The following is a 115343-nucleotide window of genomic DNA, read 5'->3' as shown; positions in this document are numbered from 1 at the left end:
GTTATTTTATCGTAACGCTCATTGAAAGAAGTCTCTGTAATTTCAATAATTAAACGATCCCGAACATTATGAGCTTTTAATAAGTTTTCTGCTATTTCCCATAAAGCTTCATCGCCTGTTCCTATATTTGAAATATTAACGGCTAACATTAAGTTTGGGTTGCAGGCAAGTTCATTAACAGTCATTTCTAAAACAATTTGATCAATTATAAAAATTAATCCTTTATTTTCAGCAATAGGGATTATAGGACCTACGGAAATATAAACACCATTCTTATCAGGTATACGAAGCAGACATTCATAATAATGAATCTTCATAGTATTGCGATCTATTATAGGCTGATAAGCAAATCGCATAGTCTTTTTTGCTAAAGCTTGTCGTAGTAAGTTAAGCTGAAGATTAGATTTTCTTATATTTTCTAAATCATGTTCTGTACTGCTATATTCACGGTAATAATAATTATTATTTTGTGAAAGTAACATATTTAATGTTTTTTCAATTTCTTTAGCATTATTACTTACTTTTGGAAATTTAATACTAGCAATATAACAATTCATATAAATTGCCGGCTTCTGTTCATTAATATAAAGCTGCAAAAATAAATATAATTTTCTAGCAAAATGTTTAATTAAGTCAGAATCAGTAGTATTTAGGATAAATAATATTCTATCTTTCTTTATTTTCTTAAACTTTGAAAAAATATTAAGTTCTTTGCTTACATCTGCAATGATTTGATCTAAATCTTCAATGATAAAATGCTTACCCTGCTCTATAAATTCTATTTCATCATAATTAACTAATCTACAAGCAAAACATACGCCTTTTTCCAATTTATCTATCGCATCTTGTAAATCTTTATAATCCGTTATTAATTCCGACATTGCCATGTGTATCATAAAATTATATACTTAAGAATATTAGGATATTTTTACTGTAAATGAAATAAAAATATGAGCCGCATAGAAAGGATACAAGAAAAATTAAGTGTGTTAAAACCACATTTTCAAGAAATAATAGATGAAAGCTATAAACATGCTAGTCATTATAACGGAATTCATAGCCATATAAAAATAAGAATTTCTGCAGAAACATTACAGGGGAAAAGCCTAATTACCAATCATCGCACTATTAATAACTTACTTGCCGATGAATTTAATAGCGACTTGCATGCTTTATCGATAGAGGTACTATGAAAACAAATAATATTTTAAAAGTAGCCATTGGAGCTAGCAGCGTAGCACAAAAAGCCTTAAATAGTATAACGGACAAAAGCTGTGGCATAATTGAGGATAAAATACTTAAAGGTAATTACGTCACTCGCGAAGAATTTGAAAAATTACAAACTGTAGTAATAAAACTCAAGAAAGAATTAGCAGAGTTAAAGAGCAAATAACTAATTAACTAGTTTCAGAATTTTCTACTTTTGCTTTTAGCTCTTCTATTTCTTCTATAGTTAGCCCTGTTAAATCTGCTATTATATTAACATCTATATCTTTAAGTAAGAAGTTCTTTGCTATTGCTATGCTTCTTTCAGCTTTCCCTTTTTCACACTTTTCTTCTAAAGCTATTTCCTCAGCATCTTCCATTGATTTCACTCTTATATAGGACCCTTATATAGGCATCATATTCTTCGGCGGTAAGGTTATGCATTTCTATTATATTGTATACATCTCTAATACTTTAATACTTTCTTGCTCTTTATATTTACAGGTGGGCTGTTTTCTGTTTCTGCACACTTAAATAAATGTAGCCACTCATCTATAGTGGTTTCAAGCTTATCTTTATCAAAATTTTTAAGCTCTATAAATATATAGGCAAAATCAAATAAATATTGCTTATTTGTTTTAGTTTCAAGCATTTTATGAAGACTTATACAAGGTACTTCATCATCAAACATTTTAGTCTTAATAAGTGAAATAACTATTACCGGTAATAAATCTTTATGCTTTATTCCTTGTGTAAGTTGCTGTATGTAAGAATGAGCAGAATAATATTGCACTCTTTTTAAGTAATCGCTTTTATTTCTTTTTTGCATCTCGATTATATACCAGCTATCGGCTTCATCTTTAACCTTTAAATCAAATATGCTTTTTGTTCCCTTTATCGAGCATAGATACTTGCTCTACAGGTATAAATTCTATTGCTTTAATTCTCAGCCCCTCAGATAGTTCAAGAACTACATTGATAAATTCCTTGAACCTCTCTAAATCGTGAAAGATTTTTTTAAATACACTATCATTAGTGGGATCTAAATATCTTTGTATATTAAGTAATCAGTAAATAATACTAGAATATGTACTTTTAATAGAATAATTATTGCTATTTTTTTAACAAAAATTACATACTTTGATCCGTCCTAATGGATACGATTGCTGACATGCCGGGAACTAGATTAGCATTTGGGGATTCAAAATCTATTAAAACAGGTACACGTTGCACGCTTTTAGTAAAATTACCGGTAGCAGGATCTGGTGGGATTAAGCTAAATTTAGAGCCGGTAGCAGGAGCAATATTACGAATCTTCCCGTAAATTACCTTTTTAGGCAAAGCATCAAATTCAATTTTGACTTTCATACCAGACTTAAATTTCTGAATTTGTGTTTCTTTAAAATTAGCCTGAATATACATAGTATTATCTTGAACTATAGAAAACAACGCCCTACCCGGTACTATGTAATTTCCGACTTCTAAACTACTATTACCGAATATACCGGGTACCATAGCAATAAGTTTAGTATTTTGTAAGTTCCTTAAGGCTACTTTTTTATTTTCTGTTAGCTCTTTAAGTTTGTCCTGTTCTACTGCTTTTTCAAGCTCAAGAAGCTGTAAATGTTGCTTAGATATATCTAAATCTAACTGTGCTTGTTTATAATCCGTTTTGGCTTTTTGATATGCGTTCTTAGAATCATCTAACCTTTTGGAGCTAGCAAATTTTGCCTTATTTAATTCCTGCACTCTCATAAAATCTGTTGCAACAATATCAAAGCTTATTTTATTAAACTTTAATTTTTCAGCTGCTTGCTCTAGGCTAATCTGCCCTATTGAGATTTTTTGCTCTATAATTTCTATATTTTTTATGCAAGCTTCAACAGATGCTTCAAGTGCTGCAAACTTTGCCTTATAATCTCTATCGTCAATTTCACCTATCAGATCGCCTTTATTCACTTTAGTATTATCGGTAACAAATAACTTTGTTAAAACACCGCTAACTTCAGCACTAACATTTGAAATATCTGCATCTATGTAAGCATTATCCGTGGATTGTGTATTTGCCCAAACATAAATTCTACATCCCAAATAAATAAATATGATTAAGGCTATAATAATTACATATTTAGTAAATGGATGATGTTTATATTTGTCGATAGCTTGTTGTAATACACTCGACATAATTAACTTTACCAATACCCTCTATGTTTAAAAAAATAACAAATTGGTACAGAAAGAATATATATCACTGCAATTAACGGCAGTGAATACCATGGATATATGATAAGATTTATAATAATAATAGCAACTAAAATCATTGCAAGCGATAAATATTCAGGTTTAATACTCAAATTTTTTGTTGAGATTGTAGGAAGCCTACTAGCAAGTAGAAAAGCTATAATAGCCAAATATATATTAATTGTTATAGTGTGAGTACGGGTATTGATATTTAATAACGTACCGATTTCAAAATCTATCATTACAGGCGTTAAAGCAAGTAAAGCACCGCATGGGGCAGGTACACCGGTAAAAAAATAGTCAGTTTTTGTATCTTGTTTCGGTTGATAAATACCAACGTTAAAGCGAGCTAAACGTAGTGCCATACACACTATAAATAATAACATTACCGCTGATGAAAATACCTTATACTCATATTGTTGAAAAGACCATAAATATATCAGATAGGCAGGAGCTATACCGAAATTAGCAAAATCGCATAATGAATCAAGCTCTGCACCAAATGGGCTAACTGCATTTAGCATCCTTGCTATTCTACCGTCGATACCGTCAATAATTGCCGCTATTATAATGCAATATACCGCAAGTTCCCATCTGCTATCCAAAGCAAATTTTATAGAACTCATACCGGTTACTAAACCAAGCAACGTAATAAAGTTGGGAATTAATTTTATTAGAGGTACAGGTTTAGTTATTATAGATTTACGAATTTTTAACATTTTTATACTCAAAACGTATTTTATTTATAACGTCATTGCAAGGAAAAAACAGTGTGGTTGCACGGCTGTCAATGTCTCATTCCTGAGAAAGCAGGAATCAAGAAAAAAATAATCTTAATTGGGACAAAATTATATATTTGATAAAATAAACGTATAAAAAAGTTTTTTATACGTTTCACTGGATTTCCGCCTACGCAGGCATGACATAAACAAGCCGTGCCTACAGCTGCTCACAATGACGGTTTTAAAGAGTTATGAGGTTACTTCCTCTCAAACTTAAATTCTGTTGTCTTTTTACGTCCAAAATCAGCAATGATAGTTTCACCGCCTATAGTAGTCTGCCCTTTACTCACTAATAAAGCTGTTTTCAACGGTAGATAAATATCTACTCTGCTACCGAAACGAATTATACCGTATTGCCCGCCCATTTTAACTTCATTACCCTCTTCTAAATCACAAACTATACGCCTTGCTATAAGTCCGGCTATTTGAACAAAAACAATTTTCTGACCTTGAGCAGTTTCCATTAATACTGATTGACGTTCATTATAAATACTAGCTTTATCGAGTGAAGCATTAAAAAATTTTCCTGGATTATAATGAAGTGCTAAAATTTTTCCGTTTGCCGGGATTCTATTAACATGGACATTAAAAATATTTAGAAAAATACTAACTCTAATCATTTCCACATCACCAAGCCCTAATTCCGGGGGCGGCAATGCTTCCTTAATTTCTTGAATTATTCCATCTGCAGGACTTATTACCAGATCATCACTTATAGGCACAAAGCGATCAGGATTACGGAAAAAATAAATACACCAAACAGTAGCAATACATCCAATACCGCCAAGTTTTTCATTAAATGATGCTAATAAAAAACTTACTAATGCAAAGCTAGCAATAAATATATACCCTTCGCGGTGAATAATCTTAAATAAATCATTATATTGTTTCATTTTAATCTCTATGAATCTCCTTATTATTTTTAACTATACCTGCTCTGCTTGATCCTCTTGGTGCTCACTCTCGTTTTTATCTTCGTCTTGAAAGATAGCTTGGGCTTCTTGCGCAGAACCAAGAGCATATACGCATAAATCCGGGAGTGGGACACCATTTTTTTTGGCAAGATCATTTAGCTGTGATATTGCTTTCATAACATCATCAGGAATAGTACCACCTCTTTCTTCAGATAACCATTTTGCTTGAAATTGTAGCGGATGATGCCCTTCTTGAGGCGTACCTATATAAAACTTAAACTTGGCGCTTTGTCCACTAAAATCGCAGTCAAATTCAAACTCTTTATAATGTGCCATAACTTTATGAACTAATAATTATATTAATATTATTATAACAATAAAAATGCAAATCTAAAATAATTTCTTGTCTAATATTTTTTAAGTTTTTTAGCAATATAATGATTTGAATATAGAAATTTATCGCTAGAATCTATAATTATCCCACCTGCTTCCTTAATAAAAAGCTCAAATGCATAATATAATGTAAAATTTAATAATGATAAACATATTAAATCCGCTTTACCTGATGCTACAAGCATAGCACCATAGCAAGGAGAACCAAAAGATCTAATATTCTCTACCTTTATCTCCTCCAAATCATTATGATTTACATCTTCAATAATTGCTAAACAGTTTTTTAAATCGGCATTATCGGAAACTCTAAGCCTTAATCCTTGATAATTAGAGTTTAAATTATTTTTTTCTATCCAAGCTCCCTTACCTTTTTCAGCATAATAAATTTCATTAAGAGCAGGAAAATATATTACTGTAGAAGTAGGAGTTAAAACGTCTTGATTCCTTTTTAAATAAGTTACGGATATCGCAAAAAAAGGTATGCTTCTGGTGAAATTATTTGGGCTATCTATAGGATTAATTAAAAAAACACTCTCATAATTATTATTTAAATCGAATTTATCCTCCAGAAAAAATAAATATTGTGTATGTTTTTGTAATTCTTCACATAATAAAGTTTTTAATTTTAAATAAGATCGCTTACAAAATTCTTCATTTCTTACAGAATTTTTTTGTAGCATTTCGAGTTCTAAAAAATCTCTATGCAAAAACTTAACAGCTTTACGCAGAGCATTAATTAATAAATTAGTTATAGGTTGCATTTGATATTTTTAATTTAAGATATTAGTTTTAGAAATTATGTCGTATGGCTTTAAAAAATCGATACCATTCCTAGCTAAAAGCATTGCCTGAGTGGATGCTGAAAGTTGTCATTGCAAAGGAAAACTGTAAGTTTTGAGCAAGCAATCTCAGGATATTTGATGAGATTGCCACGCAGCTTACAGCTGCTTACAATGACAGGATGGTATCCACATATGGGCAATACCTTCGCTGGGATGACATCCATAGTTCAATAAAACAGCTTACTTCGCTCGCTCGACATATGTCATATCATCAGTTTTAACAACAATTTTTGCTCCTATTTCTAAATAGTGCGGGACCTTAATTTTAATACCGTTTTCTAAAATTGCTGGTTTATAAGAAGCGGTAGCGGTTGCTCCTTTTATTACCGGATCAGTTTCACTAATTTCAAGTATAACAGTTGGAGGAAGCTCAATATTTAAAGGCTTGTCATTATAAAATTCGACTTTAACAATCATATTTTCAGTTAAGAAAGATAATTTTTCTTCTAACATTTCCTTGGGAATACTTATTTGATCAAAATGTTTGGTATCCATTAATACCAAATCATCACCTTCAAAATATAAAAATTGATAATCTTTTTGTTCAAGTCCGGCTTTTTCTAAATAATCGGAAGAACTGAATCTTTCGTTACGCTTTATCCCTGTTTTTAAATTTTTCATCTCAACTTGTACATAAGCTCCACCTTTCCCGGGTTGAGTATGTTCCGGTGTTTTGTTGACAACCCATAAATCATTATTATAAACTAATATGTTACCTGTTCTAATTGAATTTGCTGAAATTTTCATATATCATACATTTAAGACTTAAAATTAAAGTATAAATATATAAATTATTTCCTTTAAAAACAAGAATTTAATCTTATGACCACAATATTAGTAGTAGATGATATAGAACCCAATATTAAGTTACTAACAGCAAAACTTTTAAAAGAGTATTATACGGTTCTTACTGCAAATAGCGGCAAAGAAGCACTAGCAATGCTTAAAAAAGGACAAATTGATATTATACTGCTTGATGTTATGATGCCGGGAATGGATGGATTTGAGGTATGTAAAACGATAAAAACCGATCCGGGAACTACTCATATACCGGTTGTAATGGTAACTGCACTTTCCGATATTGATGATCGAGTTAAAGGTCTTGAAGCAGGAGCTGATGAGTTTTTAACAAAGCCGATTAATGATACTGCTCTATTTGTAAGACTTAAATCGCTATCTAGAATGAAAAGCTTAATTGATGAGTTAAAGCTTCGTAATAGCACTAATGCATTATTAGGCATAACAAATATTGAAATGCATGACACTTTTGCAGATAAAAAAATATTACTAATTAATGATGATGTGGTACAAGCTAAAAATATAAAACAAATGTTACTTAAGATTACCCAAAACGTAAAGGTAATAAGTAATTCTGATGAATTAGATATTATAAATGAATATACCCCTGATTTAGTAATTATCAGTAGTACGCTCGAAAATGACGATCCTTTGAGAATCAGTGTTATTTTAAGAGGTAAAGCAGAAATAAACGGCGTAGTAATAATTTTACAAATTGATGAAGACGGTATGTCTTCGGTTGTGAAAGGTATTGAACTCGGTATTAATGATTATTTCGTTTATCCTATAGAGGAAAGCGAATTGCTTGCTAGAATTAGAACACAATTAAGACGTAAACAATATCAAGATAATTTACGTAATGATCTTGAACAAAGTGTCAATTTAGCAGCTAAAGACAGTCTAACCGGCTTATTTAATCGTCGCTATTTCGATATACATCTTAAACAAATGATTGAGAAAGCTAATAAAGAAAGTATTAAATTATATTTACTTATGTGCGATATCGACAATTTTAAACATGTAAACGATACTTACGGTCATCAAGCAGGTGATAAGGTTTTAACAATTGTATCCCGTATTTTGAAGAATACTCTCAGAGTAACAGACTTAATAGCAAGATTCGGCGGTGAAGAATTTACTATACTCTTAACGAATATAGATATTTCTAAAGCAATTGAAACTGCGGAGAGAGTTAGAGTTAAAATAGAATATATGGATTTTCATATTGAAGATCAAATTGAACCTTTAAAAACAACTATTTCAATCGGAGTTACGAAATATAAAAAAGAAGAATCAATAGAATCTTTCATTGAACGTGCTGACAAAGCTATGTATGAAGCTAAAGCAACGGGTAAAAATAAAGTAGTAAAATTATAATTGATTTTTTAAAGTAAAAAAATAATGAGTAATTCTTCTAAAAAACATCTTGATTTACCATATAGACCAGGAGTCGGCATGATGATATTAAATGCCGATAACCATATATTCGTCGGTAAAAGAATAGATACAAAAATATCTGCATGGCAAATGCCGCAAGGTGGGATAGTTCCTGGCGAAACACCAAGTATTGCAGCAATGCGTGAGATGTTAGAAGAAATAGGTAGCGATAAAGGATATATTATTGCCGAAAGCAAATTCTGGTATAGTTATGATGTACCAAGCTTTTTAATACCTAAACTGTGGAACGGTAATTTTCGTGGACAAAAACAACGCTGGTTTTTAATTAGGTTTACCGGAAATAACGAAGATATTAATATAAATACCTCTAATCCGGAATTTAACCAATGGCGTTGGGCATCACTTGATGAACTCTTATCTATTATAATACCATTTAAACGTAAACTTTATCAAGCCGTCGTAAAAGAATTTGAATTATTAATTCAGTAAAAATTTTATATAGTAAAAGCAGTTGAATTATGTTCAATTTCTTTTACTATACTTAATTTATTTAGAGCCTCTTGATCCTCTATTTGACCTAAACATATATTATGTTGATCACTATCATCATGGTAATCAGAATTTATATGTACCTTAATGTTATTAGCTATGTATCTTGTGCCTAATATACTTAATGTTACTATGCTGTTGTAATATAGATAAATATAGTACTGGTAGAGCAGCACTATTTACCTCTTTATCACCTTCAATTCATTCATTTATAGCACTAAATAATGTATCATTGCCTAAAGTAAATACAACACACTTATTTGTTCCTCTAGACAATAAACTAATATCTTTATCACAACTAGATTCAATCATATAATATGTATTATCATTCTTTGTTAGGTTATAATTATTATCACCGATTATATGTGCAGTAAATGCATTTGCTAGATTAGATATAGTTATATTAGCAATAAAATCTTTTACTTCTCTTACATGAAATAAATTTACTTAGACAGTAATTTGTTGTTTCAGTTTCCCAATTAACCGTATCAATTTGAGCTTCCGGCATTAAAAATCATGAATTTATATCTTCAAACACAAATTTTAGCTCTCTAACCAATCCACATAAAATATACTTTTTATCAGCAATATGTACCAAGATATGATCAGAATACTCATCTAAAAAATATGTAGAGGCATTAGAAAAAGGTTTTAAATGTATAGAATATACCTTATTTCTATCAAGACTTTGGTCATAACTATTTTCACTAGAATCAGCTGGTATTAAATACATGGTATGCATCTTTTCTCACTTAATACTGTCATAGTTTTTTCTATATCAAAGTTAAAATATTGATCTTTATAAGGCTTATCTGCAAGTGTATAATGCCACCACCCAATTTTACATGCTTTAAAATTATGTTTTTACATCTTAGAATGTACGTTTTGCTAAATATTGCTTATCAATTAATTTACTGTCATGAGGTAAAGCTTCATCAAATAAGTCAAAAGAAGTATACATGTCTACCGTATTGTCATCTAAACAGGATTATAACACGCGCGTCTTTCAGCTTTCTCTTAATGACTTCAGGATTATTATTAACTTCCTTCTGAAACTTTATTGTTGATCAATCTACAGTACTAGATCTTTCAGCTATATAACCTAATATAAAACATTTAGACTTATCTATATATGGTTAAAAGCTTTCCTTATTTTTTTGATCAATATTATTTTGCTTCATCTTAAAAAATGTTGTATAGTTTTTTGTGGTCTATATGCATATAACCAGTGAATAACCATCTTTTTGTATCTCAGCTTGTATTGCTTTAAGAGCCTTAACAGTTTCTATAGTTAAAATTGCTTCCGGTGCTTTATAACCATCTACCTTTTTATCAACAAAATTTTCATCTGAATAATAATGCATATTTTGAATAATTGTAGGGTCGATATCTTTCAGATACACGAACCCTTTAGGTAAGAATTTAGCATATATTGGAAGAAAGCTCATAAATATAAAATTAAACTTGTTAAAATCAATTTCATAAAATGTTAGGCTTTGTAAAGATTTCTAATTGATTTGTTATTTTGAGATATTTTTTAAATCAAATCGTTTTAGAGATCTTCACAGACCCTAATATATAAAATAGACCTCGTGCATAATCTCTTTCTAAAGGTAATTTGTATGTTGATCCGGTACTCGAATCCTTACATAGATTTGGCTACGCTCCGGGTCTATGTTCCGTACCACCTTCAAATTCCTCCTTATAAAATAGGTTATGCAAGAAGTCTAATATTTATTATACAAAATTTTATTAAAAACTATAGGACTGTTAACAGTACTATAGTAAACTCAACCCCATTTTGTGACAAGCACGAAGGTAGAGCCTATATATATAATAGACGAGAGGATGAACAACGAAGCACAAAGTTCAAATCAGCTTACTATAGAACTGTCAAAAAGACGGATGAATGGTAGCGAGGGAGGGATTTGAACCCCCGACACACGGATTATGATTCCGTCGCTCTAACCAGCTGAGCTACCCCGCCAGGGGAAAAGTGTTTATATAATTTGTTAAGAAGTATCATTCTAGATAAAAGCGGTTGCATGGCTTGGAAAATGTACTTAGTGTCATACCGTGGTTTGACCACGGTATCCCCAAAAAACAACTTTAAATACTAATAATTTAAATATTTTAAGCTGGATCCCATGATCAAGTCGCGGGATGACAATAAAAAAATTGATCCATGCAACAATTGACTAGTAACTTCTCAAATTTTATCTTAACGTTTAGAGAATTGTGTTTTCTTACGTGCTTTACGTTGTCCGTATTTCTTACGCTCTACTACCCTAGAATCACGTGTTAAAAGACCGCCTTTACGCAAAATAGCATGAAAATCCGGAGCAGATTTATCTAAAGCTTTAGAAATTCCATGTAAAATAGCACCTTTCTGTCCTGAAACTCCTCCACCTCTAACAGTACAAATTACATCATACTGATCAATAGTTTTTGTTAAGACAAAAGGCTGTAAGATAGTTTTTACATAAGTTTCAGAAGGAAAATACTGGACTATTGTTTTTTTATTAACAACTATTTTTCCTTTTCCTACTTTAAGCCATACTCGTGCTATAGCATTTTTTCTTTTACCTGTAGCATAAAACTTACCTAAATTATCTATTTTTTCTTTAGGAGTTTTTAATACTAAAGGTTCTTTAGTTAACTGCTTTTCTACTTTTTCTGTTTTAATTTTTAACTCGGGCATATTCTATTACTTTTTATTTTTTGGATTTTGGCTTGCAAAATCATAAACAGCAGGTTGCTGTGCCATATGAGGATGATCACCATTTACATAAACATGCAAATTACTCATTTGCTTAGCACCTAAAGCATTTCTTGTAATCATTCTTTTTACGGCCATTTTAATAACTCTCTCAGGGTGTTTACCACTTAAGATTTTACCTGCCGTAGTATCTTTGATCCCACCTGGAAATCCTGTATATCTGTAATATATTTTTCCGTCTTTGGGATTTGCTTTTTTACCTGTTAATTTTACATGCTCTGCATTTATTATGATTATATTATCACCACAATCTAAATGAGGTGTAAAGCTAGGCTTATGCTTACCGCGTAACATATTAGCAACTCTGCTAGCGAGTCGTCCTAGTACAATATTTTTTGCGTCTATGACCCACCATTTCTTTTTAATTTCCGATGGCTTTGCCGAGTAAGTTTTCACAATAGTATCTTTTTAATTAGAATTTAAAATTAAAGAATCAAGCAATACACTTAATAGCATTAATACCCACTATCTGTCAAGCTAAATATAATTTATTTACTTCCGAATATTATTTTTCTATCGGTAGAAAAATATAAATTATTATTTGCTCTTAGCCCATAATAACGAATATTTTTTATAATTTTGACAATATGAGGTATCATGTTTAATCTATTATTATCAACATCAAAACTATATAAAACACCGTTAACGGAAATAACATTTAAACTTCGCTTATTGTTATTATCAACTCCAACAAAAGGTACTAAAAAAGCAGCAGATTTTAGTTTCTTAGGATCTTGTCCATTATTTAAATCAGCTACAAACTTTACTTTCCCTGTTTCAGGATTAAAGGCTGCTATTTGTCTAGCATTATTTGTTACAAATAGGCTATTACCGATTAAAGACATTGATTGAATATCCTCAGCATTTACCTGCCAAATCACACTGCCGGTTGCTATATTAAGCTTAATAAGCTTACCAAGACCGGTTGCTATATACAGATTCATATTATCATGAACGGGAGTACATAAAATACTTGATTCGTCCAAATTCGGTATAGCTGTACGATCATTAAGATTTGTAAACTCAAAATTCCATTTTACTTCACCGCTTGTTATATTTAAGGCAAGTATTTGCCCGGAATTATAAGTTACTATTACATTGTCATACTGTACTATCGGCGTCATAAAATAACTAGCCGACAAAACTTCTGCTAGGCTTTCATGTTCCCACACGGTTTTTAAAGTTTCTGCATTTAAAGCAATAGTTTGATTACTGATAGTTTGCACTAAGACAGTATTATCATTGAGTACAATAGGCTTAATTCTAATAATATCCGGAAGTTCTTTTCTAATTATTTCATAACCTGATTTTGCATCTAGCACTACTAACAATCTTGAACCGTATGTTACGTATAATTTTCCGTTATGGTGTAAAATTCCGCCACCTATATAATTATTTTTTTTATGTCTACTTAAATTATAAGACCAAATAATCTTATTTTTCTCTATAGAAAATGCAGAAACATTCGATCTAATATCCAATGCATAAATCATATCGCCTATAAAAACCGGCTCGGTAACCGTTTTGCTTCTAGCAAAACTATACTGTTTGTTCTTAAGCATATTTGCATTAAATGCATATATATTTGCATTAGAATCTAAATATATAGGCTCATGAGTCTGAAGTGCTAATTTAGGAGTCAACTCAACAATATTTTTTACCCTTTTTGGTCCAAGCCCGTTACATGAAATTAAAATAAACGGTAATAACAGAAGTGCTATTTTTTTTGTCATATTTTTCCTTAAGTACGAATTATTATTTATTTAAATTTATAAGCAATGCTTTAGCATGATCTTTTATTAGATCAGATACATTATTTGAAATTAATAAATTTTTTAGATTTTTTTCTGCTTGCGGTTTCATATTATTCTTAATATCCCACATAGCTTTTATAATAGTTGCTGTAGCCCAAAAAGGTTTTTGCTCGTCATCAAAATAGTTTAAATATTTGGTCAATTTCTCTTTATCTTGAATATTTAGATTTTGATCATCAATCACAAGACCACACCATGAAATACGTGCATAAGAAGTAGAAATTTCGGAATATTCTTTATGTTCAATAATTTTATTAAGCAAGTCTTTCGCTTCTGAATATTTTTTTTCTGAAATCTTTATGGCTACTTGTTCTAATGCAGCTATTTCTTTGATTTTAGTATTACTAGTAGTAACTAAACTCTCTAAAGTATTCAAAGCTAATTCTTCATTATCTTTTGTTGTTTCCAAACCAATAGTCTTAACAAGAATATCTCCGTTTTTTTGGTTATTTTTAATTCTTTTATCTTTATTATTATTAATAACAACCATTATAGTAATAGCTATTATAGAAATGATTATTATTATAGGTAAAAGCTTTTTGAAAAAAATTAACCTTTTTTCTTCATTTTGATCACTCAGTACTTCATCCAAAATATCAGTCATATTTTATTATTTTTATTTATTTTTACAGCCAAATTTAATCTTAGCATCTTCTGCCATTTTCTTGGATGCGGCAGTTCTATTAGTTGGAAATTCCCTATCAAGCTTAGCAAGCATATTACATACTTCCTGAATTTTTTTTAGTTCACCTAAAGAAAGTGCTAACTTCAATAACCCATCGGAAGATTTTGCCCCTTTCGGTGACTCTTTATAGCCTTTTAAATAGTTAACTGCTGCCCTGTTATAGTCTTTTTGTTTAAAAAAGCATTCCCCATACCAGAAATAAGCATTACTAATTAGCGAACTGTTAGGATATTTTTGGATAAAATTTTTAAACTTATCTTTTGCTTCAGTAAGTTTATTATCTTTATAAGCAACAAGGGCCAAATCGTAGGCTTGCTTATCAGAAGCTATATCCTTATTAACCGCAATAGGTTTTTTAGGAGCATCATCCAGCATATCTTTAAGCAAAGCTATATCAAAAACATCTTGTTTTTTTGAAGCACCGGCTTCTAAAACTTCAGTATTTTCTTCTTGATTTAAAATATTTGAGTTCTGCGTTAGCATATCAATTTTATGCTGTAAAACCTCAACTTTACCGATTAGCCTTCTGATTTCTTGTTCCTGTTCATCTAGCCTATTTTCAAAATCATTATTTGCTGCATATTTTAAAGGCTTGCTTTTAATAGTTTCGCTTTCTCCGAAAGAAAACATAGAAAATAAAAAAGTAAATAATAAGATAATCAGTTTCATATATTTTTTAAAAATTTATAATTTTTTTATAATACCGAAAATTTTTTAATATTCCACACAATTTTTTATATTTCAATACTACCGTCATATGTAAAAGTTATTGTTATGGTGGTACCTTCATTTATCTTACTTTGCAAATCAAATTTACCGTTCATAAGTTCAACCAACTTTTTAGTAAGCGGCAATCCAAGACCGGTACCTTCATATTTTCTACTAAGCTCACTATCAATTTGACCAAACGCCGATAAAGTTTTTGGGATATCTTTTTCCTCAATACCAATACCGGTATCTATAACTTTTATATACACTAATTCTGCTAACTCATCTTTTTCAAGTGTAATAGTAACACTTCCTCCGGAATTTGTAAATTTCACAGCATTTGATAAAAGATTTAAGAATACTTGTTTTAGCCTTTTTGGATCAGCCTTTATAACCACATGCTCTTTCGGTAATCTACTAATTAAAGCCACTTCGGCTTGATCGGCACGCGGCTTAATAAATATCAGCGAAGAACTAATTAATTTATTTAAATCAAGATCTATACTATCTACTTTTAATTTATCAGCAGAAGCTTTAGAAAGATCTAAAATATCATTAATCATACTAAGCAAATGCTTACCAGCATCATTTATATCTTTAATATAATTTTTACTTTTTTCTGCATCTCTTTCCGACATAAGAATTTCCGAAAAGCCTATTATAGCATTAAGCGGTGTACGCAATTCATGACTAATATTAGCAAAAAACTTTGTATTTGAAGAGCTAGTTTTTTCTACTTTTACTATTTGAGCTTTTAAATTTCTATTTGTTTCAAGCTGCTCCTCAATAATTTTTCTAGCATAGTTAGTATTACTAATAATTATAGTGCAGAATATTATAAAAATAATGATAAAAGTTATAAAAACCTTTTGCTCAAGAGAGGTTATATTTTGCCACTGGTTGGTAATATTAGTGTTAATCTCAAATACTGCATCTACGGGAAAATCTAAATTATTATCTATAACAGGGATATAGCTAGTAACAAAAGAAGCCTCTTCCACTGTTAAATCACTTTCATTTTCTATTACTACCCTTGGTAATAATATATGACTTGTAATACCTTCAAAAGCATCTCGAAGCGGAGCTTTTGAAGTAAAGGATTTTAAAAAAAATTTATCGATTTTTGCGGTCACTATCTCAACCAAACTATCATCTTTATAATTGTCTACACTATACATGTGTAACATATTACTAGTGATGAATTTATTACCTTTGCGATCGTAGAGAGAAATATTAATATTAAGATTGGTGAACCATTGAGCAGTAATCTTTGCAAAATTAATAAAATCTTGATCTTGTAATAGTTTTAAATAATCGAATTTATGTAATTTACTGATTACGTTCTGATGAGTATTCCAAATATTATTAGTGTAAAGTTCTACAATTTTAGTATGTTCCAAAACCACTTGTTTTACTATCATTTCTTTTATCATAAAATAACGATAAAACATCATATTTATGACAATATTAAGAAACAATATAATGAATGACAATCTTACTATATACTTATTATGGTTCATTATAAGACCTAGTAGTTATTTTGAACTCAACTGATGTCATCCCTGTGGAAGGCTTGCTTGCATACCAAATCGTCATTGCGAGTGACTAAAAGGAGCATGGCAATCTCATAAACCATGGTTCCTGAGATTGCGTACGTACAAAACTTACAGTTTTTCCGTAGCTTATGACGAAGAATCTATCCATGCAGCAAAACCGAGAATGATATTATCCTTTCTACTTATCTTCTTGTTTAACTCTCTCTTTTGTTTCCAGCTTCTTATTAAGAATCAACCCTGTAATTACATCATAAGCACGAGCAAATTGATAATCTTTTTTGTATAATTCCGATAATTCATTCTCTTCTTGTTTATTATTTTTGGCTTTTGTTTCTTTTTTATCTTTGTTTTTAGATGAATTATCTTTGTTTTTTTCATTATCATTCTTCAAATAATTTTTTAAAGAACTCTCAGAAAAACGCTTATCTATTTTTTGCACTTCTGGATACTCAACTTTCGCTGGCTCAATTAAAATATCAGGCTCTATCCCTTCTGCTTGAATAGAACGACCACTTGGGGTGTAATATTTAGATATAGTCAGTTTTACGGCAGCCCTAGAATTGATTTGCGTTAAAGCCTGAACTGATCCTTTACCAAAAGACTTAGTGCCAAGTATTATTGCTCTTTTATGATCTTGCAAAGCTCCGGCAACTATTTCCGAGGCAGAGGCAGAATTACCGTTTATTAAAACTATCATAGGTACTTTGGGAGCTTTTAACGAAAACTCATTTGCTTTAGTTTCGCTATTACTTGATGTAGTTCTACCTTTTGTTGTTACAATTACACCAGAATCAATAAAATAATCACTAACGGCAATAGCTTGATCTAGTATACCTCCGGCATTATTACGTAAATCTAGAATTATACCTTTAAGGTCATCTTTACTCTCAGTTTGTAACTTCTTTACTGCTGCCTTCAACTCAGAAATTGTTGACTCATTAAAAGTAGTTATACGTATATATGCAATATTATTTTTTTCTAAATGTGCTTTTATCGGCTTGATTTTTACTATTTCGCGAGTAAGCTCTAGCTCTTGCGGTTTTGCCTCTTCTTCCTTAATTATTAACAATTTAACCTTAGTACCAGGCGTACCACGCATCTCTTTTATAGCTTTATTAGGACCAAGCGTAGAGACTAACTCGTCATTCACGCCTACTATATAATCCCCACCTTTAAGCCCTGCTTTGAAAGCCGGCAAATCGTCAATAGGCGATATTATCTTAATTGCTCCGCTATCATACATTATTTCAACACCGATTCCGCCGAATTCACCTTTTGTAAAAGTAAAAATATCTTCTAAATCCTCATCGGTATAATAGCTTGAATGAGGATCAAGTGAGTTTAACATACCGTTAATTGCTTCATCTATCATTTTTTGCCTATTGGGCACCTGTACATAAGCCTTTTCGATACGTTCAAATACGTCTTGAAATTGCTTATAAGCTTCCTGATTTGATATTTTATTTTCATTTTCTTTTTCTCCTTCTGCAAATGCACAAATAGAATTTATAATAAAAAATAGTGTTATAATTAAACGTAATAACATAATACTCCAAATATGTGTGTTTTTAAGCAAAGTGTCATTGCAAGGAAAATTACGAAGTAATTTGATGAAGCAATCTCCAGGATATTTGACGAAATTGCCGCGTCGCCTACGGCTCCTCGCAATAACGATTAAATATCCAGCTCACTAATAATTTTATCCATTTTAACTAAAGCCTGTTCATAAATAAATTGAAATCTTTTTTCCGGCTTTTTACCCATTAAATCATCTACTATTTTATCGACATTTTGAAAATCTTCTAAAGTTACCTTTAAAAGCGATCTTTTTTCCGGATGCATAGTAGTTTCCTTTAATTGTGCAGGCATCATTTCACCGAGACCTTTAAACCTACCTACTTCAATTTTAGCTTTACTAGCTTTTAATAATTTATCCGTTAACTTAGCTTTTTCCTCTTCATCACCTGCATAATAAGTTTTATTAGACTGCGTTAAACGATAAAGCGGAGGCTTAGCTAGATATAAATGCCCTTCTTCTACCAATTTCGGCATTCGTAAAAAAAAGAAAGTCATTAATAGCGAAGCTATATGAGCACCGTCAACATCTGCATCAGTCATAATAATTATTTTTTCGTAACGCAGATTTTCTTTTTTATAATTCTTTAAACTACCGCAGGCAAGAGCTATTTCTAAATCTTGTATTGCTTGATTATTAACGATTTTCTCAAGCGTAGAACTCGCAACATTTAGAACTTTACCCCATAGCGGTAATACTGCTTGCATTTCTCTATTACGTGCTTGTTTTGCAGAGCCTCCTGCCGAATCACCTTCTACAATAAATAATTCCGTCCCTTCAGGTGAAGTGCGTGTGCAATCGGCAAGTTTACCGGGTAAACGCAATTTTTGAGTGGCATTTTTACGGGAAATATTTTTTTCGTTTTTCTTACTGATTCTAAACTCAGCAATGCTAATTACATGCTCAAGTAAATTAGTAGCTAAAGCTTTATCGCTACTAAGAAAATGGTCAAAATGATCTTTTATTATATTCTCGACCGGTTTACTTACACCGTTTGATACTAATTTTTCCTTAGTTTGTCCTTGAAAAGACGGCTCAGCTATAAAAATAGAAAGTACAACACTTGCGGTTTCTAAAATATCCTCAATAGTTAGATTAGCAACTTTTTTATTCCCTATCATTTCACCATATGCTTTAAGCCCACGTAAAATAGCTAGCTTAAGTCCTTGCTCATGTGCTCCTCCTTGAGGAGTCGGAACAGTATTACAATATGATTGAATAAATGCCGAGCTATCGTTATTTTGCCAACAAATCGCCCATTCAAGTTTTATCCTGTCCGGCGTAGACTCTATATTACCTGCAAAAATTCCTGGAATAACTAAATTATCTAAAGTTATTTTTGAACTTAAATAATCTTTTAAACCGTTTGGGAAACTTATTAATGCCTTTTTAGGTATATCTAACGGTACTTCTACTTCGCATGCCCATTCTATAGTAACACCGCGATATAAATAAGCTTTTGACCTTGCAAGCTCATAAATCTTTTTAGGATTAAAATGTAATTTTTCACTAAAAATTTCCGGATCGGGAGTGAAATTTATTGATGTACCTCTTAGCCTTTTAGATGCTTCTTCACATATTAAATCAGTTAATTTTTCTCCTTTAGAATAACTTTGGCTATATAATTTACCTTGTTTATAAACCTTTATTTCTAAATGTTTAGATAAAGCATTTACTACCGATATTCCAACACCATGCAATCCGCCGGCAGTATGATAAACATTATTTGAGAATTTACCTCCTGAATGAAGAGTAGTTAAAATTACTTCTAAAGCTGATTTGTCAGGAAATTTAGGATGATTATCAATAGGGATACCGCGACCGTTATCAAATATAGTAATACTATGATCATGATGCATTTTTATCGTGATGATACTTGCAAAGCCTGCGACTGCTTCATCCATAGCATTATCCAGCACTTCAGATACTAAATGATGCATAGCATTTGAATCAGTACCCCCGATATACATCCCTGGTCTTTTACGAACAGGCTCAAGCCCCTCTAATACTTCAATATCTTTTGCACTATAGTTATTATCGACTAGCTTATTTTGCTTTTCTTTGTCAAAGCTGAATAAATCACTCATATATTAGAGATTTAATTAATTATTTTCTCTCCTAAATTAAACTATTTAACATAGAAAAGCAATTAAGCTTTAAAGAAATTGTTTGAAAATTCTACATCATTGCGAAGCAAAACTATAAGTTTTGACCAAGCAATCTCAGGATTTTATACAGTCGTTCGCAATGACGATAAAAATAATCTTATCAATTATATCCCTTAGCTTTTATTAACATACAAGCTATGTTGGAGTTTCCTTGAGCTAATGCAATATCTAATGGATATTGGCACTCATCATTTAGAGTAGAAATTTTAATACCTCGTATAACCAAAAATTTTGCTAAATAGTAATTATCGTTATAAATAGCAGCAGTTAGTAATGTCTCACCGCTTCTACCTTTTTCTTGCAATATAGGATAAATTTCAAGTAACGCACGCAACCCAAAAAGATTGTTTCTATCCACTGCTCTAAAAGCATTCTTTACTGCACTACAATAAGATAGATTGGCATAAATATCTTTCTTTTTATTTATATCATTATTATATTTAATAAAACTCTCTACAACTTTTCTTCTTGCAGCACTTGCTATCCATTCTTCTTTCTTTTGGAATAGCTCTATATATGCATACATATCCATCTGCTCTAAAGTCGCCTGCTCTGTTAGTTTACCAAGAACTATATCATCATCAGGTAAAAGTAACATTTGTGTTTCATCTTTAACAAATTTTGTGACCAACTCCGATATTTCATTATTTACGTTATTATTTTGTTTTTGAATCATGACATTTGGAGAACTTACCGGAGACGATTTCTCTTGATTATTTGTAATTTGATTATTATTAATTTGCTTCTCTAAAGGCTGAAGTTGATTCGGTTTCACTACAACAACGGGTATAAGCGACGTATCCCAATTTTGTTTTTTTGGGACATCTGAAACAGCTACAAATGTCTCTTGCGAGTTATTGAGTCCCGCCGAAGAATCGGTTGTAGGGGCTACTTTAGACGGAGTAGTAACGGGTGTATTTGGGCTAGTCGGTGTTATATGCTGTGTAGCAGGTTGATTTGTAGGCATTACTGGAGGTGTAGGTACATTACTAGGTACTACCGGAGTGCCTGCAGGAGGTACTGTTGTCGGCATAGTACTTGATGTAGTATCTTGGGTTACCGGGGGGCTCACCACAGGCAGAGAAACAGCAGGCATATCAGGTATAGAGGGCGGTGCTATCGGTGCTACGCTTTCTTCCTCTTTATTAGCATCAGGAGGGGGATTAAGCGAAATAGGCTTATGCACAGGAGGCAAATTGGTTGATTTATATATTTGCACTGGGCGCTGCAAAGGCACTACATAACTTCCTGCGTGAACCGGAGGCATAGATACTACCGGTCTCGGTACGTTAGGAGTTATAATATTAGAAGCTAAATTTGTATCATTATACTCATTAGAAGCAACTTGTTCTTCATGCACTTCATTACTTGTAACACTAGGTAACGTTGCACTACTAATATCTATAAAAGGTTCAGATGCCTCGGCTTCATTAGATTCCTGAATGTCATGAGAAACTAAATTTACACTACTTTCATGACTGGAATTTGTATGAACGTTATAACTTGTAGCGCTAGGTAATGCTGTATTACCAACATCTATAAACGGCTCAGCTTGTTCATTGTCATTAGGCTCTTGGGAAACTAGCTTTAGTTCTTCTTGATGGGCTGCTTTAGTTTGTTCATTTGCTTGTTTAGAGGATATATCTTTCTTTTTGGGTTTACTAAAAAATTGCTTAAATTTATCAAAAAAAGAAATACCGGCACTAGAGCGAACATTCTTATCTTTAGTATCTACTTCGGCAGCCGGCGGTAATGATGGCGGTAATGACGGAGGTGAAGCATAACTTTGAACTGTCACTAATAATAGATTTATAAAAAATAATATCTTACATAATTTATTTAACATATAATTCCTTATTAAATAATTTATTTGATAGCAGAAGGTTGTTCGATGTCATTCCTGCGGAAGCAGGAATCCAGGGTAAAGCGAGATAAATCGAGCTTTTAATATTAAAAACTTACTGTGTATATACCTTTTAATTGCTGGATTTTTGCTTCCGCAGGAATGACATAAACGAACCATACACCTCCTCCCGCTTTTAGCTAGTAATGACATTCACTCCCCTACCTCTTACTATTCTGTACCAATTTCTTTATCTCAACCTCTACTAACTCTTTAACAAGTACAGGTAAATTTTTATCAAGCCAAACTTTAAGTTCTGGTTTTAACATCCCAACGACTAATTCTTCAAGTGCATTTTTAGATGAGATATTATTATTCAGTTTTTTATCTTTAATAGTATCGGTAAAATTTTTAAAAATATCACCCACCTCTTCAGCAGATTTAGTTGATATTAACTTTTCTTCTTCATCTTGATTTACTATTTCCGTTAGCTCTAATACATCTTTATCTTCGCTATCATTTTCATGAATAGGATTTTTACGCTCGTTTATTACTCCTTTTATCGATTTTAATATGTCTTCTATCGACATATCTTGATTCTTTTTATTTTCCTTACTCACATTAGAAACCTATAAACATTTTCTTTTTAATAGTCTTAAACTCTTCTTCAGGACTAAAATATTTTACTTTAAGTTTTAAACTTTGAGCCGTTAGCTCGCCGGTTAACAATTTCATTTGATATGCCGCAAGTATTGAAGATTTATACGCATCCACACGAGTTATTTTTGCTTCGTATAATTTTTCTTCGGCAGTTAAAACATCTAATATTGTTTTAGATCCGACTATTTCCTCTTGCACAGTACCGTCATATGATATTTGAGCAGCATCCACTCCTTGATTAGCAGCAACAATACGAGATTTTGCTGCTTCAAATCCTTCCCACACACTTACAACTCCTGCTTGGGTCTGTTTTATCGTACTATCAAGCTGAACTGCACTATTTCTTGTTTGATTTTTAGCCGATCTGATTCTTGAATATTGAGCTCCTCCCTCAGGATAAATAGGGACATTTACCGAAAGAGTAGTAGTATAGCTTCTATTATTTATAGCATTTATATCATTTTGTGGATTGTAGTATGTTCTACCGGATTGCAGTTGCACACTTACTTGCGGTAATAATTTCCCTTTTTCTGCCATTTCTAAAGCTTTAGCCACAGTTACATTATGCCTTGCCGAATCAATATCAGGGTTGAGCTTAGCAGCTCTTCCGGTTAACTCATCTAATGAAGCAGGTAACATTTTAGGTAACTCAGGCATAGTTATATTAGTCGGCTCTATTCCAAATACTCTAATAAAATTTGCTTTTTTTCCTTGAAAATCGGCATAAGCAGCTAGTTTATTCGTTTCTGCTGCTGCAAGCCCTGCTCTTGCGGTTGCTATATCTACTTCCGTTGCTTCTCCAAGTCTTAATTTTTCCTCAACGGTGTTAACTTGTTGTATGTTAGTGCGAACTCTACTTTCGGAAATATCATATTTCGCTTTGCTCTCAAAACAATCAAGATACGCAGTTATTAAATTTAATAATATTTTTTGTTCACCAGCATAATATGCACCCCGTGCGGCTTTAAATCCTGCTTGAGCAGCTTTAAGAGCCGCAACGCTAGAACCACCATTAAATAGAGACTGTTGAATTGTTAATGCACCTTGATCACTATCTATTTCCCTTGGAGTAAGATCAAGCCTATCAGCATATTTTTTATTATATTTAGTCTTATTATTTTGTCTATTAATCTGTAATCCAACACTAGGCATAAACCCCGACAAAGCTCGCGGAAACTGCTCAATCGAGTCTAAAAACTTAATTCTAGCAGCTTTCAGCTCCTCATTATTCTTATATCCTTCAGTTAAAGCTTCCTGCAAATCAACTGCTGCAACCAAACTAGTTAGTAATAATGTAACAATAAATGTAGTTAATTTACGCATAAATTTCTTGAATAATTGATAATATGTTAGTTAGATTAGTTTAATCTTTTAAGAATATACCTGTAGCCTAATAAAACAATATAAATCTATTGTAGCAATGTTAGCACGTAATATAACAAAAATTAATCTCAAGGGCAATGATAACTATTTTACATTTTATTTTACGGTTATAAAGCTTTAAGATTAATTAATATTTGATAACAAAATAATAAATTTTATGTCTATAATTGATTTTTCTAGTTTCAGCGGATTAAATAAAGAACAACAAAGACTTTTAATAAAATTAAAAGGTTTTACAAAATCTTTGAAAATGAATGTAAAAGATTTAGAAGATCATTTATTTTATATTTTACAAAATTCTTTAAATGAATTATCTCACACGGAAAATATCGATGTAGCGAAAATAGAAAAACTTTTCAATAGGACAATCCAAGAATCTATATCTGAAGTGCTTGAGACAGCATATCAAGAACAGTTAAAAACACAAGATATCTTTTTATTTGACAGGATTATTGTAGCAAAATGTTTAAATGTTTTAGAATCTTAAAATTTCAGCAAGAATTAGATAAACTTTATCCTGGAGCTTCTAAAAAAATTATAGAATCATTAGACAACATATTAGTCGGGATTATATCGACTCAAATACCGATGCTTAGAATATTTATACAAACAAGCGGAATACTTGAAAAAGTAAATAATCTTATTGACTCTGAAAAAATTATTGCCAAAAATAACAAAATTGCATAATTAATATAAAAGAAATAAGGAAAGAGGCTAAATCTCATGAAAAACTTGAAAACATCTATAAAAAAGCCAAAAAAGTTGCTACAACTTCAGAAACATCAAAAGAACTGCCTCGAAAAATTATTGAAATAGCAAATAAAGGCCCTAATAACCAAGTTTCACTGGAGAATGTTGTAAAAGCTGCTAAAGCTATACCAAAAAGCAGAAATGAAGTAGAAGAAAAAATCACAGAACTCAAAAGTAATATTGAAAGTGCAATTCCACAAGATATAAATATTGACAAATTAAACTCTGTAAAGAATACTATCTCTAGTAATCTAAATGAAGCTAAAACAGAATTATTATAAAGTATTAAATCTGGAAGCTTGTTGTGGCGAAAAGATAGAATCCTTATGTAAAGCAGTAGAAAAAGCTATGAAAATTGCAAGCGACATAAAAAAATAGTAAGAGTAATACCAGGAAGTCAAGAACTCGGGGATGTTATAAGTCTAACAATAAAAACTAACTTATTACCGCATCCGGTCTTAACAATTGCAAAGCTAACTCCTGATATAGCTAACTCAGTTAATACAGTTAATATAGGTAAAGCAGTGGTTACTATACTTTCTAAAACACACAACTTAACTCAACAACAAGGAAGCGCAAAATAGTGTCTAATTCTAATACTCATATTTTAATTACCATAGGTTGCTTAGCATTATTATTAATATTTTTAATATATAAGAAAATAGCAGCACGTAAAAAAAATATATTACCTGTTGAAGGAGGTAATATTGATGATTCGCCAAATGTTGCCCTTAATAGTCAAAAACCAGAAAATAAAAAGCTGACATTACAAGAAAGAATAGAACTATCTTGGAAATTCCTGTATAATATCACGGAAGTTATTTTAAATAAATTCTCTAAAGAAGACATCATTCAAGTGAATAAATGCGGTCAAGTTTTATTTGAAAATAACGTTAGATATGAACATGTAGTCGATCTTGCAATCCCTCAAGTTAAGTCTCATACTCAAACAGTTGAACAAGAACAATCTAAAGGGAAAAAAGCCTTAGGGGTATAACTCTTTTCTTTGAAGCATGTTTAAAATCAATTGTAATAAATGCCTTTTATTAGGTTTGAACTTCATAGTTAGCTTTTTGTTGCCTAGAAATACCTTACATATTCTTAATACAAACCCGTTAACTTGATACTCCCAGAGTGCCTAAAGGTGCCATATTATACGATCTTACCTTTATCCATAACAATAATTCTATCCATATGCTTAATAGTAGGTAATCTGTGGGCTATAGCAATTATCGGTAAACTTTTGATAAATTCATGAATATTTGCAGCTTTGGCGGCATTTTCTATTTCCTAAGGCAAAGCATTCTCTTTTACATATCCGATATTCTTACTTACTGAGCAATGAAAAAGCATGATATCTTGAGGAATTAATGATATCTGCTCCCACACAGGCTGTCAGAGGAAGTATCGTAAAGGCTTTGGTTATCGATTATAATATCGCCAATTTCGGCTTAAAATTTTTCAATAATAATGCAATTAAAGTGGATTTACTGCTACCTGAATGCCCAACAATACCCACTTTCTCACCGGCTTTAATATGCAAATTAAGAGACTGGCATACACTACTCCCCTCTTTATAAGCAAACGATATATCCTTAAATATAATCTCCCCCTTTGAAGATTTTTAATTCAGCAGCATTTTAGTATCTTGTGGGATTTGGATGATTGTAAAGGCGGAGCAAAACGCTGCCATATCTTCTAAAAAGTCTTTAAGTTCCATAGTGGCATGCCACGAATTTTCAGTAACTAAAAAAGTAAGGGACATAATAAAAGCAATATCGCCGATACTAATTTCACCAAGATTACGTTAAATGAATTACATACACAAATACACCTGTTAAATATACCCAATATACTAAACTGAGTATTATGCAAATAATTAAATCATATTTGTAATATTTTATTGTTAGAAGGTTATGTACATTATGGTAATAATACTTTATTTAATGCGCGCTGCTTTGCTGCAAACGAAAAAATAGTAAAGATGTTTATAATACAATCAGCTACTATACTAAGCATCTTGCTTATCTTGTTCCATTTTAGCAAGTTTAGTAAAAAACTGTAAAGCAAGCGGTAAGTCAATAGCCATAAAGGTACTAATGACAACAAATACTTTAATATTAGTAAGATCCAGTGCAATACTGGAAAGCAAGGTAATTAATAACGGTTTGCTTAATTGATACTTGATTGCTTGGTACATTTTATAATAATTCCGTACTCTTCCGACGATAGAACCCGGGAAGGTTATTTTGAAAATAAGTATACAGCAAATTAAAACAGTGATTACATATTTTATTCATCATACCTTGAAAAATATGAGGCATTACTTTAAGTTGCGTAAAGTTATGAGCACGCCAAACACCATCAAGTATAGCTTGTGCTGCTACAAACCATATTATCGGTTTATAAATTTGAGCAAATATAATCTTTTCATTTTGGGTAAATAAATCAAGCAAAAGCTTTACAGCATAATTATATATAATAGGATGAAAGCCGCTTGCAATAGGCCCAAGCATCATAACAAAATACCAATATTTATACGGCTTTATAACAGACCATGAAAAAAACAGGATAAATTTTGATTTCCATAAGTTGAGAAATGTATGTTATTCTTAGATAAAAGCGGCCTTATTACACGTGCCCTTGTTGCATGACTCTTATGTCATTCCCGCGGAAGCGGGAATCCAGTACCTTAAAGCTTTGAAATTTATAAAAAAATCTTGGTCTAAAAGATTTTTTTGGAAAGCTCGATTTGTCTTGCTTTACCCTGAATTCCTGCCTTTGCGGGAATGACATCGATCCTTAAGTTATCACCCATACACGATCAACGGAATGACATTATTGTAGATAAGCTATTAATATATTAGTATCAAAGGTAGCTTTCATTCGTTCTACTCATTACGTAATTTAGTGTGATATTCTAAACTATCTAGATTTTTAGCTTTCCAGAGTCCAAAAGCGTTTTCAAATACTTTATTATTGTAATCATTACTAGCAATGTAACTAGTTAAAGCTTGCCCAATAATTTTATCTCTTGATATTTTTTTCTTGGATAGTTTATCTAGAATTTTAATTTACCAATCAGCTACATAATAGTTCTCACATAATCTCCTTAGGATTTTTTCCTAATTGGGATATCATATCCCTATGATATGTATCATTATCTTATATCATCCTTTAGATTTAAAATCTACAAATATTTCTCATTCTCTTCTTTAACCATAGCTATTAACTGCTCAACCGATAATACTTCTTGGTCAGTAGTTCCAAGCCTTCTAATCGCTACTTGTTTATTTTCTTGCTCTTGTTTACCGATTACTACAATCATCGGTATTTTTTGATTAAAAAACTCACGAATCTTATAGTTAATTTTATCAGGTGAGATATTAAAATCTGTTCTCACCCCGTTATCAATTAAAATTTTCTGCACTTCCAAAGCGTAATCGTTCAAATCACTGGTAATAGTTGCAATAGCAACCTGTACTGGTGCAAGCCAAAGCGGAAACCTACCTGCATATTCTTCAATCAATATACCAATAAAACGCTCAAGTGAGCCAAGAATCGCTCTATGTAGCATTACAGGTCTTTTTTTCTCTCCGCTTGCTGCAACATAGCTAGCGTCTAACCGCTCCGGCAAAACAAAATCCATCTGAAGCGTACCACATTGCCATTGCCGCCCTATCGCATCGGTTAATACAAACTCAAGCTTCGGACCGTAAAATGCCCCCTCACCCGGGTTTAGTGCATAAGTAAACCCTGCTTTTTCTACTGCTTTTTTTAAAGCATTCTCAGCCTTATCCCAAACTTCATCGCTCCCTGCTCTAATTTCAGGACGATCAGAGAATTTTACCTTTATATCAGTAAAGCCGAAATCCTTATAAACTTCAGTCAGTAATTTACAAAAACTAACCGTTTCATCGGTAATTTGTTCTGCAGCACAAAATATATGTGCATCGTCTTGCACTAAACTCCGCACCCTCATTAAACCGTGCAACGCACCGGACGCCTCATTACGATGACACAAACCAAACTCTGACATACGAAGAGGTAAATCACGATAACTCTTGACACCTTGTTTGAAAATCTGCACGTGGCAAGGGCAGTTCATCGGCTTCAAAGCTAATGTCTTGTCGTCTATTTTGAATGTAAACATATCATCACGAAACTTTTCCCAATGTCCTGAAGCCTCCCAAAGGCGTTTATCGACCAAAACAGGAGTCTTAACTTCGGTATAACCGTTTTTACGAATCTTTTTCTTAATATACTGCTCAATGGTATTATATATACTCCAGCCTTTATCATGCCAAAATACCATTCCTTGAGCTTCTTCTTGGAAGTGGAATAAATCAAGCTCACGCCCAAGCTTTCTATGATCACGCTTTTCGGCTTCTTCAAGCATCAAGAGGTAACTATCTAGCTGCGCCTTCGTAGCCCAAGCAGTGCCGTATATACGCTGTAACATCTCATTACGACTATCACCTCGCCAATACGCTCCTGCAACTTTCATCAACTTAAAATGCTTAACAATCCCTGTAGAAGGAGCATGCGGACCTCGGCAGAGATCAATAAAATTACCTTGCCTGTATAAAGTAATTGGCTCACCTGCCGGAATTGAAGCAATAATTTCGGCTTTATAATGCTCTCCTATCGATTTAAAAAACTCTACGGCTTTATCCCTATCCCATAGCTCTCTTGTTATTTTCTCGTTCTTTTGTGAAAGTTCTTGCATTTTAGCTTCTATAACGGCTAAATCATCAGTGGTAAAAGGTTTATCACGAGCAAAATCGTAATAATAACCGTTTTCAATTGCAGGACCAACCGTTACCTGAGTTTCAGGGAATAGTTCTTTTACTGCTTCTGCTGTTAAATGTGCCGCATCATGCCTTATTATCTCAAGACATTCAGGATCTTTCACAGTTAAAATACGAAGCTTGCAATCATTTTCAATTACGATACTTAAGTCTTGAAGCTCACCGTTTATTTCAGCAACCATTGCTGCTTTAGCAAGTGACATTGAAATTGCATTTGCTACTTCATAGGCGGTAATATTTTTTGCAAATTGTTTTATACTCCCATCGGGAAAGGCAATGTTAATCATTCTTTTATAACTTATTTTTTCTTCAAATGTTTTACTTGTAGAGCTTATCTCGTAGCTCTTATGTCATTCCTGCTTTTGCAGGAATGACACTTAGATTACTCTCTTTCTTGATCTATCATAGCCATAGCATTCATAAATTCTAATACTCTTGCATCACTAAGGATCTGATCAATAGCTTTATCGTTAAAGGTTAGTCTGGCGTCTTGACTTTTTACATCAACTACTAAAGATTCACCATCTTTTAATTCAGAATTTTTACTAAAAACTTCTATTGCCCTAAAGCCGTATTGCTTTATTACTGAAGATTGTTTTCCTAGATTTAAAGCCAATTCCTTAGAATCTTCTATTTTATTAAGCACCGGTACAATAGCATTATTAGTATAATGCACAAAATTATTTATCACCGCACTCGGATCCGATAATTTTATTACGCTTTCTAGATTCAGAGGATTATCTATATTAGGCATATCAATATCAATAGCAAAATTAAAATCATCTATTACAAGATTAGTTTTACCAGATAATTTTTTTGCTTCAGGATCAAACTCACCTTTCAAATTAAATTCGGAATTATTTATTTTTGCAAAAACACCCATTACTCTTTCCCCATCTTCTTGAGTAATAGGGCTAGTTAGTTTAAAAATTTTATCTAACTCAGCTCTTTTATTTAAACCATTACTAAAGTAACTTCCTAAAGCTTCAGCTACCGTTTTTTGGTATGTTTCAGAAGGTTCTATAGTAGATTTAATATTTAAAGCAAAATCAAAAATTTTATCTTTTTCTATATTTAATTTATATAAATTACTTTCTACTTTTCCTTTTCTTTCAATATCACAAGCAAATAAAAACGGCTTACCTTTTACTAATTCTCCTAACATCTGCATAAAAATAACAGCATGCATATTCTCATCTTGCTTTTGATCTAGAGCAAAACTTTGAATTAATAATTTCCCAAGAGCTACTAACTCATCACTATATTTTAGTTTTAATTTGGAATTGTAAGAAATAGGTAAATTCAATATATCTAACTTTGTCAAACCATACTCAAAGAAAGCAGTATCAAAGTCATTAACTATTTGATCTCTCAAAAATTCAAAAATTTTATCATATAAATTTCTTCTGTAATTCTCAGAAATAAAAGAAACAGTATTTTTTCCATCTAAAATTAACAAATTCAGGTTACCTGATGTCTTAGTATTAGTAATTACAGAATTACTAATATCACTCTCTGCTAATTTTTCTGCATCTCGAGAACTATAAAGAGTTGATTTATTGTCACTCAAGCTTAATTTCCAATAATCAGGCTCTCTATTAAACAAAGATTTTCTAAACCAAATTGTTATATGATGATCAGGTGAGTAAAAAATATTTTTTTCATCTTGAGCGGTAGTAATTTTTACATTATTTCCGTAAGAATCAATTTTTGTAATATTCAAAAACGGTACATGTCTAATAACTATTTCATCAAAATAAAAATCTATAGGTTTTAACATTACTTTATTTAAAGTAACACTAAATCCATATTTATTAACTTTTACTGCATCATAAGTTATATATTCTCCATATTTATCAAGAATAGAGATAATATTTTCTTTACTTTGATGTTCAAATTTATAGGCAGCATATCCCCACCCTACTAGGATTAGAGCTATAAAGCTTATTATAATAAATCGTATTTTCACCTTGTTTACTGTAAAAAATTATTAAAAATCAGAAATGTTGTTCCTGCGTAGACACCTAATCGTCATTGCGAGCAGCCGTAGGCTGCATAGCAATCTCGTCAAATATCCTGAGATTGCTTCGTCAATTACCTTGTAATTTTCCTTGCAATGACGAAAAACCAAACTTTGTAATAAAACCCTAAACAGTCGAGAATAGCATATATCGCTTAAAAAGTATATTTATTTTTCTTTTAAACGATCAGCTATTAGCTGATATGATTCAAAAACCTTATTTGGTTCTTTTTCGAGTAATTCAAACCCCAATTTTTCATTACTGTTAATATGCCATAATCTACAATTATCCGGACTAATTTCATCAGTTAACATAATGATAGATTCTTCACCGTTAAACACACGCCCAAATTCTAATTTACACTCAACAAGCCGAATCCCGACACCGATAAATAAGCCGCTTAGAAAATCATATATACGCAAAGCCTGCTCTTTTACCGCTTTAATTTCATCCCTAGTTAACCAGCCGAAATTTAATATTTGATACTCATTAACTATCGGATATTTAAATTCACGACTTCGGACCTTAAAATCAATGATAGGTTTATCAAATACATACCCTTCATCCATTCCGAATTCTTTTACAAATCTACTGCACGCTATTGATGATATTATTACTTGTATCGGGAAAACCTCAACATATTGAATTAATTGCTCCCTCATATTTATTTTTTCGATAAAATGATTTTCAATGCCGATCATTTCTAGTTTATCCATTAGAAAGGAAGAAATATTATTATTAAGTACTCCTTTACCTGATATATCAACAGTCTCACCTGTTTCTAAAATAGCCTTATCGGAAAAAGCCATTATAAGTAAAAAATCTTCTTCGGCAGAATATAAAATTTTACTTGAACCTTCATATAATTTTTTTTTCATTTATTTGTCTCAAAATTCATTTTCCTCATCATTGCAAGAAAATTACACAGTAATTGACGAAGCAACCTCAGGAGTTATTATTTCATGAGATTGCCACGTAGCCTACGGCTGCTCGCAATAACGACTCTGGTATCCACACAAGCATATCATTAAAATCCCTGAAGATCATTCGGACCGATAATGGCCGACGTAGTAGTACCACTAAATATTTTATTTGCCGTATTAATAATATCATCAGCTTTTATGCTCATGATAATTTCCATAATCTCTTCAGGAGAAATATATTTATCGAAAACAGAATAATTTTTACCTATTTCTTCTGACTTATAGGTATTTTTTTCTTGAGCCATTTGTAAATTACTACGCAGTTGTATTTTAGCTCTAAGAATCTCTTCTGTACTTACTTGTTCAGTCATTTTTATTATTTCGTTTTTAATCTCTCTATATAATAACTCTAATTTATCATGTGCAGTGGATGCATAAATTGTAAACACTCCACTATCAAAATAAGCACTATTATAACTACCTACTGCATATGCTAAACCTAATGTCTCACGAATACTTTGAAATAAACGCGATGACATACCGCCACCGAATATTATAGAAAGTACATGGGCTTGGTAAAGCTTTTCTAAATTAATATATGATATACCTTCAAACCCTAGCAATAAACTAGTTTGCTCTAACTCCTTATTAATAAAGCCGTGTCCACCTATATATTTTGCCGGAATAAAGCTACTTTTTACTCCTGGCTTCAAAGAAGAAAATAACTGTTCCGCTATAATTACTATTTTATCATGATCAATATTACCGGCAATTGATAAATAGAGATTTTCAGCATTATAATGTTTATCTATAAAATTAAAAAAATGTTCTTTCGTAAAAGTTGCAAGGGTTTTAGCAGTGCCCAAGATTGACTTACCCAACGATTGTTCTCTATAAACTTTATTATAAAATTTTTCATATACTAGGTCATCTGGATTATCCTGATGATGAGCAATTTCCTGCATGATCACCTGATATTCCTTAGCTATTTCCTCATCAGCAAAAATAGAATTTTGAATTATATCGGCAAGTATATTAAGTGCTTTATCACAATTTTCAGACAAGACTCGTGCATAATATACCGTATTCTCATGACCGGTATAGGCATTAAAATGCCCGCCTATAGAGTCAAACTCTTCCGCTATCTGTTTTGCCGTTCTAGTTTTTGTACCTTTAAAAGCCATATGCTCAAGAAAGTGAGATATGCCGTCCTCTTTTGCATTCTCATAACGTGCTCCAACTTTAGCAATTAAATTGATTGCTACCGAATTAACATAAGGCATATTATATGTTAAAATTGTTAAACCGTTTTTTAATTTACTAACATTAAAATTTTCTTTCATAATTTATCTTTTATTTTCTAAATCGTCATTGTGAGGAGACGCATAGCATCGACGTGGCAATCTCAGGAATTTTATATTACTTCATGAGATTGCCACGCTCTTTATAGTCACTCGCAATGACGTTTTTTGATTTAAGCGATGACTCTCTTAACTTCGTAAGCCTTAGAAATCTTGCAAAAGCAAAAATTATTGAATCTACAAAACCGTCAAAACCAAATACAAAATAGCGTCTGATAAAGAACGCTTTAAAAAACCACCATATCATTTCAGTTGTTAAACGAAAATTTGAAAGCTTTTTTCCTTGCTTAACTAAATCTTTTGCTTGCTCGCTAGAATAAAAATTTGCTTTAGTGACCAACTGCTCAATTGAAGTACCCGAATAATGATAAGCAGCTTCATTTAATAGATAAATTTTACCTGCAAAATCAACATCTTTATTAAATATTACCGAATCATGAGTAGTACCATTTACGGTATTTGCAAAGCTTGCAAATTTTTTATTATACAACCGAATACATTTATTAAATGGAGCAAACATTCGTGGCTTTTGGTCATTACGATGCATTATTAACAGTTTTATTTGATAAGCTAAATAATGATGTTGATTATGAGAGGCGAAAATATACTCTATTTCGTCTTGTAACTCTTTAGACAACTCCTCATCGGCATCAATATTAAGAACCCAATCATTTACGCAAAGGCTTTCGGCAAAAGATTTCTGTCCTACATAACCAAGCCACGGTTTTATTACTACCTTTGCTCCTAATTTTTCAGCTATTGCTACCGTATCATCAGTACTTTCGCTATCGACTACTATCACCTCATCAGTAATATTTTTTACGCTATTTATAGCTCGTGCTACCCTTGTGGATTCATTTTTGGTAATAATAAATGCTGAGATTTTTTCAGTTAATGATTTATTCATAATGTGTATACATTCTAAGAATTTTTACAACTTTTTCTTGTTTATAAACTTCATAAACCAACCTATGTTGAATATTAATTCTTCTTGAATAGCAACCACTAAAGTCACCAACGAACTTTTCATATGGGGGATAAATTTTCCAAGGATCAGTACTAACTATGTTTAATAAAACTTCTACTTTATTCTTTAAACCGGCTTGCACTATTTTCTTAGCATCTTTTTGTGCTTGTGTAGTGTAACGAATTATATACATTTATAAAAAATTACCAATTTAATTTATCGCTACACTTTGCTATAGACTCTGCTCGTCCTTCAATTATAGACTTATGCATATTTGGAATAGATAATAAATATAAAGTTTCTTCCATATTACGATAATCTTCTTCTGAAATTATAACTACATTATTTCTTTTACCTTTAACATAAACAGGTTTGTGTACATCAGAAACATAATCTATAAGTTTATAAAGCTTACTTCTTGCTTCGCTTGTATTATATATTTCCATTATTTTTTCCTTATAGTTAGTGAGACTTAATATTAATAACGTACTATAAACAGTACGTTTTGTCAAGATTATATTCCTACTATCACCCTAAACACTAGCTTAACTACATAAGTTAAAAGTAATGTGGATAATAATCCGCCAAGCCATAGGATAATAAACCATTGCCACCCTTTAAGACAAGAGGTTATTTTTTTAAATTTTTTAATATATCGGATAATGAGATGATTTGCCACGGAATATATAATAACAATAGAATGTGTAGCCAAGTATGACAGGTAGGAATATCCCCGCCCCTATCAACAGTAAAGACTGTGACTCCGGTGCTGCTGCTGCAGTTTCAAGCGTAACTTTATAAGGAACGATATATGGCCATATGCTTATCACAAGCCCTAAATATCCTAATAAAAATAACAAGATCGTATAAATAAACGGCTTTACTTCTTTTTTCTGCTTCACGGCTTTAATTAACTTGATAAATATTAAAGCAGTTACAATAGGTACAATAGATAAATAGTAAATATTAGGTACACTAAACCAACGATGATTTATGTGGTTATTTAAGAAAGGAACCCATAAGCTTACAAGCCCCATAAAAAGTGCAACGTAAAATAAAACATATAAAGCAGATTTATAAGCCCAATCTTGTGTTGTCTTTTCTGTTTTTAGAATAAGCCAAGTAGCACCCAAGAGGGCATAACCGAATATTAATGCTATCCCCGTCATAACGGAAAAGGGAGTAAGAAAATCAAAGCTCTCTCCTGCAAATTCTCGTCCTTCTACCTCTATTCCTTGGACAAACGTACCAAGTATTAAACCTTGACAAAAAACAGCAAGCATAGAACCGAAATGAAAAGCGTAGTCCCAAATATAACGATGACCTATATGAGCCTTAAAACGGAATTCAAAAGCTACACCACGAAGTATTAGACCGAGTAACATCAATATAATAGGAATATATAAAGCCGGCATTAATAGCGAATATGCCAACGGGAAAGCCGCAAATAAACCACCGCCACCAAGTACTAACCAAGTTTCATTACCATCCCAAAAAGGAGCAATAGAATTGATCATTTTATGACGGCAATTATCGGTAGGTGCAAACGGAAATAAGATTCCTACTCCTAAATCAAAACCGTCTAATAAAACATATAAACAAATAGCGGTAGCTATAAGCCCCCCCCAAACAAGCGGTAAATCTATATAAGGTGCAAAATTTAACATAAACTTATTATTCTTCTAATAATGGGTTATTCAAACCACTCTCTCCATACATTTCTTTATTATCTATCGCTTCTATACCTTTCTTTATCAAATGTATTATATAATATATACCCGCTCCGAAAATGATCACATACACTACTATAAAAGCAATTAGAGAAATAAATACATATTTGCCGGGTACCGGTGATACCATATCCACGGTTTTTAAAATATTATATACTATATAAGGTTGTCTACCTACCTCAGTTACGAACCAACCAGCAAATACTGCAATAAAACCTGAAGGGGACATTAATATATACCAATATTGAAACCAATGCGTAGTATATAATCTTTTCTTCAAGTAAAGATATAACCCCGCAATACCTGTAAATACCATTAAGCAACCGATTCCTACCATAATACGAAAACTAAAAAATACTACTGCAACCGGCGGACGCTCTTCTTTTGTCCATTCTTTTAATCCTTTCACTTCACCGTCTAAACTATGCGTTAAGATTAAACTACTAGCATAAGGTATTTCTACAGCATATTTTGTTTTTTCTTCTTCCCCGTCAGGAAAGCCGATAAGATTAAAAGCTGCTCCTTTTTCTGTATTCCAAATACCTTCCATAGCCGAGACCTTGACCGGCTGATATTTAAGAGTATTTAAACCATGCAGATCACCAATAACTATTTGAATAGGTGCAACGATTAACGCCATTAACACCGCCATAAAAAGCATAATTTTAGCATGCTCTTTATAACGATTATTTAGTAAATAAAAGCTAGCTACACCACCGATAACAAAAGAAGTAGTTAAATAAGCCGCCGTAATCATATGGAAAAAGCGATATGGGAAAGAAGGGTTAAAGACAATTTCTAGCCAATTTAAAGGATAAAAGAATCCTTCACCTCGCAGTTCAAAACCAGCAGGCGTATGCATCCAACTACTAGCTGCAAGTATCCAAAAAGCTGAGATTACAGTACCAACAGCAACTATTAACGTAGAAATACAATGTACTTTTTTACTGACTTTATTAAAGCCGAATAACATTATACCTAAAAAAGAAGATTCAAGGAAAAAGGCAGTAAATACTTCAAAACCGAGAAGCGGACCGAGGACATTTCCAACCTTATCTGAAAAATTCGACCAGTTAGTACCGAATTGATAAGACATTACAATGCCCGACACTACTCCCATACCAAAAGTAACGGCAAAAATCTTCACCCAAAATTTGTATATTTCTTGATAAACCGGCTTTTTTGTTTTTAACCATAACCCTTCAATTACCGCTAAAAAGCTTGCAAGCCCTATAGTAAAAGCAGGGAATATTATATGAAAACTTATGGTAAAAGCAAATTGAATCCTTGATAATAATCCTTGATCAAATTCCATATTTAGGCTGCTGTTTTAAGATAATAAACTTTGTGACAATAACAATATACTCACCAGTGTAATAACGTATACTTAATACGTGAGTACCACAGTACCTTATATAGCAAATTTTTCAAATTAAACGAGTATACAGTATTTGATTTAATCATACACCTCTGCTATTATTAAATTCTATCTGATTAGTTTTAACAAATTTTCCTTTTTCGGAGTTCCAATTGTAATGAACATTTACTATTCTTACTTCTGTAACATTAATATCACCATTCGGCAATTGCGTTACATCATACCCTTTTCGGATAGAATCTGTAATTAATAAACTTGCTTGACAAATATATTTTACATCAAAGAATGGAGAATTGTCTTCCTTAAACTTTTCTTGTTCTTCTAAAAAATTATTAGATAATTCTTTTTCTTGCATTTCTAACAATGTTAAAGTTATTTTTTGCATTTTGTAGCATTATTTAAGGTAAGAAGCAAGGCTTGTTTATTGTTTTTCCACAGGTTTAATATTTTAAGGTATATTTTTACAAAATAATTAAATTAAAATATGCTCCAAAATAACACACATTTAATATATTATTTTAAAATCGAGGTACATTATCGTGATAAAATACCCTACTTTATCTAAATCAACATTTAGTTTAGGTATTTATTTTTTAAAATTCGATAAAGTTAAAATGACTTTATTGACTGTAATTTGTATTTTACTCGGTATGATTCCAGCGATTGATAGTATATTACTTCAGAAAATCATTGATTTAATAGAATCTTTCAATGATGAGAACACTAATAATCTTTTATTTGCCATGATTTACTGGGCAGTATTTTATGCTCTTTGGTGGGAGAGTATTAATATAGCATATCGTTCATATGATTATTTGTATCTCAAGACTATACCTGTAATAAAAGGGAAAATACTAAATGAACTTTATAATTATACCCAATATCATAGCCATAAATTCTTTCAGGATAATCTAGCAGGACATATTAGCAATCGTATTACCGAAACTGCAAGATCGTTTGAGATGATTATTTCAATATTTGGTGAAAAAATTCTTCGTAAACTCGCTATTATTGTATTTGCATTAATTGCTTTATATTCGGTACATTACGTTTTTGCTACGATATTTATTTTATGGATTATGGTTTTTTTAGGACTTAGTGTTCTTTTCTCGGATAAAATTAATAAATACTCATTAAATTATGCTAGAAGCCAATCTTTTGTTGCCGGTAGTATCGTAGATGCAATTAGCAACATTAATGCGGTTAGAATGTTTACAGCCCATAAATTTGAACGTCAACATCTAGAAACAAGAGTAGAAAATGCCGTAGCCGATGAGCAGACTATGCAATTCTTTATGTTCAAATTGCGTTATGCTCTTGGGACTTCTTGTTCAATAATGATTTTTATAATGATTTATTATTTATCTAAACTTCGTAGCGAATTATCTATAAGCATAGGTGATTGCGTATTAGTGCTAACATTATGTATAAATGTAGCAGACGATATTTGGGATTTAACGCAAGAAGTCGGTGATATATTCGAGCAGATCGGGGCATTTAATCAAGGCTTATCTTTAATGGCACCGCATATTATAACTGATATTGAAAACGCTACTCCATTAGATATCAAAGAAGGGGTTATTGAATTTAGAAATGTTACATTTAATTATCATCATAATAACAATCTATTTTATAATAAATCGGTATTAATACCGAGTAAACAAAAAGTAGGACTAGTTGGCTTTTCAGGTTCAGGGAAAACCACTTTTATTAGTTTACTCACTAGGTTACATGATATAGAAGAAGGAATGATTTTAATAGATAATCAAAATATTAAAAACGTAACTCAAGATTCTTTAAGAAAAGCCATTAGCCTTATACCTCAAGAACCGGTGCTTTTTCATCGTACCATTTTGGACAATATCAGATACGGGAAAAAAGAAGCTACTCTTGAGGAGGTTATAGAAGCAGCAAAAGCTGCACATATTCATGATGTTATCGATAATCTACCGGACGGTTACAATACTATGTGCGGTGAACGGGGGAATAACTTATCAGGCGGCCAGCGTCAAAGAATTATCATAGCAAGAGCTATCTTAAAAAATGCTCCTATTTTAATTCTCGATGAAGCAACAAGTAGCTTAGATAGCGAGACAGAAAGCCTGATTCAAGAGTCAATAGATTATTTAATGCAAAATAAAACCGTGATAGTTATTGCTCACAGATTATCTACTTTACTCAATATGGATAGAATTTTAGTTTTTGAAAAGGGAAGTATAATCGATGACGGTAGCCATGCAGAATTACTAAAAAATAGTAAGCTATATCAAAAATTATGGAACTCTCAAGTTAAAGGGTTAATAGTGTGAGGAGGTATTACCCATGTTTTATATCATTCCTGCTTTCGCAGGAATGATATAATACCAGCCTCAATCTTTAAATTAAATCATTATGAGCCACTATTTCTCCTATTGCTACAACTTGAAGTAGTCTGCAATCTGTCATCGCTTTTATTGCACTCTCAAGTAATTCTATCTTTTCTGTAGTGTTACTATCAATAATATCTTCAATTTTTAAAATGCATAAAGACTCTAGAGACGATATCAATCGAATCCAAACTCATTTGATTTGAAAATTTATATTAGTTCTAATAGGCTTTTAATATACTCATCCTTAGAAATATCTTTTTCAACCGGTAATATTGCTACTTTCCATTGAATAAATGCAGCTAAATCTTTCTTGTCATGGACCATTTGACCGTCAGGATCAAGTATATCCGGATTAGCACCATAAGCAAGCAATTTAGTTACCATGGCTATATTTAGGTATAGGAACATACATATTTCTAAATAATAGCGGTTAACATACTATCAACTAAATCATAATCACCTTGACAAATTGCTTTAACTATAGCAGTGTCAGGAAATCTTGCTATTTTATCTACAGTGCAGTATGCCATATTATACACACTAGAAATATTTGTATTTGGATCTTCAATCAAAGCTTTGCATTCTTTGACAAAATTTTCTCTAAAAAATTCATATCTTTTTATATATATTATTAAATCCCATATCTTATCTTTACTGCTTAATATCTCATGAAATTTATTTCTAATTATATCATCAGTTATCATAGTATTTCCCTTAATGATTCAATTGATAGTATTTTGTATCGTACAGAAAAAAATCATTTTATCAACAAATAGTTGATTTATTAGTAAGCAATCAATAAACTAAAATATTATATTAAATATTGTCATATGCTGTTATAATCACTTTTTTAGCCACTAATATTTAAACAATGAAACTATCTGATTTTGACTTTGATTTACCAAGCAAACTGATCGCACAATATCCATCTAGTGAACGTGATAACTCAGATTTACTAATTGCTGTTACGCCGCCTATTAAAACCAAATTCTACAACATAACAGATTACTTAAAAGAAGGAGACTTATTAGTCTTTAATAATAGTAAGGTAATAAAAGCAAAGTTAAATTTGGGGAAAAATATTACAATAAATTTGAATCAAAAATTATCAGATGATAGTTGGTCAGCTTTTGCTAAACCAGCTCGAAAGCTTCATGTAAATGATGAATTTTATTTTGATAATCATAAGGTAATTATTACCGAAAAACTTGCAATGGGTGAGATTAAAGTAAAATTTGAGCTTAATGATATTTCTGTATTCGAGTTCTTAAATAAATACGGTGAGATGCCGCTACCGGTTTATATTAGGCGTTCGCACTCATTATGTCATCCCGTAGCTACAACCACGGGATCTAAAAAATATTTAAATAATGACTGGATATCGTGGTCAAACCACGGTATGACAAACACTCAACACGACAACGACCGCTATCAAACTGTCTATAGCCAAATAGAAGGTTCAGTTGCAGCACCGACAGCAGGCTTGCATTTTACAAATGATATACTTGATAAGCTTAAGGCAGAAGGCATACAAACTACATTTTTAACATTACATGTGGGAGCTGGAACTTTTTTACCTGTAAAAACTGAAAATATTCATGAACATAAAATGCATACCGAATATTGCTCTATTACTCCTGACACTGCTAAAATCATCAATAAAGCAAAGCAAGAAGGGAAACGTATTATCGCAGTCGGCACTACAACACTTAGAACACTTGAGAGTTCTTGCAATAACGGCATCATAAAAGCAGGTAGCTTTGAAACTGATATTTTCATAACCCCAGGTTTTAAATTTCAAACAGCCGATATGCTACTGACTAATTTCCATTTTCCTAAATCTACTTTATTTATGCTTATATGTGCTTTTGCCGGCTTTAAAGAGATGCATGCATTATATAAATATGCTATAAAAGAAGCAATGCGTTTTTTCAGCTACGGCGATGCAACACTTTTATGCAGAAAATGATAATCACAACCGTCATTGCAAGCGATTAAAAGGAGCGTGGCAATCTAGCAAAAATAACAAAAAAATGCTAAAGGTTAGCATTTTTCACTGGATACCGTGGTCAAATCACAGTATGACGGAGGTGAAATTGATCCACGCAACAAAGCCTTCCTGCTTCTAGCTAGGAACAACATTTTAGAAAAAACCTATAACAAACTAGATAAAAAATACTTTGGATGATTAAATCCTCTACTTCATTAATACGAGATTCAAAACAAACTGCTTTACGAGAAGAATTAAGACAGCTGGTAACAGCACTTAATAAGCCTAAAAGTTTATTCAAATTCTTTAATCAAAATAACTTAAAAAGCGGAATTTATTTATACGGTCCGGTGGGCAGCGGTAAAACTATGCTCATGAATTCTTTTTTTGAAGAATTAACCACACCTAAAATAATAATACATTATCAGAACTTTATGCAGGAAATTCATAAATCTATGCATAAATTACAAACAGCAAATCAGAAAGATATCATCCCTAAAATTGCTAAAAACTATACTAAACAAACTAAAGTGTTATGTATAGATGAGTTTGAAATTAAAGATATTACTGATGCAATGATAATCGGTAGATTATTTAATGAATTAATAAAGCAAAATATTTTTATTTTTATAACTTCTAACACGAGTCCCAATAATCTGTACAAAGACGGATTACAACGAGAATCTTTCTTACCTTTTATAAAGATAATCAATAATACATTTTATGTTAAATATCTAGATAATCACCATGATTATCGATTTGATAAAGCGTTAGGAGTTAAAGAAGCAAGGATAATTTATCCTTTAACTGTAGAAAACCAAAACAAACTTGAAAAAATTATCACGGATATTAGTGATAATAATCTTGCTCCTCAAAATATACAGATTCTAGGTAGAGAAATATCATTTCAAAAAGTGTATAAAAGAATATTAGTAACAGATTATAATGAATTATTTACAAGAGACTTAAGCTATATCGATTATGTTAATATTTGCCAAAATTTCAACGTTATTATAGTGGAGGATGTTCATACTATCGATGCTAACGATACAAATACAGCCGTTAGATTTATCAACTTTATCGATAATGCCTATTTCTATAAAATACTCTTATTTATAAGCCTAGAAGATAACCCAAATAAAATATATCAAGGTTCAGCACGAGCCACAGAATTTAAACGCACTATTTCAAGACTAAATGAAATGAATAGCGAATCTTATTTATTAAACAATGATTTTAAAAATTAACTTTTCAAAAATCTTATCAATTTTCGCTAAAAAGCTTTTTAATTACTAATTAAAATTTATTTATAGATGACCTCTAAGAAATTTAATAAATTCATCAATATATCGTCTTCTAAATGCTCTTCTGATCTACATAAAAAGGATAATAAATCGCATGACATATAATTTTCCATTCTTTTATAAAAACTTCTAGAGGGAGTTGTACCGTGATCAATCTCTACTACTTTGCATTGTGGAGCCACAAAAATAAAGTTAGCAAATCCTGATCCATGCGATCTAACTATTATTTTTGCTTTATTAAAAAGCTGGGCCTGTTCATATGGGGAGAATAGCTCTAGATATATTACTTTAAAACCGAATCTCTCAATTTTCTCTATTAATTCCTCTTCATTAACTATTTTTCAGGTAGAAGCAATTTACGAGAAATATATATTTTATCGTATGCTTTACTATTATCTTTAATAAAAATATTTCCTAAATCTTTTTTTAACCATAAAGGCAAAGGCGTACCTTTTTTACCGGAATAAACGATACAGATGGAACAATTAGTCTAGTAGCTTGAATTATACAGTCACTCGGTATAAAGTATATTTAAATAATTTGATACTATCAATGACTTAATTTGCCATGAATATTTTTAATTATTAATATAGACACGATCATATTCAAGAGCTGATTCTTTTAATATAATTAATCTAGGCAAAATTTGTAGCAGCCAATGATACCAATTTTTAGAACTAGAAGATGAAATTACTGCTAATTTTCTATTAAAATATAAAGGATTTGCAGTATTAATACCTCGTTTTTAATAAACGATGTTGATCACCTAAACTTGTTTGAGTATCTTGTAGAAGATAACCTTCTTGAGTTAAAACTCTACTTTCATTAATTACTGTACCGTTTGGTAACTCTAAAATAAATTGACTAGTATTCTTTTCTTTAAAATAGCTTTTTAATTTCTATGTTAGATTTTAGTGATTCTATGGAAATAAATTAATGTTTATTCTTTAATGCGTAAGCACTACTAATATAGAGAAAGGTAAAAATTATGCATATAGAATATCTCATAAAGAGAAAGAAAGATAATTAAAATTTGCATTGCAAGCTTGGCAGCGACTTACTCTCCCATGCCTTATGACATAGTACCATTAGCGCTATGAGGTTTCACGTTCGAGTTCGGGATGGGATCGTGTGTTTCACTCATGCTATAACCACCAAGCTAGCAATACAAACTTTTAAAAAGAGAGATTTGTATTATAGTTTGCTGTTAATGTTGTTGCATGACTCAAAAAAATTCTTAATATCATACCTTAACTTTTACTATGATACTCAGCAAAATTATTTTGCTGGATATAGTCATGCAATAACATTCTTATTAGTTGATAAAGCTATTTAACCTGATAACTTTGTGAGTAGATATTACTACACTTTTATAACATTAACACTATATGCATATGTAATCTCACAGCAAAGTAAACCAATCGAGCTATTAGTATCGGTTAGCTACACACATTACTGTGCTTCCACACCCGACCTATCAACGTGGTAGTCTTCCACGGCTCTAATGGGGAAGTCTAGTTTTGAGGTGGGTTTCCTGCTTAGATGCATTCAGCAGTTATCCCTTCCGTACTTAGCTACCCAGCTGTGCCGCTGGCACGACAACTGGTCCACCAGGGGTACGTCCACCTCGGTCCTCTCGTACTAAAGGCAGATCCTCTCAAACTTCCTACACCCACGGCAGATAGGGACCGAACTGTCTCACGACGTTCTAAACCCAGCTCACGTACCACTTTAATCGGCGAACAGCCGAACCCTTGGGACCTTCTCCAGCCCCAGGATGTGATGAGCCGACATCGAGGTGCCAAACGATTTCGTCGCTATGGACGCTTGGAAATCATCAGCCTGTTATCCCCGGAGTACCTTTTATTCGTTGAGCGATGGCCCTTCCACTCGGGACCACCGGATCACTATGACCGACTTTCGTCTCTGCTCGTCTTGTCAGACTCGCAGTCAGGCTAGCTTATGCCATTGCACTCTAAAAGTTGATTTCCGACCAACCTGAGCTAACCATCGCGCGCCTCCGTTACTCTTTGGGAGGCGACCGCCCCAGTCAAACTACCTACCATGCATTGTCTCGGATCCTGATTCAAGGACCTCGGTTAGATGTCAAGAACCAAAAGGGTGGTATCTCAAGGGTGACTCCACAAAGGCTGACGCCTTCGCTTCGTAGTCTCCCACCTATCCTGCACATCTGATTCCTAACACCAGTGCAAAGCTATAGTAAAGGTTCACGGGGTCTTTCCGTCTGACCGCGGGAACTCCGCATCTTCACGGAGAATTCAATTTCGCTGAGTCGATACTGGAGACAGTGGGGAAATCGTTACGCCATTCGTGCGGGTCGGAACTTACCCGACAAGGAATTTCGCTACCTTAGGACCGTCATAGTTACGGCCGCCGTTCACTGGGACTTCAATTCAGAGCTTGCACCCCTCCTTTTAATCTTCCAGCACTGGGCAGGCGTCAGACCCTATACGTCGTCTATTGACTTTGCAGAGCCCTGTGTTTTTAATAAACAGTCGCTACCCCCTAGCTTGTGCCACCTGCATATGGTTGCCCATATACAGGTCATCTTTCTTCCGAAGTTACAGATGCAATTTGCCTAGTTCCTTCAGCATCGTTCTCTCAAGCGCCTTGGTATACTCTACCTGTCCACCTGTGTCGGTTTCGGGTACGGTCTATAATGAAGGGGTTATTTCCTGGAAAATATTCACTGCACAATCAATCCAATAAGACTGTACAATTTACTACTTTCGTCACATCCTTCAGGTTCAGGAATATTAACCTGATTTCCATCGATTACGCCTTTCAGCCTCATCTTAGGGGCCGACTAACCTTGCGCAGATTAACTTTACGCAAGAACCCTTGGACTTTCGGCGAGAATGTTTCTCACATTCTTTATCGCTACTTATGTCAGCATTCTCACTTCCGATACCTCCAGCAAACCTTACGGTTCACCTTCGCAGGCTTACGGAACGCTCCGCTACCACTTATGCCAAATGCATAAACCCGCATCTTCGGTACATGACTTGAGCCCCGTTACATTGTTGGCGCAAGAAAACTTATTTAGACTAGTGAGCTATTACGCTTTCTTTAAATGATGGCTGCTTCTAAGCCAACATCCTAGTTGTTTTGGTCTTCTCACATCCTTTAACACTTAGTCATGATTTAGGGACCTTAGATGGCGGTCTGGGCTTTTTCCCTCTCGACTATGGACCTTAGCACCCATAGTCTGTCTGCTATGCTGTACTCATCGACATTCGGAGTTTGATTGAGTTTGGTAAGCCTGTGGGGCCCCCTAGCTCATTCAGTGCTCTACCTTCGATGGTAATCGCTATAACGCTCTACCTAAATAGATTTCGCGGAGAACCAGCTATATCCGAGTTTGATTGGCCTTTCACCCCTAACCACAGCTCATCCCCTACTTTTTCAACAGTAGTGGGTTCGGTCCTTCAGTGGATTTTACTCCACTTTCAACCTGGCCATGGCTAGATCACCCGGTTTCGGGTCTAATACATCTAACTAAACGCCCTATTCAGACTCGCTTTCGCTACGCCTACACCTAACGGCTTAAGCTTGCTAGATAAACTAAGTCGCTGACCCATTATACAAAAGGTACGCCGTCACAAGACATATAAATACGCTTGCTCCGACTGCTTGTAAGCATTTGGTTTCAGGTACTATTTCACTCCCCTTGTCGGGGTACTTTTCACCTTTCCCTCACGGTACTTGTTCACTATCGGTCACTAGAGAGTACTTAGGCTTAGAGGGTGGTCCCCCTATGTTCAAACAGGATTTCACGTGTCCCGCCTTACTCAAGAACTTCAAACTTTTTACCTATACGGGACTATCACCCTCTATGGTCAACCTTTCCATGTTGTTTTAGTTATTTTTTTGAAGCCACTGGCCTGGTCCGCGTTCGCTCGTCACTACTAACGGAGTCTCGGTTGATGTCCTTTCCTCCAGCTACTTAGATATTTCAGTTCGCTGGGTTTGCCTCATATAGCTATGTATTCACTATACAATACCTAATAAATTAGGTAGGTTTCCCTATTCGGAAATCTTCGGATCAAAGCTTATTCGCAACTCCCCGAAGCTTATCGCAGCGTATTACGTCCTTCATCGCCTTCTAGTGCCAAGGCATCCACCAAATGCTCTTATTATATTTACTTACGCTTTTAACTTGAGATTACATGATGCATACAGAATTAATTTCACAATTATTTTCAGTATCTACTCACGATATAAATTTTTATTATCGCGGTGTAATTTAGTTTTTAACTTTATCAACTTTTTAAACAGCTACAAAGTTTTATATTTCAAACTTTGTGTGGTGACTTTATATCTATATTTTTAAAGCTTGTCAAACACTAATTTCAAATAATTTTAATTTTATTTCTTATGAGAGGGTTTAAAGTTATTCTAACCTCTTTTTAAAGTAGGCTTTTTCGGCTTTTTGTTTAGAAAATTTGCAGTCCCTAATTTTGTATCTACCTTACCGCCTAAATCTTCAAACAAAAATCTGCCTTTTTGTAAAACATGATTTACTGCTGTCATGCCTCCTTCTCTTTTTATCAAACCACTTTGAGTTTTAATCAACAATAATTTACTGTCTTTTCTAAAGACTAGATTTTCATCAATTGCAAAATCTTTAGTTATACTTAAATTACCGTTCTTATCAAATTTCCCTAAAATATTTTTCTGTAAATCAGCAAATACGGCATGAGCGTATAATTTTGAAATTTCTTTTATTTGCTTTAAATCGTTTATATGTTCACTGGCAGGTAAACTCCTTAACGTCTCAATTATCATTAAACCTAACTTCTTTTTTATCTTTACCCATAATAATACCCTTATTTTAATACTGTACCTTTTAAAATATTTGTACCACGTAAAAATTCTTCTATATTCAAAGCTTTTTTACTCTCTTGCTGAAGTTTTTTCACTCGTAATATACCGCTCCCACAAGCTATTTCCAGCTTATCGCTAATAACGGTACCGGAAGTAAAGTGATGATCTGCATTTAAATATTCTGCTTCAAGGATTTTAATTATTTTATCATTATAACTAAAATATGCTCCGGGCCAAGGATTCATGCCCCTTATTGTACAATCTATTTTATATGCGGATTCATGCCAATTAATTTTTCCTTCTTCTTTAGTCAATTTATAAGCATACGTAACGCCGTCACTTGACTGTTTTATTGGTACTATATTATCGATATGTGCAAGTGTTTTAATTAATAACTCTGCTCCAAGCTTTGCACATTTGTTATGTAGTTCTTCCAATGTTGTTCTTTCTTCTAAATCAAAATCTTCTTTCATCAATATATCACCTGTATCAAGCCCTGTATCCATACGCATAATACATACACTACTTTTCCGGTCACCCTCTATAATAGTACGCTGCAGAGGAGCCGCTCCTCTGTGACGAGGCAAATTGGATGGATGGATATTAAGACAGCCGTATTTCTTAGCTTTTAATATAGCTTTCGGCACAACAAAACCATATGCAATAACAACTATAATATCAGCATTAACTTTATTAATTAGATTTATTATTTCATCATTACGAAGAGTAGCAGGAGTATAAACAGGAATTTGATGCTCAAATGCTAATTGATGTATTGGAGATTTAGCTAAGTTAAGTCCTCTGCCCTTAGCTTTAGGTGGCTGTGTAAAAACAGCTTTAACTTCATGATGAGTTATAAGTTTTTTAAGAGTGGGAACAGCGAATTCAGGCGTTCCCATAAAGATTACTTTCACACTATATTATTTTTGAGTTTCTTAAGCTTACGAAGTACTACATCTCGTTTTAAATTACTTAAATAATCAATCATAAGCTTACCTTCTAAATGATCATACTCATGCTGGATAACTCTTGCAAGCCAATCATTTGCTTTAAGCTCTTGCGATTTACCATGATAGTCTAAATACCGCACCTTTACAGATTCCGGTCTTGTCACCTCAATACGTTGCTCCGGTAATGAGATACAACCTTCGTTAGCTGTAACTAGCTCTTCTGATTTTTCTATTATTTCAGGATTCACTATAAAAAGCGGATAAAAATCTTTTGGTCTTGCTACCAAATCATGATCTTTTATATCAATTACTAAAATACGTTTCAATACCCCTACTTGTACTGCTGCAAGCCCTGCACCGTCTTTATGATACATAGTTTTAAGCATATCATCCATAAATTTTCGTGTTTGATTGGTCAACTCTAAAACCGGCTGAGATTTCTGCTTTAATCTTTTATCAGGTGCCGTTACTATCGGTAATATTGACATACTTAAATCTTAATATTTCATTTTGATATACCATAAAATCACCAAAATGTAAAGAAAAAAACTGCCTAATCCCGGCAATAGTTGCATAATAAACTCACCTATTTGCAATAATATGTCGAATTAATAAATTTAGTAAAAATAATAGCAAATATCAGATAACATACTAATAATAGGGCTTGCATAAAATTAAGGAGGAATAATAATGCATTGGGGTGATATTGAAGAAATTGCCGAACAACTCGAAGAACATTGTAGCGATCAGTATAATGAAAAAAAAATTTCATTATTAAATCTAGAGAAACTGATTAGAGATTTAAAAGACTTTGAAGATGGAGAGCAAAAAGTCGGAGAAGTTACATTAGAAGAAATTTTAGACAAATGGGAAGAATTACGTGAAGAAATTAGAAAAATCGATTAATAGCTTTTGAGTTATTTTCAGACATTGATAAATTGATTTTATAAAAATACATTATAATCAATAAAAATATAGCAACTGCCTGAAAAAAAACTCTTAAAGTCATTAACTTTGAACTAAATTTCTTATCAAATTTCCCTCCAATAGCCATCGACACTATCCCTATAATAAGAACCGCAACGGTTAAACCAATCGCAATGAATAACCACATCATAATTTATTACTAATATATTACTTTCTACACAAAGATTATATGCTTTTTCTCTTTTAAATCAATTATCTAATATTTGAGATTTAGTTAAAAAATTCACTAATTCTTCGTAAAAAATAATAATTCAAGGAATACAAATATCTAACTTATCAAATTATAGATAATTCAACAATTACTTTAAAAGAAAAAGAGATATTAGACTCTTGCGTTCTTATTAATTTTTGCTCAAAAATATCTAAAAATACAAATAATTTAATTTTTTGCACGCACGAACCTAGAGTATTTTGAGAAACCTCGTCCTAATGCTCACGGTAGGCCAGACTTGTGCCATACAAATTTGCTTAAATTAAGCTTTCTGAGTTACACTATATATATCATCTATCCGTTTAACAAAAGCACCATTTCCTAAAACATTAGCACAAGTGATCACAGGATCAAATAAGATATAAAGAACTGTAATCAGAAACATCATATTAGTATTAAAACCTATAGATATTGTTCAAGTATAGGGAGCATTACAATAATTGCACTACCTGGTATAGCTGCTACTAAAAATTTTGCCAATATAAAATAAAAAGTAAAAATAAAATAATTAAATAAAGTAGGTTCAGCTAATCCATAACTTTTTAGTATAGCATAAGCCAAAATCGGTGTGGCAAAACAATCGCCAACAAGATGAATATTGACTGTTATTGGTACAACGGTACGAGCGAGTGCTTTATTATTTTCTGCTCCTATTATACTAAGTGGCATACTTATAACACTAGACATTGCACTAAATCCACCTATAGACACTGGCATCATATTACTAAGGCTAAATATGAATTCCTGAACTCGACAGTTACTTAAAATAATCAAGAAAGATATAACCAATATCTAATACTTCATCAAACTGTAGTTTTACAATAAAGCCCATTATAAATAAGGAAATTATATAGATAAACAATCGCAATATTTTTGCAACAAATGCTTCTAGCTTACAAGCCAATCCAATTGTAACTTCAGCACACAATTTTGAGGGAATAAAGCCTAAGATAATACTACTAAATACGATTTTATCATTAGAAATAATATTAGGGAAATTAAGCAACCATAAAGGCTTTAAGCTATCATTTTCTATGGGAGAGATCATTGGTCAATCGAATTGATATATGTATATACCTATATAATGACTTATGAAGGTAGAACAAAATTAGACCCACATACTAGTAAAAATATTAAGAAAACTATACGTATTGCATCTTTGGCTAGCATTACAACAGATTAAAAAGTAAGCCAAGAATAATTAAAGGCAGAAATAATCCAATTATAGATTTAATAGATAGACTTATTGAATACAATAACCTTTGTACTTCTAAACTCCTTAGTGGGTTTAACAATATGATAGCTATATAATAGCCATTAAAATAAGTGACATTTTACGCAACATAAAACTTACCTAATAATAATTAGTTAATTTAAATAGATGGATATAATTAAAAGAAAGATAGAGAGATATTGTTACCGACTTAGACCGGTTGTAGTAGAAAAAAAGACTGAAAGTTAATATTTGCATATTCATAAATTCAATATATAGTTGTTATAGAGAGAAAAATTAACATTGCAATACTTTCCTAGAAGTTCTTTGAGGGTATTGTTAACTAAAAGCAGATCAATTAATAAATTAATGTCATTGCGAGAAAAATTACAAAGTAATTTGTACGCCCGCAATCTCAGGAGTTTTATTATTTCATGAGATTGCCACGTAACCTATCGCTGCTTGCAAGGCATTGTTGCGTGAAGCAATTTCACCTCTGTCATCCCATGACTTGACCACGGGGTAACGCAGTGGGTTTTACCGATCCACGCAACAATACTTCCTCGCAATGACGACTTAGGTATCTACGCAAAATGCTTGCGCAAGAATGACATCGAGAGCTTTTTAAGAGCTATGCGGGAATAACAACGCCTTAGCCCTTACACCTCTTCAGATTGCTCTAATCCCTCTTCCTCTAACTCACTATCTTCTTCACTTTCAGAAGTTTCAGCAATTAAAGAGACAGACACGACTTTTTCACCATCATCTAGCTTAAATAGGATTACGCCGCTAGTGTTACGTCCCGTAATACGTACTGACTCAAGTTTACAGCGAATTAACTTACCACTATTGGTAATCAGCATTAACTCATCATCCATTTTAACCGGCATAACACCGACGACTAAACCAGTTTTGTCGTTAATATCCATATTGATTATACCGCTACCGCCACGGTCAGTAATTCTATAGCCATAAGCTGAGCTTCTCTTACCAAAACCGTTCTCAGTTACGGTTAAAATGAATTCTTCGGAATTTACCATTTCCAAAATAGCCGGGGCAGTTAAGCTTACGCCAAGTTCTTCAGGATTAAACTCCTTACCTTTAGCAATCTCTAATCTCTGCTCCCACGGCACGGATAAATAAGCATCTCTATCCTCTTTTGTACTCCTAATACCTTTAAGCACAGTCATAGAAATTACGGAATCCTCTTTGGCAAGCTTCATACCTCGTACCCCATCGGAAGTACGGCTCTTAATAACACGCAGCGATTCAACAGGGAATCTTAAAGCTTTACCGGCTTTGGTAGCAAGTAAAATATGCTCGTCTTCTTTACATAGTTTTACGTCTATTAATTTATCGTCCTCATCAAGCCTAATAGCAATTTTACCGTTCGACTGAAGCTTTTTGAAATCTAATAAATCGCTTCTTCTGATATTACCCTTGGCAGTTGCGAACATAATGTTTAAATTATCCCTCTCATCCTGATTTTCAGGTAGCGGCATAATATTCGTAATATGCTCATTTGCTTTCAACGGTAATATATTAACCATCGGTCTACCCTTACCTTGTGGATTACTTAAAGGCAATTTATACAGTTTTAAACTATAAACCTGACCGATATTTGAGAAAAACAACATAGGAGTATGGGTACTACCGACAAAAACTTGCGTGGTAATATCTTCATCACGCATTGAAAGCCCTGATCTTCCCTTACCGCCACGTTTTTGCGCACGATAGCTACTTAGAGGTACACGCTTGATATACCCGCCAAGCGTTACGGTTACAACCATTTCTTCACGCTGAATTAAATCTTCTATATCTTGATCAAATTCGCCGAATTCAATTGAAGTAAGACGAGGAGTCGCAAATTCTTCTTTAACTTTAATGAGCTCTTCCTTTAAAACTTCAAGTAACCTTGTACGAGAGCCGAGTATATTAAGATATGCAGTGATTTCCGTAGTGAGGTTCTTTAAATCCTCTTCAAGCTTGTTTTTCTCCATAGCGGTCAGGCGTTGCAATCTCATTTCTAAGATTGCCTTAGCTTGCACTTCGGTAAAATTACATGTGCCCTGCTCGTTTAACATTGCTTTATCATCAACCAACTTTACAAGAGGTAGGATATTTAATGCTTCCCACTGACGAGCCATTAATTCTTGTTTAGCTGCATTCGGGTCATTTGAAGCTTTAATAATACGTATTATTTCATCGATATTACTAACGGCAACAGTTAGTGCTAGTAAAATATGAGCTCTATCTCTTGCCTTATTGAGTAAATATATAGTACGATTAGTAATTACTACTTCCCTAAAACTAACGAAAGCTGCAATTACTTCTTTCAAATTCATCACTTTCGGTAGCCCGTCTTTAAGAGCAAGCATAATAACACCGAAGCTAGTTTGTAGCTGCGTACATGCGTATATTTGATTTAAGACTACTTCAGCAACTACGTCTTTCTTTAACTCAATAAAAATCCTTACACCGTTTTTATTCGATTCATCACGTAAATCACTTATACCTTCTATACGCTTTTCCTTAACCATTTCAGCGATTTTCTCAACGAGCCTTGCCTTATTTACCATATACGGTATTTCGGTAATAATAATTGCTTGACGGCTATTACCGATATTCTCAATCTCGGCTCGACCTCGTATAATAATACTACCTCTACCAGTAAGATATGCTGATCTAATACCGCTAATGCCTAAAATCATTGAACCTGTAGGAAAATCCGGTCCTTTAACGACTTCAAGTAAATCTAATATTTCTATATCGTTATTATCTATATATAAACAGCACGCATCGATAACCTCACCAAGATTATGAGGCGGGATATTAGTTGCCATACCGACCGCAATGCCTCCGCTACCGTTCACCAATAAATTGGGGAACATTGCAGGAAGTACGGAAGGCTCTTCTTCAGAACCATCGTAATTAGGGTTAAAGCTGACAGTCTCTTTATCGATATCCTCTACGAGCTTATGCGAAACTTTGGCCATTCGAGATTCGGTATATCTCATTGCTGCCGCTGCATCACCATCCATCGAACCGAAATTACCCTGCCCATCTACAAGCGGTAAACGCAAGGAAAAATCTTGTGCCATACGTACTAACGCGTCGTAAATAGCACTATCGCCGTGTGGATGGTATTTACCCATCACATCACCAACTATTCTAGCGGATTTTCTATAAGGTTTACTACCATGATTACCGGCTTCATACATGGAATAGATAATTCGGCGATGTACCGGCTTTAAGCCGTCCCGAACATCCGGTATAGCTCTACTTACTATAACGCTCATAGCATAATCAAGATAAGATACTTTCATCTCATCTTCGATATTTACCGGTACTAAATTAGAAGAAGATTTATCAGTCACGATGACTTAGCCTTAAATTTAATGAATTATATTTAATAATAGAGACATAATAAATTTCTTGCAAGGATTGCTTGTATTTATAATCGTGGCATTGTTTCTAAGTTACCGGTGTCATTGCTGCGAGGCATTGTTGCGTGGATGCCGATGTCATTCCTACGAAAGCAGGAATCTAGTTTTTTAAGCAAATTATATACTAAATTTTTATATAATTTTCTTTGTTTTATCATTTTTTCTGGATTCCCGCTTTCGTGGAAATGACATAAACGAGCCATACAACAAAGCCTTTAGTCACTTACAATGACAATATCAACCATTTCTAAGCAATAACATAATCGTAAGAGTTAACAAACTTTTTATATATTAGAATTAGTTATCTCATCTACCGTTACCTGTTCTTCTAACCTTTGTTTAAACTTAGATCTTAGTTTTTCTAAATCTTTATTTTTCTTAGAGAACAGTAATATTTTAGATAATAATTTATTATTTTTGTTGAACATGTAGTTGCTCCCGTGATTAAACTTAAATTGCTCAAGTTTTAACCACCGAAGATTTTAACTTCGGGTGATTGGGGCGTTCAAAGAACCGTCATAGAACAGTTATAATAGCTTTTAGGTTTAAAGCTTATACTTTAAACCCTGTAACATAGGCCCCGACCATGAAGCGAGGATTATACCATTTATACTGCTGATAATACCGCTTAGGATAGAGGCTTTGAAACCCCGAAATAATGTCACCACTATTCTTGCAAGAAATTTTAGCCAATTTTTTGAAATATCAATTAGCTATCTATGTCATTCCTGCGTGGATCAGTTTTTTTGTCATTGCGAGGAAAATTACATAGTAATTTGACGCAGCAATCTTGAGAAGAATTCCTGAGATTGCCACGCTCACTAACGTTCACTCGCAATGACGACTTGATATCTACGCAATAAAACCTCCGCGGGAATGACATCAAGCTGGTTTTACCAAACCACTTAACAAAGCTTGTAGTTGATATAATGACAAATTTTAAGAATGTTCCTCTTCTTGCTGTTTGTACCAAAGTTCGGCATAATAGCCTTTGTGCTGTAGCAAGGTTTTATGGTTGCCCCGCTCAACTATATAACCATTATCTAAAACGATAATCTCATCTGCATCGATAATAGTTGAGAGTCTATGGGCAATGATAAGGGTAGTATGGTGAGCCGAGATCCCTTTAAGGCTTGCTTGAATTAGCTTTTCAGTTTTAGTATCAAGCGAACTTGTTGCCTCATCAAAAATATATATTGCTGGATTTTTTAAGATAGTTCTTGCAATTGCAATACGCTGTTTCTCACCACCCGAAAGCTTTAAGCCTCTCTCACCTACCTGCGTCTCATACCCTTCGGGTAACGTGCTAATAAACTCATGAATATGAGCATTTTTTGAGGCTGCTATAACTTCATCGTAGGTCGCCGCATTATTACCGTATGCGATGTTGTAATATATCGTATCGTTAAACAGTACCGTATCTTGCGGAACAATTCCAATAGATTTACGCAGCGATTGTTGCGTGACTTCTCTTATATCCTGACTATCAATAGTAATATTGCCGCTATTAATATCGTAAAACCTAAAAAGCAAGCGTGATATCGTCGATTTCCCTGCACCGCTACTACCGACTACTGCTAAAGTTTTACCGCTCTTGATCGTAAAACTTATATTATGTAAAATCGGACGTTCCTGATTATAAGCAAAGCTAACATTATCGAAACTAACCTCACCTTTTAAGATAATTAGCTCCTTAGCATTCAAAATATCCTCTACTTCTGCCGGTATATCAAGCAGCTTAAACATATCTTCTATACTAACTAGAGCGTTTTTAATTTCTCTATAAGCAAAGCCAAGTATTGAAAGCGGAATTGATAGCTGAAATAGATAAGTATTAACCATTATTAAATCGCCGACGGTCATTTTATTTTGGTTAATAGCATTTGCTGAAAGTATCATAAGGCTAACAAGCCCTAAGGATATTATAACATCCTGCCCGATATTTAAAATCGATAGGCTGTTAGTAGTTTTAGTAGCTGATTTTTCATAAGTTTGTAAAGCCTCATTAAACTTTATCGCCTCATATTCTTCATTACCGAAATATTTAACGGTCTCAAAATTCAGTAAACTATCGATTGCTCTATTATTAGCGGTGTTATCGCTTTGGTTCATTTCCCTTGCAAAAGAAATACGCCAAGTACTGATTAGGCAAGTATAACCAACATAAACTATCATTGTTATTAAAATAGTTACGGCAAACCAAATACCGTAAACATACCATAACATCCCGCTTACCAATATAATTTCTACGCTTGTCGGGAAAATATTAAATAACGAATACCGCAGTACCGCTTCAATACCTTTAGTACCACGCTCTATTGACCTACTTAAGCCCCCTGTTTTTCTAGTAATGTGAAAACGCATACTTAAATTATGCATGTACTTAAAGACATTTAGAGCAACTAAGCGAGTTGCTTGATACCCTACTTTTGAAAAAATGATATTTCGCGATTCACTGAAAATTTGAACAAGTATTTTTGTTCCGCCATATGCAACAATCATCCCGATAATAACTGAAAGAGCAAAGTTTTTATTTAGCCCATCTATTATATGTTTATAAACAATAGGAACGAAAATATTTATTACTCTAGCTATGACTAGACAAATAAGAGAGGTAACAATACGCAGGCGTATATCAAAATCCTTTGACCATAAATACGACAGGAGTAGACAGAATGAATTTTTGTGGGTCTTGTTTTTGGACATTTTGAAGTTTCTGTAGTTTTCAGCATCATTGCAAGCGGGTATTGCTCGCGTGGATACTAAATCGTCATTGCGAACGACCGTAGGGAGCTTGGCAATCTCATGAAATAATAACAAACTCCTTAGATTGCTTCGTCAATTACTTCGTAATTTCCTTGCAATGACGTTTTTATTAATTAAGCTCCGGCAGCAGGTAAAGTCTTCTTTGGCTGATTTTCTAATAGCTTATCTAGCCTCCCCTCTTTTTCAAGCTCAAATAGAGCATCGCAACCGCCAACATGCATATTATCTATAAATATCTGCGGGACGGTTTTTTTCCTACTGGATTTCTTAATAAATTTTTCTTTCTCTTCCTGAGTAAAATTACTTACTTCAATTTCCTCATACGCAACATTTTTCTTATCAAGCAATGCTTTAGCTTTTATACAATAAGGACAACTAGCGAGAGTATAAATAATAATTGTGTGTAATACAACTTTATTCATAATGTTATATTTTTTTGTTAGGTTTTAATATATTATCTTAAACTATAGTTTTTAAAGCAAGTAAAAATGCATGAATAATTTTTCTATTATCTCAGAATATAAACCGGCAGGCGATCAACCAAAAGCAATAGATGAAATTATAGCAGGTTTAAGTAGCAAAAAACGCTCACAAATGTTGCTTGGTATTACGGGATCAGGCAAAACCTTTACTATGGCAAATATTATAGAGAGAACTAATCGTCCTACTCTTATTATGGCTCATAATAAAACTTTAGCTGCCCAAATCTATTCAGAGATGAAATCGATTTTTCCAAAGAATGCCGTTGAATACTTTGTCTCATATTATGATTATTACCAGCCCGAAGCTTATATAGCACGCACCGATACTTTTATAGAAAAAGACTCAGCAATTAACGAACAGATTGATTTAATGCGTCATTCCGCTACAAGATCACTATTAGCGCGTCGTGACGTGATAGTAGTTTCTTCCGTTTCTTGTATTTACGGGCTTGGCTCTCCCGACTTATATTACCAAATGATGGTTAACCTAGAGCCTGGTCAAAGCTACCCTCGTGATCAGCTACTAAACGATTTGATAAATCTACAATATGAGCGTAACGATATTGGATTTGAGCGTGGTTGTTTTAGAGTTAAAGGCGACAACATCGATATTTTCCCCTCACATTACAGCGATAAAGCTTGGCGTTTATCGTTTTTCGGTAATGAACTCGAATATATCCATGAATTTGATCCCCTAACCGGTGAAAAACTTGCTAAGCTCGATAAAGCTATGGTTTTTGGTAATTCACATTTTGTGATGCCTCAAGAAACAGTCAATCATGCCATATCAGGTATTGAAGAAGAATTACAAAAACGCTTAGAGTTTTTAAAGTCACAAAACAAACCACTTGAAACTCAAAGGCTAAATCAACGTACTCAATATGATCTTGAAATGTTGACGGAAACCGGCAGCTGTAAAGGCATTGAAAACTACTCTCGCTTTTTCACAGGACGTAATGCCGGTGAGCCGCCTCCTACATTATTCGAATACCTACCAAAAGATGCATTATTATTTGTTGATGAAAGCCATGTATCCATACCACAAATTAGAGCGATGTATAACGGCGATCGAGCAAGGAAAGAAGTTTTGGTAGAGCATGGGTTTCGTCTACCCTCTGCACTTGATAACAGACCTTTAAAATTTGAAGAATGGAACAAATTTAGACCACAAACTGTGTTTGTATCTGCAACTCCAGGACTGTTCGAGTTAGAAGAAACCGGCGGCACGGTTGTAGAATTGATTATCAGACCTACGGGGCTGCTTGATCCTGAATGTATTATCAAACCCGCTACTAACCAAGTTGAGGATTTAATTAGCGAAATTCAAAACACTATCGCTCAAGGTTTTCGTGTTCTAATCACCACCTTAACTAAAAAAATAGCAGAAGACTTAACCGCCTATTTGCAGGAGCTAAAATATAAAACTTCTCATTTACATTCTAACGTTCATACTCTAGAGCGTATAGAGATTTTACGAGATTTAAGACAAGGTACTATTGATATTTTAGTCGGTGTTAATCTATTAAGGGAGGGGCTTGACCTCCCTGAATGCGGCTTAGTTGCTATACTTGATGCAGACAAAGAGGGGTTTTTGCGGTCGGAAGTATCTCTAATACAAACAATAGGAAGAGCTGCAAGAAATAGCGCGGGTAGAGTTATACTTTATGCCGATAAAATGACTAAATCTATCGATAAAGCCGTTAGTAAAACGTTACGTAGAAGGCAAATTCAGCAGGAATATAATGAAAAACACGGCATAATTCCAAAAACCATCAACCGTGCTATGCACGCTTTAGCAGAATTTGAAAAAATCGATAGTAAGCTTGATAAAAAACAAGCTCATACTTTATTTGATAATCCTACTAAGCTAAAAAGCCATATTGATAAATTAAAGAAAGAAATGCTTAAAGCCGCAAGTAATCTTGAATTTGAGCACGCCGCAAAACTCCGTGATCAGCTAAAAACTCTAGAAGAGGCAGCACTTGAGTTGAGTTAATAGTGTGCGTTTGTGGATACCAAAATCGTCATCGTCATTGCTTGTTATTATTTTCTGAGATTACGCAAGCCTATGGCTGCTCACAATGACGATTCAGTGTCCACACAGGCAATACCATTAACAACACCTAAAACTCCTACGATGATACGGTGATAAGCCGTGTATATTAATAGCTTCGATATGTTCTTTGGTACCATAGCCGGAATTTTTGTGCCATAAATATTGGGGGAATTCAGCACTTAAGTCTAGCATCAAACGATCCCTAGTAACTTTTGCAACAATAGAAGCCGCAGCAATCGATAATGATAAATTATCACCGTTAATTATACTGACAAACCTTTCATCCTTAAACTGCATATTACCGTCAACTAACACTATTTCTGGCTCAAGGCTAAGATTTGCCACAGCAATAGAACAAGCTTTTTTAGTTGCCTCTAATATATTAATATCATCAATTTCGGTATGAGAAATAATAGCAGTTGCCCAAACATAATTACTAGTGATTTGTTCATATAGTAATTCTCTTTTCTTTTTGGAAAGCTTTTTAGAATCTTTAATGCCCGTTATAATATTGGTGTTATCTATTATAACGGCACTTGCTACTACTGGACCTGCAAGCGGTCCTCTACCTGCTTCATCTATACCTGCTACAATACAGTTATGATATTTTTTTTCAAAATGTAATAGATCTACTTCCATAATTGTATTTTTTTAATTTTTGATATATGATAGAGCAGTTTAGAATTACAAAAAAGGAAAAGTGCAAAATTATTTTCAATTATTAGGACTTCCGCAAGAGTATAATATTAATTTAAAGATATTAGAAAAGCAATATTTTGCTATGCAGATAAAATATCATCCCGATAAAGCAACAACTTTGCAGGAAAAGGAACAAAATCTAATTACTGCGGCTGAATTAAATAACGCTTACTCTACTCTTAAAGATGCCTTAAAGCGTGCTGAATATATGCTGCTTTTGCAAAATATAAATTTGAATGACGAAAAAACACGTAGTTTACTTTCGCCGCTAGAATTAAGCATATTCTGGGATGAAATGGAAATAATCGAAAGTACTATCTTATTTAGTGATTTAGAAAAAATAAAAGACAAATATGAATTAATGAAAAAGCTTGAAATTGATTCTTTAAAACAAGCTTTTGAAGAACAAAATCTATCAGACGCAACTATAAAAACTAGCAAGCTTAAATATATTGAGACATTGCTGCATAAACTGCAAAAAAAAATAAAATCATGCAAATAATAGAAATTAGGGAACCGGAGCAAGCTGATTTTAAGCAAGAACGACAAATAGCAGTCGGTATCGATTTTGGCACTACTAACTCATTAATAGCTATTGCAGCTAATAGAAAAGTTAAAGTTATCAAATCTATAGATGATAAAGAATTAATCCCAACTACTATAGATTTTACAAGTAACAATTTTACTATAGGTAATAATAAAGGACTGTGTTCTATTAAAAGACTATTCGGTAAAACATTAAAAGAAATTCTAAATACTCCGGCACTTTTTTCGTTAGTTAAAGATTATCTAGATGTAAATAGTAGTGAGCTTAAGCTAAATTTTGCAAATAAACAACTGAGAGTCTCTGAAATTGCAGCAGAAGTTTTTATTTATCTAAAAAATCAAGCAGAAGAACAATTAAAGACTAAGCTAACTAAAGCAGTAATAACAGTACCTGCACATTTTAACGATGCAGCAAGAGGCGAAGTAATGCTTGCGGCTAAAATAGCAGGTTTTGAAGTATTAAGGCTAATTGCCGAACCTACTGCAGCCGCCTATGCTTACGGCTTAAACAAAAATCAAAAAGGCTGTTATTTAGTATATGACCTAGGCGGCGGCACTTTTGACGTATCTATTCTTAACATACAAGAAGGTATTTTTCAAGTTATAGCAACAAACGGCGATAATATGCTTGGTGGCAACGATATAGATGTAGTAATTACACAATATCTTTGCAATAAATTTGATTTACCTAATTCTATAGATACTTTACAACTTGCAAAAAAAGTAAAAGAAACTTTAACATATAAAGATAGTTTTAATAATGATAATGTATCAATTAATAAACAAACATTAGAGCAATTAATTTTACCATTAGTAGCACGTACTATCAATATAGCTCAAGAGTGTTTAGAACAAGCAGGAAACCCAAATATAGACGGAGTTATTTTAGTAGGGGGTGCAACCCGCATTCCTTTAATAAAAGACGAATTATATAAAGCATTTAAAATAGATATTCTATCAGATATCGATCCTGATAAAGCAGTTGTATGGGGGGCTGCATTACAAGCAGAAAATTTAATAGCACCCCATACAAATTCATTATTGATTGATGTAACACCTTTATCGCTGGGTATGGAATTATATGGCGGTATAGTTGAAAAAATCATCATGCATAATACTCCGATTCCTATTTCAGTAGTAAAAGAATTTACGACTTATGTCGATAATCAAACCGGTATACAATTTCATATATTGCAAGGTGAACGTGAAATGGCTGCCGATTGCCGCAGTTTAGCCCGATTTGAGTTAAAGGGACTTCCTCCTATGAAAGCAGGATATATTAGAGCCGAAGTTACTTTTGCTATTGACGCAGATGGTATATTATCCGTTTCTGCTTATGAGAAAATCAGCAATATATCACATGCTATAGAAGTAAAGCCAAATCACAGTATTGATAAAATGGAGATTGATATTATGTTAGAAAATGCGTATAAAAATGCTAAAATAGATTATAATACAAGATTATTACAAGAAGCAGTAATTGAAGCAGAATCTTTAATCTTTAGCATAGAACGTGCTATAGCGGAATTAACAACTTTATTATCGGGAAGTGAGATATCTATAATTAACTCTTTATTAGATAATATAAAAGAAGCCACACGCGCTAGAGATCGGATCTTAATTAATAATTCTATTAAAGAGTTTAAATCCAAAATAAAAAAATCTATGGATACAAAGTTTAATATAATAATTAATGATTTGCTAAAAGGCAAAAGTATCAATCAAATTAAATAGCCTCAGTTATATATAATCGAACTAATTTAGATAAGGAAAAATAAGAAGAATGTCAGGAAAAATAAAAGTAACATTTATTATAAATGATGGAGAAGCAAAAACAGTAGAAGCACCAATAGGGCTTTCTATTTTAGAAATTGCCCATAGTAACGATCTAGACCTTGAAGGAGCTTGTGAAGGATCACTTGCTTGTGCTACTTGTCACGTTATTTTAGAAGAAGAATTTTACAACAAATTTAAAAAACCTACGGAAGCAGAGGAAGATATGCTTGACTTAGCCTTTGGTCTTACCGATACTTCTAGATTGGGATGTCAAATTATTTTAACCGAAGAATTAGACGGCATAAAAGTACGCCTTCCTTCTGCTACTCGTAATATAAAATTATAATGGATTAAAACAGTGATACGTAAAATACTTTTTTTTGTGTTTTTAACCTTTACAATAATATGGTTTGCAACTGCATATACTATAAAAAATAACATTGTAAGTTTAATTAAGAATTCTGAATCCGATAATCTTCAAATATCTTATAATGCAGTTAGGTTTTCAGGCTATCCTTTTAATTGGGAAATTACCGTAACGGATCCTAAAGTAAAATTAATTGATCATGTAAATTCTTCAGAATTTACATGCGAAAATATTGTCCTAAATATAGCTTTTAGTACTAAAAGAGCCGCTCTTAATTTCGGTCCTTTTATTAGAGAAATCGATAATTACGGCAATAAAATATTTACCTATGATGTACGCAGCGATGATGACATAAAGGGTATAGGAAAATTTAATAAACCTTTATATAAAATATCAAAAGATGATAACTTAAAAGAAATATTAAAATCAATTCAGTTAAATAATAAAGCATTATTGATATTTAAAGATAATCAAGAAATCTTTAAAATTAATGATTTAGCATTTCTTATACGAAAACAGAATTTAGCAAGTGAGGACAATATATCCTTATTTTTAAACATGAATTATTATTCAGAAAAAGATATTTTGAATTTTAAAAATGCTAGTTTTGATATTGCTGCTTCTCTAAAATTTGCTGCAGGCAGGGAAGATTCAGCTATTTTACAAAATTTTAATATAGAAAGATTTATTTTTACTTGTGATAATGATTCTAAAGTTAATTTAAACGGTGCTTTACAACTCTTTGCCAATAAATTACCGAAAGGAAAACTACATTTTGAGCTGGAAAATTATAATTCCATAGTTGAGAAATTATTACCGAATAATATTATTTTTTCTAAGAAAATAATTAAAACAATTATTGCTAAAGCAATTAATAAAGCTTCCGACGCACCATTAAATACAGAGCAAAATGATTCAAATTCAGCTTACAACAATATAGAAAAAGCTAAGTTTGATATTGAATTTTCAGACAAAGGAATAAATATTGGTTCTATTAATTTATTAGAACTAAAACTTAGTACACATAAAGAAGACCAAAATACCGCAAATAATTCAAATTAGTTTTATGAATAATTTTAAACTAGCGACTATTATTAGCATATTTCTTATTTGCAGTAATATTTATGCTGCTCCAAGAGTCATCAAAATCGGTACCGGCTCTATTTTAAAAGGATATTATGCTATTGGACTTGATTTATGCAAGACTATTACAAATGACGATAAAAATAATGAACATATTAAATGCGAAGTTGTTGCAACAAACGGTAGTATAGAAAATTTAAAATTATTACAACAAGGCAAAATTGATTTAGCCCTAGTGCAAGCTAATATTGCAGTAGAAGCATATGAGGGCATAGGTTATTATCACGATCAAGAAAAAATGCAAAATTTACGTCAGGTGCTTAATCTACATGATGAGTTTTTTACGGTTATTGTAAAAGATGAAGATAAAATAAAAGTTTTTGCTGATATTGACGGCAAAAAAATAACTAACGGTCCGGCATTTTCCAGTAGTAATATTACTTATGATATCGTACGTTCTTTATATAAATTTGCTAAGGAACCTGAAGAGCTACACATTAATTATGCAGATGCTAGTGATCAATTCTGTAATAAGGAAATAGATGCTATAATAATGATGGTTGGACATTCCAACCCCTTAGTAAATTTAATAGCTCATAAGTGTAAAATTGATTTCATTTCAATTGACAATGATAAAATAACGGAATTAATAAAACAAAATAGAGCTTTTCATAAAGCCATACTTCATAAGGGCTTATATCCAGGGATTACCGATGATCAAACTACAGTAAAAGTATCGGCAATCCTAGTAACTAGAGATGAGACGAATCGTGATGTTTTAGATAAGTTTATCGGAGCTTTTCATAGAAACGTAGCAAATTTTAAACTTTCTAATTACTTATTAAATAACCTGGATATTAACTATTTCACCGATACTAAAAATTTTGTTCTACCAAAACATGATTCAGTAAGAAACAAAAACTAATAATATCTTATGTCTGAAAATACTATATTTAAAAATATACTTATACCTATAGATTTAAATGATAAAAAATCTATAAAAGGTATTCTTGCTAAGGCTTTAATGCTTGCAACGAACTTTCAAGCAAAATTACATTTTATGTATGTAATTCCTGAATTTGGTATGAAAATGTTTGAAGATTATTTACCTAAACATTGGAGAACGACGAAAAAAGAAAAGTATAAAACTCAAATTAAAGCGCTTATCAAACAATATATTCCCGATGAAATTGAAACAGATTATTATATAGGTAGCGGTGCCGTTTATGATGAAATAATTAAGCACTCTAATGAAATTAAAGCCGATTTAATAATAATCTCTGCAGTCAGACTACAATTAAAAGATTATATGCTTGGACCTAATGCTTCTAAAATTGTCCGTCATTCAGATATATCAGTGTTAGTAGTAAGAGACGAGTAATAAGTATTATTTACAACTCTTGGGAGTACATTGCTAGCGTGGGTCCATAGTCATCATTGCGAGCAAGCTGTAGGCTGCGTGGCAATCCACAAAAAATAAAAAAAACGCTATAAATTAACATTTTTACTGGATTGCTTCGTCAAAACTTACAGTTTTTTCTCGCAATGACGATTTTAGCTGTTATAACTTCACTTTCAACTTCACAAAGCCTTGATGGCTTTGATATTTCTTTTGTAAATGACAGTTATATTCAAGTAATACGCTTACATTATCTTTTTTAGTTAAAACGCTAGCATCGATATTATAAGCAACTTTAGGCTGCTTCGGTAATGCGATAGTTTCATTAACTTCTCTATCTTTCCATTATACTTTAGCATTAAGTTTTTTACTATTATCATTAAAGTAATGTTCTACAGATGCTTGAAGTGCAGGCGTAACACTAAAACCGTCAGCTATTTTCTGCGGTACTAAATCTACCTTCTACCTTCCCGCCTAAAATACTGCTTCATCAATACTGCTTTTTAGAAGCAATACTCAAATGCTGAATACCTACATCACTTTCTTGATATGTATCGTCTTTAGAGTGGCCGTATCTTATACCAAGATTTGGAGTAAGAGTAATATCACCATTCATAAGATGATTATAACTTAATAAAGTTTCAAAGTTATAATTATTATTCTTATATTTACCGGTTGCAATAGTACCTAAATGGTTGATTTTACTCTTTACTATATTATGATTATAAGCAAACATAGCTTGTACCATAAAGTTTTTCGGTAATTCTTTTTGTCCGTATAAAGTTACGATATGGCTATCGATATTAGTATTTAATCTGCTACCGTTAGATTTACACTTTGAATCCAATTTAGTATAAGCAATACCGACTAAATCTTTGTAGTTATCAGAACCAATATCAAAACCTATAGTACCGCCTGAAGCATGACCTTTATAATCGGCAAAACCTTGTTGCGTATTAATACCGTAAGTACCTGCAATCCAAAGGCTTTTATCTAACACTTTTTCATCTTCATCACACGCAGCAACCGCAGCACTAGAGAACATTCTATGCGATATAATATTACAGCTCATTTGAGTGATATCATGCATCGGATTATATATTGCTCCAATCATTTCTTTGTCTTGTTTTACTGCATTTTGCATTTCTACAACTTCAGCAGCTTCAACAATGCTTGCTTCTGCGGCTTCCTTTATAGAAGCGACTACTTTTGCCTCCTCTTCTTGTCTAGCTTCCTCTTACTTCGAGTTTTCAAGGCTAACTTCAAAATCCTTAGATTCTGATTTATTTGTACTACTAGATACTTCTACTTTTGTTCGCTCCCGTATTATAATTATAATCATCATCAAAGCCTTCAATATTGCCCTCTACAGGAACAATCCTCTCTATACGTTGAACAATCATAATTTCTGCATTTTGATTTATTCTAACACATAGATTTCTTGTTTCCTGATCTATACCACTTGCCACTTCTCTTTTAGGACCTATGAACTCAATATTGGTTCCTTCTTTTATAGCTTGAGCTAATTGATTTATATTACCATCAAGTACATCTACATTTTTAGTTGCATATTTCTTAAAAACTTCTTCTACAATTAATGCTTTTAGTTTTTCCTTTCCTTGAGTCTTTATTGCTAACTCTCTTTTTAAATCCGTATCAACTGAATCTGCTATAGCTTGAACAGCGGTTTCGTATTTTTCCCCCTATTTTAGAAGTAGGAGCAATATAAGCTACTGCCACTGCAACCGCAGCATTTTTTTTAGAAAAAAGATGTTCGATAGGCTTTAGACTGTTCCTCTTTCTGACTAAACCGTCCCAAGCCCATTATATCCTACCCTCGTAGGTAGTGACGATCCACCTGCTACCACTATTACCGGTGCAACAACAGGGGTATTAAATACCGTTTCTATTTTCTCATCACTTATTATATTAAGAAATTTTACAATTGCCTCTTTTGAGAAATCTTTAGTATTAGGTATTAAAGCTTTCATTTTTGCATTAAAATTATTTTGTACAGTGTCTGTTATATTTTTCTCTGTAATGGTTTTAGAAGCTTTAGATAAACCAGCTACATTATCGGCTGCCGTTTCATAAATTCTTGATAATGTTGCCGCTGCAGCTTTATTTTGTAATAATGTTAGCCGCTATCTTATCTATATTACTTTCCACTATTAAATTAACAATATTGTTATTAATCCAATTATTTATTTGAGTATTTACTTCGTTTGCTTTAGGAGTAAGGGCTATATTATCGCATACGTTCCCTTTATTAAGAGCTAGATTTAATACATCGGAAAATTTTAAAGTATTAAGGATTTCCATTATTTTTAGCTAAATACATCTCATTATGAAATATTCTGTCTAAAGTATTCGGAGCTACAAGAACTTCTGCGACTGCTCTACCTACAACCGGTGCCAGTGCAGCTATTCTTCCCCTTAATGCAGCATCGCTTTTGCCTTTAGATTTATAACCTGCTAATTTTAGTTCATCATCACCTATGGCATTTAGATTTGCTATATCCCTAGCTATTGCAAGTCTTATACCTACACCTGCCGATGGAGGAACTGCTACTCCACCTGGTAGAGGCGGAGGAGGCGGTACTATTCCTGCCATTGCTTGAGGTGCTATAGACCTACTAGATCCTCATTATCTATTCTTATTTCACCTACAGTCTTTTTAAGACAAGTGCCAAATCGCTCATCGTTAAAGCATCGAAATTATTTATCAATGCTTGCATTCTCTTACCATCCAAATCTTTAGTTATTAAACTGGCATCTTTTAAAATCTTGTTATAACTTTTTAGACCTTGCTTATCAACTACCTTATCATTTTCATTCACTATCTTAATGTTACCGTTATCAATATATGCTTCTGTTAATTTAGCCATCTGCTCTAAATAATTCACTACTATTGCAGGGTCAGCTAACTTCATTACGGATTGTCTGATGGGAATACTAGATTGTTTAGACTCAAGCTCAACTAAGTTTTGATTAACATAGTTTTTAAATTGATCTAATAATTTATGTTTTGCCTCCGGAGTAGCTACGCTTTTAAACTTATTTAATAAAGGGCTGTTTCCTGATTCAGAGTATTTAGTATCGATGCTTTTCTTACAGTAGGATCAGTAATATTAGTACCAAAACATGTTCAAAAGCTTCTGTTGTTAAAGGAGTTTCAACATAATTATTTACAACTTTTAAATCGTCATTAGCATCTACACCGCCTGTCATAGCTATATATTTTAACTGCTCCAAAGGTGTATTCAAATTTTCTATGTTATTAAAATGTATAGCCTTTTTAATTTTATCGTTAATACTGACAGCATTTGCCCTTTCAGCTTTAGCAAGGATTTCCAATACTTGAAACCTATTTTCTAGAGCCATCTCTTGCTCGTTAAGTAAAAGTTTGTGCAGATACAGGAGATATCGATAATGATATGTGTCCGGTTAAAGCAGAAACCTTATTCATTAAAGGCAAATCACCGATAAAACAATCCAGTATTTATAGAAAAATGTTGATAGATTTAAAAACCGATATGCCTACTTGTAACTTTATTAAAGGACAAACAGAATATAAAACAGTAAATTTATGGCTAACAGATATGCTTTCGGTTTATCAAAACGCAGGAATACATATATTACCAAAACCGATACCTACAAACCATTGCAATAGGTTAATAAATTGGCATCATCAAAAACCTAAAATTATATACCTGTTAAAAAATTCCGTACATTCAATTAAAAATAGTGATAACATTACTTTTAGTGCGATTAGCGATAATAAAACCAACAGCATTTTTTGGTTTGTGAAAAATGAATTAGTAGCAACTGTAAAACCAAACGACGCAGTAATATGGAAAGCAAAAGCCGGTGAATTTATTATTAGAGCTATCAGCGATAGCGGCAAAAGCGACAGTATAAAAATTTATATTAAAGAATAGAGTAGCGGTTATATATGAAATTTAAAATTCTCGCAGAAATTGATATTAAACCTTTCATAGAAGAAGAAACTGCTCTTGATTCTTTATTAAAAGCAAATATTCTAAATGCATTGACTGAAGTGAATTATTTACTAATACCAGCATGAAAAACACCAGAAGCTACAATAGTAATAGGATTACCTTATAGCGAGAAAAACACATTTTTAAATGCTCTTAAGAACAACCTTAAGATTATCAAAAACGGTGAAAAATTTACATTTGATAAATTATTTGATTTTGAAACAACGCCAGAAATTCAGCATAAATATGAACCGGCTATATATGATCCCAAAAAATTTGAAATTGCAGAAAAAGTATTTTAGGAATGTTCTAACGGAGTACCCGATACAGTGCAAGAGTTAATCAATATATTTTTCATTAAAAAGCTAGTTCAAATAACTGATAAATTAAAATTTATCATAGTAGCAAAAGAAAAGACCGTAAAATCCCCTAATATCTTTAACAGGATTATAGAAGACTTTAAAAAATATTTTTCCTACAGAAGAACACGAAAAATTAAAAGGAAATGTTATATGCGTAATAACACAACATAATGAAAATAATCATGAAAACATTATACTGACGTACAAAATAGCATTGCCATTAACAAGGATATATTAAAATTCTCTGATATAAAATTTTTCTATAAACCTACTTCTCAAAATGGGGGAATAAACCTCTCTAGAACTAAAACACCTAGAAGAGAGAAAAGGAATATAACATTTAGAGATAAAGCAGCTAGGTTCATTGCTAAAGAAACAAGACAGTCTGATAGAAAATTTACATACACAAATACAGATAAATGTAGAATGTATAATTAATACTATCCAATCAATTTTTGAAGACTTTAATGTATATACACCTCTTAAACTACTCAAAATTTTTAGATAATAACTATGAGGGTTATATTAAACCATATTTATCTCCAATACAGTATCCGGCTCTAGAAAAAACTCTTTCTTGTTTTGAAGGATTAGCACAATTATTAGAATTTCAAGCTATCATATTAAACAAACAAGCTAATAACCTTATAGGGGTAATATTTCAAATTTTAGGTTCTATTGAGAAATTCATAGACAATAAACCGGTTATTCAAACTTACCGATATGTATAAACCTACAAATGAAAGAATTATCATTATTTGAAGAAGTGTTATCTATAACATGATCTCAATCCAATGATTGCTATAGTTCCTTAATTGAAATATTTATGCATACAAAATCACTATCTATCTTCTATAAAAAATATAGAACCTAAACACGATCAACCAGTGCAATATTATAAAGAAGCCATATAGTGGTTAAATAAGTACTCGGACAAAGCAGAAGTAACTCAAACTATAGCTAGATGCTACTCTAAAATATGCGATATATTGAGCGAAGAAGAAGATTATAATGGAGCTCTAACATGTAATGAAGAACTTAAAAAAATGTACAATAAAATTAGCGATATGCTATTTAACTTAGGACGTGAAAACCCAGCTATCATATTTTATAGAAAGAATAATAAATTAGACTCTATATTAAAATGTTATAACAGTCTTATAAATAAGGCTGAAAAGCCTATAAAATATGATTTATATATGGCCCAAGGAAACGAACTTTGCTTTCAAAAACAACAGGAAACAGATGCTGCAGAATCATATTGTAAAGCAGCTGGTGTTGTACGTGATCCTCAAAAACAACAAGATGCAATGTTTATGGCATACAATACTTTCTTAGGGAACCCAAATAATAACACAATCCAACAAACAGATATTTCAGAACAACAACGAGAGGGATATCTTAATAGTATAATTGGCGATATTATCGATCTGTGACCGTTCACTAGTGTTAAGCGGCTTATTATTCCTCTCTGTCATCCCGTGATTTATTCACAGAATTGAGTAAAACATATAAAAATAAATTTTTATATGTTTATTTTGTTAAACATGTAGTGTAGGTAACAATATTGAAGTTATTTTTTCTGGCCCCCGTGGTCAGGCTACGGGATGAAAGTGAAAAACCCATGAACGCTTACATTGATCTATCTCAATAAATCATTTATGCTTACTTTAGCTCTAGTAGTTTTATCGACTTGTTTTACGATAACTGCGCAATAAAGTCCAGGCTTACCGGGTTCCTTAGCAGGTAATACTCCTGGAACTACAACGGAATAAGCAGGAATTCTGCCGTAAATAATTTCACCTGTATCTCTGTATACTATTTTTGTAGAGCTACCGATAAACACCCCAATACTAATTACTGCTCCTTCCTCTACTATTACACCTTCTGCTATTTCCGATCTTGCACCGATAAAACAATTATCTTCAATGATAACAGGCTTTGCTTGCAACGGCTCAAGCACCCCACCTATTCCTGTGCCGCCTGAAATATGGCAATTCTTGCCGATTTGAGCACATGAGCCGATAGTGGCCCATGTATCAATCATTGTCCCCTTATCTATATAAGCACCTATATTAATGAAAGAAGGCATAATTACAACATTTTTAGCTATATAAGTACCGGTTCTAACAACAGCTCCGGGTACTGTCCGTATAGCTGCTTCTTTGAATGTATTTTTATCAGTATCTGCAGAAAATTTAGGAGCAACTTTGTCATACCAACTATTATAATTGTTATTATAAAGTTGCGATTCCGCAGTGATAAAATATAGCAATATAGCTTTCTTTACCCATTTATTAACTTGCCAACCATTTTCTTTCTTTTCACAAACACGAATTGTACCTTGATTTAAGCTTTCTATAATATCATTAAGAGTTTGCTTTAATGTTATAAGCTTTGAAGAATCATAAAGAAGTTTGTCCTTAATTTGCCAAGCTTCTTCAATTTCTTTAATAAGAGAGGACATATCTTTTAAGTGTTTTATTGCCAAAAATAATAAATGAGATTATCATGAAAGTCAAAAAATAATTATAATTAACTATGTATATTACTTGCCCAAATTGCCAAACAAGATTTATTGTTACAAGCAATCAAATAGGTATTAACGGACGACGAGTAAAATGTTCCAAATGTAACCATTTGTGGTATCAGAAATTAGAATATAATATTAGTACATTAAATGACTTTAAAGATAAAGTAAACATAGGAACTATTAAAACTCCTATTAAAAATCATTACAATGCTAATGTGCCGGTTATTTTACCGTATATTCCTCCTAAGAAAAAACATAATATATTTCCAATATTATGGACTAGCTTTATAATTTTTTGTTTAGTGATATTACTAATAGATAGTTTTAAATTCTTAGGTAAATATGATCAATTAAAGATAGAAGAAATTAATTTAGGCCAATCTCATCATATAGGCGGTATGAAGATATTTTATAAATTATCTAATGAGTCTGATTATTTAATTTCTAATCCTATAATCAAAGTGAGAGTAATGGATACTAATAATCAAGCTTTAGATGAATATGTATCAATTACAAAACTACAAACAAAAATCCCTGCAAAACAAGCAATATATCTAGAAATGAATATTGAAGGGATCCCTATTACAGCAAAATATATTGATATTATTATAGGTAATAGATTAGGACTTTTATTTAAGTGAGGACGTTGTTGCATAGACCGATAAAATCCACTGTCATCCCGTGGTTTAACCACGTGGTCCATCAAAACAATTAAAATACTATTGAGTATTATACGAATGTTGCCGTTGACCTGAGTATAAAGGCAATTGATGTCATTCCCACGTAGGCAGGAGAATCCAGTAAAACATATAAAAACAAGTTTTTATATGTTTATTTTTATTAAATACGTAACCTATATTAAGGTTGTCTTGTCCCTGCCTTTGCAGGCATAACATACTAAACGTTCATACAATAGAGAGTCAAGCCACACTATAACACCTAACGCATTTTTCGATCCATGCAACGATGCCATGTGGGAATGACATAGGGGCTATGCAACAACATTACTTAAAAATAAAATACCCACAAGCCAAAGCTTATGGGTATTACTAAAGATATAATAATTTTTTCGTGTATTAGGAAACACCACAATTTGAGCTATTAGTATCACTTGATACCATATTAACAATATCTGGAGCTTTAAATAATATAATGATTGCAGTAACTACCACTAAAGCTACTTCCCACTGCAATTTTCCTCTTAATGTTTGAATTCCCAGAACAATTATACCGACAACAGCTATACCTTTTGCAGTATTGCCTCTGAATACTTTAATTAACTTACATAATGCATCACCTACAGGATCGGCATTACTACCTAAGCTATCAAAAGCCACCATAATAATAGCCACGCTTAGAATAGTAAATAATATGCGTAATGATAGATTATAATTGATTAATTCTTCGTTTAATTTACGAATAGAAAAGTTCATATGTCTTACCTCAATAAAATAATTAGCATTTAAAAAACAATGTATAATTTATTTATATATAAATCAACTCCTAAATATATGCAATTTTAATTAATATACAAAAATATTTTAAAAACACTTATTTTAAGTAACATTATAATCACATATAGTATAATTTAACTTCCAAATATATAAACAAACGTAAATAAAAATAACCAAACCACATCCACAAAATGCCAGTACCATGTAGCAAATTCAAACCCTAAATGTCCATTACCTTCTGTAGTAAAATCTCCTCTTTTCGCCCTAAAGTAGCAAATTATTAGAAATATAGTACCTATGATCACATGAATTCCATGCAAACCCGTGGTTAAATAAAAATTAGAAGCATATATACCATCTGTAAATTTAAACGCCGCATGGTAATATTCATATGCCTGCATAGTTGTAAAAAATATTCCAAGCAATATGGTAAGAGCAAGTGCAGTTACACAATCTTTTTGATTTTTTTCTTCTAAGGCGTAGTGAGCCCAAGTAATGGTAGTACCTGATAAGAGTAGTATTAAAGTATTAATGAAAGGAATATCAAACGGCTCAAAAGTTTTAATTGTAGGTGGAGGCCAAATGCCCTGCTTTACAACCCATACACCGTCTAAAAGACCTACGGGTGATAGACTTGCTTTAAAAAAAGAAGCAAAAAATACACTAAAAAATACTATTTCCGTTAAGATAAATAACGCCATACCTATTTGTAAACCTTTTCTAACAGGACTAGTATGCTGATGTTCGACTATTCCTTCTTTCACTACATCTCTCCACCAAGAATATAAACAGTAACCTACTGAAATAATCCCTGCAGATAAAATATATATATTAAATTTGTAGCCATGCATGAACGAGACGCCACCTATAACCAAAAGAAGTAAAGCAAAAGATGTTAGGATGGGCCAAGGGCTTGGGTCTACTATATGGAATAAGTGCGATTTAGTAATAGAATATGAATTATTTAGAATTATCTTTTGACTCATATTGTTATTTTATATTTCCTAATTATCATCAATAACAAACTACAAAAGTAATCTGCTATTCGCATGAGTGAAAACAAATATAAATTATTATTGATGTAAAAGCAAATCCTAGAAGCAGATTATATAGAAAATATACCACGTAACTCAGAATTACATTATTTATTATTAATGACAACTCAAATCTCTTGACTCTTTATATCATTCAACTAATATATAGACCGCTAATAATGTTTAAGCTCCATTATTGCAAGACCAATCTATCAAAACTTAATATTAAGTTATGCCAGGGGTCTATTATTATAAGTGAGTAAAATCATGAAGTATAATGGAGATTGTTGTCTTACAGCCGTCTCGGTATAATGGTTATTATACCTATATCCAAGGTTGAGCAATATTTGCTAATATACCTTGGTTTATATCTTTCACTGAATATATTCTAATAAAATAATGGTCTTTTCCATCCTATTTAGGACTATAGCTATCTCTTTTATGTAAGATCGTTTTATTGCTTAATATAATAATATCACCGGACACAACATATATATAGTTTTGCGTAGATTTTTGATCTACAATTTCTCTAATTTGATTTATAAACCCTGCTGCTCCTTGTGCTTCAGGGATAGCATCCATTTTTATTCTGCTATAATAACCGGTAGCATATTCTGCTAATAAAGGGAGTTGCTTGCTCACTATTTTACATGAAAAAGAATCTGCACTTATTACTGTAAATTCATTACTAAGCCCGATTAAGATATCTTGGTAGCTCAATTGATTTAATATATCTTCAAGGCTAATATATACTATAGGTAGATTCTCATGTCCTTTATGTACAATCCCCCAAATTAAATAGTCCACTATAGGAGATAAGTTATCACCTACTAAGTGTCCCTATTACTTCATACATATGACAAATTAATTCTTCTATTCCACTAATCCATACCTCACCGTCATAGGGAGTCATTATATTGTAATTTTTTTGATCGATATTTTTTATATGTATAATTTCTGCATTATTGTTTAAGGCATCTTTAATTTTTTTTGTATAATTTACATATTTTGTTTCTAAAAAATTTTTAAAAAATACAGTAGATTTATATGGCTTTTTAGTAAAATTGTTTAAAACCTCATCACTATTAATATTAAAATTTTTTAGATAAATTTCCTTCCTTATAATTTATCTAAATCTTTTTTATAACTAAGTTCCAATTTTTAGAAGCATTAATAATACCGAAAGGATCTACATATTTTGTATCTACTAAATATAAATCTTAACCAGTAAGTTAATCTAACGATTTTATTGTTTAAATTTTCTAATTTTGCTATACAAGTTTTTTCATCTAAAATTTTCCTCCAAACATCATAGCACGCATTCATTATAGTCAATATTAGTATCTTCAATTATGAAATAATCCCCTTCTTCAAAAATATTATTATGAAAATATTCTAAAATACCTATAGCATTAATATTTGTACTGTATTATTTAATAAATTTACCACATATTTCAACTTTAAGTTAATACAACTATTGTAACGCACTTTGGATTCTAAAATTAATAGTTTTTAAAGTTGAAAATAAGGAAAGAAATTTTAACTATATTTTAATTCCCGCCTACGTGGGAATGACATAAAACACATTTTTCAATTTAGACAACAATGCTTATAGTTGCTCGCAATGACAATGTCTGGCATTAGTTAGCAATATCATTAAGATAAATACACTTCCTTGTCTAAAGTATCTTCGCTGTTATCTATAATCATAGTAATTGTTACATCGCCAGTAATATTGATAGTAGTACGTAGCATATCAAGTATTCGGTCAATACCAGCAATAATTGCTACTCCCTCTATAGGTAAGTGAACTGAAGAAAGAACCATAGGAAGCATTATCAAAGAGGCACCGGGAATACCGGCACCACCAATAGATCCAAGTGTTGAGGTGAGAATAATGACTAAATAGTCATGAGGGGCAAGCGTTACTCCCATCATCTGAGCAAAAAATATGGTGGTAAGAGATAAATTTATAGCAAAACCATCCATATTAATTGACGCACCTATCGGAAGTACGAACGAAGTACTAGACTCTGAAATGCCAAGCTTTTCACGACAAATTTGCATAGTAGTTGCAAGAGTTGCCTTACTACTTGAAGTAGAAAAAGCAAGTAACTGATACTCAAAACTTTTTTTATAAAAAGGTATAGGTGAAACACGACAGAATACACATATAAGTAAGCCAAAAACTAAATATTGGAATGTCATTGCCACAACTACCGCTACAACAAGTTTCGATAAACTAATCATTACCTCAACTCCCTGCATGCCTACAATCCAGCCTGTTAAAGCAAAAGCACCATAAGGGGACAATTGAATAACAAACGATATCATTTTTAATATTAATTTTGACATCACATGCATTAAATCAGTAATAGGTTCACCGATAGATTTCATTTTGTTTAAGGTAATTCCAACAAAAATAGCAAAAAATACAACTTGTAAGACATTACCGTTTGCAAAAGCCCCAACAGCATTATTAGGGACGATATTTACAAAAAAATCAATTATATTAAATGAAGTTCTACTTGTCGTTCCTGAAGAGGTAAAATCTATATGTACGCCTACTCCTGGCTTTAATACTAAGGCAACAGTGAGTCCAAAAACCGTGGCAAAAAAAGTAGTACCTAAAAAAGCGGCTACCGCTTTCATTCCTACTCTACCAAGGGCAGAATTATCATTCATACTAGTGATACCGGAAACCAAACTGAAGAAAATTAAAGGGGTAATGATCATTTTTATCAAACGTAAAAAAATGTCACCAATAGGTTTAATATAATTAACATATTGTGGTAAGTATATACCAAATATAATACCTAAAATTAACCCTAAGGTAACTTTTTGCCATAATTTCATAATTTACTTAATTTTTAAATTTGCTCAACTATAAGTTTATTTATTATTTTGGTCAATCCACTCTAAGTACTTTTGAAAGCCATAGTCAATATTTATTTTTATTATTTGCGGTAATTCATAATTATGAATTTCCAGAAGTTTATTTTCTATTTCGTTATAATTAGAAGATTTTGTTTTTATTACAAGCCTATATTCAGTTTCTAAAGTTACTCTATCATCCCATCTAAAGTAACTTTTGACATCATCAATTTGAATGCAAGCAGTAAGATTTAATTCTAACAAAACAGATGCTATCTTCTCGGCAATTTGCAAATCATTAGTAGTAGTTAAAATTAAACAGCAATCTTGCATTCCTAAACCTCAACAAAACAATTCGGTGTTTCATATAGTTTGAGGCTCGTTACGAAGAAGTTTTGACTTACGAAAAGTTTAGGAAAAATTTCATTCTTTAAATGCATCGCTATATTTTCTGCAGTTGGGTTATTTTGCATGTAATATATTTTTTGACCAGTGCAATTTTCTATTTGCTGCCCCATTTCCTTATCGTCTTGATGTAGGATTAAGCTATGATCAAAATTTTCATCAATCCATTTTTTAGCTAAATCCTTAATTAAACCAAAATCAATTACCATACCAAGTTTATCGGTTTTGTTTGCAGCTATAGCGATCTCAAGAACATAACGATGACCGTGCAGGAATTGACATTTATTTTGATGCTCTATAATTCTATGTCCTGCATCGAACTCAATACGACGAGTACATTTTATCATTATAATATACTTCCTTTCTTTGAATGATTTTACTTTTTTTCAAAGAGTAAAAACGGGGCCATGTCATTGCAAGGAAATGCATTAGCATTGACGAAGCAATCTCAGAAGTTTGGTTATTATTTCATGAGATTGCCATGCAGCCTACGGCTGCTTGCAATGGCAATTTTTTACAAGTTTAACAATAACTTTTCAGGATTCTCAATAAGCTGCTTAATTTTTACCAAGAACGATACTCCTTCTTTCCCGTCAATTATACGATGATCATAAGATAAAGCTATATACATCATCGGACGTATTTCAATTTTACCGTCTATAACTACAGCTCTTGCCTCGGTTTTATGTAAACCTAGAATACCTGATTGAGGAGGATTAATAATCGGTGTAGATAATAATGAGCCATATACGCCTCCGTTAGAAATCGAGAATGTCCCACCTGACAAATCAGCCATAGAAAGCTTACCCTCACGAGCCTTTTTAGCCAAAATTCCTATAGCTTTCTCCACTTCGGCAAATCCCATTTTATCAACATCCCTAACAACGGGGACAACAAGCCCTTGGTCTGTTCCGACAGCTACACCTATATCATAGTAATTTTTATATAGTAAATCATCACCATCTATTTCAGCATTTATCGACGGAATAAGCTTTAAAGCTTCAATTGTTGCTTTAACAAAGAAAGACATAAAGCCAAGTTTTACAGTGTGCTTTTTCTCAAACTCTTCTTTATATTGATTACGCAAAGCAATTACTTTTGACATATCGATTTCATTAAAAGTAGTCAAAATAGCTGCTGTATTTTGTGAATCTTTTAAACGCTGTGCAATAGTTTTACGCAAGCGTGACATACGAACACGCTGCACTCTTTCTTCATTAGATTTACTTATTGCAGGAGCAAAACTAGCCGTAGCGTTTATTGTTGCAAGCACGTCACCTTTGGTAATTCTACAATCTCTACCTGTTCCCTTTATATTATTGGGGTCAAGCTTATTGTCAGTAATTAATTTTTGTACAGAAGGAGCAAGAGTATTATTAGCCACGGTAGGTTTTTCTACAGGCTTTTCTGAAGTAGATTGCGTCACTGCTTGAGCTTTAGCAGATTCATTATTAGTACCGGCAGTATTTGCAACTGCCCCTTCATTTATTTCGCCTATTTCTTCGCCAACTGCTACATTTGTACCGTCAGTTTTCGATATTTTACCTATAGTACCATTGCAAGGAGCATTAACTTCTAAAGTCACTTTTTCAGTTTCAATTTCTAACAGTAATTCATCGGTTTTAACCGAATCGCCTTCTTTCTTATACCATTTGGCAATAGTGGCTTCCGTTACGGACTCCCCAAGCAACGGTACTATAATTTTAACGCTCATAATTTATTCTACTCCTATATTTGTATAGCATCGCCCTGTATAGTTTTATCATCATTGCGAAAAGACGCTATAAGCGTCGACGAAGCAACATCAGGCAAATTCCTGAGATTGCTACGCTCTTTTTAGTCGCTCGCAATGATGATTATTAGGCAGTACCCTAAGAATCATATTCCCAATGCTGCCCTTAATAGCTTCTCTTGCTGTTTATTATGTGCTTGCAGCGAGCCTACTGCCGGAGAGGCTGATTCCTCTCTACCTACATATTTAAATTCATTACTAATTCCTGCTTCTTTTAAAGCATCGTTTAAGTGAGAAACTATATAACACCAAGTTCCCATATTCTTTGGTTCTTCCTGACACCAAATAAATTCCTGCGTCCTATTATATTTTTTTAATAGCGATGCTACAAGTTTTTTTTCAAAAGGGTATAATTGCTCAAGCCTAATAATCGCTATATTACTGTTATTGCCACGCATTTCAAATAGATCGTAATATACCTTACCACTGCATAAAATTACTTTAGTAATATTGTTTGTATCTACTTTAGTTACTTCATCTAAAACCGGTAAGAAAGTAGTATTTTCACCTAGCTCGTCAAGTTTAGATACGGCATATTTATGACGTAATAATGATTTTGGCGACATTACGATTAACGGTTTACGGGTATCATCAAGTATTTGGCGACGTAGCAGATGGAAAATCGAAGCAGGGGTAGTAGGGTATGTAACATACATATTATTCTCAGCCGCTAGTTGTAAGAACCTCTCAAGCCTTGCCGAACTATGCTCCGGTCCTTGTCCCTCAAATGCATGAGGTAACAAAACTACAAGCCCGCTCATACGCAGCCATTTAGTTTCGCTGCTTGAAATAAACTGGTCAAAAATAATCTGAGCTCCATTAGCAAAATCACCGAATTGTGCTTCCCATAAAACTAAATTTTTGGGGTTTGCGAGTGAATAACCATACTCAAAACCAAGCACCGCATATTCAGATAAATTACTATCGGCTACCTCGTATTTTGCTTGTTCTTTAGATAAATTATTTAGAGGTATATAGGTAGTACCATCAATTTGGTTGTGCAATACTGAATGACGATGCGAGAAAGTACCGCGTCCCGAATCTTGTCCAGTTAGCCTTATATTTGTGCCTGAAGCAAGCAAGCTTGCAAAAGCTAGTTGCTCTGCCGTCGCCCAATCAATAGGTTGATCAGCTGTTAGAGTGGCTTTTCGAGCTTCAAATAGTTTTACAAGTTTTGGATTAACGGCAAAATCTTTCGGTATTGTGCATAGTTTAGTTCCTAAATCGTGTAATGTTTTTTTACTGATACCCGTTATTGTAGCTTGTGTACGAGTACGAGAAATACCTTGCCATAATCCACCTAAGAAATGTGCTTCTTGCTTATAACTTTTTGCCTCCTCATATGCCTTATCTAGTTTTGCTTTAAATTCTTCTTTTAACTTAGCAAAATAATTATTGTCGATTACACCGCTTTTTACTAACTTATTTGCGTAAATATTTCCAGGGGTCAGTTTGTTTTTAATAATGTTATACATCTTGCCTTGAGTATACATCGGCTCATCGCCCTCATTATGCCCATATTTACGGTAACAAATAATTTCTACTACAACATCCTTACCGAATTTCTGCCTGTATTCTACCGCAATATTGGTGGCTTTTAACACTGCTTCTATATCGTCACCGTTAACGTGTAAAATCGGGGCAGCTATGATTTTAGCAAACTCCGTAGAATATCTACTAGCTCTAGTATCTGCAGCATTAGTCGTAAAACCTAACTGATTATTAATGACGAAATGCAATATCCCACCAATATCATAAGCAGCTAAAGGTGACATTGATAGACTCTCGGCAACCACGCCCTGACCGCAAAAAGCAGCATCGCCATGCACTAAAATAGCTTTGACTTTACTACGTTTAGTATCTCCAAGCATATCTTGCTTTGCTCTTACTTTTCCTGCAACTATAGGATTTACCGCTTCTAAATGTGAAGGGTTATCGGCTAGTGACAAGTGTATTTTCTTATCCTCTAGAGTTCTATCGGACGAATAGCCTAAATGGTATTTTACATCGCCTGAAACATTTAACTCATTAGGAAATACGCTGCCGCTTATGAAACCCGCAATAACGGCTTTATATGGCTTACCTACTACTTTAGTTAGAGTGTTTAATCTCCCTCGATGTGCCATACCGATAACGATTTCTGAGATGCCATGATGCATGGATAAATCTATAGCTTTACTCATAGCAACTATAGAAGCATCACCACCCTCAATGGAAAAACGCTTAGCTCCGGGAAATTTTGTATGTAAATACTGCTCAAACCCTTCTACTTCTACTAAATCATTTAAGATAGTTTTTTTGTCTTCAGAAGAAAAAGTAACTTCACTTTCTAGCTTATTATATAACCAGTTTTTCCCTGCTACATTTTCTATTTGCTCAAACTCTACACCTATAGAACCTGTATAAACTTTATCGAACTTGGCCACTAATTCAGATAATTTACAGTTCCAAGTACCGACAACTTCATCCGTAATATTGATATTTTCTTCTAGCTGCCCGCTATCAAGACCAAAAGTTTCTATATTAAGCTTTAAATCATTTTTCGTTTTACGTAGCTCAAGACCAAGCGGATCAAGATTCGCTAAATAGTGAGCATGCTTGCGATAAGCATTGATCATTTCCTTAGCTTTTAAACTATTTAAGTCTTCAGAAGATAAATTATTATTTAACGATTCTTTTTTTATTTCATTAGGCATAATTATTTTTGCCGTACTTTTATTGAGTAAAGTATTATTATCCTTAATGCCGGCAAAAAATTCTTGCCAAGTTTGATCAACCGAGGCAGGGTTGGCTAAATATTGCTTATATAGCTCTTCAATAAAAACAGCATTCCCGCCAAATAAATAACCTGTTTTTTTAAAGTCTTCTTCCATATTATTGTTTATATTGTTTAGTTTTTGTCATAAGCTATCATTGCGAAGATACCTAATCATCATTGCGAGCGACTGAAAGGAACATGACAATCTCAGCAATTCTCCCAAGATTGCTTCGTCAATTACTTCGTAATTTCCTCCGCAATAACGATTTTATTACTATAAATACTTCCCTTCTAAATATCTTATATATACCTCAGGGCTAATTTTTTCCTCACCACTAGCACTTCTTAGTAAATCGGCTGAATTTTTTAATGAACCGAGATTCCTAAAATTCTTATTTAGATAATTATTTAGATTACTAAAATCACCCTTTAATATATCATCTTTTATATTTGAATGCATCTCTTTTACTTTTTTCATCACCATTGATGCAATAATTGCACCGTTTGTATAGGCGGGAAAGTAACCGAAATTTCCGTGTGACCAATGAATATCTTGAAGACAGCCGTTACTAAAACTTACTGGTTTAACGCCTAAATATTCCTGCATCTTACTATCCCAACAGCTTGGTAACTCATCGAGATTCAAGTCGCCATTGATAAGCATTTCCTCTATCTCAAAACGTAATATTACATGCATCGGATAAGTTACTTCATCTGCATCTACTCTTATAAAATCAGGCGTAACTCTTGTAATTTTTCTATATAAACTTGCCGCTGAATATTCTTCGCTTTTAAAAGCAAATTCGTCTCTAAGTAATTTAGCTAAAAATTCGGTAAATTCTCTGGATCTACCTACTTGCATTTCCATAAATAAAGATTGGCTTTCATGGAAGGCCATACCTTTAGCAAGCCCAACTGGCTGCCCTTTATACATTTCCGGTAGATTCTGCTCATATAAAGCATGTCCTGTTTCATGAATAATTCCCATTAAACCGCTTATGAAATTATCTTTATCATACCTAGTAGTTAAACGTATATCGTTTGGCGTTCCACCGCAAAAAGGATGAGTCGATTCGTCTAATCGTCCTTTTGTTAGATCAAACTGCATAATTCCCATAATGCGTTTTCCGATACGCTTTTGCATTTCAGGAGCTAGTTTGCTGTGCTTTACTAGTTCTTTCTCGGTTTTCTGTTTTTCTAAAATTTTATTTATGAGCTGCGGGAGTTCTTTCTTAAGTACTGAAAAAACTTGTTTGATCTCGCTACTTTTTCTGCTTGGATCAAACATATCTATTAATGAGTCGTATAATCCGCAATTAAAAGTATCTGCTCGTACTTTAGCAACTTCTTTCGTATAATCTAAGACTTTTTGTAAGTGTGATTTGAATAAATTATAGTCGTTATGTTTTCTTGCTTCTCGCCAAACAAGTGCGGCTTTAGTAGTGGCTGCGACCAATTTCTTTTGTAGTTGCTCGTCAATACAATTCGCATCTGTTACTTTTCTCTCAATCTCTCTAATATTACCATTCTGCCATTCATCAAGGTTCTTTGATTCTTCTTTTGCCTTGCTAAGTAGCTCCTTTAGAATAGGAGATTTGAGCATAGAATGAACTAGCAACGTTAAAGTTACTATTTCGTTTGTCCTACTCTCACCTGAACCCATAGGCATATTTACGGCAACATCCCAGTATAATATGCTTAAGATATTATTAAAATGTGAGATGGTTGCAAATTTGTTTTCTAATTTTATATAGTTGTTGTTCATATGTTCCCTATTATGTCATCCCCACAAAAGCGAGAATCCAGTAAAATGCTTGTTTTTTATTTTACTGGATTCTCGCTTTTGTGGGAATGACATAAAAACTGTACCGCTAGTGCTTATTACAAATGCAATAACTCCTTTGCTGCTTTTAAACTTGCTTTGGTGATTGTTTTACCTGAAATCATGCGGGCGAGTTCCTCCTGTCTTTCAGCTAGATTTAAAGCTTTTACCGTTACTTTCGTTTCTTTCTCTAGCTGCGTTTTCTCGATTTTTATATGCAAATCCGCTTTACCTGCTACTTGCGGCTGGTGCGTAATAACTATTACTTGAGTAACACTACTAAGTTTTTTTAATCGCTCACCTACTTTATCTGCAACCTCCCCACCAATCCCGACATCTATTTCATCAAATATAATAGATGGTCTTACCATTTTATCAAACAAAGAAGTTTTTAAAGCTAACATGAATCTTGACAATTCACCGCCGGAAGCGATTTTATTAATTGCTGCAGCTGCCGTTCCCGGGTTAGTAGACGCTTTAAACACAATATTGTCATTACCGTCGGCTGTTGGTTCTTTAGCATTTATCTCAATCTCAAAAATTGCTTTCGCCATTTTAAGCTGCTTTAGCTCCTGATGCAACGATTCTTCCAGATGTTTTGCAACAATAAGACGCTTTGCAGATAAATTACTCGCTAGTTCATAATATTTTTTCTGCAGTAGTACTTCTTGAGCTTTCAACTCATTACTATTTGCTATTTTGTTTTTTAATATACTGAGCTGCTCTAAAGATTTATCTAAAAATATACCTAACTCATCAGCAGGAACATTATATTTACGGCTAATAGCTTTTATTAAAAATAATCTTTCTTCTGTTTCTTCAAGATTATATTCCTCATAATTAAAACTATCTAACAGATTTGATAATTCTTGGCGTGCTTCTTCTAGATTATTATAGGCTTCCTCTAAACTTGTAACAATAGCTTCAAAACGCTCACTGTTGCCTTGTCTTGCTAATAATTTCTCTGCTCTATTAATCGATGTATTTATTTCAGGATTATTAATCTGTTCTAGAATATCTTTTATTAGCTGTAAATCCTTATCTTTATTTTGCAAATCTTTTCGTAGATTTGCTAATTTTTCTTCTTCACCTGTTTGAATGTTCAGTTTAGTTAATTCTTCCGTTGCAAAGCTCAAATAATCAATTTCTTGTTCTATAGAATTTTGCTTAAGTGTTATTTCGGCTATTTCTTTCCGAGTATTTTGCCAAATCTGATAGCATTTGGAAAGCTCCGCTCGAAAGTCCAAAAGATTTCCATAACTATCTAAAATATCAAGCTGCGTATTTGCTTCTAGAAGAGAAATATTATTATTTTGTCCATGAAGCTCGAATAAATAAGTAGCTAATTGCTGCATCAGAGCTTTCGCAACCACTTGATTATTAATGAAAAAATTTTTTCGCCCTTCGACTTTTTGCAGACACTTTACAAACAATAACTCTTCAGGTTCAATAAAATTTTGAATCAGAAAATTTTTTATTTCTTCATTTAAAGAGAATATTATATTAACAACCGCGTAATCTTTTCCACGTTTTATTATATTATTTGAAGTTTTATAACCTAAGCAAAACAAAATAGCATCAAGTAAAATAGATTTACCGGCTCCCGTTTCACCGGTAATAACACATAAACCTTTATTAAACTCAATTTCCAGCTCGTCTATCAGAATGAAGTTTTTAACTGAGAGACTGCAGAACATATACCGCTTAATTTTGGTGGTTCTGAACTAGCCTGTACGCATAACTATACCATTGACTATCAGGATAGTTGTAACCTAGCACTGAGGCATATTTTTTTGCTTCATCCAAAAGTCCAAGCATCATATAACTCTCGGCTAAACGGTAAAGAGCTTCTACCGAGTGAGAAGTAGTTTGATAATTATCAATTACCTCTTTAAATCTATTTATAGCAGCCATCGGATTCTTTTTCTTTAAGTAAAACCGACCTACCATCATCTCTTTACCTGCTAAATGATCGTTTACTAGGTCAATTTTTAAAGATGAATCAATAGCATATTTAGTATTTGAGAATTTTGCTATTACGTCTTCAAAACTATCTTTAGCTAGGAAAGTTCTAGATTGATCATGATTTACGTCTGAAATTAACATATAATATGATAATGCTTTAAGGTAATATGCATAAGCAATATCAACATTTGCAGGGTGCAAATTAATGAACATATCAAGCACATCAACCGCTTCTTCATATTGAGCGGCAAGAAATAAAGAATAAGCCTGCATCAATTCGGCTTGTGGCGTTATTTCATTGCCTGGATGCTGGTAAAACACTCTTCCGAATTCTTCTGCAGCTTTCTTATATTTTTTCTTTTCCAATAAGGTAATACCTTCATTATAAAGGGTAGGAATAGGGACTACCATGTCATCACTGTTTTTTTTGTTTTTGCACCCGCCTAAAACTAACCCTATAACTAAAAAGGTACTCAATAATTTTGTTAATTTCATAAGAACTTAAATTCAGTTAATAACTAAATATACATATAGGCTTACAGAATTTCAAGGATTCAATTTAAAATCTCACAAATTAGACCTATTTAGAAACTCGTTTATAGGGAGAAATTTGAAGGAAACACAGAACGCAGAACTGCAACGTACACTTGTACGTGTAAGGGTTCGAGTACTGGATCGACGTACAAATTACCTCTAGAAGTAGAGTTTCTGAATAGGTCTACATTCTGGGACTTATTTCTCTACCCAATGTCCTTTATCATTTTTATGGTATTTTTTTTCTACAGGCCGACCATGCTACTTTATGCGCAACTGTCTCTCGAGAGTCATTGCCACGTCTCTTATCAACATCCTTATATGGTTCAAATACATGATTAAAAGCTGCGCGATAAATACCCTTAGCATAACTCAAAAGATGATTTTTAACTGAATCATGTAAATCATTATTATTTTTATAAGGCATAAAAACCCCCGGTAATATTATGCGAATAATATTTTATAACATTTGAGGTTTCATTTCTATAGGAAAGGTAAATAAAATTTACGACCATAGACTTTTCATTTTATTAAAAAAGCTGCAGTCATTTTCCTTTTCATGTATGGATTCTTTTTTGAATTCTTCTAGTAATTCACGTTGTCTTTTAGATAAATTTTTAGGTACTTCGACATGAATATGCGCAAGCATATCACCCCTAATAGTTGATCTCATTTTAGACATACCTTTGCTGCGTAGCCTTAATTGATCACCGTTTTGTGTACCTGCAGGAATTGTTAATTTTACTTTTCCACCTTCAATGACCGGTACTTCTATCTCTCCTCCAAGAGCAGCATTCACAAAACTAATAGGTAGTTTACAATGTAGATGTGCTCCGTCTATTTTATAAATATCATGTGGTTTTATTTCTATATCAACGTATAAATCACCGCTATTACCACCTCTAATGCCTGCTTCCCCTTCTCCAGTATGTCTTATTCTAGTACCGTTCTCAACACCAGCAGGAATATTTACCGATAAATTTCGTTGTTTATGGTAACGTCCCATTCCATGACACTTCTTGCAAGGATTTTTTATAATGTGTCCGTTACCTTGGCATTTATGACAAGCTTGTTCGATCGTAAAGAATCCTTGCTGCCTTCTAGTCGCTCCAACACCGCTGCAAGCATCGCAAATAGTTACGGTTTCACCTTTTTCAGAACCGCTACCGTGACAAGCATCGCATTTTACTGCGCTAGAAAAGCTAATATTTTTTTCTATACCGTGAAATGCTTCCTCTAGGTTAATTGTCAGATTATATTTTAAATCTGAGCCTCTAACTTTAGCTGAAGTGGGGCGTGATGATCTTCTGCTACCTCCCATAAAGTCGCTAAAGAAGTCACCAAATATGTCGTTAATATCAGGGTGAAAACCGCCATGATTTCCTCCTCCCCCTTGTGATTGTTGATTTTGAAAAGCATCGTGTCCCAAACGGTCATAAGCAGCTCTTTTTTGCTCATCTTTTAGAACATCATAAGCGGCATTGATTTCTTTAAATTTCTTTTCAGCATCTTTAGCATCAGTAGTATCAGGGTGATATTGCTTAGCTAGCTTGAGGTAAGCTTTTTTAAGGTCAGCTTGGCTAGCTGTTTTACTAACCCCTAATATTTGATAATAATTTTGTGACATAATTTAATTTATAAAATGAGATTGTAACGTCATTACGAGGAAAATTACATAGTAATTTGACGAAGCAATCTCAGGATATTTAACAAGATTGCCACGCAGCCTATGGCTGCTTGCAATGACGAAATTACTTCTACTTCTTCTCTACATCTTGAAAGTCGGCATCGACTATTTTTTCATCATTAACGGCACTTTCTTCAGCAGGTTGACTCTCACTACTTTGTGCTTTATACATCGCTTCACCGATTTTCATACTAGCTGTAGTTAAACTTTCGGTCTTTTCTTTAATCAAAGCAGCATCTTCCGACTCAAGCACGGCTTTTAAAGCGGCTAACGCTTCTTCAACGGCTCCTTTATCGTCTGATGATAATTTATCGCCATATTCTGTAAGAGTTTTTTCAGTAGAATAAACTAAACTATCGGCAGCATTTTTTGCTTCAATAAGTTCCTTACGCTTTTTATCTGCATCAGCATTTTGTTCGGCATCTTTAATCATTTGCTCAATTTCCGCATCGCTAAGACCACCGGAAGCTTGAATAGTTACTTTCTGCTCTTTACCGCTTGCTTTATCTTTAGCTGAAACATGCACTATTCCGTTAGCATCAATGTCAAATGTTACTTCTATTTGCGGCAAACCTCTTGGTGCAGGAGGTATACCTTCGAGATTAAACTGACCAAGTAACTTATTATCTTTTGCCACTTCACGTTCACCTTGGAATACCCTAATAGTTACGGCATGCTGGTTATCATCAGCAGTTGAGAATATCTGACTTTTCTTAGTAGGTATAGTAGTATTACGATCGATTAATCTTGTAAATACGCCGCCAAGAGTTTCAATGCCAAGGGATAGAGGTGTAACGTCTAATAATAATATATCCGTCACTTCTTTATTAAGTACTCCGCCTTGAATAGCGGCGCCGAGAGCTACAACCTCATCGGGATTTACGCCCTTATGCGGCTCACGTCCGAAGAATTTTTTTACGGCTTCTTGTACTTTCGGCATTCTAGTCATACCGCCTACTAATACTACTTCTTGAATATCAGAAGCTTTAAAACCTGCATCCTGTAATGCTTTACGGCAAGGCTCAATTGTTTTTTCAATTAAATCATCTACTAATTTTTCTAGTTCAGCTCTAGTAAATTTAATATTTAAGTGTTTTGGGCCGCTACTATCAGCTGTAATATAAGGTAAATTAATATCGGTAGTTATTGCAGAAGATAGCTCTTTCTTAGCTTTTTCTGCGGCTTCTTTCAAACGTTGAAGTGCTAAAGGATCTTTACTTAAATCTATACCGTTTTCTTTTTTGAATACACCTATTAAATGGTTTAATATTCTTGTATCGAAATCTTCACCGCCAAGGAATGTATCGCCGTTTGTTGATTTCACTTCAAAAACACCGTCAGCGATCTCAAGAATTGAAACATCGAATGTTCCACCGCCAAGATCGTATACTGCAATAGTTTTACTTGCCGATTTCTCGAAACCGTAAGCAAGAGCTGCAGCAGTCGGCTCGTTGATTATTCTAAGGACCTCAAGACCTGCTATTTTACCGGCATCTTTCGTTGCTTGACGCTGTGCATCATTAAAATAAGCAGGTACGGTAATGACTGCTTGTGTTACTTTGTCCCCTAAATAATTCTCAGCAGTTTCTTTCATTTTTTGTAAAATGAATGCACTAATTTGACTTGGTGAATATTTATTATTATCCGCTTCGACCCATGCATCCCCGTTATCGGCTTTAACTATATTATACGGGACAATACCTTGGTCTTTCCTAACCATAGGATCGATAAAATTTCTACCGATTAATCGCTTTACCGCATATATAGTATTGCGAGGGTTAGTTACTGCTTGCCTCTTAGCAGCTTGCCCAACTAATTTTTCGCCGTTTGCAAAAGCTATTATTGACGGCGTAGTTCTTTCACCTTCTGCATTTTCTATTACCTTTGGTTCTTTACCTTCCATGACCGCAACACAAGAGTTGGTAGTCCCAAGGTCGATACCTATTACTTTTCCCATAAGATTCCTCGTTTTCTTTTTTTATTTTATTATGACTTTTGATTTGATATAGTGCGGCTTAAATGATTTTACAAGAGGTGACAATGAAAAAACTACCGATTTTACTAAAACTTTTATTTATTATTAATTTAGTTTTCCTAAATAATATAGTTTTAGCATCTAGCGAAACAAGCACTATTATATTTGACAAAGCAAAGAAAGCAATCGTAACGATCGATACTAGAATTGCCGTATCGGCATATGACGATACAAGTAGTTGGATTGGAACGGGATTTATCAACGATAAGAACAACGGTTATATAATTACTAATACTCATGTTGTCGGCGGTGCGTCTATTGGAACTTATTTTGTTACTTTTTATAACGGTGAGCAGGCAGAAGCAAAACTTATCTATTACGATATTTGGCAAGATTATGCCGTTTTAAAAGTAGAGAGTAAAGATATACCGGCATCAGCAACGCAAATATCTTTTGCAAGCGAGCTTCCAAAATTAAATCAAAAGGTTTTTGTAGTCGGTAACACAGAAGCAAAAGGTTTTTCTTTCCATACCGGTTATTTGTCCGATCTTTATAATATTGAAGGTTTAATGCCGCAATGTACTTATGTTATTAATTTAAATACTACAGGAGGTGCTAGCGGTTCACCAGTATTAAACGATAAGATTGAGGCTATAGGAGTATTATATGGTGGCGGTAAAACTCATTCTCTAGCACTGCACGGTGATTATGTAGTTCGCACTTTAGAAAGTTTAAAGAATAATAAACAACCAGGCAGAAAACATATAGGGATAATAAGCGAGTTATATTCTTTAAATAAAGCAGTTAGACATCACAATTTTCCTAAAGAAGAAATGGATCAATATATAAAGAAATTTCCTGATAGTAGAAATAGAGTGATAAGCGTTAAGGCAGTTCTAACCGGATCACCTGCCGAAAAATCTTTAAAAGCCGGTGATATTATTTGGGCAGTTAATGATAAGGAACTCGGTGGCAATCTAGCATTATTTGATAGAGAAATGGATAATTTCAAAGGAATAGCTATTAAACTTACTATATTTCGTGACGGGAAAAAGCTAGAACAAGCAGTAGATTTATATGATGTGAACAATAATAAAATCACTAAAATGATCAATTTCGGTGGTGCAGTATTTTTTGAAGCCGATGATTATTTTAGTAATAAATCAGGTATTCCGCTTAAAGCTCTAAGTATAGCTTCCGTTCAATCCGGTAGTAGCTTTAGCTCTATACCAACGTTTTTTACTAAAGATTATAAAAATGTTTATAGATTGCAAATTTTTGAGATGAAAGATTTAGCTTTAAGTAATCTTAATGATTTGGTGAAATTCTTACCTGCTATTACTAAAGAGAAGTTTATAATGGTTAGATTTAGAAATTATCAACCTTATTATGCTAATTTCGGTTATAATGAACTTATCTCATCGCATAATGATATGATTGCTGATGTAACTCTAGATTCTATAGATACTAAGCCTTATATATTAAAGTATAATACTATTTCTCATGATTGGGATATGGAAAATATAAAACTTCAGTAACTAATGGCATTGCGATAAATTAACAATTATTAATTAATGAAGTAATATATAATTCAACTTGGTTTGTTGCGTTATTATTCTTAAATTTATAATCTTATATTTTAGGAGAATTGCAAATTAGCTCAGAGTAGTTCGCCAACTAGCTAAAACCATCATTGCGAGCAGCCATAGGCTGCGTGGCAATCTCATGAAATAATAACAAACTCCTGAGATTGCTTCGTCAATTGCTATGCAATTTCCTCGCAATGACGGAAAAATGCCCTTTACTCACTACCTAAGAAACATACTAATTAACAATTCCTCCTAAAATAATTAATAAAAATTTAGGAGAATTAATGACTAAAGAACAAATACCTAAAGTAGATAAAACAAAAATATCTTTTTTTAAGTTTTTTATAAAAAATAGTAATAACTCTAATACTCAGGATTCACTAACATCACCACGTTCAGATGATGATATAGAGAGATGCTTCTAAAAAAGAAGCTTCTTCAGAAAATCCAAAGCATTAATAGACAAGAATGATGCAGCTGCACTAAAAGCATTTCTATTTGATAAAAATAATATATCTTAATCTTACGTGATACAGTTGAGGATAAAGAACAAACATTAGTTGAAAAAATATTAGCATTAGCTAAATACGTAACAGAGATAACCTATAACGATTCAACAGTGTTACATTCAACAGTTACAGGAATTGCTAACAAAGAGATTATCAAAGCTTTATTAGCAAAAAATCCTTATTTAGTAATGATCAAAGATGTTCAGGTCTTACTCCATCATATTATAATACTAGTAAGAAATATTAGAAATATTGCAAAATTGTGAACGAGATATTATAGACCGGCTTAATATAGAACCATGGTACGGTTGGGCAGAAGATATGCACAAATATTTAGAAGATGATATGTCTATAATCGGAAAAAATAAGCATACAATAATGGAGCTTGTATAAAAAATTTGTAAATTACTAGACAAGCATCTTCCTTGTAAATTTAACATAGAGTATTAGATTTGCAAGGAAGATATAGAGAATTCTTTAATAAAAAACGGTAAGTATGTAAAACCTACCGATTAAATTTAAAGCTTTAAAAATTATAATTCAGTAACAGGGATATACTTGATATTTCCATCTTCTCCTATCAATGGGTAATACTCTGTTTGAGGGTTATAAGCATCATAACTAATTGATGTTTGTGATGATAGTTTTTGTGCTAATATTACCAATTGTTCTTCATATAACTCAAAAGACTTGTCTAAATCCTCTTTTGTAATTTTTACAGTTTTAACTTCATCTGTATTTACTTTGAGTGTTTCAATATTTTTTGTTAAGTTACATTTTGTTAAAATTACTTTTTCTAGTAGGGTGAAATATGTTCTTATTTTTACCAAAATTCGTATTGAAATACTTAGAACAAGTTTATTTAATAACATCTAATACCTTTAAAATTTTGAAAAGTGGCAGTATACAAGCCTCTCTTATTAGTGTCAACATAAATTAACATTTATTACTATAAATATTAATCAATGCTAATTATTATAATTTGCTTTCACAAAATCGAAATAAACTGTTATTAATATAAAAAACCAATCTTAATCTAATATATGCGTTCTTTATTTGTAATAATTATATTCTTTCTAATGAGCAGTTGTAATTTAAAACCAGTATATAGTAAAAAATACAGTAGAAACAATGATTTAGAAGCTATTGAAGTTGAACCAATTCGAACAATTGAAGGAGCTGAGTTTTATCATCGTTTAACTAGTATTTTACCTCAGAAAGCACAAGCAAAATACCTGCTTAAAGTAAAGCTTATCGCAACAACTATGCCTGCTACTACTATTGAAAAAAACTCCAATGTTTTAAGGGGATATATTAATCAATTAGTTATATATAAATTAATTGATATAGAAAGCCAAAAGGTTTTAATTGAAGAGCAGTTTTACCAAAACACGTCATATAATGCTATTTGTACACCATATGCAACAAATGTTGAAAGAGATGAAACAGGAATAGACTTGGCATATCAAGCAGCAGAAGAAATTCGTAGCAGATTAATTTTATATTTTACACGGAAATAGTTAAGCTATGAAATTTTATTTGTCACAAATAGGTAGATTATTTGAACTAATAACATCTGGAAAGATTAGAGCTCTTTTACTATATGGTCCTGATAAAGGTTATATAGAAAAAATTTGTAAGCATTTAGTAAAGAGCTTAAATATGCTACAAACTTCTATAGAATACGCAGATCTTAATATTTCATCTTTAGAAATATTACTTAATTCGTCTAATTTTTTTGGTCAAAAAGAATTAATTAAAATTAGATCAGTTGGGAATTCAATCGATAAGAATTTAAAAATAATTCTAAAAAGTGATTATATAAATTTTCCTGTATTTATAGGTGAAGAAATGACTTCTAGTGGGAGCATTAGAAAGTTTTTTGAAACGGAAGAATATTTAGCGGCAGTTGCTTGTTATCATGACGATGAAGCAAAAATTGAACGAATTATTTTAGGTAAAGTAGAAAAAACTAATAAAGTTATAAGTAAAGAAGCTATCACTTATTTAAAAGCTCATTTAAAAGGTGATCATGATTTAATTTGTAGCGAAATAAATAAATTAATATATTTTGTTCACGACGCACGCGAAATTACTTTAAACGACGTTCTAGAAGTTATAAGTAGCGAAATTAAGGCAAACGGCAGTGATTTAGCAATGTATTTTTCAAAAAAAGATTATAGTAATTTTCTGCAAGAGCTTGATATATTAAAAAAACAAAATATCAATGAAGTTTTAATTATTAGAGCATTAATAAGGCATTATTTAAATTTATATATAGTTTTGTCGAAAGTAAAAAACGGTGAGTGTTTGAAACTCGCAATAAAATCATTATCACCACCGATTTTCTATCAGAATATTAATGATTTTATAAAGATAGCAAACGGTCTTAGCCTCACTGAATGTCTAAAAACTTTAAAAATGCTACAACAGGCAGAAGTGGATTATAAGTTAAATCCTGCTAGTTTCGATTTATTTCAAAGTATACTCCAAAGTAAATGAAGAGTAGACGAAGTTTAATTTGGAAAAGAGCAAGGAGACTATAAGGCGAGGAGCGGAGCGTATACTTAAATACGTAAGCACCGTAGCTCTTATAAGATGACGTAGCCAGTTTTTCAAATTAAACGAGTATACATTATGCCTAGACCTGATTTTTCTGACCCTGACAAACAAATTCACGAGATAATTAGAGTTAATCATGCCGGAGAATATGGTGCAAAAAGAATTTATCAAGGACAACTAAAATATATTAAATTTCAAAATGATCATATATTGATTAAAGAAATGCTTGACCACGAAGAAGTGCATTTAAATTATTTTGAAAAAAAATTACTGGAAAAAGAAGTAAGACCCACGTTTTTATTATTTTTTTGGCATTATTACGGATTTTTACTTGGTGCTTTATCTTCCTTGATGGGAATAAAAATGGCGATGCTTATTACCGAGAGTGTAGAAGAAGTAATAGAAAAACATTATGAACAACAAATAAATTATTTAGAAAATAAAAATGTTGAGCCAGAATTATTAAATAATATTATTAAATTTCGACTTGATGAAATTGAACATAAAAATATTGCTATAATGAATGATAGTACTGAGGCAATATTTGCAGAAATAACTAGTAAAATAGTGAAGATAATTTGTCGTATCTCTATAATTTTAAGTAAGAAAATTTAGAGTTAACAGCTTAATTAGTTAAAAAATCTAGAAATGTTTTACTTCTAAGATATTAAGAAGATAATTAAAAAACATTAATAATATTATTAGAAATGGTGATGAAAAGAAAAACTTGTTTTTAAATTTTTTCTTTATTTTTTGCATTTATATTTTTTAGAATCAATGAATCTTTATTTTTATCAAACATAGCTAATACTACTCGCAATTCCTTTATTTAATTTATGCCTAAACCTAATCTAGAATTAATAAATAAAGGTGCCAGGGGTAAGCTCCTGTGGCTTTATGTAAATCATGTAAAAACGTCCTTGCAAGCATTCATAGAATAGTGGTAATTGTCTAGTAGATAGAATCTTATTGTATGGATCGATGTTGCAGTTGTCATACCGCGACTTGATCGTGGTATCCAGCTTAAAATACTAAAATTATTAGTATCAAAAGTTGTTTTATAGATATAATAGTCAAGCTAAAGTATAAAACCGCATGCGTTTGTCCGATACATGCAACAACATCGCAGTCGTAGACTGCATGGCACTCCCCAAAAAATAATAAAAATTTTTTATCCTAACTTGTGAAGTATAAATAGAAACGCTACAAAAATTTAACGGTGAGAATTGAGAAGCTTTTTTATTTCTTTTCTTTGTTTTGAGTCTTTATGCTATTTCTTGCTTTTATAATTTTCAGTTTAGTTTTTAATGGGGCAACAAATAAAGCAGTAGTATAGCGTCAGAAGCATGTAAAGTTCTATTAGCATCCACCGCTATCCAATCTAAAGCTCTGTGCCCTTTGAAATCTTTAATTTTTTGATCTGCTCCATATTCTAATAAAATACGAGTAGGTTCAACATTAAGATATGATGATGCGTAATAAGGAAAGTCATTACGGTAATACCGTCTTCATATCTTAAATAAGTATGGTTGATTTACTCCATATCTCTCATCTAATATTTTTTTACTTTATCAATATTATCTGCTTTAATAACATCTGCTATCAGTGTAATTGGATTCCCGACTTTTGGATTATACTCAACACCATTCACATATATATATCTTTTTTAAACTCAAGTTTACATTCCATAATATGAATAGAAGAAATAATAAAAATAATTATAAACTTTAAAATTACTTGAATAATTTTCATATAATCAATCTAGGTACTATGTAGCTATACAGCATTAAACCTTTGTCAGTAAGATAGATATTTTTATCTAGTCTAATTAAGTCTAACGCTTGATAATGTTTAAGATTATTCATATCTAAAATACTCTCTAATTTTGTGTTTAATTGCTGCTCCAATGTAGAAATATTTATACCTTTGCTAAGGCGTAAACCCATCATTAGCATTTCTTCAATAATCTCTTGATGAGTTAACTTAGTATTAGTTTGAATACCAACATTTTTTGTTTTAACTGAATCTAACCATTTTTCAGGTTTATGCCACATCATAATTGCCGATACCGAACTTGAGGATTCAATGATTCTACTATGAGCTCCGGGGCCTATACCTAAATAGCTATTATAATTCCAATAAGTTAAATTATGCAAACATTCATGCCCTATCATAGTATAATTGGATATTTCATATCTAAAATACTTTTTAGATTCTAGATAATGATTCGTCCATTCATACATTTCAGCTGCTGCATCTGAATGCGGCAAAATCAGCTTACCCTCCTTAAATAATTTATAACACGGCGTGCCTTTTTCAATAGTCAATTGATAAAGAGAAATATGCGAGGTAGCAAGCTGCATAGCTTGTTTTAATTCTTCTTGCCAGTCTTTTAATATCTGACCGCTACGTGCATATATTAAATCAAATGACACTCGTAGAAAAATCGTATTTGCCGCCTCAATTGTTTTAATGGCCTGCATACAATCATGAGTTCTACCTAATTTTTTTAAATCATCTTCTTTTAAGGATTGTACTCCTATTGAAACACGATTAATTCCGGCGGCTTTGAATGCTTTAAATTTTTCAGTTTCAAAGGATGTGGGATTAGTTTCTAGAGTTATCTCGGTTTGATTATCAATAATTGCTAGACTACTGATTTTATTTATTATTCCTTCAACTATCACAGGATGCATTAAAGAGGGAGTACCGCCCCCAAAAAAAATAGATTTTATATATTTATTTTGAATAATATCCTTAAAATATTCAATTTCAGTTTCATAAGATTTAAGCCACTGATTATGATCTATTATAGTACTTGCCACATGAGAATTAAAATCACAATATGGACATTTTGACAAACAAAAAGGCCAATGAATATAAATACTTAAATCATTAACCATAACTCTCATATTTTGTATTTTTGCTAGTGCTAACTTAGGTTTTGTGGACATTTCTAAAAAGATTTAATTTTGGTTATTTTTTGCTACAAATTATAAGATTTTTTTGAAATATGAATAACTATTTCTACAAAAATCTTATTAATTTTCGCTAAAAAAGACCTCAAAATAGCAAACCAATTAGCAATGTCCACAAAACCTAGCATTTTCTTTGATTTGATTCAAGGTGCATGATAAAACACTATTCTAATTCAAAGAAAACTGTAAATAAAGCTTTTAATTTAATAGATATTATTAAAATAATGAAAAAATTACCCACTATTTCATAATTTTTTTATTAACTTTTTGTGTTCAAGCTATGGGAAGTAATAATCAACAAATACATAACCCAAAAGACACTAAATTTCTAGATGAAGCTCTAAAATGGGCAAAAGAGCGTACTGATAAAATAGAAAAGGCTTACCAAGCTATGCCTACTTATAAGGTAGTTAAGAAAGAAATAGAATCTGTGTGCTATGATCAAAGAAAAACTCCTTTTGGTGCTATACATAAAGGTTACATGTATAATTTTTGGATGGATTATAAAAACCCGCAAGGGTTATGGCGTAGGGCATTGGTTGAGAATTACTCGAAAGATAAACCAAATTGGGAGGTTCTAATCAATTTTGATAAATGATCCAAAAAACTCAGTAAAAAAGTAATGTATCGAGGTGAGAGCGCTTATTTTCAAAACCCTAATCGTTTCTTAATTACCATGTCATTTTGCGGTAAGGATGAGATGTTTTTTAGAGCATGGGATTTAGAGAAAAAAGATTTTGTAAAAAATGGTTTTGAGCCAAAAACAAGTAGCAAGAAATTACTAAAAGGTCAATTTACTGTCCCTACTTGGGTTGATCAAGATACTATTCTATTTAATCCAGTTTTGCATCAAGAGGAAGTGACTCACTCTTTATATCCTAGCGCGCTCTACATATGGAAGAGAGGAGAACCTATAGAGCAAGCCAAAAAACTGTTTGAAATACCAAAGGATTATATACTTATATCAGCCAGTAAGCTTTTATCCGATAATATTTTTTCATCTTTAATATTTATATCTGCAGATAAGGATTTTTATAATTACGATAATTATATTTTAGATACTAAAGATGAGAGCTTAAAATTACAAAAAATAAATATGCCATCAGATGCAACACCTGAAGGTTCTTTTAAAAAATATGTATTTTGGCTACTGCATTCCGATTGGCAAATTAAAGATAATAATATAAAGCAGGTTCACTTGTTGCCATACACTACGCTGACCTTCTAAAAGAAGATAGCGATAAAGCTAGATTTAAAATATTATTTACCCCAAAAGAGAGGGAAGTATTATATTTTGTAGGCATGACTAAAGATACGGTATTTTTAACTAGCTATGAGAATGTTATTTCAAAAGTAGTAACATTTTACATTAGAAAATAATGAATGGACAAAACCGATAACTTTAAAACTGTCTTATGAAAATACAATTTTTGGTATGTTGTCTGATGATGAGGAAGAAGATGCATTAATTACTATAGAAAATTCTATAGTTCCTCCAACTATCTATTTATGGAATAAAACTCATGAATTAAAAGTTATTAGAAAGCCTTTGTATCCGTTTGATAGCAAAAATTATGTTGTAAGCTACAAGCTCGGATGGAGTTAAAATACCATGTTTTATTGTCTATAAAAAGGGCAGAAAATTTAATGGTAAGAATCCAATATTACTTAAAGCATACGGTGGTTTTCAAGTAATCAACTCTCTATATTTCTCTCGCATGGAAAATGAAGTATGGGTTAAACATGGCGGGGTTAGTGTTTTTGCTAACATTCAAACCGGCTTGAATGATTTTATTGCAGTAGCAGAGGATTTAATAAAGCAAAATATTACTAGCCCTGAGTATTTAGGAATTAAAGGAGAAAGTAACGGCGGATTGCTAGTAAGTGTTGCAATGACACAGCATCCTGATTTATTTGGAGCTATAGTATTTGAAGTGCCGATACTTGATACGATACGATATAAAGAATTAGGAGCAGGACATGCATGGGTTACAGAATATGGTGATCTAGCAAAAGTAGAAGATTTAGTACATATTTAAAAATACATACCGCTAGAGAATTTATCTTTAACGCAAAAATACCAAGCTGTGTTAATTACAGATTTAGTATTAGAGCAGCATGTACACCCACGGCATGGAAGAATTTTTGAGTATGTGCTTGTTGAGAAAAACCCAAATACTAAAACTTACTTTCTAGAGAGAGTAGATAGTGAGCATGGTAGTGGTAGTGATTTAAAAGATAGTGCCAATTATTTGATCAATATTTATACATTTTGTGCAAATGCTTTGAAATTAAAAATTAATTAAATTTAATGCTAAGTTAATATGTGTTACTTATTATACTACTTGGTAGTTTAAAAAAAATGTCGATGTCATTCCTGCAAAGACACATGAGTATCAACTTAAGGAAAAGGTCACCCCGTGGCTTGACCACAGGGGCCATATAATTTTAGTATTTTTAACTGGATCCTGCGATCAATTCAGCATTGTTACATGGATCGAAAAACCTACTCGATGTCATCCCCGCGTAGGCGGGAGTCCAAAAAAATAACTTCAATATTGCTACAGAAGTTATATACTTGATAAAATAACCATATAAATACTTGTTTTTATATGCTTGACTGGATTTCCGCTTTCACAGGAATGACATAATGTAGATATAATATAAGTTCAAGAAAACAATTTTCCAATTCTGCTACGTAATAGATTTTTAGGATTCATTTTACTGGCTTTTTTCATTATCTCGCTTATTTGTTTATATTGCTTTAGCAAAATATTTACCTTTTGTACCGTAGTTCCTGCTCCAGCAGCTATACGTTTCCTACGAGAAGCATTAATTATATCGGGATTTTTACGTTCTTTTGGCGTCATAGATAAAATAATTGCTTCTTGATGTTCAATTATTTTACTATTTAATTTTGAGTGATTTATTTGATCCATAATTTTACCGCTACCCGGTAATATACTAAGTATACTTCCAAAACCTCCCATTTTTTTTATACTTCTCATTTGCTGAAGATAATCATTTAAATCAAACTTACCCTTTTTTAATTTAGCTGCCGTTTTTTCGGCTTCTTCTCTATCAACGATACTAGCTGCTTTTTCAACAAAAGAGATAATATCACCCATATCCAGTATTCGAGAAGCTAAACGTTCAGCATCGAATTCTTCTAAATCAGTTAGGTTTTCACCGCTACTTAAAAATTTAATCGGCTTTTTAGTAATATATTTTACACTGAGTGCTGCACCACCCCTGGAATCTCCGTCAACTCTAGATAAAATTAATCCTGAAATTTCTAACTTTTCATTAAAACTACTTGCCGTAACTACTGCATCTTGCCCTGTCATACTGTCGATTACTAACAAAGTTTCTGTAGGCTCTACTATCTTTTTTATTGCAAGTGCTTCCTCCATCATTGCTTTATCAATTTGTGTACGACCTGCCGTATCATAAATTACGACATCATAAGCAGAAATTTTAGCCTCAGCAATAGCTCTTTTGACAATATCGAGGGGTTTCTCACCTTGCACAATAGGTAATGAATTAATCTGTACTGAGTTTGCAAGTATAGCGAGTTGCTCTTGTGCGGCTGGTCTGTAAGTATCCAAAGAAACAAGTAAAACTTTCTTATTTTGATTTCTAAGCCGTAAAGCAAGCTTACTACTCGCCGTAGTTTTACCGCTCCCTTGCAGCCCTACCATTAGGAAACTTACGGGCGGCCTTGAATTCAAATTTAGCTTTGTCTCACTTTTACTTGAAGCTAAGAGATTGATCATCTCTTCATGGATAATTTTAATTATCATCTGTCCAGGTGAAACAGACTTAATAACCTCCTGCCCTAAAGCTTTCTGTTTAACTTCCGCTATAAAATCTTTTATCACCGGTAATGCAACATCTGACTCTAAAAGAACTACTCTTATATCCCGCATAGCAACATCTATTTGGGCTTCCGTCAAAATGCCTGAGCTAACTAGCTTATCAAAAATCTTCGTCAAATTTTGTGTTAAAGTTTTAAACATACAAATAATTTATAAAGTTCCTAAAACCTAATATTATATTACGAGTAAATGCACAATAGTCAAAATAAAACATAAATTAAATTTATATTCTAGAGAAAAACCGCTTTCTATCTTGAATATCTATTAACTATTTTTTAAAAAAAGGAGTATTATTTCTCTCAATATATTTTGTTGTTTTATGGATAACATAGAAAGGAACGCAGTGATATCGTGTTAATTACTAGAAAACTCATTCACCACTAATATATAACTTGTTTTTAAATCCAAATCATAATCAATGGTATTATATATTAACTTTTTTATGTCGGTAAATTTTTGCAGTAAATATGAAGGATGTCTATTTGATAGTTTATTAAAAATCTTATTTTCCAAATCTAGAAGTTCAATATTAACATTAGCAGATTTCTTAAGGATTCTATTCATTAATAATAATAAATTATCAATAAAATCTAGCCATAATTCTCGGTCTTTAGTAGTAAAGCGATTAATAAAATCTAACGTTTTGTTATCTGCTATCGACTGAATAAACTCGGAATATAATTCGTTTTTAGTATGATGGATAGATGATCTAACATTAATTTTAAAACATCTTGATCTAATTGTAGAAATAATACTTGCAGCTCTTGAAGTAATTAAAAAAATATAGCTATTCTTTGGTGCATCTTCAAGAACTTTTAAGCATGAATTCGCTGCATTCAAATTCATAAGATCCGCCGAATAAATTATTGCAACTTTATAACCTGAAATTGCAGAAGTTTTACTTAAGAAGTATTGTAATTTTTTTATTTGTTCAATAGAAATATTTTTAGCATTAGATGTAGCTGAAGTTTCCCTAGCGATGAAATAATAATCAGGATTGTTTTCAAGAGGAATGCTATTCTTAAAAAGCTTAACATATATAAACTCTTCTAAATCTTTTAAAACTTGCTCTATATTTTCGGCTTCGATAAGCCAGCTATTGTATAGATTATTATGTTTTAAGTTAAACTCTAGGTGTTCTATCAATGGTTGTAATATCGTTATAAATTGTACTTAAGAAGTATTCTATATCATTCCAGCTTTTGCAGAGCATTGTTACATGAGCTGGTTTTTCTAGTGTCACCCCGCAAGCTTGTAACGGGGTTCGAAAATTATTAGTACTGTAAATACGTTACTTCTTTTAATTACAAGCTTCTTTCATTTTTCTTCCGGCTCTAAAAGTAGGTTGATTGTAAGCATCTATTTTCATTTTTGCTCCGGTTTTTGGGTTACGACCCTCACGTGCTTTTCTATGATGTATTTCAAATGAACCAAAACCTGTTATATTAATATTATGGTGGCTCTTTATAGCACTAATCACACTATCAAGAACTAAATTAAGTGCTTTCTCGGCCTCAACTTTTGTTAATGTTTTATGTGAAGCATGTTTATGATTATGACTATGGTCGGTCATAAATGCTATAAATTCGGTTTTATTCATTTTTTTTGGTTCTTTTTTGTTATGCGTACTCATAATAAAATCAATTCTCCTTTGATAGGTTAATATGTATTGATGTTTTTTTATAAAACAATATATACAACTGGCAATAATATACATCAATATATTTTTTATGTGAGTTAATTATAACAAACTACCCACATACTGCAAATGCCAGTTATTTACAAAATTTAAAATATATACGTTATTATATTAATCTATAGAAAAATGTAGCCATTTTACATCAGTTATACTGTTAAAACTATCTTAATCAAGTAATTAAAGTAAAAATTTATCATTAAAACCCTAATTTATTGTCAGTAGTAAATTACAAAAACTAATTTTCTACTCTATAAAAAATTATAAGTTTTTTAATAAAAAACAATATATACTTAATTTATATAAAAAGTGGAAACTGTCTTTCATCCTTTATATAGAATATTTCTAACCGAATAGCAGATTATATAATAATTCGCTATTCACATTAATTTAGAATAAAATTTTTAAAGAAAAATATATTAAATCCAATGTTATTATCTGAAATTTGTATTAAACGCCCTGTCTTTACTACAGTTTTAAATTTGGTTATCGTAGCTCTTGGAGCAATTTTTTTTACCAAACTACAAATTAGAGGCACTCCAGATATTTCAGTTCCTATTATAAATGTCGAAGCTCATTATGCAAGTGCCGATGCCTTATATATGGAGCAAGAAATAACGACACGTATAGAAAAAGCTTTAAAGACGGTTAAAAATTTAGATTATATAACTTCTCAAAGTTCTACCGGCAAAAGTAGTATTACTTTATCATTTCTATTATCTACCGATATTGAAGTAGCACTAAACGATGTCCGCGCCAAAATATCGGATATCACTTATATGTTCCCGCAAGATATGAAAGCCCCGTCAGTTGCAAAACTTGATGCCGATAGTTTCCCAAGCCTCTTCATAAGCGTTGCAAGTGATCAATATAGCGATTTAGAATTAACAAAGATCGTCAAGGATAATTTACAAACACCGTTAGATAAACTTGAAAGCGTAGGACAGTCACAAATTTACGGCAGTCGGGAATATGTAATGAGAATAGAACCCGATTCTAAAAAATTATATCAACATAAAATTTCTGTATTGGAGATTGAATCCGCAATAAAAGAGCAAAATAAAGATTATCCCGCAGGTATGATTAAAACAAAAAGTAATAATTTTATAGTAACTCTTGAAGGTTCTTTATCTACACTGGAAGAATTCGGTAATATTATTCTAAAAGTACAAAATGGAGGTATCATAAAATTACGAGATATAGCAAAAATATCTTTAACTTCTCCCGATGAGGACATAATTTTTAGATATAACGGCAAAAACTCTATTGCCCTTGGTCTTATAAAAGAATCAAAAGCTAACGTCATAGATTTATCACATGAAGTAACTAAAGCACTAGAAAGAATTAAAGAATCCATGCCCAAAGGAATAAGCGTGGGTATTGCATATGATGGAGCAACACCTGTAAAAGCATCAATTTATGCAGTATTTCAAACAATTTTTGAAGCTTTAATATTAGTAGTTTTAGTCACTTATTTATTTCTTGCTTCTGCTAAAATTACCTTAATTCCTTTTGTGACGATTCCGGTATCGTTGATTGGTACTTTTAGCGTAATGTATGCTTTTGGATTTTCTATTAATATATTTACGCTCCTTGCTATGATACTTGCTATAGGTTTAGTGATCGATGATGCGATAGTTATGCTTGAAAACATTTTTAGATATAATGAAATGGGGCATAAACCCATGGAAGCGGCTATGCTTGCTTCTAAAGAAATCGGCTTTGCAATCATTGCTATGACTATTACGCTTGCTGCCGTATTTTTACCCGTGGGTTTTATAGAGGGTTTTATAGGGAAATTATTTATTGAATTTGCTTGGACTTTAGCATTTTGTGTTTTGTTCTCAGGATTTGTTGCTTTAACTTTAACTCCTATGATGTCAAGTCGTATGGTTACAAAACATAATACGGACTTACCGAAATTCTTAGTAAAGTTTAACGACATTCTACAATTTATTCAAAATAAATATATTTACTATCTAAAGCTAACTTTTGACAATAAAAAGAAATTTGTCATCATTATTGCATCATCATTTATAGTGCTGATTATTAGTTTTAAATTTACTCAAAGAATTTTCGTACCCCAAGAAGATGATGGATTTTTACAAGTTTCTCTTAAAGGTCCTGAAGGTTCTAGTTTAGAATCTTCTACTAAAGTAGTGAAAGAAGCCGAAAAAATCCTTGCTAATTATAAAGATATATTAGGTTATCTGATGGTAATAGGTGCAGGCGGTAGCGATAATGTTTTTGGATTCATTCCTCTAAAAAATTGGAGTGAGCGTTCTCGTTCCCAAGAAACTATTAAGAATATATTAAATAAGCAGTTTTCTGAAATACCTGGCATGTCGATTTGCGCTATGGATCCACGTTCAATGGTTAGCGGGAATGCAAGTAGCCCTATCGAGTTTAATATTCAAACGAACCTTGAATATGATGATCTAGATAAAATATCACAACAATTTATTGATATAATGAAAACAAATCCTATTTTCTTAAACGTCAATAGAAATTTACAATCGGCAATGCCAACTATAAGTATAGAAGTCAACCGTGATAAGGCTTATTTATACGGAATGGATTTGGCAAATATAGGCAAAACGGTACAATATTTACTTGCAGGTCAACAAATCGGGAATTTTAGAATGAGTAATGATTTATATGACGTTATATTACAATTTAATCAAAAAGATCGAAAAGATATTAGCGATTTTAGTAAAATTTTAATCAGAGCAAAAAATAATAATATGTTACCGCTTGAATCGATAGCCAATATTACGGAAAAAATATCAGTAAAATCATATAGTCATTATAATAATTCAAAATCCGTTACTATTTCCTCTGATCTTGCTCCTAACAGAAAAATTGATGATGCAATTAATGAAATCAATAAAATAGCCGCTAAATTACTTGATCCTAGTAATACTATAATTGAATATATTGGAGAAATTAAACAAATGAGAGAGGCAGACAGTAATATACTTATAACATTTGTGTTTGCTCTTATATTTATCTATTTAGTGCTTGCAGCTCAATTTGAAAGCTTTACTGACCCTTTATTAATATTACTCGCCGTACCTTTCTCAATAACCGGCGGTGTACTTGTTCTCTGGCTTGCCGATAATAGCCTTAATATGTATAGTAATATCGGACTTATTACTTTAATTGGATTAATTACTAAGAATTCTATTATGATAGTAGAATTTGCTAATCAGCTAAGAGGAAAAGGAGTAAAGGTTCAAGAAGCTATAATAGAATCCTCAAAACTTCGCTTGCGTCCAATTCTTATGACTACTCTTGCTACCGTAGTCGGAGCTTTACCTCTAGTTTTTGCAGACGGAGCCGGTGCTGCTGCTCGTAATTCTATAGGCTTTGTAATAGTTGGAGGATTAAGCATCGGTACTATATTTACAATTTTTGTTATACCTGTAATATATCAAACTTTTAAGAAGGATTAATAAATTATAGAATAATAAAATTTAGTAGACATATAGCTCAAAATGAGAAATGATTATTTTACGTTAGTTTTGTTGCATGGCTCGGAAAACGCACACAGTGTCATCCCAAGGCCTCGCCACGGGATCCAAACACGGGATCCAAAAATGTAACCCATAATACTAGTAATTTTAGTATTTTAACTGGACCCCGCTATCAAGTTGTGGGATGACAGAGGTATGAGCCACACAACAAGGTCTTTTACATTTAACTAAAAGGAGCTTAAATATGTTAATAAATACTTCTAATACTCCGCTTATTACTACTGTACATTTATTATCTTCTATAGGTGCTATAAATTGGGGCTTAGTCGGATTATTTAATTTTAATTTAGTCACACTTTTATTTGGCTCATTTCCAATTATTGTGACAATACTTTATATAATTATAGGCTTTTGTGGTATATATTCTTTCCTTTGTTTAGGTAAGCTATTTTGTAAACCCGGAATAGAAAAGGTGAAGTAACTTATCTTTTTGTCATTGCGAGCAACCTGTAGGCTGTGTGGCAATCCCATGAAATAATAACAAACTCCTGAGCTTGCTTCGTCAGTTGTTATGCAATTTCCTCGCAATAACGACCTAACAACTTCACTTGTGCTATAGCAGTTATTGCTGCTGTTTCAGCACGTAATATATTACTTCCTAAACTTATAGATTTTGTATTCTTATATGAGGTAAGAAGTTCCAGCTCATCATTAGTAAAGCCTCCCTCTGGTCCTACAATAATAGTTATATCACTGTTACTAAGTGATGATGAAATTCGTAATATAGAATTTTCTTCTTTTTCATGTTCATTGGCATATAACATCAAATTATTATTCTTTTTTAGATAATCTTGTATTGTGATAGCTTTTTCAATTATCGGGGGAGTAAGACGTTCTGATTGCTCTGTTGCTTCAATAACACATTTCGTTAAACGTTCGACATTTACTGATCTAAATTGACACCACCCAGTAATTAACGGAATAATTTTAGTTATACCGAGTTGCGTAGCCATATTTATTGCAAGCATTAATTTATCTTGCTTTATTATAGCAACAGCAAGAGTTAATGTAGATTCTGTGTAAGGCTTTTTTAACTGTTCTTTAAGTCTAACCGACAGGTTATTTTTACCTATATCGTTAATTTGTGCTAGAAATTCTCCATCCGTACCGTTAAAGAGACGTAAACCATCATTTACTTTAAGACGTAGCACCGTTTTAACATAATGAACATGATCACTTGCTAATTCTATCTTGCTATTTTTAGCTAAACGACTATTAATATAAATACGGTTATATTTCATATATTTTAGTACTATGGATGATAAAAAAGATAATAGACATCTTTCCAAACCAACTTATCGAGAGGAATTTACAGGAGACACGGAATACAGCACCACAGTATATATCAGCATACGTGAGGATGCGAGTACCGGATCAACGTCTAAACTACCTCTAAAAGCGAAGTTTGTAAAGATGTCTATTAATATATCAGAAGAAGAAAATTTACCAAAAGAAAAAGAAATTGGCGGTGTTAAAGGTCTAGAACCAACAAGATATGGGGACTGGCAGCATAAAGGTAAAGTCACAGATTTCTAATGCCTTGCTTTCAACACACTAAAATTTTACCCTATAAACCGCAAGAATTGTTTGATTTGGTCTGGGATGTAAAATCTTATCCTAAATTCTTGCCTTGGTGTTCTGCTTCTAGAATTATTTCAGAAAATAATCAAGAGGTTATTGCTGAATTAGTAATTCAGTTAAAAGGCTTTTCAGAAAAATATAACTCACAAGTTACAAGCGAAATAACAAATGATGGAATATATTTGATTAATACGGTAGCTATTTCAGGACCTTTTGAATATTTAAAAAGTACCTGGCAATTTGTGCCATGCACGCCAGGAACTCAATTAAAATTCTTTATTGATTTTAAAATGAAATCCGTAATACTGGATAAATTAATCGGCACTTATTTTACCAAAGCAACCGAAGAAATAATTATAGCTTTTGAAAGGAGAGCTCAAGAGATTATTAAATAAAAAAGAGTAAGGTTATATAACCTTACCCTCTAGGAAGTTTTGTATTCAGTTACTAGGCAATATCAGATATATATCCTTCATCTCCCTCATCTCCTAAGATTTGAGTTTGATCATCATTAAGATTATTATAATCAAGGCTATAAAACTGCTCTTCCTGCTCCTCACTAGTACTGGAAGTATGATAATTAAATAATACTTTATAAGCTTCATTTATTTCAGCATATTTCTGTATTTCTTTTGAAAGTTCTACTGCTTTATTTTGCATAGCTTTTTCTGTACCATGCCATAACTTACTTGTCAAATTTGGCTTGTATTCTGCTAATTGCTTATCTTTGTAACTTTCTCTCTCTGCAACAGTTCCCAAACTTAAAGCTTTTTCAACATCTTCACTTGAATAGCCATTTTGTATTAGTTGCTGAATAATACAAGCATGTAAAGGAAGAATACTAGTATCTAAAACTAATTTATTTGTATATTGTCCTTTCACGCCAGGTATTTCCTGATATAACGCACGATCTGTTGATTCTACTATTTCATAGCCACCATTATGTTTGTAACCAACGCCATCTTCTGTTAAACTTAAGGTTGGTACGCGAGTTATTGCATTAGATATTATCTTACCGTTTATTCCTTCAATATATTTACCGGTAAATTTATCTATACCATTTTTATCTGTAGCAGTACCGTATACAAAACTTCCTAACCCCGAAGTAGCCAAATACTCTTCAACTTTAGTTGCTTCATGAGCTTTAGTAAAAAGCTTTATTTGTTCATTACTATCCATAATGCCTTTTGCCCCATAACTAGTACCAAAAACAGCCCCTATTATTAAAGGTATTTTGCTTAACCAACTACTAGATGAAAAAAAACTACTTACTCCTGCAAAAAAGCTTCCTGATGCTAATTTTGTATAAAAACTATAATCTACTTTTGCTTTTTCTATTAAAGATAAGTAAGTAATCGGTTTATTACTTCTGAATAAGTTATGTAATAATGTAAACATAGTCTATCTCCTTGTTTAAGTTACCATATTTTATGGTTGTTAAATGTTAAATATTAACACAACTGCACTGTATAACAAAAGTAATTAAATGTCAATCTTTATTTTAATGATAGATTAATAAGCATTAATATTTGACTTGACATTTTTTTAAAAAAACCATATTTTATGGTAAAATTAACCAAAAAGAGGTAGATATGCCTACATGTAAAAATACTAAACATATTAGCACTAAAAAGCTTGCTTATATAGGGTTAAACCTCGCATATAAAACAGATGATTTAAATATTTATAAGCTAAACGCATCACAGGTCAATGAACAATTAACAGATAGCGGCTGGGAAATACTGACTGCTTCATGTGATAATATCAGCACTGCTAAATATGATTATAAAGCCGTCGCATTTATAAATAAAGAAACTAAAGAAGTTCATATTGCTAGTGCCGGCACAAAATTCAATATATATGATTTATTAGACGACTTGCTTATCGCTCTGCACTATTTACCTACTAAACTAACTCCACTTCAGGATTTTGTTAATGAAATAATTAACAAATTAGGCGGCTTAAGTAAAGCTACAGAATATAGTTTTAATACTAGCGGTCATTCACTTGGAGCAATAATTGCAGATTTAACCTTAGTAGAAATACATTCTCGCAATCTACATTTTAATAAATCTACAACTTTTGATAGCCCCGGCTCAAAACCGATAATTGAAAGAGGTATTAAAAAAAATTTATTTACCGGGGAAATAACAACTCCAATAGAAGAGCTAGCCACCCATTCTAAGATATATAATGCAAAGCATAATCTTATTAATATTACTAATAAGCATTTTGGAAAAACAACAATGGTACTTCCTGGTAAAAAAACAGCACTATCACAATCAGAAGAATGGGTATCATATTTATATAATTTTGCCAAACAAAAAGTTACAAAATATCTAGGAATTAATGGAATAGTCGAAGGTGTTGAAGAAATCATATCCGGAATCAGTAAACATGGACTTGTTAATTTTTCTGATTTGAAACAGAATATTACTTTAACCATAGATGATTGGGAAGCAGCAACACAAAAATATGCTAAAAATACTCTAAATTTAAAAAATAATTTATATAATCAAATAGTTGGCACTGAAACCGGAGCTAATTTAGTTGGGATGTATAATAATTTTCAAAGCTGCAGTCAAGAATATGCTCAGGAAGTCAAAACAACAGGAGATATAAGTAATTATCATATCCTCTAATATGTTAAATAAAAAAATAACATATACCTTTTGCCTTTCATATTCATTATTTCTTATTTAGAGCGACTAAATAGATTTCCGTAGATTCACTGCGGCTGGATGAAGGTTTAAAATGTTTCACTATTTTAAATTCATGCTTTACTTTATTTAATAATTCATTTTCTGCACCGCCACGAAAAATTTTAGCAATAAAATGACCATAGGGTTTTAGTACTTTTAAAGCAAATGCAAAAGCTTGCTCACATAAAAGTAAGGTTCTTATATGGTCTGTAGCTTTATGGCCTATGGTATTTGATGCCATATCACTCATTACTATATCAGCTCTACCATCTAAAGCCTGAATAATTAATTCTTCCGTAGCTGCTTCAAAAAAGTCCTTTTGCAAAAATTCAACTCCAGCAACAGGTTCAATTTCTAACACATCGATAGAGATTATTTTATTATTTAGGTTATTATCTGAAGCTTTAATAAGCTTGGAAGCTACTTGACTCCATCCCCCAGGAGCTGCTCCTAGATCAACAACTTTCATGTTAGGAGTAAAAAGTTTAAATTTGTCATGAATTTCAAGTAGTTTATATGCAGCTCTCGACCTAAAGCCGTCTATACGTGCTTTTGCAACATATGGATCATTGAATTGGCGTCTAAGCCAATTACTAGAAGAGACGGTGCGTTTTTTAGAAGTCTTAACTCTAACGAATTTATTTCTATAACCGCTTAAATTATTTGTCATAAGATCTTTTATACTTATAAATAAATGAAGAATAAGCAGACGAAGTTTAATCTGGAAAAGAGCAAAGAATCCACAAGACGAGGAACAAAAGCCGTTAATAATACTTGAGTACCCACAGTATTTGTAGCCAATTTTTCAAATTAAACGAGTATGCTCTTTTGCTATTTTATCTAATACAGAATTAACAAAACCAATTTCATGCTCATTTAACATATCATTTGCTATGTCCGTATATTCGTTGATTACTACTTTAGCAGGCGTAGTAGGACAAAATAATAGCTCACATATACTAACACGCAATAACGCTCGGAGTAAGATCGGCATACGTGCAGGATCTTTATCATTTGTTAAATAATTGTCGATAATTTCGTCTAGTTTATTAATATTTTCAAATACTGACTTTACCAGCATTTTAAAATGACTTATACTTAATGATATTTTTAAATTCTCAGGTAAATCTGTTATAGAATTATTTTGATAAAAAGATAGTACATTTTGTATGATATCATCCATGTCGTCATTATTTTGCAATATGTTTTGATAAATAGCTTGCACTGCTGCAATACGTGCAATCGACTTTTTATTAATTTTATTTGAACTCATAGAGAAAAGAAATTTAAAATTTAATTTTCGTCATTGCGAGTGTGATATGGCGTGATGTCATTCCTGTAAAAGCAGGAATCCACAGAAAAAAATGAAGTAATCCAAATGTATTAGTTTTAAAAACTAATAGTATTTATGTTTTTTAATTACTGGATTCCTGCTTTCGCGGGAATAACATTGGGAACCAAGGAGCAACGTCCACTCACAACAACGAAATGATATCTATAACCTTGCAATGTATACCTTAAAATAATTTATTAGTAAACTTATAAAATTTTTATGCTCTCTATAATAGGATTTATTATAACAATTAGTATCTTGGTATTTATCCATGAATTTGGGCATTATTGTATTGCTAGATATTTTAATGTAAAAGTTGAGGAATTCTCGATAGGTTTCGGTAAAGCACTAATAGGCATTACCGATAAAAAAGGAGTTAGGTGGAAGATTTGTCTTATACCGCTTGGCGGTTATGTCAAGATTTACGGCTATGATCACAGCCTTATGGATAAGACTAAAGAAGTTAACGAAAAAGTAGCTTTTTATGCTAAATCTTGTTTAGAACGTTTTTTAATAGTTGCAGCAGGTCCGTTAATTAATTATTTACTTGCCATAATAATATTTGCAGGTTTTTATTGTTACTTTGGAAAAACAGAGATTCCTCCTATAATAGGTGATGTAGTAGCTTCATCACCGGCAGAGAGAGCAGACTTAAAAGCAGGAGATAAAATTGTTAAGGTTAACAATAAATCTGTTAAAGATTTCGGGGACGTGCAGAGAGAGATATTAATTAACGGTTTTAGCTCTTCTACTTTAACTATAGAAAGAAAAAGTGAGGAATTTATCGTTAATATAATGCCTCAAGAAATAATTATATCACCTTCCGAAGAAAAGCAAGTTAAGAAAACTCTTCGCATCGGTATTATAGCTAAAAATGAACCTATTCATACTAAAATAGGAATTTTAGAAGGATTCTGGGACGCTATTAATACTACTATAGATCTGTCTGTTTTAACTCTAAACGCAATATCGCAAATGATTGTAGGGAAACGTTCATTCGATGAGATAGGAGGCCCAATAGCTATTGCTAAAGAGTCAGGCAAATCTATAACTGG

At 32.4% G+C, this 115343-nt stretch carries 108 protein-coding genes, 1 tRNA gene, 2 rRNA genes and 14 pseudogenes (2 of these 125 cut by a window edge); 37 read left to right on the top strand and 88 right to left on the bottom strand.

The window, feature by feature from the left end; genetic code table 11:
- A protein-coding gene (locus tag QUD19_RS03915; protein WP_498807419.1) for an EAL domain-containing protein crosses the window boundary here: on the bottom strand, positions 1-896 show its 5' portion. Its footprint begins 328 nt before the window's first position; 896 of the gene's 1224 nt are visible here — the first part of the coding sequence; the start codon lies at positions 894-896; the stop codon falls past the left edge of the window.
- Positions 897-950: 54 nt separating this feature from the next.
- Here QUD19_RS03915 and QUD19_RS03910 point away from each other — a divergent pair, with 54 nt between their 5' ends.
- Positions 951-1193: a BolA family protein gene (locus tag QUD19_RS03910; protein WP_498807417.1), complete on the top strand. Its 243-nt coding sequence runs from the start codon at positions 951-953 to the stop codon at positions 1191-1193.
- Entirely contained in the window at positions 1190-1393 is a 204-nt protein-coding gene (locus QUD19_RS03905) for a coiled-coil domain-containing protein (RefSeq protein ID WP_498807415.1), read from the top strand. Before QUD19_RS03910 ends, QUD19_RS03905 begins: the two co-directional genes overlap by 4 nt.
- 4 nt (positions 1394-1397) lie before the next feature.
- On the opposite strand, the gene QUD19_RS03900 is transcribed toward QUD19_RS03905, so the two are convergent.
- The 9 genes from QUD19_RS03900 to efp all read right to left on the bottom strand — a co-directional run bounded on the left by QUD19_RS03900 (position 1398) and on the right by efp (position 7125).
- Positions 1398-1586, bottom strand: a complete 189-nt coding sequence (locus tag QUD19_RS03900) for a hypothetical protein (protein WP_498807414.1) — start codon at positions 1584-1586, stop codon at positions 1398-1400.
- 86 nt (positions 1587-1672) lie between these two features.
- The gene (locus QUD19_RS03895; RefSeq protein ID WP_498808670.1) at positions 1673-2041 is read right to left on the bottom strand and encodes a PD-(D/E)XK nuclease family transposase; all 369 of its coding nucleotides are present in this window, start codon (positions 2039-2041) and stop codon (positions 1673-1675) included.
- Between the two features lie 37 nt (positions 2042-2078).
- Positions 2079-2264: a hypothetical protein gene (locus QUD19_RS03890; protein WP_498808669.1), complete on the bottom strand. Its 186-nt coding sequence runs from the start codon at positions 2262-2264 to the stop codon at positions 2079-2081.
- A 73-nt stretch (positions 2265-2337) separates the two neighbouring features.
- Positions 2338-3390, bottom strand: coding sequence for an HlyD family secretion protein (locus tag QUD19_RS03885; RefSeq protein ID WP_498807412.1), 1053 nt, complete (start codon positions 3388-3390; stop codon positions 2338-2340).
- A gap of 8 nt (positions 3391-3398) precedes the next feature.
- The gene (locus QUD19_RS03880; protein ID WP_498807410.1) at positions 3399-4166 is read right to left on the bottom strand and encodes a CDP-alcohol phosphatidyltransferase family protein; all 768 of its coding nucleotides are present in this window, start codon (positions 4164-4166) and stop codon (positions 3399-3401) included.
- Between the two features lie 260 nt (positions 4167-4426).
- Complete coding sequence (locus tag QUD19_RS03875) at positions 4427-5122, bottom strand: phosphatidylserine decarboxylase (RefSeq protein ID WP_498807408.1); 696 nt, start codon at positions 5120-5122, stop codon at positions 4427-4429.
- Between the two features lie 33 nt (positions 5123-5155).
- Positions 5156-5479, bottom strand: coding sequence for a DUF2610 domain-containing protein (locus QUD19_RS03870; protein ID WP_498807406.1), 324 nt, complete (start codon positions 5477-5479; stop codon positions 5156-5158).
- A gap of 71 nt (positions 5480-5550) precedes the next feature.
- A complete protein-coding gene (locus tag QUD19_RS03865; RefSeq protein ID WP_498807404.1) occupies positions 5551-6297 on the bottom strand; it encodes an inositol monophosphatase family protein in 747 nt (248 codons plus the stop codon).
- Positions 6298-6558: 261 nt separating this feature from the next.
- Positions 6559-7125 carry an elongation factor P gene (gene efp / locus QUD19_RS03860; protein WP_498807402.1) on the bottom strand — a complete coding sequence of 189 codons (567 nt, stop codon included), beginning with the start codon at positions 7123-7125 and terminating at the stop codon, positions 6559-6561.
- A 75-nt stretch (positions 7126-7200) separates the two neighbouring features.
- On the opposite strand from efp, the gene QUD19_RS03855 reads away from it, so the two are divergent.
- Both QUD19_RS03855 and QUD19_RS03850 read left to right on the top strand, forming a co-directional pair.
- Complete coding sequence (locus QUD19_RS03855; protein ID WP_498807400.1) at positions 7201-8553, top strand: PleD family two-component system response regulator; 1353 nt, start codon at positions 7201-7203, stop codon at positions 8551-8553.
- Positions 8554-8577: 24 nt separating this feature from the next.
- A complete protein-coding gene (locus QUD19_RS03850) occupies positions 8578-9063 on the top strand; it encodes an RNA pyrophosphohydrolase (protein WP_498807398.1) in 486 nt (161 codons plus the stop codon).
- 574 nt (positions 9064-9637) lie between these two features.
- Here the strand turns inward: QUD19_RS03850 and QUD19_RS03845 are convergent.
- The 16 genes and pseudogenes from QUD19_RS03845 to QUD19_RS03770 form a co-directional block, all read right to left on the bottom strand.
- Positions 9638-9850, bottom strand: a pseudogene (locus QUD19_RS03845) (hypothetical protein); the annotation flags it as partial.
- 140 nt (positions 9851-9990) lie between these two features.
- A pseudogene (locus QUD19_RS03840) lies at positions 9991-10084 on the bottom strand (M15 family metallopeptidase domain-containing protein); the annotation flags it as partial.
- A gap of 325 nt (positions 10085-10409) precedes the next feature.
- Positions 10410-10606 (bottom strand): annotated as a pseudogene (locus tag QUD19_RS03835) (D-alanyl-D-alanine dipeptidase); the annotation flags it as partial.
- A 427-nt stretch (positions 10607-11033) separates the two neighbouring features.
- A tRNA-Met gene (locus tag QUD19_RS03830) sits at positions 11034-11110 on the bottom strand.
- Positions 11111-11344: 234 nt separating this feature from the next.
- Entirely contained in the window at positions 11345-11824 is a 480-nt protein-coding gene (rpsI, locus tag QUD19_RS03825; protein ID WP_498807396.1) for a 30S ribosomal protein S9, read from the bottom strand.
- A 6-nt stretch (positions 11825-11830) separates the two neighbouring features.
- Entirely contained in the window at positions 11831-12298 is a 468-nt protein-coding gene (gene rplM / locus QUD19_RS03820) for a 50S ribosomal protein L13 (RefSeq protein WP_498807395.1), read from the bottom strand.
- 92 nt (positions 12299-12390) lie between these two features.
- On the bottom strand, positions 12391-13635 hold the full coding sequence (locus QUD19_RS03815; protein ID WP_498807393.1) for an outer membrane protein assembly factor BamB: 1245 nt from the start codon (positions 13633-13635) through the stop codon (positions 12391-12393).
- 22 nt (positions 13636-13657) lie between these two features.
- On the bottom strand, positions 13658-14320 hold the full coding sequence (locus tag QUD19_RS03810) for a DUF2659 family protein (RefSeq protein ID WP_498807391.1): 663 nt from the start codon (positions 14318-14320) through the stop codon (positions 13658-13660).
- Between the two features lie 12 nt (positions 14321-14332).
- On the bottom strand, positions 14333-15070 hold the full coding sequence (gene ybgF / locus QUD19_RS03805) for a tol-pal system protein YbgF (protein WP_498807389.1): 738 nt from the start codon (positions 15068-15070) through the stop codon (positions 14333-14335).
- A 65-nt stretch (positions 15071-15135) separates the two neighbouring features.
- The gene (locus QUD19_RS03800) at positions 15136-16629 is read right to left on the bottom strand and encodes a sensor histidine kinase (protein WP_498807387.1); all 1494 of its coding nucleotides are present in this window, start codon (positions 16627-16629) and stop codon (positions 15136-15138) included.
- Between the two features lie 214 nt (positions 16630-16843).
- A complete protein-coding gene (locus QUD19_RS03795) occupies positions 16844-18211 on the bottom strand; it encodes a S41 family peptidase (protein ID WP_498808668.1) in 1368 nt (455 codons plus the stop codon).
- 128 nt (positions 18212-18339) lie between these two features.
- A complete protein-coding gene (gene parE / locus QUD19_RS03790) occupies positions 18340-20328 on the bottom strand; it encodes a DNA topoisomerase IV subunit B (RefSeq protein WP_498807385.1) in 1989 nt (662 codons plus the stop codon).
- A gap of 181 nt (positions 20329-20509) precedes the next feature.
- Complete coding sequence (locus QUD19_RS03785) at positions 20510-22255, bottom strand: ankyrin repeat domain-containing protein (protein WP_498807383.1); 1746 nt, start codon at positions 22253-22255, stop codon at positions 20510-20512.
- A pseudogene (locus tag QUD19_RS03780) lies at positions 22245-22465 on the bottom strand (hypothetical protein). Before QUD19_RS03780 ends, QUD19_RS03785 begins: the two are co-directional and overlap by 11 nt.
- Before the next feature lie 8 nt (positions 22466-22473).
- Complete coding sequence (locus tag QUD19_RS03775; RefSeq protein WP_498807381.1) at positions 22474-22872, bottom strand: DUF2497 domain-containing protein; 399 nt, start codon at positions 22870-22872, stop codon at positions 22474-22476.
- 1 nt (position 22873) lies between these two features.
- The gene (locus QUD19_RS03770) at positions 22874-24235 is read right to left on the bottom strand and encodes a TolC family outer membrane protein (RefSeq protein WP_498807379.1); all 1362 of its coding nucleotides are present in this window, start codon (positions 24233-24235) and stop codon (positions 22874-22876) included.
- 217 nt (positions 24236-24452) lie between these two features.
- On the opposite strand from QUD19_RS03770, the pseudogene QUD19_RS03765 reads away from it, so the two are divergent.
- Both QUD19_RS03765 and QUD19_RS03760 read left to right on the top strand, forming a co-directional pair.
- Positions 24453-25629: pseudogene (locus tag QUD19_RS03765) on the top strand (hypothetical protein).
- On the top strand, positions 25629-26042 hold the full coding sequence (locus tag QUD19_RS03760; protein ID WP_498807377.1) for a DUF2660 domain-containing protein: 414 nt from the start codon (positions 25629-25631) through the stop codon (positions 26040-26042). Before QUD19_RS03765 ends, QUD19_RS03760 begins: the two are co-directional and overlap by 1 nt.
- Positions 26043-26474: 432 nt before the next feature.
- Here QUD19_RS03760 and QUD19_RS03755 read toward each other — a convergent pair whose 3' ends face one another.
- The 14 genes from QUD19_RS03755 to QUD19_RS03690 all read right to left on the bottom strand — a co-directional run bounded on the left by QUD19_RS03755 (position 26475) and on the right by QUD19_RS03690 (position 38591).
- The gene (locus QUD19_RS03755; protein WP_498808667.1) at positions 26475-26564 is read right to left on the bottom strand and encodes a hypothetical protein; all 90 of its coding nucleotides are present in this window, start codon (positions 26562-26564) and stop codon (positions 26475-26477) included.
- 492 nt (positions 26565-27056) lie between these two features.
- Positions 27057-27245, bottom strand: coding sequence for a hypothetical protein (locus tag QUD19_RS03750; protein ID WP_498807375.1), 189 nt, complete (start codon positions 27243-27245; stop codon positions 27057-27059).
- 1 nt (position 27246) lies between these two features.
- Positions 27247-27564 carry an ABC transporter ATP-binding protein gene (locus tag QUD19_RS03745; protein ID WP_498807373.1) on the bottom strand — a complete coding sequence of 106 codons (318 nt, stop codon included), beginning with the start codon at positions 27562-27564 and terminating at the stop codon, positions 27247-27249.
- A 372-nt stretch (positions 27565-27936) separates the two neighbouring features.
- Positions 27937-28119, bottom strand: a complete 183-nt coding sequence (locus QUD19_RS03740) for a hypothetical protein (protein ID WP_498808666.1) — start codon at positions 28117-28119, stop codon at positions 27937-27939.
- A 116-nt stretch (positions 28120-28235) separates the two neighbouring features.
- Positions 28236-30143: a threonine--tRNA ligase gene (gene thrS, locus QUD19_RS03735; RefSeq protein WP_498807371.1), complete on the bottom strand. Its 1908-nt coding sequence runs from the start codon at positions 30141-30143 to the stop codon at positions 28236-28238.
- Between the two features lie 95 nt (positions 30144-30238).
- The gene (locus QUD19_RS03730; RefSeq protein ID WP_498807370.1) at positions 30239-31825 is read right to left on the bottom strand and encodes a phosphoribosylaminoimidazolesuccinocarboxamide synthase; all 1587 of its coding nucleotides are present in this window, start codon (positions 31823-31825) and stop codon (positions 30239-30241) included.
- 219 nt (positions 31826-32044) lie between these two features.
- Entirely contained in the window at positions 32045-32755 is a 711-nt protein-coding gene (locus tag QUD19_RS03725) for a phosphoribosylaminoimidazolesuccinocarboxamide synthase (protein ID WP_498807368.1), read from the bottom strand.
- A gap of 149 nt (positions 32756-32904) precedes the next feature.
- Positions 32905-34143, bottom strand: coding sequence for a M16 family metallopeptidase (locus QUD19_RS03720; RefSeq protein WP_498807366.1), 1239 nt, complete (start codon positions 34141-34143; stop codon positions 32905-32907).
- A 76-nt stretch (positions 34144-34219) separates the two neighbouring features.
- Complete coding sequence (locus QUD19_RS03715; RefSeq protein ID WP_498807364.1) at positions 34220-35068, bottom strand: glycosyltransferase family 2 protein; 849 nt, start codon at positions 35066-35068, stop codon at positions 34220-34222.
- A complete protein-coding gene (locus QUD19_RS03710) occupies positions 35061-35321 on the bottom strand; it encodes a Txe/YoeB family addiction module toxin (protein WP_498807361.1) in 261 nt (86 codons plus the stop codon). Before QUD19_RS03710 ends, QUD19_RS03715 begins: the two co-directional genes overlap by 8 nt.
- Before the next feature lie 10 nt (positions 35322-35331).
- The gene (locus QUD19_RS03705) at positions 35332-35574 is read right to left on the bottom strand and encodes a type II toxin-antitoxin system Phd/YefM family antitoxin (protein ID WP_498807360.1); all 243 of its coding nucleotides are present in this window, start codon (positions 35572-35574) and stop codon (positions 35332-35334) included.
- 201 nt (positions 35575-35775) lie between these two features.
- Positions 35776-36795 (bottom strand): cytochrome d ubiquinol oxidase subunit II, encoded by a 1020-nt coding sequence (cydB, locus tag QUD19_RS03700; RefSeq protein ID WP_498807359.1) that lies wholly within the window; start codon positions 36793-36795, stop codon positions 35776-35778.
- Between the two features lie 7 nt (positions 36796-36802).
- Positions 36803-38173, bottom strand: a complete 1371-nt coding sequence (locus tag QUD19_RS03695) for a cytochrome ubiquinol oxidase subunit I (RefSeq protein ID WP_498807358.1) — start codon at positions 38171-38173, stop codon at positions 36803-36805.
- 145 nt (positions 38174-38318) lie between these two features.
- A complete protein-coding gene (locus QUD19_RS03690; RefSeq protein ID WP_498808665.1) occupies positions 38319-38591 on the bottom strand; it encodes a DUF2671 domain-containing protein in 273 nt (90 codons plus the stop codon).
- Between the two features lie 184 nt (positions 38592-38775).
- Between QUD19_RS03690 and QUD19_RS03685 the strand changes: the two genes are divergently transcribed.
- Positions 38776-40545 carry an ABC transporter ATP-binding protein gene (locus QUD19_RS03685; protein WP_498807356.1) on the top strand — a complete coding sequence of 590 codons (1770 nt, stop codon included), beginning with the start codon at positions 38776-38778 and terminating at the stop codon, positions 40543-40545.
- Positions 40546-40812: 267 nt separating this feature from the next.
- Here QUD19_RS03685 and QUD19_RS03680 read toward each other — a convergent pair whose 3' ends face one another.
- Together QUD19_RS03680 and QUD19_RS03675 are read right to left on the bottom strand one after the other, a co-directional pair.
- Positions 40813-40989: a hypothetical protein gene (locus QUD19_RS03680; protein ID WP_498807354.1), complete on the bottom strand. Its 177-nt coding sequence runs from the start codon at positions 40987-40989 to the stop codon at positions 40813-40815.
- Between the two features lie 32 nt (positions 40990-41021).
- Positions 41022-41309: a hypothetical protein gene (locus QUD19_RS03675; protein WP_498807352.1), complete on the bottom strand. Its 288-nt coding sequence runs from the start codon at positions 41307-41309 to the stop codon at positions 41022-41024.
- Positions 41310-41476: 167 nt separating this feature from the next.
- On the opposite strand from QUD19_RS03675, the gene queA reads away from it, so the two are divergent.
- Positions 41477-42574 (top strand): tRNA preQ1(34) S-adenosylmethionine ribosyltransferase-isomerase QueA, encoded by a 1098-nt coding sequence (gene queA, locus QUD19_RS03670; RefSeq protein ID WP_498807351.1) that lies wholly within the window; start codon positions 41477-41479, stop codon positions 42572-42574.
- A gap of 215 nt (positions 42575-42789) precedes the next feature.
- Positions 42790-43842, top strand: a complete 1053-nt coding sequence (zapE, locus tag QUD19_RS03665; protein ID WP_498807350.1) for a cell division protein ZapE — start codon at positions 42790-42792, stop codon at positions 43840-43842.
- 56 nt (positions 43843-43898) lie between these two features.
- Here zapE and QUD19_RS03660 read toward each other — a convergent pair whose 3' ends face one another.
- From QUD19_RS03660 to def, 6 genes are all read right to left on the bottom strand, one after another.
- The gene (locus QUD19_RS03660) at positions 43899-44183 is read right to left on the bottom strand and encodes a glycosyltransferase 61 family protein (protein WP_498808664.1); all 285 of its coding nucleotides are present in this window, start codon (positions 44181-44183) and stop codon (positions 43899-43901) included.
- Positions 44184-44943: 760 nt separating this feature from the next.
- Positions 44944-45058, bottom strand: a 5S ribosomal RNA gene (gene rrf, locus QUD19_RS03655).
- A 249-nt stretch (positions 45059-45307) separates the two neighbouring features.
- Positions 45308-48068, bottom strand: a 23S ribosomal RNA gene (locus tag QUD19_RS03650).
- Positions 48069-48318: 250 nt separating this feature from the next.
- Positions 48319-48708 (bottom strand): hypothetical protein, encoded by a 390-nt coding sequence (locus QUD19_RS03645; RefSeq protein WP_498807348.1) that lies wholly within the window; start codon positions 48706-48708, stop codon positions 48319-48321.
- Between the two features lie 41 nt (positions 48709-48749).
- Positions 48750-49661, bottom strand: a complete 912-nt coding sequence (fmt, locus tag QUD19_RS03640) for a methionyl-tRNA formyltransferase (protein WP_498807347.1) — start codon at positions 49659-49661, stop codon at positions 48750-48752.
- Positions 49658-50185 carry a peptide deformylase gene (gene def / locus QUD19_RS03635; protein WP_498807345.1) on the bottom strand — a complete coding sequence of 176 codons (528 nt, stop codon included), beginning with the start codon at positions 50183-50185 and terminating at the stop codon, positions 49658-49660. Before def ends, fmt begins: the two co-directional genes overlap by 4 nt.
- 202 nt (positions 50186-50387) lie before the next feature.
- Here def and iscX point away from each other — a divergent pair, with 202 nt between their 5' ends.
- Positions 50388-50603, top strand: a complete 216-nt coding sequence (gene iscX, locus QUD19_RS03630; RefSeq protein ID WP_498807344.1) for a Fe-S cluster assembly protein IscX — start codon at positions 50388-50390, stop codon at positions 50601-50603.
- On the opposite strand, the gene QUD19_RS03625 is transcribed toward iscX, so the two are convergent.
- The 8 genes and pseudogenes from QUD19_RS03625 to grxC all read right to left on the bottom strand — a co-directional run bounded on the left by QUD19_RS03625 (position 50587) and on the right by grxC (position 58742).
- Entirely contained in the window at positions 50587-50814 is a 228-nt protein-coding gene (locus QUD19_RS03625) for a twin transmembrane helix small protein (protein ID WP_498807342.1), read from the bottom strand. The genes iscX and QUD19_RS03625 overlap by 17 nt on opposite strands.
- Positions 50815-50935: 121 nt before the next feature.
- Positions 50936-51077: pseudogene (locus QUD19_RS03620) on the bottom strand (peptide deformylase).
- Positions 51078-51157: 80 nt separating this feature from the next.
- Positions 51158-51669, bottom strand: a pseudogene (locus QUD19_RS03615) (cation:dicarboxylate symporter family transporter).
- Positions 51653-51943, bottom strand: a complete 291-nt coding sequence (locus QUD19_RS03610; protein WP_498807341.1) for a transporter — start codon at positions 51941-51943, stop codon at positions 51653-51655. The pseudogene QUD19_RS03615 and the gene QUD19_RS03610 overlap by 17 nt, the downstream one beginning before the upstream one ends.
- Before the next feature lie 824 nt (positions 51944-52767).
- The gene (gyrA, locus tag QUD19_RS03605; RefSeq protein WP_498807340.1) at positions 52768-55485 is read right to left on the bottom strand and encodes a DNA topoisomerase (ATP-hydrolyzing) subunit A; all 2718 of its coding nucleotides are present in this window, start codon (positions 55483-55485) and stop codon (positions 52768-52770) included.
- Positions 55486-55838: 353 nt separating this feature from the next.
- On the bottom strand, positions 55839-55982 hold the full coding sequence (locus QUD19_RS03600) for a hypothetical protein (RefSeq protein ID WP_498807339.1): 144 nt from the start codon (positions 55980-55982) through the stop codon (positions 55839-55841).
- 511 nt (positions 55983-56493) lie between these two features.
- Positions 56494-58260 carry an ABCB family ABC transporter ATP-binding protein/permease gene (locus tag QUD19_RS03595; RefSeq protein WP_498807337.1) on the bottom strand — a complete coding sequence of 589 codons (1767 nt, stop codon included), beginning with the start codon at positions 58258-58260 and terminating at the stop codon, positions 56494-56496.
- Positions 58261-58433: 173 nt separating this feature from the next.
- Positions 58434-58742: a glutaredoxin 3 gene (grxC, locus tag QUD19_RS03590; RefSeq protein ID WP_498807335.1), complete on the bottom strand. Its 309-nt coding sequence runs from the start codon at positions 58740-58742 to the stop codon at positions 58434-58436.
- A gap of 70 nt (positions 58743-58812) precedes the next feature.
- Between grxC and uvrB the strand changes: the two genes are divergently transcribed.
- Positions 58813-60798 (top strand): excinuclease ABC subunit UvrB, encoded by a 1986-nt coding sequence (gene uvrB, locus QUD19_RS03585; protein WP_498807334.1) that lies wholly within the window; start codon positions 58813-58815, stop codon positions 60796-60798.
- Between the two features lie 117 nt (positions 60799-60915).
- On the opposite strand, the gene rnhB is transcribed toward uvrB, so the two are convergent.
- Positions 60916-61497 (bottom strand): ribonuclease HII, encoded by a 582-nt coding sequence (rnhB, locus tag QUD19_RS03580; protein WP_498807332.1) that lies wholly within the window; start codon positions 61495-61497, stop codon positions 60916-60918.
- A 61-nt stretch (positions 61498-61558) separates the two neighbouring features.
- Between rnhB and hscB the strand changes: the two genes are divergently transcribed.
- From hscB to QUD19_RS03550, 6 genes are read left to right on the top strand one after another with little or no spacing between them, the layout of a single operon-like run.
- Positions 61559-62059 carry a Fe-S protein assembly co-chaperone HscB gene (gene hscB / locus QUD19_RS03575; protein WP_498807330.1) on the top strand — a complete coding sequence of 167 codons (501 nt, stop codon included), beginning with the start codon at positions 61559-61561 and terminating at the stop codon, positions 62057-62059.
- A complete protein-coding gene (hscA, locus tag QUD19_RS03570) occupies positions 62050-63837 on the top strand; it encodes a Fe-S protein assembly chaperone HscA (RefSeq protein ID WP_498807329.1) in 1788 nt (595 codons plus the stop codon). Before hscB ends, hscA begins: the two co-directional genes overlap by 10 nt.
- Positions 63838-63886: 49 nt before the next feature.
- A complete protein-coding gene (locus tag QUD19_RS03565; RefSeq protein WP_498807328.1) occupies positions 63887-64225 on the top strand; it encodes a ferredoxin family 2Fe-2S iron-sulfur cluster binding protein in 339 nt (112 codons plus the stop codon).
- Between the two features lie 12 nt (positions 64226-64237).
- A complete protein-coding gene (locus QUD19_RS03560; protein WP_498807326.1) occupies positions 64238-65308 on the top strand; it encodes an RP198 family tick cell line-upregulated protein in 1071 nt (356 codons plus the stop codon).
- A 4-nt stretch (positions 65309-65312) separates the two neighbouring features.
- Positions 65313-66254, top strand: coding sequence for a TAXI family TRAP transporter solute-binding subunit (locus QUD19_RS03555; RefSeq protein WP_498807324.1), 942 nt, complete (start codon positions 65313-65315; stop codon positions 66252-66254).
- 9 nt (positions 66255-66263) lie between these two features.
- The gene (locus tag QUD19_RS03550) at positions 66264-66710 is read left to right on the top strand and encodes a universal stress protein (protein ID WP_498807322.1); all 447 of its coding nucleotides are present in this window, start codon (positions 66264-66266) and stop codon (positions 66708-66710) included.
- Between the two features lie 508 nt (positions 66711-67218).
- Here QUD19_RS03550 and QUD19_RS03545 read toward each other — a convergent pair.
- The 7 genes and pseudogenes from QUD19_RS03545 to QUD19_RS03515 all read right to left on the bottom strand — a co-directional run.
- Positions 67219-67872, bottom strand: a complete 654-nt coding sequence (locus QUD19_RS03545; protein WP_498807320.1) for an autotransporter outer membrane beta-barrel domain-containing protein — start codon at positions 67870-67872, stop codon at positions 67219-67221.
- A gap of 151 nt (positions 67873-68023) precedes the next feature.
- Positions 68024-68197, bottom strand: a complete 174-nt coding sequence (locus QUD19_RS03540) for a hypothetical protein (protein WP_498807318.1) — start codon at positions 68195-68197, stop codon at positions 68024-68026.
- A gap of 336 nt (positions 68198-68533) precedes the next feature.
- Entirely contained in the window at positions 68534-68719 is a 186-nt protein-coding gene (locus QUD19_RS03535) for a hypothetical protein (protein WP_498807317.1), read from the bottom strand.
- Between the two features lie 130 nt (positions 68720-68849).
- Positions 68850-69050: a hypothetical protein gene (locus QUD19_RS03530; protein WP_498807315.1), complete on the bottom strand. Its 201-nt coding sequence runs from the start codon at positions 69048-69050 to the stop codon at positions 68850-68852.
- Positions 69051-69127: 77 nt separating this feature from the next.
- A pseudogene (locus QUD19_RS03525) lies at positions 69128-69342 on the bottom strand (hypothetical protein).
- 52 nt (positions 69343-69394) lie between these two features.
- Positions 69395-69661 carry a hypothetical protein gene (locus tag QUD19_RS03520; RefSeq protein WP_498807313.1) on the bottom strand — a complete coding sequence of 89 codons (267 nt, stop codon included), beginning with the start codon at positions 69659-69661 and terminating at the stop codon, positions 69395-69397.
- A 349-nt stretch (positions 69662-70010) separates the two neighbouring features.
- Positions 70011-70124 (bottom strand): annotated as a pseudogene (locus QUD19_RS03515) (cell surface protein); the annotation flags it as partial.
- 2 nt (positions 70125-70126) lie between these two features.
- Between QUD19_RS03515 and QUD19_RS03510 the strand changes: the two are divergent.
- From QUD19_RS03510 to QUD19_RS03490, 5 genes and pseudogenes are all read left to right on the top strand, one after another.
- Positions 70127-70669, top strand: a pseudogene (locus tag QUD19_RS03510) (penicillin-binding protein 1C); the annotation flags it as partial.
- A gap of 14 nt (positions 70670-70683) precedes the next feature.
- The gene (locus tag QUD19_RS03505; RefSeq protein WP_498807312.1) at positions 70684-70815 is read left to right on the top strand and encodes a hypothetical protein; all 132 of its coding nucleotides are present in this window, start codon (positions 70684-70686) and stop codon (positions 70813-70815) included.
- Between the two features lie 243 nt (positions 70816-71058).
- A pseudogene (locus tag QUD19_RS03500) lies at positions 71059-71329 on the top strand (hypothetical protein).
- Between the two features lie 229 nt (positions 71330-71558).
- Positions 71559-71822: a hypothetical protein gene (locus QUD19_RS03495; RefSeq protein WP_498807310.1), complete on the top strand. Its 264-nt coding sequence runs from the start codon at positions 71559-71561 to the stop codon at positions 71820-71822.
- Positions 71823-72080: 258 nt separating this feature from the next.
- Entirely contained in the window at positions 72081-72527 is a 447-nt protein-coding gene (locus tag QUD19_RS03490) for a hypothetical protein (protein WP_498807308.1), read from the top strand.
- A gap of 206 nt (positions 72528-72733) precedes the next feature.
- Here the strand turns inward: QUD19_RS03490 and dapD are convergent, their stop codons facing one another.
- Positions 72734-73558 carry a 2,3,4,5-tetrahydropyridine-2,6-dicarboxylate N-succinyltransferase gene (dapD, locus tag QUD19_RS03485; RefSeq protein ID WP_498807306.1) on the bottom strand — a complete coding sequence of 275 codons (825 nt, stop codon included), beginning with the start codon at positions 73556-73558 and terminating at the stop codon, positions 72734-72736.
- Positions 73559-73632: 74 nt separating this feature from the next.
- Between dapD and QUD19_RS03480 the strand changes: the two genes are divergently transcribed.
- Complete coding sequence (locus QUD19_RS03480; protein WP_498807304.1) at positions 73633-74265, top strand: MJ0042-type zinc finger domain-containing protein; 633 nt, start codon at positions 73633-73635, stop codon at positions 74263-74265.
- 435 nt (positions 74266-74700) lie between these two features.
- Here the strand turns inward: QUD19_RS03480 and QUD19_RS03475 are convergent, their stop codons facing one another.
- The 11 genes from QUD19_RS03475 to QUD19_RS03425 form a co-directional block, all read right to left on the bottom strand.
- Positions 74701-75057, bottom strand: coding sequence for a TrbC/VirB2 family type IV secretion system protein (locus QUD19_RS03475; RefSeq protein WP_498807303.1), 357 nt, complete (start codon positions 75055-75057; stop codon positions 74701-74703).
- Positions 75058-75212: 155 nt separating this feature from the next.
- Positions 75213-76064 carry a cytochrome c oxidase subunit 3 gene (locus QUD19_RS03470; protein ID WP_498807301.1) on the bottom strand — a complete coding sequence of 284 codons (852 nt, stop codon included), beginning with the start codon at positions 76062-76064 and terminating at the stop codon, positions 75213-75215.
- Positions 76065-76526: 462 nt separating this feature from the next.
- Positions 76527-76919, bottom strand: a complete 393-nt coding sequence (locus QUD19_RS03465) for a hypothetical protein (RefSeq protein WP_498807299.1) — start codon at positions 76917-76919, stop codon at positions 76527-76529.
- Positions 76920-77768: 849 nt separating this feature from the next.
- Positions 77769-78968 (bottom strand): dicarboxylate/amino acid:cation symporter, encoded by a 1200-nt coding sequence (locus QUD19_RS03460; RefSeq protein WP_498807297.1) that lies wholly within the window; start codon positions 78966-78968, stop codon positions 77769-77771.
- Positions 78969-79004: 36 nt separating this feature from the next.
- Entirely contained in the window at positions 79005-79319 is a 315-nt protein-coding gene (gene cutA / locus QUD19_RS03455; RefSeq protein ID WP_498807295.1) for a divalent-cation tolerance protein CutA, read from the bottom strand.
- Positions 79320-79321: 2 nt separating this feature from the next.
- The gene (locus QUD19_RS03450; protein WP_029374620.1) at positions 79322-79738 is read right to left on the bottom strand and encodes a 6-pyruvoyl trahydropterin synthase family protein; all 417 of its coding nucleotides are present in this window, start codon (positions 79736-79738) and stop codon (positions 79322-79324) included.
- 167 nt (positions 79739-79905) lie between these two features.
- Complete coding sequence (gene odhB / locus QUD19_RS03445) at positions 79906-81105, bottom strand: 2-oxoglutarate dehydrogenase complex dihydrolipoyllysine-residue succinyltransferase (RefSeq protein ID WP_498807294.1); 1200 nt, start codon at positions 81103-81105, stop codon at positions 79906-79908.
- A 164-nt stretch (positions 81106-81269) separates the two neighbouring features.
- On the bottom strand, positions 81270-84056 hold the full coding sequence (locus QUD19_RS03440) for a 2-oxoglutarate dehydrogenase E1 component (RefSeq protein WP_498807293.1): 2787 nt from the start codon (positions 84054-84056) through the stop codon (positions 81270-81272).
- A 159-nt stretch (positions 84057-84215) separates the two neighbouring features.
- The gene (locus tag QUD19_RS03435) at positions 84216-85706 is read right to left on the bottom strand and encodes a carboxypeptidase M32 (protein WP_498807292.1); all 1491 of its coding nucleotides are present in this window, start codon (positions 85704-85706) and stop codon (positions 84216-84218) included.
- A gap of 116 nt (positions 85707-85822) precedes the next feature.
- Positions 85823-87460, bottom strand: a complete 1638-nt coding sequence (gene recN / locus QUD19_RS03430; protein WP_498807290.1) for a DNA repair protein RecN — start codon at positions 87458-87460, stop codon at positions 85823-85825.
- A 7-nt stretch (positions 87461-87467) separates the two neighbouring features.
- Positions 87468-88223 carry an outer membrane protein assembly factor BamD gene (locus QUD19_RS03425; RefSeq protein ID WP_498807289.1) on the bottom strand — a complete coding sequence of 252 codons (756 nt, stop codon included), beginning with the start codon at positions 88221-88223 and terminating at the stop codon, positions 87468-87470.
- A 93-nt stretch (positions 88224-88316) separates the two neighbouring features.
- Here QUD19_RS03425 and QUD19_RS03420 point away from each other — a divergent pair.
- Positions 88317-88436 (top strand): annotated as a pseudogene (locus QUD19_RS03420) (palindromic element RPE1 domain-containing protein); the annotation flags it as partial.
- 55 nt (positions 88437-88491) lie between these two features.
- Here QUD19_RS03420 and QUD19_RS03415 read toward each other — a convergent pair.
- The 3 genes from QUD19_RS03415 to dnaK all read right to left on the bottom strand — a co-directional run bounded on the left by QUD19_RS03415 (position 88492) and on the right by dnaK (position 91906).
- Complete coding sequence (locus QUD19_RS03415) at positions 88492-88689, bottom strand: ChaB family protein (protein ID WP_498807288.1); 198 nt, start codon at positions 88687-88689, stop codon at positions 88492-88494.
- Positions 88690-88767: 78 nt separating this feature from the next.
- Positions 88768-89889 (bottom strand): molecular chaperone DnaJ, encoded by a 1122-nt coding sequence (gene dnaJ / locus QUD19_RS03410; RefSeq protein ID WP_498807286.1) that lies wholly within the window; start codon positions 89887-89889, stop codon positions 88768-88770.
- A 130-nt stretch (positions 89890-90019) separates the two neighbouring features.
- Complete coding sequence (gene dnaK / locus QUD19_RS03405) at positions 90020-91906, bottom strand: molecular chaperone DnaK (protein WP_498807284.1); 1887 nt, start codon at positions 91904-91906, stop codon at positions 90020-90022.
- Positions 91907-91968: 62 nt separating this feature from the next.
- Between dnaK and QUD19_RS03400 the strand changes: the two genes are divergently transcribed.
- The 3 genes and pseudogenes from QUD19_RS03400 (at position 91969) to QUD19_RS03390 (ending at position 94415) form a co-directional block, all read left to right on the top strand.
- Positions 91969-93462 (top strand): S1C family serine protease, encoded by a 1494-nt coding sequence (locus QUD19_RS03400; RefSeq protein ID WP_498807283.1) that lies wholly within the window; start codon positions 91969-91971, stop codon positions 93460-93462.
- Positions 93463-93797: 335 nt separating this feature from the next.
- Positions 93798-93938: a hypothetical protein gene (locus QUD19_RS03395; RefSeq protein WP_498807282.1), complete on the top strand. Its 141-nt coding sequence runs from the start codon at positions 93798-93800 to the stop codon at positions 93936-93938.
- Positions 93939-94132: 194 nt separating this feature from the next.
- Positions 94133-94415, top strand: a pseudogene (locus QUD19_RS03390) (hypothetical protein).
- 140 nt (positions 94416-94555) lie between these two features.
- Here QUD19_RS03390 and QUD19_RS03385 read toward each other — a convergent pair.
- Positions 94556-94894, bottom strand: a complete 339-nt coding sequence (locus tag QUD19_RS03385) for a hypothetical protein (protein ID WP_498807280.1) — start codon at positions 94892-94894, stop codon at positions 94556-94558.
- 171 nt (positions 94895-95065) lie between these two features.
- Between QUD19_RS03385 and QUD19_RS03380 the strand changes: the two genes are divergently transcribed.
- From QUD19_RS03380 to QUD19_RS03370, 3 genes are all read left to right on the top strand, one after another.
- Entirely contained in the window at positions 95066-95542 is a 477-nt protein-coding gene (locus tag QUD19_RS03380) for a hypothetical protein (protein ID WP_498807279.1), read from the top strand.
- A gap of 7 nt (positions 95543-95549) precedes the next feature.
- Positions 95550-96524, top strand: coding sequence for a DNA polymerase III subunit delta (gene holA / locus QUD19_RS03375; RefSeq protein ID WP_498807278.1), 975 nt, complete (start codon positions 95550-95552; stop codon positions 96522-96524).
- Positions 96525-96659: 135 nt separating this feature from the next.
- On the top strand, positions 96660-97199 hold the full coding sequence (locus QUD19_RS03370) for a demethoxyubiquinone hydroxylase family protein (RefSeq protein ID WP_498807276.1): 540 nt from the start codon (positions 96660-96662) through the stop codon (positions 97197-97199).
- A gap of 1133 nt (positions 97200-98332) precedes the next feature.
- On the opposite strand, the gene hemW is transcribed toward QUD19_RS03370, so the two are convergent.
- A complete protein-coding gene (gene hemW, locus QUD19_RS03365) occupies positions 98333-99538 on the bottom strand; it encodes a radical SAM family heme chaperone HemW (RefSeq protein WP_498807274.1) in 1206 nt (401 codons plus the stop codon).
- 304 nt (positions 99539-99842) lie between these two features.
- On the opposite strand from hemW, the pseudogene QUD19_RS03360 reads away from it, so the two are divergent.
- Positions 99843-101868 (top strand): annotated as a pseudogene (locus QUD19_RS03360) (prolyl oligopeptidase family serine peptidase).
- A gap of 363 nt (positions 101869-102231) precedes the next feature.
- Here QUD19_RS03360 and ffh read toward each other — a convergent pair.
- The 3 genes from ffh to QUD19_RS03345 all read right to left on the bottom strand — a co-directional run bounded on the left by ffh (position 102232) and on the right by QUD19_RS03345 (position 105073).
- The gene (gene ffh, locus QUD19_RS03355; RefSeq protein WP_498807273.1) at positions 102232-103581 is read right to left on the bottom strand and encodes a signal recognition particle protein; all 1350 of its coding nucleotides are present in this window, start codon (positions 103579-103581) and stop codon (positions 102232-102234) included.
- Between the two features lie 213 nt (positions 103582-103794).
- Complete coding sequence (locus QUD19_RS03350; RefSeq protein ID WP_498808663.1) at positions 103795-104604, bottom strand: DNA polymerase III delta subunit-related protein; 810 nt, start codon at positions 104602-104604, stop codon at positions 103795-103797.
- A 136-nt stretch (positions 104605-104740) separates the two neighbouring features.
- A complete protein-coding gene (locus QUD19_RS03345; RefSeq protein ID WP_498807271.1) occupies positions 104741-105073 on the bottom strand; it encodes an HU family DNA-binding protein in 333 nt (110 codons plus the stop codon).
- Between the two features lie 491 nt (positions 105074-105564).
- Between QUD19_RS03345 and QUD19_RS03340 the strand changes: the two genes are divergently transcribed.
- Complete coding sequence (locus tag QUD19_RS03340; protein ID WP_498807270.1) at positions 105565-108591, top strand: efflux RND transporter permease subunit; 3027 nt, start codon at positions 105565-105567, stop codon at positions 108589-108591.
- Between the two features lie 265 nt (positions 108592-108856).
- Positions 108857-109093: a DUF378 domain-containing protein gene (locus QUD19_RS03335; RefSeq protein ID WP_498807268.1), complete on the top strand. Its 237-nt coding sequence runs from the start codon at positions 108857-108859 to the stop codon at positions 109091-109093.
- An 88-nt stretch (positions 109094-109181) separates the two neighbouring features.
- Here the strand turns inward: QUD19_RS03335 and QUD19_RS03330 are convergent, their stop codons facing one another.
- Positions 109182-109913: a 16S rRNA (uracil(1498)-N(3))-methyltransferase gene (locus QUD19_RS03330; protein ID WP_498808636.1), complete on the bottom strand. Its 732-nt coding sequence runs from the start codon at positions 109911-109913 to the stop codon at positions 109182-109184.
- 13 nt (positions 109914-109926) lie between these two features.
- Here QUD19_RS03330 and QUD19_RS03325 point away from each other — a divergent pair, with 13 nt between their 5' ends.
- Complete coding sequence (locus QUD19_RS03325; protein ID WP_498808635.1) at positions 109927-110208, top strand: DUF1674 domain-containing protein; 282 nt, start codon at positions 109927-109929, stop codon at positions 110206-110208.
- A complete protein-coding gene (locus QUD19_RS03320) occupies positions 110208-110648 on the top strand; it encodes a type II toxin-antitoxin system RatA family toxin (protein WP_498808634.1) in 441 nt (146 codons plus the stop codon). Before QUD19_RS03325 ends, QUD19_RS03320 begins: the two co-directional genes overlap by 1 nt.
- A 52-nt stretch (positions 110649-110700) precedes the next feature.
- Here the strand turns inward: QUD19_RS03320 and QUD19_RS03315 are convergent, their stop codons facing one another.
- Positions 110701-111651, bottom strand: coding sequence for a hypothetical protein (locus QUD19_RS03315; RefSeq protein WP_498808633.1), 951 nt, complete (start codon positions 111649-111651; stop codon positions 110701-110703).
- Positions 111652-111845: 194 nt separating this feature from the next.
- On the opposite strand from QUD19_RS03315, the gene rlip reads away from it, so the two are divergent.
- Positions 111846-112895: a secreted effector lipase Rlip gene (rlip, locus tag QUD19_RS03310; RefSeq protein ID WP_498808632.1), complete on the top strand. Its 1050-nt coding sequence runs from the start codon at positions 111846-111848 to the stop codon at positions 112893-112895.
- A gap of 46 nt (positions 112896-112941) precedes the next feature.
- On the opposite strand, the gene QUD19_RS03305 is transcribed toward rlip, so the two are convergent.
- Positions 112942-113625 carry an RlmE family RNA methyltransferase gene (locus QUD19_RS03305; protein ID WP_498808631.1) on the bottom strand — a complete coding sequence of 228 codons (684 nt, stop codon included), beginning with the start codon at positions 113623-113625 and terminating at the stop codon, positions 112942-112944.
- Positions 113626-113760: 135 nt separating this feature from the next.
- Positions 113761-114228: a transcription antitermination factor NusB gene (nusB, locus tag QUD19_RS03300; protein WP_498808630.1), complete on the bottom strand. Its 468-nt coding sequence runs from the start codon at positions 114226-114228 to the stop codon at positions 113761-113763.
- 279 nt (positions 114229-114507) lie between these two features.
- Here nusB and rseP point away from each other — a divergent pair, with 279 nt between their 5' ends.
- Positions 114508-115343, top strand: partial view of an RIP metalloprotease RseP gene (rseP, locus tag QUD19_RS03295; RefSeq protein ID WP_498808629.1) — the 5' portion only. Its footprint extends 238 nt past the window's final position; 836 of the gene's 1074 nt are visible here — the first part of the coding sequence; its start codon is at positions 114508-114510; its stop codon lies beyond the right edge, outside the window.

The sequence above is a fragment of the Candidatus Rickettsia kotlanii genome, from assembly GCA_030295365.1.
GTDB lineage: Bacteria > Pseudomonadota > Alphaproteobacteria > Rickettsiales > Rickettsiaceae > Rickettsia > Rickettsia kotlanii.
The sequence above is the reverse complement of the archived record's forward strand: the minus strand, read 5'-3'. Positions and strand labels throughout refer to the sequence as shown.

Bases quoted from the DNA above. Each gene is read 5' to 3' on its own strand.
- hscA (WP_498807329.1), top strand. From the start codon at position 62,050: ATGCAAATAATAGAAATTAGGGAACCGGAGCAAGCTGATTTTAAGCAA.
- iscX (WP_498807344.1), top strand. From the start codon at position 50,388: ATGCATTGGGGTGATATTGAAGAAATTGCCGAACAACTCGAAGAACAT.
- def (WP_498807345.1), bottom strand. From the start codon at position 50,185: ATGTCAATATTACCGATAGTAACGGCACCTGATAAAAGATTAAAGCAG.
- QUD19_RS03315 (WP_498808633.1), bottom strand. From the start codon at position 111,651: ATGTTTACATTATTACATAACTTATTCAGAAGTAATAAACCGATTACT.
- grxC (WP_498807335.1), bottom strand. From the start codon at position 58,742: ATGAATAAAGTTGTATTACACACAATTATTATTTATACTCTCGCTAGT.
- QUD19_RS03690 (WP_498808665.1), bottom strand. From the start codon at position 38,591: ATGCAAGAAAAAGAATTATCTAATAATTTTTTAGAAGAACAAGAAAAG.
- dapD (WP_498807306.1), bottom strand. From the start codon at position 73,558: ATGTCCTCTCTTATTAAAGAAATTGAAGAAGCTTGGCAAATTAAGGAC.
- zapE (WP_498807350.1), top strand. From the start codon at position 42,790: ATGATTAAATCCTCTACTTCATTAATACGAGATTCAAAACAAACTGCT.
- QUD19_RS03495 (WP_498807310.1), top strand. From the start codon at position 71,559: ATGTATATACACCTCTTAAACTACTCAAAATTTTTAGATAATAACTAT.
- holA (WP_498807278.1), top strand. From the start codon at position 95,550: ATGAAATTTTATTTGTCACAAATAGGTAGATTATTTGAACTAATAACA.
- parE (WP_498807385.1), bottom strand. From the start codon at position 20,328: ATGAGTGATTTATTCAGCTTTGACAAAGAAAAGCAAAATAAGCTAGTC.
- QUD19_RS03480 (WP_498807304.1), top strand. From the start codon at position 73,633: ATGTATATTACTTGCCCAAATTGCCAAACAAGATTTATTGTTACAAGC.
- QUD19_RS03380 (WP_498807279.1), top strand. From the start codon at position 95,066: ATGCGTTCTTTATTTGTAATAATTATATTCTTTCTAATGAGCAGTTGT.
- rpsI (WP_498807396.1), bottom strand. From the start codon at position 11,824: ATGCCCGAGTTAAAAATTAAAACAGAAAAAGTAGAAAAGCAGTTAACT.
- QUD19_RS03565 (WP_498807328.1), top strand. From the start codon at position 63,887: ATGTCAGGAAAAATAAAAGTAACATTTATTATAAATGATGGAGAAGCA.
- QUD19_RS03610 (WP_498807341.1), bottom strand. From the start codon at position 51,943: ATGATCTCTCCCATAGAAAATGATAGCTTAAAGCCTTTATGGTTGCTT.
- QUD19_RS03435 (WP_498807292.1), bottom strand. From the start codon at position 85,706: ATGAACAACAACTATATAAAATTAGAAAACAAATTTGCAACCATCTCA.
- queA (WP_498807351.1), top strand. From the start codon at position 41,477: ATGAAACTATCTGATTTTGACTTTGATTTACCAAGCAAACTGATCGCA.
- QUD19_RS03725 (WP_498807368.1), bottom strand. From the start codon at position 32,755: ATGAAAAAAAAATTATATGAAGGTTCAAGTAAAATTTTATATTCTGCC.
- QUD19_RS03395 (WP_498807282.1), top strand. From the start codon at position 93,798: ATGACTAAAGAACAAATACCTAAAGTAGATAAAACAAAAATATCTTTT.
- QUD19_RS03885 (WP_498807412.1), bottom strand. From the start codon at position 3,390: ATGTCGAGTGTATTACAACAAGCTATCGACAAATATAAACATCATCCA.
- QUD19_RS03910 (WP_498807417.1), top strand. From the start codon at position 951: ATGAGCCGCATAGAAAGGATACAAGAAAAATTAAGTGTGTTAAAACCA.
- cutA (WP_498807295.1), bottom strand. From the start codon at position 79,319: ATGCAAGATTGCTGTTTAATTTTAACTACTACTAATGATTTGCAAATT.
- QUD19_RS03695 (WP_498807358.1), bottom strand. From the start codon at position 38,173: ATGGAATTTGATCAAGGATTATTATCAAGGATTCAATTTGCTTTTACC.
- QUD19_RS03320 (WP_498808634.1), top strand. From the start codon at position 110,208: ATGCCTTGCTTTCAACACACTAAAATTTTACCCTATAAACCGCAAGAA.
- QUD19_RS03865 (WP_498807404.1), bottom strand. From the start codon at position 6,297: ATGCAACCTATAACTAATTTATTAATTAATGCTCTGCGTAAAGCTGTT.
- QUD19_RS03770 (WP_498807379.1), bottom strand. From the start codon at position 24,235: ATGCGTAAATTAACTACATTTATTGTTACATTATTACTAACTAGTTTG.
- QUD19_RS03385 (WP_498807280.1), bottom strand. From the start codon at position 94,894: ATGTTATTAAATAAACTTGTTCTAAGTATTTCAATACGAATTTTGGTA.
- QUD19_RS03625 (WP_498807342.1), bottom strand. From the start codon at position 50,814: ATGATGTGGTTATTCATTGCGATTGGTTTAACCGTTGCGGTTCTTATT.
- QUD19_RS03345 (WP_498807271.1), bottom strand. From the start codon at position 105,073: ATGAGTACGCATAACAAAAAAGAACCAAAAAAAATGAATAAAACCGAA.
- QUD19_RS03900 (WP_498807414.1), bottom strand. From the start codon at position 1,586: ATGGAAGATGCTGAGGAAATAGCTTTAGAAGAAAAGTGTGAAAAAGGG.
- QUD19_RS03400 (WP_498807283.1), top strand. From the start codon at position 91,969: ATGATTTTACAAGAGGTGACAATGAAAAAACTACCGATTTTACTAAAA.
- QUD19_RS03645 (WP_498807348.1), bottom strand. From the start codon at position 48,708: ATGATAATTGAGACGTTAAGGAGTTTACCTGCCAGTGAACATATAAAC.
- QUD19_RS03810 (WP_498807391.1), bottom strand. From the start codon at position 14,320: ATGACTGATATTTTGGATGAAGTACTGAGTGATCAAAATGAAGAAAAA.
- QUD19_RS03370 (WP_498807276.1), top strand. From the start codon at position 96,660: ATGCCTAGACCTGATTTTTCTGACCCTGACAAACAAATTCACGAGATA.
- QUD19_RS03325 (WP_498808635.1), top strand. From the start codon at position 109,927: ATGGATGATAAAAAAGATAATAGACATCTTTCCAAACCAACTTATCGA.
- efp (WP_498807402.1), bottom strand. From the start codon at position 7,125: ATGAAAATTTCAGCAAATTCAATTAGAACAGGTAACATATTAGTTTAT.
- QUD19_RS03715 (WP_498807364.1), bottom strand. From the start codon at position 35,068: ATGAATAAATCATTAACTGAAAAAATCTCAGCATTTATTATTACCAAA.
- QUD19_RS03475 (WP_498807303.1), bottom strand. From the start codon at position 75,057: ATGAACTTTTCTATTCGTAAATTAAACGAAGAATTAATCAATTATAAT.
- rnhB (WP_498807332.1), bottom strand. From the start codon at position 61,497: ATGGAAGTAGATCTATTACATTTTGAAAAAAAATATCATAACTGTATT.
- QUD19_RS03555 (WP_498807324.1), top strand. From the start codon at position 65,313: ATGAATAATTTTAAACTAGCGACTATTATTAGCATATTTCTTATTTGC.
- dnaK (WP_498807284.1), bottom strand. From the start codon at position 91,906: ATGGGAAAAGTAATAGGTATCGACCTTGGGACTACCAACTCTTGTGTT.
- ybgF (WP_498807389.1), bottom strand. From the start codon at position 15,070: ATGAAACTGATTATCTTATTATTTACTTTTTTATTTTCTATGTTTTCT.
- QUD19_RS03800 (WP_498807387.1), bottom strand. From the start codon at position 16,629: ATGAACCATAATAAGTATATAGTAAGATTGTCATTCATTATATTGTTT.
- QUD19_RS03470 (WP_498807301.1), bottom strand. From the start codon at position 76,064: ATGAGTCAAAAGATAATTCTAAATAATTCATATTCTATTACTAAATCG.
- ffh (WP_498807273.1), bottom strand. From the start codon at position 103,581: ATGTTTAAAACTTTAACACAAAATTTGACGAAGATTTTTGATAAGCTA.
- QUD19_RS03340 (WP_498807270.1), top strand. From the start codon at position 105,565: ATGTTATTATCTGAAATTTGTATTAAACGCCCTGTCTTTACTACAGTT.
- QUD19_RS03870 (WP_498807406.1), bottom strand. From the start codon at position 5,479: ATGGCACATTATAAAGAGTTTGAATTTGACTGCGATTTTAGTGGACAA.
- recN (WP_498807290.1), bottom strand. From the start codon at position 87,460: ATGTTCTGCAGTCTCTCAGTTAAAAACTTCATTCTGATAGACGAGCTG.
- QUD19_RS03705 (WP_498807360.1), bottom strand. From the start codon at position 35,574: ATGGAAATATATAATACAAGCGAAGCAAGAAGTAAGCTTTATAAACTT.
- QUD19_RS03425 (WP_498807289.1), bottom strand. From the start codon at position 88,223: ATGAAATTAACAAAATTATTGAGTACCTTTTTAGTTATAGGGTTAGTT.
- QUD19_RS03850 (WP_498807398.1), top strand. From the start codon at position 8,578: ATGAGTAATTCTTCTAAAAAACATCTTGATTTACCATATAGACCAGGA.
- QUD19_RS03600 (WP_498807339.1), bottom strand. From the start codon at position 55,982: ATGTTCAACAAAAATAATAAATTATTATCTAAAATATTACTGTTCTCT.
- QUD19_RS03530 (WP_498807315.1), bottom strand. From the start codon at position 69,050: ATGGAAATCCTTAATACTTTAAAATTTTCCGATGTATTAAATCTAGCT.
- QUD19_RS03440 (WP_498807293.1), bottom strand. From the start codon at position 84,056: ATGGAAGAAGACTTTAAAAAAACAGGTTATTTATTTGGCGGGAATGCT.
- QUD19_RS03450 (WP_029374620.1), bottom strand. From the start codon at position 79,738: ATGATAAAATGTACTCGTCGTATTGAGTTCGATGCAGGACATAGAATT.
- QUD19_RS03550 (WP_498807322.1), top strand. From the start codon at position 66,264: ATGTCTGAAAATACTATATTTAAAAATATACTTATACCTATAGATTTA.
- QUD19_RS03905 (WP_498807415.1), top strand. From the start codon at position 1,190: ATGAAAACAAATAATATTTTAAAAGTAGCCATTGGAGCTAGCAGCGTA.
- QUD19_RS03335 (WP_498807268.1), top strand. From the start codon at position 108,857: ATGTTAATAAATACTTCTAATACTCCGCTTATTACTACTGTACATTTA.
- nusB (WP_498808630.1), bottom strand. From the start codon at position 114,228: ATGAGTTCAAATAAAATTAATAAAAAGTCGATTGCACGTATTGCAGCA.
- uvrB (WP_498807334.1), top strand. From the start codon at position 58,813: ATGAATAATTTTTCTATTATCTCAGAATATAAACCGGCAGGCGATCAA.
- QUD19_RS03675 (WP_498807352.1), bottom strand. From the start codon at position 41,309: ATGATAACTGATGATATAATTAGAAATAAATTTCATGAGATATTAAGC.
- cydB (WP_498807359.1), bottom strand. From the start codon at position 36,795: ATGTTAAATTTTGCACCTTATATAGATTTACCGCTTGTTTGGGGGGGG.
- QUD19_RS03505 (WP_498807312.1), top strand. From the start codon at position 70,684: ATGAAATTTAAAATTCTCGCAGAAATTGATATTAAACCTTTCATAGAA.
- QUD19_RS03535 (WP_498807317.1), bottom strand. From the start codon at position 68,719: ATGAAAGCTTTAATACCTAATACTAAAGATTTCTCAAAAGAGGCAATT.
- QUD19_RS03520 (WP_498807313.1), bottom strand. From the start codon at position 69,661: ATGAAGTTAGCTGACCCTGCAATAGTAGTGAATTATTTAGAGCAGATG.
- QUD19_RS03720 (WP_498807366.1), bottom strand. From the start codon at position 34,143: ATGAAAGAAAATTTTAATGTTAGTAAATTAAAAAACGGTTTAACAATT.
- QUD19_RS03880 (WP_498807410.1), bottom strand. From the start codon at position 4,166: ATGTTAAAAATTCGTAAATCTATAATAACTAAACCTGTACCTCTAATA.
- dnaJ (WP_498807286.1), bottom strand. From the start codon at position 89,889: ATGTCACAAAATTATTATCAAATATTAGGGGTTAGTAAAACAGCTAGC.
- QUD19_RS03460 (WP_498807297.1), bottom strand. From the start codon at position 78,968: ATGAAATTATGGCAAAAAGTTACCTTAGGGTTAATTTTAGGTATTATA.
- QUD19_RS03680 (WP_498807354.1), bottom strand. From the start codon at position 40,989: ATGGTAACTAAATTGCTTGCTTATGGTGCTAATCCGGATATACTTGAT.
- QUD19_RS03750 (WP_498807375.1), bottom strand. From the start codon at position 27,245: ATGTACCAAGCAATCAAGTATCAATTAAGCAAACCGTTATTAATTACC.
- QUD19_RS03795 (WP_498808668.1), bottom strand. From the start codon at position 18,211: ATGTTATTACGTTTAATTATAACACTATTTTTTATTATAAATTCTATT.
- QUD19_RS03595 (WP_498807337.1), bottom strand. From the start codon at position 58,260: ATGTCCAAAAACAAGACCCACAAAAATTCATTCTGTCTACTCCTGTCG.
- QUD19_RS03785 (WP_498807383.1), bottom strand. From the start codon at position 22,255: ATGTTAAATAAATTATGTAAGATATTATTTTTTATAAATCTATTATTA.
- hemW (WP_498807274.1), bottom strand. From the start codon at position 99,538: ATGTCCACAAAACCTAAGTTAGCACTAGCAAAAATACAAAATATGAGA.
- QUD19_RS03415 (WP_498807288.1), bottom strand. From the start codon at position 88,689: ATGCCTTATAAAAATAATAATGATTTACATGATTCAGTTAAAAATCAT.
- QUD19_RS03855 (WP_498807400.1), top strand. From the start codon at position 7,201: ATGACCACAATATTAGTAGTAGATGATATAGAACCCAATATTAAGTTA.
- QUD19_RS03330 (WP_498808636.1), bottom strand. From the start codon at position 109,913: ATGAAATATAACCGTATTTATATTAATAGTCGTTTAGCTAAAAATAGC.
- QUD19_RS03305 (WP_498808631.1), bottom strand. From the start codon at position 113,625: ATGACAAATAATTTAAGCGGTTATAGAAATAAATTCGTTAGAGTTAAG.
- rlip (WP_498808632.1), top strand. From the start codon at position 111,846: ATGCCTACATGTAAAAATACTAAACATATTAGCACTAAAAAGCTTGCT.
- QUD19_RS03710 (WP_498807361.1), bottom strand. From the start codon at position 35,321: ATGTATATAATTCGTTACACTACACAAGCACAAAAAGATGCTAAGAAA.
- thrS (WP_498807371.1), bottom strand. From the start codon at position 30,143: ATGATTAACATTGCCTTTCCCGATGGGAGTATAAAACAATTTGCAAAA.
- QUD19_RS03815 (WP_498807393.1), bottom strand. From the start codon at position 13,635: ATGACAAAAAAAATAGCACTTCTGTTATTACCGTTTATTTTAATTTCA.
- odhB (WP_498807294.1), bottom strand. From the start codon at position 81,105: ATGAGCGTTAAAATTATAGTACCGTTGCTTGGGGAGTCCGTAACGGAA.
- QUD19_RS03745 (WP_498807373.1), bottom strand. From the start codon at position 27,564: ATGATGCTTGGGCCTATTGCAAGCGGCTTTCATCCTATTATATATAAT.
- QUD19_RS03545 (WP_498807320.1), bottom strand. From the start codon at position 67,872: ATGCAAAATGCAGTAAAACAAGACAAAGAAATGATTGGAGCAATATAT.
- QUD19_RS03875 (WP_498807408.1), bottom strand. From the start codon at position 5,122: ATGAAACAATATAATGATTTATTTAAGATTATTCACCGCGAAGGGTAT.